Raw genomic sequence first — 115,343 nt, forward strand, 5'->3', positions numbered from 1 at the left:
TCGCGGGTGTGGTACTGATGCGCTCGGCGGGCTGTGCCATCAACGATTACGCGGATCGTAACGTTGACCCACACGTTGCTCGCACCAAAACCCGCCCCCTTGCCGCAGGTTTGATTACCCCGCAAGAAGCCTTAGGTGTCTTTGCTGCCTTAAGTATCAGTGCCTTGTTGTTAGCACTGCTGCTGAATAGCTTGACCATTGCTCTGTCAATCGTCGCCGTCGTGCTGGCGGCAACCTATCCCTTCATGAAACGTTTCCACCATTTGCCGCAAGTGCATTTAGGCGCAGCGTTTGCATGGGCGATTCCGATGGCGTTCACGGCAGTAACGGGCGTAATGCCGCCGTTGGTAGCGTGGTTACTGTTTCTAGCAGCGGTATTATGGACAACCGCCTACGACACCATGTATGCCATGTGTGACCGTGACGATGATGTGAAAATCGGTGTTAAATCCAGCGCGATTTTGTTTGGGCAACACGACCGTTTGATCATTGGCATCCTGCAACTCTGCACGCTGCTCTTGCTCGCGGGGGTCGGCATTCTCAGCGGCTTAGGCATGAGCTACTGGTTGGGTTTGCTGGTTGCCGTGGGCTTCTCGATTTACCAGCAATGGCTGATTCGCCACCGTGAACCCATGCCCAGTTTGCACGCCTTCCTCAACAACCATTGGTTGGGCATGGCGGTGTTTCTTGGGATTGCAGTCGATTATGCTTCTAAAGCAGATTCCGTTACAATTGGCGCTTTTATGACACTCTTGAGCTTGCACTATGTCTAGACAATCCAGTTTTACCCGTGAAGAACTCCTGCAATGTGGTCGTGGCGAGATGTTTGGCCCCGGCAATGCACAATTGCCCACGCCGAATATGCTGATGATGGATCGTGTCGTCGAAATCAGTGCAGACGGCGGCAAGCACGGTAAAGGTCATATTCTCGCCGAACTGGATATTACCCCCGACTTGTGGTTCTTTGATTGCCATTTCCCCGGCGACCCGGTAATGCCCGGCTGTTTGGGTTTGGATGCGATGTGGCAAATCATCGGCTTCTACCTTGCGTGGCTCGGCAACCCCGGTCATGGACGAGCACTTGGCGTGGGCGAAGTCAAATTCTTCGGACAAGTCTTACCCAAAGCCAAGAAAGTCACTTACAAAGTCGAGCTATCCCGCGTGATTACGCGCAAACTGGTGATGGGCATTGGCGACGCAAGCATGGAAGTGGATGGGCGCGAAATTTACACCGCCAAAGATTTGCGCGTCGGCTTGTTTACCTCCACCGATAATTTCTAAGAACCAGCCGCTCCTGTGCTGAACTTCCTGCCCGAACAGTGTCCAATCGGGCAGGACAATTCCATCCATCCCCTACAGGAGAATCATGATGAAAGCTTACCTTGCGGCATTACTACTCGGTTTATCCGTATTGAGTGTTGCTCATGCTGAACAAGCGCCCACCTATGAGCGCATTGCCTTTTCTGTCAAAGCCGCCCAAGAAGTACCCAATGATATGCTGACAGCCGTGTTGTATGCAGAACAGCAAGGGCAGGACACGGCAGCGCTGGCGAATACTGTCAACCAAACCACCACATGGGCACTCGACATTGCCAAGCAAGCCAATACCGTCACAAGCCGCACACTGGATTACACCACTAATCCCATTTACGGTGAAAATGGTAAAGTATCCGGCTGGCAAGTACGCCAAAGCATCCAGCTTAAAAGCCAAGACAGCAAAGCCCTGAGTGGTTTATTAGGGCAGTTGCAAGAAAAATTACGCATCGAAGGCATCAGCTACAGCGTTTCCCCAGAAGTGCAAGCCAGCACCGAAAAAGCCCTCATCGACCAAGCCCTGAAAACTTTCAAAGAACGCGCCGAGCAAATGAAAACGGGAATGGGTCGGCATGAATACCGCGTCGTTAGGTTAGATGTACAAGCCGCCAATGATTACTTCCAACCCCCGATCATGATGCGTGCTATGGCAGATGCAGCTCCCGCCGCCGCGCCTGCACCACCAGCGTTGGAAGGCGGTAAACAAAACTTGCAAGTGAATGTACAAGCCGAGATTGAACTTTCCATTAATTAACGCTACTATGTTGCGCTTTTCGCTATACCCGAATAACTTGAGGATTTCAACATGAAGCCCGGCATTCATCCAAACTACAGAGAAGTCGTCTTTCAAGACCTGACTAGCGGCTTCGCGTTCCTGACCCGCTCCACGGTCAACACCCGTGAAAATATTGCTTGGGAAGATGGTAAAGAATATCCACTGGTCAAAGTGGAAATTTCTAGCCAATCTCACCCGTTCTACACCGGCAAACAAGCGGTTAGCACAACCGCAGGCCGCGTGGAAAAGTTCAAGAACCGTTATGCGCGTACTGGCAAGTAAGCCCTAGCAGACTGTTCCAGAATGATGCATTATTAAAAGGCGCTCGCAAGAGCGCCTTTTTTGTTTTTGACGGAGAAATATAATGCGGCTAATCCCTGTTCTTACCAGCCTCCTCCTCAGCGGCACCGCCCTGCTGGCAGGCTGTTCTGCTAACCCCGTATCCGGTGAAAATCAACTGGCACTGATGTCCGAAGCCGAAGAAGTGCAAGCTGGGCAACAAGCCCACCGTGACATCCTTGCCAAAAATCCCCCCTATCAAGATGCCGCTGTGCAAGCCTATGTCAGCCGCATTGGGCAACTCATGGCGGCGCAAAGCCATCGCAACAACTTGCGCTTTACCTTCACGGTGCTGGATGATCCCGCTGTGAATGCGTTTGCCTTGCCGGGTGGTTATATCTACATCACCACGGGCTTAATGGCGTATTTGAATTCCGAAGCCGAACTTGCGGGTGTGTTAGGGCATGAAATCGGTCACGTTTCTGCCCGTCACAATGTCAGCCAAGCCTCATGGAGCGCAGTTGGTGGCATTCTTGCTTCGGTTGCTGGTGAAAAGTTGGGTAACAAAGAGTTGATTAATACCCTCGGCGAACTCGGTTTAAGCAATTACAGCCGTAACCAAGAACTTGACGCAGACGGTTTAGGTGCGGAATACCTCGCCCGTGCCGGTTACGACCCCGCGAACATGGCAAATGTGATTGCTACTTTGCAAGCCTATGATCAATTCAAAGGCAATACCTCTGACCCCTACCGTGATCTGTTCTCGACCCACCCGAACAATGATCAACGCTTGCAACAGCTCATCGGGCAAGCACGGCGTTATGGTAGTGGCACACGCGATGCCGGACACGACAGCTATTTACGCCAAACCGACGGCATACGTTTACCCCTCGGTAACGGGCAAACGGTGCAAGTGCGCCTGATCACCGCCAACGCGGGCGATACTTTCGACACCTTGGCACGCTCCAGCCGCCTGAGTAACAACGCCGCCATGCACTTACGAGTGCTGAACGGCATGTTCCCGACGGGCGAACCGCGCCCCGGTCAATTGCTCAAAACCATACAATAAGATGATACTGCACCCAGTTAGCCCAGCACCTGTTTAATCGAACAACTATACGGCGGAGGAGCCATAGCCATGTCAACGTTAAAAGAAGATGCGCTGAAATATCACGCAGAACCACGTCCCGGCAAAATTGCCACTCACATTACCAAGCCCACCGCCACACAACGCGATTTGGCACTGGCTTATTCACCGGGCGTTGCCGAACCCGTGCGTGAAATCCACAAAGACCCCGAAGCCGCGTACCTGTATACCGGCAAAGGCAATCTGGTCGCCGTCATTTCCGACGGTTCGGCAGTCTTGGGTTTAGGCAATGTCGGCGCACTCGCAGGTAAGCCGGTCATGGAAGGTAAGGGCTTGCTGTTCAAGCGCTTTGCTGACATCGACGTATTCGACATCGAAGTTGCCACCCAAGACGTGGAAGAATTCATCACTGTGGTGAAGAATATCGCGGGTACTTTCGGCGGGATCAATCTGGAAGACATTTCCGCGCCACGTTGTTTTGAGATCGAAAAACGCTTACAAGCCATGCTCGACATTCCGGTCTTTCACGACGACCAACACGGCACAGCGGTGATTATTGCAGCGGGCTTGATGAATGCGTTGGAAATCCAAGGCAAAAAAATCGGTGACGTGAACATTGTGTGCGTGGGCGCAGGCGCGGCAGGCATTGCCTCCATGAACTTGCTGGGCGCATTGGGTGCTGATAAGCAAAAGCTGCTGATGGTCGATAGCAAAGGCGTGTTGCACACTGGACGTACCGACCTGAATGCGTTCAAACGTGAATACGCGGTCGATACCGACAAACACACCTTGGCGGATGCGTGCCGTGACGCGGATGTGTTCATTGGTCTGTCAGGGCCGAACATTATGAGCGTCGATATGCTCAATAGCATGGCAGCCAACCCGGTGGTGTTTGCGCTGTCGAACCCTGACCCAGAAATCAACCCGTCCGTGGCATTAGCAGCACGCAGCGATTTGATCATTGCTACTGGGCGCAGCGATTACCCCAACCAAATCAACAATGTGTTGTGCTTCCCGTTCCTGTTCCGTGGCGCGTTGGATGTCCGCGCCCGCTGCATCAATATCGAGATGTTGAAAGCAGCGGTTTACACCTTGGCTAAATTGGCGCGTGAACCCGTGCCACAAGACGTGCTGGATGCTTACGGGCTGGAATCACTGAGCTTCGGCAAAGCCTCCATCATTCCTAAACCCTTCGACGCCCGCTTACGTGAGCGCGTGCCGAAGGCAGTTGCCCAAGCCGCCATCGACTCCGGCGTTGCTCGCTTGCCGTTACCGTTATAAGCCATTGTAAGGCGTTAACAACGGCTGCGCCTGCGGAGCATGACTACTCTGCGGGCGTTGCGTCGGAATCAGGCTCAATTTCTCACCTTCCGTGCGGATGCAATAGCGCAAACCTAAACGATAGCAGCGCTGCGCATTTTCCGGCTCTTTCATGGTTTCCAGCAATTCGGCCAATTCCAAATAGCCTTCCGCATTTGGCGCTTGATTGAGGCTGGATTCGTAATAGCTTTTCGCCATCCCCCACAATTTTTGCTGGTTGTAAAGACGCGCCAGCAACAGCAATAACGCGGGGTTGTTACCTGCCTGCCCTAACTGCCATTTTTCCGCTTGCTGAATCGTATTCCCCAAGCTGTGATGCTGAGTGCGCCCGAACAAATCCGCCAAGCCATCATCCCAACGCTTGCTCAGAATGCCACTGATCAAGCTATTGCACGCTAAATCATCACCCGCCGTATGTAAGGCTTGCGCAAACAAGACAATTGCCGCGTGATTTTCACGGATAGGCGTCGGTAACTTCTTCCACATCGACTGCAATTTATCGGTCTGCCCATCCTTCGCATACTGCTGGAACATGGCTTGCAGCGTTGCGCCTTGTACCGCGTTCATTTCAGCGTTTTTGAGCAAGTTTTGCTTAGCTAAATCGGGCAGCAAACCCAGCAAGGCTTCCCAGTTTTCTTGGCGATACAAAACTTTTGCCAGCAATTTCAACACATACGGGTGTTTAGGCGAGAGTTCACGCAAGCGTGCCAAGGTGGCGTAGGCTTGTTCCAGTTGCCCACTACCAAACTGCATTTCAGCTTGGGAAACACCGACAGCGACATTGGCTTTGCTATCGCTTTCAATGGCTTGCTTGAGCAATTCATCACGGCGATCATAGGCTTCACGCATGTGTGCCGCACGTGCTGCCGCCAAGTAATTCAGCAACGGGGTATCGCTGTAAGGGGCGTGATCGACCAACAGCTTTTCCGCCTTATCCCAATGCCCTTCCGTTAACTGGATCAAGCCTTGCGTCAAAGCACGATTGGCTCTGCTGCCTAAACGGGCGGCGCGAAAACGGTTAAAACTACGGCGCAACCCAAAACCGTGGCGCAATAACGCCACAAACACATAAAAGCCTACACATGCCAGCAAGACGAGCGCGGCAAGTGTTGCCGTTTTCATCTCCAGACTCCAGACACCCCACGTAATCATGGTCAGCCCCGGATTCGATAAGACCAACTGCCCCAGCCAAAACACTGCCGCAATGACGATCAGCAACACGATCAGGTAAAAGATCATTCGCGTTTGCCTCCCTCTTTTTTGGCCTTATCGGTGGGTTTTGCTTCCGCTTTTGCATTGGTGGGGACATCGACGGGAGCATCCGTGGTCACGGGCGCAACCTCCGGCGCGGCTTGTCCCTGCACCGCTTCGGCGTGACGCGCACTTTCCAACTGCTTGAGGCTCGCCGAAATATCAGGAATCGCAGGCTGTAAATCGTGTTTACCCAACGCATCCAATTCACTCAGCAAGGGCTTGGCTTGCTCGGCGGGGTAGTAGGTACGCAAGGTTTCACGCACTACATCCAACTGCGCACGGTAGCTCGTGTTATCGCGCTGAAGCACCAATAAGCGTAACGTTTCTAAGCGCAAATGCAGCAATTGGAACACATTCAAGCGTGCATCCGCATCCATTTGCATCTGAATGGGTTGATCATGCTGACGAATCACAATTGCCTGATCCAGTGCATCCAACGCCTTACGCTTATAGCCTGCCCAGATGGAAGCGTCGGTATCATCACCTTCTACAGGGGGGGCGGAAGCCTCAGCCTTATCCGCAACAGGGGAAGTATTCAAGGCGGGTAGGGGCTTTAAACCTAACATTAGCCCCGTGATTTGCTGCGAAATCGCCGAAATATCCGGTACAGCCACCGCTTCTAAGGTGGAAATATCCCGCGCCACTTGCTGGCGTACTGGCAAGTAATTCACCGAGCCTGCTTTGGCTAATAACGCATCCGCTTCTTTCAATGCCGTAATGGCGGTGCGCGTATCCTGCGCTAAATGCACTTGGCGAATCGCTAATTTCAACAGGAAATCGACTTCCGCAATCTGCCATTCACTCGCACTCGCGGGGGCAGCACTCTGCTGCATTTTGGCTTGCAAAAACGTCACCTGCTCCACTTGTGAAGCGACCGTATCCGCAAACTGGCGGGTTTGATTTTGAATCCGCGCCATTTCCTGAATCACTTGGTCATTGGCGGTCTGCGATTGTGCTGTTTTCGCGGCAACTTCTTTGCGTAAGCTATCCAGCGCATCATTGGCAGGCACGGCTTGCAATTGTTGACGCAACGTTTCGATTTCAGCCGCATTCGTGCGGGCGCGGTCATTCATACGCTGCCAATGCTTGTAGCCTGCGGCGATACCGATGGCGGTAAACGATAAGGCTAACAGAGCAATAAAAAGAGCAAAACGCGCCCCCCCAGACCGTGAATTTTCTGCTTTACCCGCATCGGGGCTGTGCGTGTCGACTGCATCAACCGTGGTATCAAACGTCGTATGATCAGCTTCGTGTGTCGCTGCTTTATCAATCATTATTGTCATTCCTGTGCCCACTGTATGAGCGCTTGCAACATAGCCTCATCACTGGGATTGTCTGCCATGATGAGCGTTCCGTCGAATCCGGCTTGCCGTGCCGTTTCCCGCATACGCGGGCTACCAACCAAGAGGGAAAGCGTTTTTATCCACGCGGGATTATCCAGCATTGCCACTAAGTTCAGAATCCCCTCGCTGCTCGTGACCGCGATTATATCAAGCTGCTGCTGTTCATGGTGTTGTTTCAGTTGGCTGACCGCTATTTTCGGGCAAACTCGCTGATAAACGTCGACCTGCGTCACCGTCGCACCACGTTGGCGCAAGGTATCGGCTAATAGTTCCCGTCCACCCGCCCCGCGAAAAATCAGGATACGTCTGCCTGCCAACTGCTGCGTTTGCGGCAATGCTAACCAATCTTCACTGGTAAACCCTGCCGTCGGCACCCATTGCGCCGTAAAGCCGTGCTGCTGCAAAGCTTGCGCGGTCTTTTTCCCAATCGCACCGAGTGTCAGGTGATGCAATATCTGGGGCGTTGCCAGTGCTTTCAAACCATAGTCGACCGCATTGGCGCTGATAAACAACGCGGTATCATAAGTGGCAATGTCCACAAGTTGGGCTGTCAGTGCGGCTAAGTCATCCGGTGGGCATATTTCCACCACCGGAAACAAAACGGCGTGCGCCCCTTCAGCCGCTAACAATTGCTGGAAACGACTGGCTTGATGCGCAGGACGCGTCACCAACACCGTCAAACCCTGCAAGGATTTAGGCATGAATACCCAAGGAAGCAAGCACTTTATCGCCCCCCTGTGCCAACAAGTCTTCCGCCACCGCCACGCCAAGGGCTTCTGGGTCAACCACACAGCCGCGCTGTTCACAGGTGTACACCGCTGAACCATCGGGGAAACCAATCAAGCCCCGCAAGCGCAAAGCACCGTCTTCCAGTTCCGCAAAGCCTGCCACCGGAATCTGACAACCGCCGTTGAGACGGTTATTCATGGCGCGTTCCGCACGTACTCGCACCGTGGTTTCGGCATGGCGCAAGGGCGCGAGCAAGTTTTCCACACGCGGATCGTTGCGACGGCATTCAATGCCGACTGCACCTTGCCCAATCGCGGGCAAACTTTGTTCAGTCGATAGGTAAGTGGTAATGCGTGACTGGAATTCGAGGCGAATCAAACCAGCAGCAGCGAGAATAATCGCATCGTACTCGCCGTTATCCAACTTCGCCAAACGCGTATTGACGTTGCCGCGCAAATCCTTGATCTGTAAATGCGGGTAACGCGCCCGAATCTGGGTTTGGCGGCGCAAGCTGGATGTGCCTACAATCGCGCCAATCGGCAGTGCGTCGAGCGTTGGGTAACGGTTAGAAACAAACGCATCACGCGGGTCTTCGCGCTCCAGAATAATTGGCAAGTGCAAACCTTCAGGGAATTCCATCGGTACGTCTTTCATGGAATGCACGGCGATGTCGGCACTGCCTTCCAGCATCCCGACTTCGAGTTCCTTGACGAATAAGCCTTTGCCACCGATTTTGGAGAGCGGGCTGTCGAGGATTTTGTCACCACGCGTGACCATACCGACCATTTCGATGTGAAGACCGGGGTGAAGTTCCTGCAAACGGCGAGCGACATGTTCAGCTTGCCACATAGCGAGGGGACTGGTGCGCGTTGCGATACGGATAATCTCGACCATGATTCCTGTGGGTGTTTGCGTCAATAATACCTTGGCACTTTACGGCAAACGCGGGGCAACTTCCATCCTTGGCAAATATTTACGAAGAAACTTTGCACATAACCCTTGTATTTTTTCTGATTCAGGCTACATTAAGGTTACGACCAACGGAATGTAAAAATAACATGGAAGTTATCCTTATCTCTTCCTCTTAACGTGGTTGTTCGGGGACAGGCGAGATGATCAGCCCCCATAATGTCTCGTTTGCAACGTGCCGGATCTTTAGCCCGGATCCGGCACATCCCTGATTACTTATCGGTGTCACTGCACCTTGTTGGTCGCATCCTTCACCCGCTCCACCCCATACCTCCCCTTAAATTCCTTATCCAACGCTTTATAATGCTTAATCATGCTGATCGTCCAGCTCAACCGCTGGCGCACCGCATCCGCGTCGGAACGGGATTGAATCGCTACCTGCCAGCTTTCCAATGACGCTAACGCCTTGTCATCCGCAGCGGTTTCCAGCCGGGTCAACGCCTTATCAATGGCGTGGAAAACCGCTTGCTGGAACAGCGGTTCAGCCGTCTTACGCTGACCTTGCGCAGCATCCAACACCTGTAACGTGTCAGGAGTCGCCGCCAACGCAAAACCGATACTCGCGCCTTCGCGCACATCCGCCAGATCGTGGGCAAGGGCTTGCATCCCCTTAGCGCGGTCAATTTGTGCCAAGGCATAGCCGTAATGTGCTGCTAGGTAAGCGTGTTTCGGCGTGGCTTTTTTCACCGCCTGCTGCCACTGCGCGAAGGTTTCACTATCCGCATCATCCGCCGGATGCTGATCACGGCTGTCGCGCCACGCACGGTATTCCTGTTCCAGTGTTTGCAAACTGGACTCCAGCAAGGGCAATGCCTCGGTGGCTTGCAGCTTGCCCAAAAGCTGGAACGCGGCGGGGTGTAACGGGTTGGCTTCATCCTTAGCTAGTGCCAGCAAGGCAGTAATCGCTTCTTGCCGAGGGACAGTCTCCGCAAAACGGGTCAGGGTTAAAGCAGTTACTATAAAATCTACTCAAATCTATCCACTATTATCCATTTTGGATAGTTTTTAAAAAACCAGTTACCGTTTATCCGCGAATAGTAGCAGCAAGAATACCCTTGACTAGACAACTATCACGCTGCATTGCATTCTGTCAGCCATGATCATCAGCCACAAAATCCGCCTTGCCCCTAACAACCAGCAAGCCACGTACTTGGCGAAAGCCGCCGGTACGGCGCGTTTTGCTTACAACTGGGCATTGGCGGAATGGCAAACCCAATACGCGGCATGGCAAGACGACAACACCCAGCCCAAACCCAACCAAATGAGCTTGCGCCGTCAATTGAATGCCATCAAGCGCGAGCAATTCCCGTGGATGCTGGAAGTCACCAAAAATGCCCCACAAATGGCGATCATCCAACTCGGTGCAGCGTTCAAGAACTTCTTTGCTGGGCGTGCCCAGTACCCGCGATTCAAAAAGAAAAGCAAAAGCCGCGACAGTTTCACCCTCACCAACGACCAATTTAGCATCGACGCTTGCCGCATCCGCATTCCCAACCTTGGGTTAGTGCGAATGCGGGAAACGTTACGCTTTTCCGGCAAAATCCTCTCTGCCACGGTTTCCCGTACCGCTGACCAGTGGTTCGCCAGTATCACCGTGGATACGCAAGACTATCACCACCTGCCGCCTACCGAAAACCAAGGTACGGTGGGGGTGGATTTGGGCGTATCCGCACTGGCAACCCTGTCAACGGGGGAAAAAGTGGCAGGGGCGAAGCCGCATAAAGCCTTGCTTTCCCGTCTAAGACGACTATCTCGCCGCCTGTCCCGCAAGATCAAAGGCAGTGCCAACCGCCACAAAGCGCAACAGAAGCTGGCAAAACTTCACGCACGTATTGCCAACATCCGCCAAGACAGTTTGCACCAACTCACCACCGACCTAACCCGTCGTTTCCACACCATCGGTATTGAAGATTTAAACGTGTCCGGCATGGTCAAGAACCGCCATTTATCCCGTGCGATCAGTGACATGGGCTTTTTTGAGTTCCGCCGCCAACTGGAATACAAGGCGGGGATGCGCGGAGCAGTAGTCGTGGTGGCTGATCGGTTTTTTGCCTCCAGCAAAACCTGTTTTGCCCCCGGTTGTGGGTATAAAGTGGACAAGCTGCCGCTGTCGATACGTGAATGGACTTGCCCCGTTTGCGGTGCAGTTCATGATCGTGACATAAACGCCACCAAGAATTTAGAAGGATATGCCGTGAGTTACACGGTGTCTGCCTGTGGAGGGTGCGACCTGATGCCTCTTAAGTGATTGTTTCATTTGTCAAAAGCAAAAGAGAAACCTGGTGTTTCGCCACCAGTAGCCTACTGACCCATGCGGTGCTGGTAACGGTGCGGTGTGAAGCGGTCAGGACAAAGTAACCTGCCATAAGGCGGCGTAGGTTTCGTGAGGAAACACGCTATCTGTAAGCATCAATGCGGATGGGAGCTAGGCTTGATGGTATGACTAACGAAAGTGAACTGCTGATAAACATCGTAAAGCAGAACGAGCTAAAGATGCTGACAAGCTTGAGCCAAAAGGCAAATGGCTGGTTAATCCCCTCCTCCATGGGATTACGCGGACACAACAGCCATCGGTGAACAGGCAGGGTCTACCCCATCATTGTCACTCAAGTGGAACAGGATAAGCCCGTATCCCCGCCAGCAATGGCAAGCCGACCGTAAGGGAAGCCGATGGGAATGCGGGTATGGGATGCCAGAAAAAGCGAATGCCACTCTGTAATGGGGTGGACAGGGGTTGAAACATCACCCTGCCCAAAAGGGTGCAGACTTCTGGCGGGTCTCTCTTTGCAGGAGAGTTTGTAGGACTTTTACAGGAGGTTGGACAAATGAACGAAGCGCAAGCCAAGTGTGCCACCCCCGATGGCGTGGTGGATTGGCACGGAATTGACCGGGCAAAAGCACATCAGGCCACCCAAAAGCTGCAAGTGCGTATTGCAAAGGCAATCCGGGAAGGGAAGCACCGCAAGGCAAAATCCTTGCAATGGCTACTGACCCACTCGTTTTACGCCAAATGCATGGCGGTCAAACGTGTCACGGAAAACAGCGGCAAAAAGACTGCCGGGGTGGACAATGAAACTTGGGACACTCCACCGGCCAAAGCCAAAGCAATAGTGGGTCTCAAACGCAGGGGCTACAAGCCCCAGCCACTGAGACGGGTATATATTCCCAAAGCAAACGGCAAGCAACGCCCGTTAGGCATCCCGACGATGAAAGACAGGGCTATGCAAGCACTTCACTTGCTTGCCCTTGAACCCATCTCGGAAACCACAGCCGACCCGAACTCATACGGGTTCAGGCCAAAACGGGGTTGCAAGGACGCAGCGGAACAGATATTCATCAGCATGGCGCAAAAAACGCAGGCAAAGTGGGTATTGGAGGCAGACATCGCCGGGTGCTTTGATAACATTAGCCATGAATGGTTGCTCGCCAACATCCCTACGGATACGGCGATACTCAGGAAATGGCTGAAGGCAGGGTTCGTGTGGAAAGGGGTGCGCTCCGATACGGAAGCAGGCACTCCACAGGGCGGTATCATATCCCCCGTACTGGCAAACATGGCACTGGACGGATTGGCGGGTAAACTGGCTAAAGCCTTCCCAAAAATCACTGGACGTGGCAGGGCGACCAAGGTCAATTATATCCGATATGCCGATGACTTCATCATCACGGGCACAAGCCCGGAAGTGCTGGAAGAAGCCAAAACCATCACTGAACGGTTTCTGGAGGCAAGGGGACTAATCCTCTCACCGGAAAAGACCAAGGTGGTGAACATCTCAGAAGGTTTCGACTTTCTGGGCTGGAATTTCCGCAAGTACAACGGGAAGATGATGATCAAACCTGCCAAGAAGAACGTTAAAAACTTCTTGGCAGGCATCAGGCAACTGATAGACAGTAATAAGACCGCCACACAGGAAAACCTGATCCGCCTCCTCAACCCCAAAATACGGGGATGGACGGAGTACCACAAAAACCAAGTGGCAAAGGAAACATTTTCCGATGTTGATCATGCCATCTGGAAAAAGCTATGGAAATGGGCAAGACGGCGACACCCCAACAAACCCAAAATGTGGGTCAAGGCTAAGTATTGGCCTCACCACAATGGGTGTAACTGGACGTTTAGGGTAAAGGTGCTGGACAGGAAAGGGAATGGGGTGTGGCTTGACCTGTTCAAGGCATCCTCTGTTCCCATTGTCCGGCATGTCAAGATTAAGGCAGATGCGAACCCCTATGACCCGGCGCAGGAAGAATACTTTGAGGAGCGGTTTCAACGCCACTTCAAGGAGGAAGCCCACGGCGCTAGGATCAAATACCTCTGGCACTCACAGGACGGCAAGTGTACCGCTTGTGGGCAAAACCTGACCAAGCAAACAGGGTGGCACGTCCACCATGTTATATGGCGGGTAAAAGGGGGTACGGATGACTCGCGGAACTTGGTCTTAATGCACCCGGACTGTCACCGACAATTACACAGCCGTGTAAACCGTGGGTTGCCGACCACCCTGAAAAGTGGCTGAAGAGAGGCTTGAGCCGTATGTGGTGAAAATCACAAGTACGGTTCTTAGGGGAGGATGGTGCAGTAATGTACTGTTCTTACCCGACGGACGGCTCTGGTCTTGGGCGCAAGCCGAAGACGAAACCAGCCCCCGTGAAGCAGGAATTCAACACCATGACTACTTTTAGTTAGCTATAGGTAGATTTGGATAGGTTTGAAATAACGGATTTTGTTCCCCACACCAAAGCAAGCGCGGCTTACTTAATGCCTACCAGTCGGTTACTATCTTCAGCACCTACAATCACGATCAAGAGCGAATAGCATGGACATGATGGAACGCCTCAATGTACTCGGTACGGAACTGGAAGAATGCGGGGTCAAATCCATCACCGGATTTTTCCGCGACGGCTCTTGCAACACCAACAAGCAAGACGCTGGCAAGAAGCCTTCAAAGCCGGAAAAGCACCACGTGTCGTAGTACGCGCCACGCATCAAGCCTGCTTACAAGTCCTGTCATTGGATGACCTAAAAAATCATGCCATCGACTTATCGTAAACCTAACACCGAGAAAAATAAGGTCAGAAGCACATGACGTTACCCCAGCATGACCAAGCAGCCCGTGTATTACTTCAGCAATCCAACGGGCGAATTACCCCCGCCAGAATTGGGGTGTTGGGGATTCTGCTCGCAGCCAACGCCGCCCTGAGCCATCAGGAAATTGAACAGCTCGCACTGCAACAGGGTTACACGTTTGACCGCGTGACCTTGTATCGAGCGTTAGACTGGTTGGTGGAACAAGGCATGGCGCACAAGATCAGCGGCGCAGACCGCACCTGGCGCTACAACGCCCAAGCAGGCATTCCGCACCAGCACGCGCACTTCCATTGTAAGCAATGCGAACAAGTGTTTTGTTTAGAAAATTTGCAACCCGCGTTCTTGTTTGCACTGCCACCGGGCTACCAGCTTGAGCAAGTGGACGTGACCCTACAAGGGCGTTGCCCTGCCTGCACACAACAGTCTTAAACACCACCCCTCTTTCTGTAGGAGCTTGCCCTGCAAGCGATCACCCGCTATATTAATGCAATCTTGTTGCAAAAGAGATCCGTATGAGAATCCACCATGACTGACGCGGTAGATGCACGCATCCCCATCACCTTGCTCACCGGCTTTCTCGGCAGCGGCAAAACCACGGTACTCAACAACCTGCTGAAACCCTCGTTCTGGGAACGCTTGCTACGTGCGCCGCCCTTGACCGCCGTCATCATGAACGAATTCGGCAGTATCGGGCTGGATCACCAACTGGTCGATAACACCCAAGGCACGATGGCACTGCTGTCCGGCGGGTGCGTGTGCTGCGAAATCCAAGGTTCACTCGTCCCCACCCTGAAAAATCTGTGGATGGGGCGGCGCGATGGCAAAATCCCCCCCTATGAACGCATTATCATCGAAACCACTGGCATTGCCGACCCCACGCCGATCCTCGAAACCCTGCTGCGTTCCGACTGGGTAGCCAAACGCCATTATCTGGATGGGGTTGTTACCACGGTGGATGCGGTATTCGGTAATGGTCAACTCGACCAGCACTTTGAAGCCGTGCGCCAAGTGGCGGGTGCAGACCGTTTGCTGCTGACCAAAACCGACCTTGCGGATGCTGCCATCATCCAACAGCTCGAAAGCCGCCTTGCCAGCCTCAATCCATCCGCACCGCTCGTGCATGTTCAGCACGGCAACGTTGACCCCGACCATGTGTTCAAACTCCGCGCTTACCACCAATCCGAACCTGTCAAAGCCAAGCGGTGGCTTGCGGCAGAAAACTTCCGCGTCGTCAGTGCGAGTTTACCACTCAAACAACCCAGCATCCTCAACCCCAGCCCCCCCACGCACGGTAGCACGGATGGGCGCATCCGCAGCTTTTCCCTGCAATTCGACCAGCCCTTGCCGTGGGCAGGTGTCTCCGAAGCACTCGACACGCTGGTGGAATTTTGCAGCGCCCGTCTGTTACGCATGAAAGCCATCGTCAACGTGCAAGAATATCCCGGTCGCCCCATCGTGCTACACGCGGTGCAACACCTGTTTTACCCCTCGGTGGAACTTCCCGCATGGCCTGACGCTGACCAACGCAGTCGCTTTGTATTCATCACCGCCGATCTCGACGAAGCTTTTGTCAGTAACTTGCTGACCTCGTTTACCCAAACCGTCACCCCTTCACCGTCCACTGGAGAATAATATGAACTACCCTAGCATCCTCCTCAGCCTGTGCCTGACACTGTCCACCAGCAACCTTTACGCTGATGACCACACGCACGAACACGAAGAACACGGCGCACACGAACACGGTGCTGCCACCCTCGCCCTCGCGGTTGGCGAGGAAGGGCTGGAAATCATGCTCGAATCCCCCGCCGCCAATATTGTCGGCTTTGAACATGCCGCCACTACCGATGCGGACAAGCAAAAACTCGCTGATGCGGTGAAAAAGCTCAAAGCAGGGGCAGAATTATTCAGCATGAATACCGAAGCGGGTTGCACGCTCAAAAGTGCCGAAGTTGTCTCCGCTCTGTTGGGAAATGCCGCCGAGACTGCTAATGAAGCCCACAACGATATGGACGTCACTTGGTCATTTGCCTGCACCCAACCCGCCGAACTGAAAGAAGTGGCGGTGAAACTCTTCGCCGCGTTCCCCGACGGTTTCCAGCACATCAAAGCGGAATGGGTAACGGATAAAGGCGCATCAGCGGTGGAATTGGACAAGGATGACACCCTCAAGCTGACCCCATGAACGTCATCGAACTACGCAACCTGCACTATCGCTGGCAAGGGCAAAGCCGCGACACGCTGGCTATTGCCGAACTGCACGTTGCCCAAGGCGAACACCTATTTATTCGCGGCGCAAGCGGCAGCGGTAAAACCACATTCCTCAACCTGTTGGCTGGAATTCTGCACCCCGCCAGCGGTAGCTTGACTATTCTGGGGCAAGCCTTGCACAGCATGGATAATGCCGCCCGCGACCGGTTTCGTGCGGATCACATGGGCGTGATCTTCCAGCAGTTCAACCTGTTGCCGTATCTATCGGTGCGCGAAAATGTGCAGTTACCTTGCCATTTTTCCACGCGGCGCAAGCAACAGGCAGGGGATATGCAAGCCACCACCAACCGCTTGTTGGAACATCTGGGGCTAGATCGCAACTTGTGGGAACGCCCCGTCACCGACCTGAGCGTGGGGCAACAACAGCGCGTCGCCGTCGCCCGCGCCCTGATCGGCAGCCCCGAACTGATTATTGCGGATGAACCCACGTCGGCGTTGGATACGGATACCCGTGATGGTTTCCTGAACTTGTTGTTCCAAGAAGCGGCAGCGCAGGGCAGTACCATTGTGTTCGTGAGCCATGATCCTCACATTGCCAGCCACTTTCCACGAGTGGTGGATTTGGCTAAAGTGAATCAAACGCTAATCCCATCAACACCCAACCCAAAGTGAAACCGCGCATGACATCACCCACTGACCAACCACCCCGAAAGCAAAACAACAACCCACTGCACGGTCTGACCCTGCAAACTATCCTCACCGAATTGGTAGACTACTTCGGCTGGGAAGGCTTAGCGGAACGCATCCCCGTGCGCTGTTTTGCCAGTGACCCCAGCATTGCCTCCAGCCTGAAATTCTTGCGCAAAACTCCATGGGCGCGGGAAAAAGTCGAAGGGCTGTATGGCTTTATGTTGCGCGAAAAACGCCGCGAATCATGATCCTACTCCACCTCACCCTCCGCAGCCTGTGGAATCGCCGCGCCAGCCTGCTGCTCACGCTGTTTTCCATCGCCATCAGCGTTTCGCTATTATTAGGCGTGGAATACATCCGCAAGGAAGCCAAAAGCAGTTTCCTCAGCACCATTTCCGGCACGGATTTAGTGGTGGGCGCACGCAGCGGCCCGGTGCAATTGCTGCTTTACAGCGTGTTCCGCATTGGCAACGCCACCAATAATATCAGTTGGCAGTCGTACCAAGACGTCGCCAGCAAGCCGCTAGTGGAATGGACAATCCCCATTAGCCTCGGCGATTCGCATCAAGGCTATCGCGTACTGGGTACGAATCAGGATTATTTTCGCTACTACCGCCACGGCGATAAACGCTTGCTGGAATTCGCTGAAGGCAAGCCGTTTGCAGGCGTGTTTGATGCCGTCTTGGGTGCAGAAGTGGCTCGCAAACTTGGCTACCAACTCAACGACAACATCGTGATTGCGCACGGCGCGGCAGCCACCCGTTTCACCTTGCACGACGATAAGCCTTTCCATGTTGTCGGCATCCTCAAACCCACAGGCACGCCCATCGACCGCACCGTACACGTCTCACTGGAAGGTATCGAAGCCATCCATGTTGACTGGGTAGGCGGAACCAAAGTCCCCGGCTACCAAATCAGTGCAGTAGACGCCTTGCAGAAAAACCTGCAACCGAAAGTGATCACCGCCTTCATGGTCGGGCTGAAAAACCGTGCCGCCGCGTTCCGGGTGCAACGTGAGATCAACGATTACCAGCGCGAACCCTTGCTGGCAACCGTCCCTGGCATTGCCCTCGCCGAACTCTGGCAAGCGATTGGCATGTTTGAAACCGTGTTGCGAATTATCACCGGTTTTGTGGTGGTGGCGGGCTTGCTCGGCATGTTGACCACGCTGCTATCCACCCTGAACGAGCGGCGGCGCGAAATGGCGATCTTGCGAGCGGTCGGCGCACACCCACGCCACGTATTTTTGCTGTTCGTGCTGGAAGCATCGGTCATTGCAGTACTGGGTTGCTTATTGGGGGCAGGGCTGGTATTCATCGGACTATTAGCCGCCCGCCCGTGGGTAATGGCGGAATACGGTTTTTACTTGAGGACGTGGATTCCTGATCTGAATGACGGCTTGTTGCTTGCAGTGGTAGCGGTGCTTGCGCTACTGTTTAGCCTGATTCCGGGAGCAATTGCCTACCGCCGTTCCCTGCAAGATGGTTTGACTGTAAGAGTTTAATGATGAAGACAACAATTCTGCCCGTATTGGTGCTCGCTAGCCTATTAGTTGCTTGTGGTGAAGAAAAGCCTGCCATAGATGCCACACCACCCACCACCACTGCACCCGCCATTGTGGCGAAACCAAGCATCGCAGACACTGATAAAGATACCCCCGCACTCTCACCTGCTGCCGAGGCATTAGCGACCGCACAAGCCGAATTGCCCGTGGATGCGCCCGCGATTGGCACGCCAATCCAAGAGATGACTAAACCAACGGAGGGAGGTGCAGCCCCCAAACAAGACGGCGAATTCACCGAAATCGAGTGGGAAAATCTGGAGATGCCGGGACAAGGCTTGGCAGACATCATGAAAAAATACCAGCCCCAGATTGATGCCATCCCCGAAGGCGATCCCGCTGAAGATGCTATGATGGAAAAAGTGCAAGCTGAACTCAATTCAGCCCCCGTCAACGCCGCACTGAACGGCAAAAAGATCAAAATCCCCGGCTTTATCTCGCCCTTAGAAGCCGATGACAAACAAGGCATGGTCAAAGAATTCCTGCTCGTGCCTTACTTTGGCGCGTGCATTCACGTACCACCGCCACCACTCAACCAAACCTTGTTGGTCAAACCCTTGGAAGGCAAAAGCATCGGCATGGAACGCATGTACGAACCTGTTTGGGTATCCGGCACGATTGTGACGGAGCAAGTCCACACCGATTTAGCAGAAGCGGGCTACCAAATCAAAGATGCGTCTGTCGAAGTCTATGAGGAAGACGAAAGCACGGCGCGTCAAGACTAAACGGCAGCGATTCAGCCATTGTTGTGCGGCACAAGGCGTTGTAACGCCAGCCGCCACACCACCCAATACAACAGAATACCGCCCGCATCTGCCGCCAAATCTGCCAGCGAAGCCGAACGCCATGTCGTCAGGCTTTGCACGACTTCAATCAGCGCCCCATACCCCAGCAACACCGGCACTTTCCAACGCCAGAAATGACGGGGCGTTGCCAAATCCAGTAACACCGCGAAACCAAACAACGCGCCTGCATGTAAGAATTTGTCAGTATAGGGCAGTAAACTTTCGCCACTGCTGGGCAGTAAGGCTGCAACGATGCCTAATAACATCAACGCAACAAATAAAAATTTCAGAATAAGGCGAGTGCGAGGCGCGTTCAGCCTAAATCGCGCGAGAATAGCTTGCATGGGAATATAGCTTCTTTATCAGAGTTAGAGCGCCAGCATACCGATTAATCCATCGCAATGACAATCTGATTACGGGTATCCGTCAACACCGTGAAGCTGCGGCGGCGTTCCAAACCATTCAAATTGGCGACGGCTTCGTAATGCCCCGGCGATACTTCTAAGGTCGCCGAATGGCGGCGGGGGGCTGCCACTAGTTGTTTCGCCCCATCCAAGCGATACACCGTCCATGTCATCGGGCGCAACGCGGGGGCATCCCCCAATGTCGCAATCAAACTGACTTTACCGGTGGGAATCTGGATACTGGCAGCCGTCAACATCCCCGCTGTTACCGAGAGGCGTTGCTTATAGCTAATCCCAAACGGACGCTTGGCTTCCACCTCATAATCACCGGCTGCCACCAACGTGTCGAGTTGCGTGCTGTGCGGGTAAGCACGTGCTGACGCACCCACCGCCACTGCGGTGACTTGCCAATCCGCTGTTGTCAGACTCCTCACCCGCAAACGCCCAACCTTGGGGGAGAAGGGCAAGGTGGTGACTTGCCCTGCGTTCACTTGCACGGTTTTATGTTCAGTATAGCCACCGACCGACAACTGCACCTCATACGTGCCGTTGGGTAAGGTGACTTGCGGGGAAGCACCGACGAGAGGCGGTGCTACTTGAGTGCCATCCTGTGTACGAATCTGCCACGCAATGTCACTCGCTTTAACGTGCAATACTTCCGGTAATTCCGCCGACAGGTCGAGATTATGCGACAGCGAAAGAGGAATATCAGCCATGCTTGGCATAGTGCCCATGAAAAATAGGGTAGCGCACAGGGCTTGCGTGCAACGCAATACACTGCACTTCAAGGCGTGAAGTTGCTTATTCTTGTTATGGCTTGGCATCGAGTTTCTAACCGCGTTCTGACAGAACACCCATGAAAAGCGATTATTGACTGAATAACAACGTTAAGCAGATGGGTAAGGGGGTTTTTACGCCCGACGGATACGGGTTAATTATTTTGATTACTTATCAAGCAATTGTTGATTGAATGGAGGGAGGGGCGTATTGCTAACGGTCGTGAATGGGATAGTTGCCTGAACCTTCGCGGTGGGTGTTAATGCATCCAATGTCGCTAACCATTGCATCTTTTCCAAAGTGCAAACGGGCAAGATCAGTTTGCCTTGAAAATGCCCTGTACCAACCGTTTGCAAATCCGCGTACTGATAGCCCATGAACATATTCACGCCTACCACCGTCAGGCGCATACTGGTGACATCCGGCAAGCCCGTCGTTTCCACCTGCACGGTCAGTTCTTGCATTAACGGAATAGTGGGCGGGTTGATGCTGAAGCGAATGCTACGCCCTTGGCTGTCGCTTGCCACACACGGCGCTTGCTGTAAATCGCAGGGGATTTGCAGCGTCAGCGCAGCCACTGGCACAGCGGGTGAAGTGCTGCGACTCTCCCACAGCACTTTACCTGCCACGGTCACAGCAAACACCACCACGCCCAGCAGCAAATAAGCCTTCATCCCGCAAACTCGGCAATGACGGGCGTATGGTCGGAGGGCTTTTCCCAAGTACGCGGTTCACGGTCAATCACGCACGACTGGCAAGCGTCAGCTAACGGTTTACTGGCAAGAATGAGGTCAATCCGCAAGCCGTGATTGCGGCGGAAACCCGCCGCACGGTAATCCCACCAGCTAAAACTTTTCTCCGGCTGCGCAAACTGGCGGAAGGTATCGCTTAAGCCCACGGCTTGAATCGCTTGCAACGCGGCACGTTCTGGTGGAGAGCAGAGAATGCCGTCTCCCCACGCTATGGGATCATGCACGTCACGGTCTTCAGGAGCAATGTTGAAATCACCTAGCACCACGAGCTTCGGATAAAGTGCCGCTTGTTGCTGCAACCACGCGGTCACTTGCGCCAACCAGTCAAGCTTGTACGCGTATTTATCCGAACCAACTTCCGAACCGTTGACCACGTACAAATTCACCACGCGCACCCCGTCGAGCGTAGCGGCAAGGATGCGGCGTTGCGGATCGTCTAAATCAGGGATGTCAGTCATCACGTCCGTCGCGGGTGATTTGCTGAGGATTGCCACGCCGTTATAGGTTTTCTGCCCAGCAAACACGGTGTGATAACCTGCCGCTTGCAATTCCACCAACGGGAACTGTGCATCCACCGTTTTGGTTTCCTGAATCGCCAACACGTCCGGTTGCACGGCTGCCAGCCATTGCAAGACGTGGGGTAGGCGCACCCGTAGCGAATTGACGTTCCATGTCGCGATTTTCATACAGCAAGACCGCTGTGGCGGAGCAGAGCATCCGCTGAAGGTTTACGCCCACGGAAGGCAACAAACGATTCCATTGCTTTGCGTGAACCACCGACTTGCAATACTTCTTTCAGAAACGCTTCGCCCACGCCCGCATCAAACAAGCCTTCTTCTTCAAAGCGCGCAAACGCATCTGCCGACAATACTTCCGCCCACTTGTAACTGTAATAGCCTGCCGCGTAACCACCGGCAAAAACGTGGGTAAAGCTGTTCGGCATCCGGTTAAAAGCAGGGGGTTTGATCACCGCGACCTGTTCCAATACCGCCTGACGAATCGCTGCGACTTTGCCGGGTTCTGCGGCTTGCGGGTCAAGGTGTAGCTTCATATCAAACAGCGCAAATTCCAATTGGCGCACTGTCGCCATCGCGGTTTGGAAATGCCGCGCTGCTTGCATTTTTTGGAACAAGGCTTCCGGAAAGGCTGCGCCCGTTTCCCAATGCGCCGCGATCATGTCCAGCACGCTGCGTTCCCAGCACCAGTTTTCCATGAACTGGCTCGGCAGCTCGACCGCATCCCATTCCACGCCATTGATACCCGCGACATCGGGATAATCGACCTGCGTGAGCATGTGGTGCAAACCGTGCCCAAATTCGTGGAACAACGTCACCACTTCATCGTGAGTAAACAGCGCAGGCTTGTCACCGACAGGAGCGCTGCTATTGCACGTCATGAATGCCACCGGAATCTGCACGCCATCGGCACGCCGAAAACGTCCGCAGAAATCGCTCATCCACGCCCCACCACGCTTGTGCTGACGGGCGTATAAATCGAGGTAGAAACACGCTTGCACCGCACCGCTACGGTCATACACCAGATAGAAACGCACGTCGTTATGCCATAGATCAATGTGACCAGCTTGCTGCTCGATGCGCACACCGAAGAGTTTTTCCACCAAGGTAAACAAGCCGCTGATCACACGGGCAGCAGGGAAGTAGGGCTTCAAATCTTCTTCGCTGAAATCGAAACGCGCTTGTTTCATCTTCTCGCTGACGTAACCCACGTCCCACGCTTGCACATCGTCCAGCCCCAACTGGTCACGCGCAAAGGTTTGGATCTCGGCAAATTCGGTTTTCGCAAATGCCTTGGATTTACGTGCTAGGTCTTCGAGGAAATCCAGCACTTGCTGCGGGCTTTCAGCCATCTTGGTTGCCAAGGAGAGTTCAGCAAAATTGGCGTACCCCAGCAAACTGGCTTCTTCCTGACGCAAGCGCAGAATGTCGCACATCACTTGCGTGTTATCCCATTCCGCATTCGCACCGAGTTCCGAAGCACGCGTGGTGTATGCCCGATACACTTCCGCTCGCAATTCGCGGTTATCGGCATACGTCATCACCGGGAAGTAAGAAGGGAATTGCAGGGTAATCACCCAGCCTTCCATATCACGCTGTTTGGCGGTTTGGGCTGCCATTTCCAATGCGGATTCAGGTAAACCTGCCAACGCGTTCACATCCAGAATCTGCTTCGTCCACGCATTTGTCGCATCCAACACATTGTCGGAAAAGCGCGAAGTCAGTTGTGAGAGTTCCTGACTGATGGCACGGAAACGCTCTTTTTGCGCTTCCGGCAAAGCTACACCGGATAGCGTGAAACCTAGCAAGCTATCATCCAAACTCTTCTGTTGCGCCGTATCCAACCCCGTTTCACTATCACGCACGGACTGCATGGCTTGATACAACTTCGCGTTCTGACCTAACTCCGTGTGGTAATCACTCAGCCGCGACAGGTTATCGTTGTATGCCTTACGTAATTCCTCGGTGTTGACCACCGCGTTCATGTGACTCACGGGCGACCACATGCGATCCAAGCGATTACCTGCTTCGTTCATCGGCGCAACCAGATTGTTCCACGTGAAACGTGTTTCAGTATCCAGCGTTTGGTCTAACCATGCGCGGTTGTCTTGCAACACCACGTCTAACGCAGGGGTAATGTGCTCCGGCTTGATTTGCGAGAACAGCGGCAGGTTGCTGATGTCCAGCAAGGGATTTTCTTGTTTCACGTGAAACCTCACACGTCCAGATTGGAAACAGACAACGCATTCTTTTCGATAAAGTCACGACGCGGCTCGACTTCATCGCCCATCAACATGGTAAACACTTCGTCGGCAGCAATCGCATCTTCGACGCGGACTTGCATCAAACGGCGCGTTTCGGGGTTCAGCGTGGTATCCCACAACTGCTCAGGATTCATTTCACCCAAACCTTTATAGCGGCTGATTTGCAAACCACGGTTAGCTTCTTTCATCAACCATTCCACCAATTGGTCGAAACGTTGCGCTTCGTATTTGCGTTCGCCGCGTATCACCACCGCACCTTCTCCGAGCAAACCATCCATTTCACGATTGGTTTTGATCAACAATTTGGTTTCTGGCATTAGGAAGAAATCGCGGTCGAGCAGAATACGGTGGTCAAGACCGTGCTGACGGCGGTTAACTTCTAACGTCCATGCGCCATCGTCAATTTTGTTTAAGTGCGAGGTATAAGTACGTGCACCATTATCCGCCGTGTTCATCGTGGCAATGGCACTGCCGACCCATTCGGCAAACGCTTCGGCAGTGACACTGTTGGTTTCTTCGGTGGAGGGCAGTCTTTCAAACAGCAAAGCTTCCAACAAATTACGGTCGTAACGGCGTGATAAACGGCTAATCACCTGCTTGGCGGCATTGTATTGCCGTACCAAGGTTTCCAAGGCTTCGCCACTGATGGCAGGGGAGTGCGCATCCAAATGCAGGTTCGAGCCGTCCAAGGCTAATTGCAGCAAGTAACGTTCCATTTCGCTGTCGTCTTTGATGTATTGCTCTTGTTTGCCGCGCTTGGCTTTGTACAGCGGGGGTTGCGCAATGTAGATGTAACCGCGTTCCACCAATTCCGGCAATTGCCGATAGAAGAAGGTCAGCAGTAGAGTGCGAATATGCGAACCGTCCACGTCCGCATCCGTCATAATAATAATGCGGTGATAGCGCAATTTGTCGATATTGTATTCTTCGCGCCCAATGCCGCAGCCTAGTGCGATGATCAATGTGCCGACCTCTTGGGAGCTGATCATCTTGTCAAAACGGGCGCGTTCCACGTTGAGGATCTTACCCTTGAGTGGCAGGATAGCTTGAGTGCGACGGTCACGGCCTTGCTTGGCGGAACCACCTGCGGAATCCCCTTCCACGAGGAATAGTTCGGAGAGGGCGGGGTCTTTTTCTTGGCAATCGGCGAGTTTACCGGGCAAACCAGCGATGTCTAATGCGCCCTTTCGGCGAGTCATGTCACGCGCTTTACGAGCCGCTTCACGCGCACGCGCCGCTTCAATCATCTTGCCCGCAATTAGCTTGGCTTCGGAAGGGCTTTCCAGCAAAAATTCGCCGAGGCGTTCGTTCATTGCCGCTTCGACAATGCCTTTGACTTCGGATGACACCAGCTTGTCTTTGGTTTGCGAGGAAAATTTTGGGTCGGGTACTTTGACTGACAATACAGCGGTTAAGCCTTCACGCGCATCATCACCAGTTGGGCTGATTTTTTCTTTTTTCGCTAACCCAGCGCTTTCGATATAGCTGTTCAGAGTACGGGTGAGGGCAGCGCGGAAACCGGATAAATGTGAACCGCCATCGCGTTGTGGAATATTGTTGGTGTAGCAGAAAATGTTTTCCTGATACGAATCGTTCCACTGCAACGCGACTTCCACGCCCACGCCATCGCGTTCGGTGGTGAAGTAAATGATATTGTTGTGGATCGGTGATTTGTTGCGGTTGAGGTGTGCGACAAAGGCTTTAATGCCGCCCTCGTATTCAAACACGTCTTCACGCCCTTCGCCACGACGGTCGATCAGGTGAATACGTACTCCAGAATTCAAAAACGATAATTCCCGCAAACGTTTCGCGAGGATGTCGTAATGAAATTCGGTCAATGCGAAAATTTCCGCACTCGGCCAAAAGCGCACCGATGTGCCTGTGCCTTCGGTATCGCCAATAATCGCTAGTGGTGCAACCGGATCACCTAATTTATACATCTGCTGATGCAATTTACCGTTGCGACGAATCGTTAATTCCAAATCGGCAGACAACGCATTCACCACCGAGATACCTACCCCGTGCAAACCGCCTGACACTTTGTAGGAGTTATCGTCGAATTTACCGCCCGCGTGCAACACAGTCATAATGACTTCAGCGGCTGAACGACCTTCTTCTTCGTGCATGTCCACTGGAATGCCACGCCCATCATCGGATACGCGTACCGAGCCATCACTGAAAATTTCGACTTTGACTTCTTTGCAATAACCGGCAAGCGCTTCGTCGATAGAGTTATCCACAACCTCGAAGACCATGTGGTGCAAACCTGTGCCGTCATCGGTATCGCCGATGTACATACCGGGGCGTTTGCGCACCGCTTCCAAGCCTTTGAGTACTTTGATGTTCGAGGAATCGTAGGTGGGTACAACAGGTGTTGGTTCAGTCATTTTATTTCCATTGTTACGGTCATGGGGTGATCAGTTTGCGGCAAATACTTGCCCGTGTTTCACTTGAAACGCCTGCGCGTCTGCCACCCAATTCTTCAGGGGTTGGTGATGTGTGCCGGTTATGATTAATTGTTGCTGCGTCGTGCGCAGGGTATTGTACAACGCTTGCTGGTTTTGCTCATCCAGTTCTGATGCCAAGTCGTCAATGGCGATTATACCGCGTTTTGTGGCGTTATCGGCAATGGCATGACTTTGGGCTAACAATAAAGCCACAGCGAGTACTTTAAGCTGCCCGCGTGACGCAATCCGTAGCGCAGGAACGCCCTCCAGCAAGATGTGCAAATCTGCCCGGTGTGCACCGTACAAGGTGAAACCTTGCTTGCATTCTTGTTCGGTTTTTTCGCTTAAAAATTGTGCTATTTGCGATTCATCCTGTGGATTAATCCCCACCGGAAAGCCACTACTGAGCACAAGCTGTGGATAACTTACCGCTGAGAGTAACTCGGCGCAATCTTGTAACACGGTTTGCAATGCTGTTAATGCATCCATCCTGTAACGCCACAGAATCGGCTGTAAGGCGATTAACTGCCGTGTCCACTGTGGTAGGGCTTGACGTTGCTTAGAGTCGCGTAGACAAGCATTGCGTTGCTTTAACACCCGTTGGTAGTCTCGCCATGCCCGATTGAATTCAGCAAAGCGATAAAACGCAATCCAATCCAAAAATGCGCGGCGGGCGGTGGGGCTGCCTGTGAGTAACTCGACCGAACCGGGGTGAATGAGGGTAAGCGGAACGTGCGTACTGAGTTCCGCTTGCTGTTGTACATCGGCGTGGTTGATACGAATACGCGTTTCTGCCGCACTTTTCGTGATGCCCAGTGGATAACTTTGCAGAATGATGCCTTGTTCCACGCTGGCAGCAACGGTGAGTTCGTTTTCCCCACGAGTAATGACTTCCGCAATCCGTGGGGTACGAAACGAGCGTCCCCGCGATAACACCGCGAGCGCTTCTAGCAAACTGGACTTGCCGGAAGCGTTGTCCCCATATAGCACATTCGCGTGTGCACTTAATGCTAACGCGGTGCTGTGGATAACTCGGCAATGTTGGACGTTAAGACGACTTATCCACACCCTATTGGTTCTCGCATTTACAAACGGATCGGCATAATAACATTACGCACCGTGTCATCGTCGGGGTCTGTGAGTAACACACTGCTTTCAGGTGCATTGCAATGCAGGCGTAGGGTTTCACCGCTTAAGTGGTTCACTGCATCCAGTAAATACGTGACGTTGAAACCAATGCTGAAATCCTTACCTGCGTAATGCACATCCAATTCGTCAGTAGCAACTTCCTGCTCAGGGTTGTTGGCTTCGACTTTTAAGCGGTTTTCGCTCAAAGATAGGCGTACCCCCCTGAACTTCTCATTGGAGAGGATAGCGACCCTGCTGAGGGTCTCCTTGAAGGCTTTACGGTCGAGGTCTACTTGGATTTGTCCACCGCCGGGTACGGCAGCACGGTAATCAGGGTAACGCCCATCAACCAGTTTCGAAGTAAACCGTAAGTTATCCAGTTGTACGCGCAAATGATTCTGGCTGCTTTGCAATTGTAACGGTACTTGGCAATCACTACGCAGCAATCGGGATAATTCCAACACACCTTTGCGGGGGATAATCATCTGGCGACTTTGTTCGATATGTGGCATGTCCACCGTATGGAAACACAAGGATAAACGATGCCCATCTGTAGCGACGGTGCGAATACCATCCGCATTGACTTCAAGCAATAAACCATTGAGGTAGTAACGCACGTCTTGGTTTGCCATTGCATAAGCCACGCTTTCCAACAAATGTTTCAACACGTTCTCAGGCAATTCCAAGGTATGAACATCCCCAATGTCTTCGAGTTCGGGGAATTCGCTAGCCGGTAAGGTAGCTAATTCAAAGCGGCTACGTCCTGCACTGATCCGCGCTCGCTTGTCATCTTGCACCTCAAGATTGACGATGCTCTCTGACGGCAAGGATTTGCAGATGTCAGCCAATTTGCGAGCAGGTAGGGTAATTTCCCCGTCAGCGCCATCCATGATCGGTGCATGGGTAGCAATTTCCAGCTCAAGGTCTGTACCACGCCAAAAAGATTGATTGTCTTTGATACGCAGTAACACGTTTTCCAAAATGGGAGCGGTGTGACGTTTTTCGATAGCCCCCAAGGTAGCTTGCAGGGATTCGAGTAGGTGTTCGCGGGTCTGGGTTAGTCTCATTACTTAATATATCTTAAATGTATTTAAAGAATAGTAATCATAGTAAGGGAAGGCACTTTCTGTGGATAACTTTCCAATCCTATTGATTACCAAGGCTAATTTAACACTTTCTCACTGTGGATAAGCTGTGGATAAGTATGTGGATAAGCTGTTAGTATCTTGTGGATAATTTTAGGGGTAAAGTTATCCACAGTTTATCCACAGCTTATCCACAGGGTTATACCGTACTTATGCACAGGTAATTTCAGCTTGTTAACGTCCTAAATAGGATGCGGTACTCCTCTTCGATTTTGGGATCTGACTCCCGCAATTCGACCACTTTACGTTGAGCGTGCAAGACGGTCGTATGGTCACGACCTCCGAATTCATCACCAATTTCCGGCAAGCTGTGGTTGGTCAGTTCTTTGGACAGTGCCATCGCAATTTGGCGTGGACGAGCAAAGCATCGTGCGCGATTTTTGGAATCCATATCGGTTAAGCGAATGTTGTAGTACTGCGCCACGATTTTTTTGATGTTGCTCATCGACACCATTTTGTCTTGGCTGGCTAATTGGTCACGCAGCGCGTTATGCACAAAATCCATGCTGATGGTGGTGACGCACTTGAGGCGCATACTGGCAATCACGCGTTGCAGTGCACCCTCCAGATCCCGAATATTGGAGTGAAACCGCTTGCCAATGAAAAAACTCACGTCATTGGGCAGGTGCAAGCCCACATCCTCGGCTTTCTTGCGCAGGATAGCCACGCGGGTTTCCAGATCGGGGGATTCAATTTGCACGGTTAAGCCCCAGTTGAAGCGCGTTTTCAAGCGGTCTTCAATGCCATCCAGATCACGTGGAAATTTGTCGCTGGCAAGGATAATGCGTTTCTGCCCTTCCAAGAGCGCATTGAAGGTGTGGAAAAATTCTTCCATCGAACGGTCTTTGCCCGCAAAAAACTGGATGTCGTCAATCAGCAGCGCATCCAGACTGCGGTAATGCTGCTTGAATTCTTCCATGCGTGAATTGCGGATGGCGGAAATCATGTCATTGACGAAGCGTTCCGCGTACACATAGATCACCCGTGCGCCCGGTTCGCGTTCGAGAATGCGATTGCCAATGGCGTGCATGAGGTGGGTTTTACCCAAACCTACCCCGCCGTAAATAAACATGGGGTTGTAGGTGGTATCGGCTTGATCGCCTACCTGTTGTGCGGCGGCACACGCGAGTTGGTTGGATTTGCCTTCGACGAAATTGGCAAACGCCATGCGCGGATTCAGCGAATTGGTAAAGCGTTCGCTGATGGGGGCGGGGGTTGGCGCGGCGGCAGTGGCTTGGGTATGGGTCAGTGGGACGGGATTCCACTCATCGTGAGGCGACAGAGCTTGTGCCTGTGGATAACGCGGCTGCTGGAGCGGTGTTGTTAATAACGCAGGTGGTGCGGTGGGGACGGATGAGCCAATTTGTAACATCACGTCAAATTCATTATCACCCGTGATAATGCGTGAATGGAACAGAATGCGCGGCAAATATTGTTCATGGACTTGTTGCAGCACGATAGTGTTAGGCGCGAGCAAATACAGCGCTTGGCGCTTCTCCACCGCGTGTAACGCACGTAGCCAAGTATTGATTTCGCTGTCAGGAACTTCCTGTTCGAGTTGCTGTAAACATTGTTGCCAAAGCATAGAGGGGCAGTTCCAAAAGGGTTGAAACGAGGCATGACGCAGGTTTTTGGAACGTCCAATTATAGACGCGCAGCCAAGTTATCCACAAGCGCAAGCTCTGAGCATTGCCGGATAACGGTGTTGACAAAACTAACGCAATCCCTTAATGTGCCTCACCTTTTTGGCTGTCCCTGAACCCGTAAAATTTTTAGGGCATGGGCAGTGATTGACTTAATGAATTAATTGGTGACTTGTCATGAAAAGAACCTTCCAACCTAGCAAAATCCACCGCGCTCGTACCCACGGTTTCCGCGCTCGTATGGCAACCGCTGATGGTCGTAAAGTATTGAGCGCACGTCGTGCTAAGGGTCGTGCACGTCTGATCCCTTAAGATTATTTTGGATGCAGGTTCGCTAGGGGCTGACAGCTTCCCACGCCATGTACGTCTAACCCGTGGAATTGATTTTCAACGGGTTTTTCAGCATGGCAAACGCCTGCATGCTACTGGCTTGAATGCCCGCGCTGCTGCCAACACCGTTGGCTTTCCGCGTTTGGGCATGGCAATCGCCAAAAAAGCCTTGCGGCGAGCGCATGAGCGTAACCGCATTCGGCGTTTGGTACGCGAAAGTTTCCGCCACCATCAAGCCACTTTGCCCCCTGTCGATTTGGTGCTGATGTGCCGTTCTGATGTCCTCACTATGAGCAACGCCGAACTATTCCTGCAATTGGACAGTTTGTGGTTGCGCTTGCACAAGCTATACTCTGCCCTACCCTAATCGTCACTAACCGGATTGCATTACTCATGGATTCGCAACGTCCTTTCTTGTATCTCACCCTGTTATTCATGCTGTTTCTGATTTGGACGACATGGCAACAGGATCATGCACCCAAACCCCCTGTTACGGCAGCTAGTACCGTCAGCGCTCCCGCGATACCGGGCGGCAATGCCCAAGAAGTACCGGCACAAAGTGCAGCTACCCCTGCGACGCAAGCCGGACAAATGACGCCGACGGCTGATAATAGTGCTGCTGGGCAGACGGTTACTGTGCGTACCGATAAGCTGGTATTGAAGATCAATACCCGTGGCGGTGAAGTACTGGAAACCGATTTGCCAACCTACCCCATCAGCCTCGACACACCGGATAAACCCGTCAAAATTCTTGACTTGAACGGGCGCAATTACGTTGCACAATCCGGTTTGCAACACCAAGTCGTGGCTGGTTTGGAGGCGCAAACCCTCGCACCGGATCATTTGGCGACCTATACCGCTGCTCAAACCGAATACACCTTGGCAGATGGGCAGAACGAACTGGTTGTTCCGCTCACTTGGCAAGGTGCGAACGGCATCAGTGTTACCAAGCGTTTCGTCTTTAAGCGCGGTAGCTTCTTGGTCAATGTTGAGCACGAGGTCAATAACCAATCCACCAATATCTGGAATGGCACAGAATACCGTCAGCTTAAGCACGGCTATGCGGCAAACGCGGGCAGTTTGTTGGGTGGTGTGCAAGCCTATGTCGGCGGTGCCTATTACCACGAAGGCAAATACACCAAACTGTCATTCAGTGATATGGATGACAAGCCGATCAAAGAAACCGTCAATGGCGGTTGGGTGGCGATGCAGGAACATTACTTCCTGAGCGCATGGATTCCGCCACAGAATCAAGAAACCGAGTATTACAGTCGCGTTGTGCCCGGCCAAGACGTGAAAGGCTATGTGTTGGGAATGCGCAGTGCTGCACAGCAAATTGCCCCGGGTGCGAAAGGCGTGTTTAAGTCGGATTTCTATGTCGGGCCTAAAGACCAAGATACCTTGGAAGGGATTGCGGAAGGACTGGATTTGACCGTCGATTACGGTATTTTCGCGTTTATCTCTAAGCCGATTTTCTGGTTGATGCAGGTTATCCACAGCGTGCTAGGTAACTGGGGCTGGACGATTATTTTCCTCACCATCTTTATCAAGCTGGCATTTTTCTATCCTTCCGCCATGAGCTATAAGTCGATGGCGAAAATGAAGGCAGTTTCCCCTAAACTCAAAGACATCAATGAACGTTTTGCGGATGACCCACCCGGTAAGCAGAAGGCGATGATGGAGCTGTATCGCAAGGAAAAGATCAATCCGATTGGGGGGTGCTTGCCGATGTTGATCCAGATTCCGGTGTTTATGGGGCTGTATTGGGTGTTGCAGGAAAGCGTGGAATTGCGGCAAGCACCGTGGTTGCTGTGGTACAAAGATTTGTCGATTATGGACCCGTACTACATCCTGCCGTTGCTAATGGGCGCGTCGATGTTCTTCCAACAGAAGCTCAATCCGCCGCAAGCGGACCCGATGCAGCAAAAAATCTTCCAATTCATGCCGATTATTTTCACGGTGATGTTCTTGTTCTTCCCCGCAGGCTTGGTGCTGTACTGGGTCGTGAACAACATTTTGTCGATGGCGCAACAGTGGTACATCAATAAGCAAATTGTAGGGCACGCCTAAGAGGTTGACTGTTTATGTGGAATAATCCTGACACTATCGCTGCCGTAGCTACACCGCCGGGGCGCGGTGGGGTTGGGATTATCCGACTCTCCGGCAAGCACGTTCCTGAGCTTGCCGTCGCTCTGCTCGGTTCACTTCCCTCCCCGCGTAAAGCCGTACACCGTTTGTTCAAAGCTGCCGATGGCGCGGCGTTGGATGACGGCATCGCGTTGTATTTCCCCGCCCCACATTCGTTTACCGGCGAAGACGTTCTAGAGTTGCAAGGGCATGGCGGCACGGTGGTCCTCGACATGCTGCTCAAACGCTGTGTCGAATTGGGTGCGCGGCTGGCTCGCCCCGGTGAATTTTCCGAACGGGCTTTCCTCAATGACAAGCTGGACTTGGCGCAAGCCGAAGCGATTGCCGACCTGATTGATTCGGGGTCGGAACAGGCGGCGCGGTCGGCGTTACGTTCCTTGCAGGGCGAGTTTTCCGCTGCGGTGAATGTGTTACTCACGGGTTTGATTGAGTTGCGGGTGTACGTGGAAGCGGCGTTGGATTTTCCTGATGAGGAAATCGACTTTCTTGCGGATGTCGCTGTGACGAATCGGCTGGAAGCGATTAAGCAGCAATTGCACACCATTTTCCAAAAAGCACGCCAAGGCAGCTTATTGCGGGATGGGATGCACTTGGTGATTGTGGGCAGGCCGAATGCGGGTAAATCCAGCTTGCTGAATGCGCTGGCGGGGCAGGAAACGGCGATTGTCACCGCGATTGCGGGCACGACCCGCGACGTATTGCGCGAACGTATTAACCTTGAGGGGATGCCGTTACACATTGTCGATACCGCTGGTTTGCGCGAGAGTGATGATCCGGTAGAAAAGATTGGGATTGAACGCGCTTGGGCGGAAGTGGCTAAGGCGGATTTGATTTTGCTGCTGGTCGATGATACCCATCCTGATGCGTTGGAAAATGCGGCGATTTTGGCGAAATTGCCTGCGACTGTGCCGCGCATGACGGTGCATAACAAGGTGGATTTGAGCGGCAAGGCGGTCGGTAAACAGGGCGAACACTTGTATATTTCCGCCAAACACGCGCAGGGCATCGAGGCGTTGCGGGCAGAATTGAAAACGCGCATGGGCTATCAGGGCGAGGCGGACGATACGTTCATGGCGCGGCGGCGGCATTTGCAGGCGTTGGAAGCGACGCAGGCGGCGGTGGAACGGGCGGAGTTGCAGTTGCGTGAATTCAATGCGGGGGAATTGATGGCGGAGGAATTGCGTACTGCGCAGGATGCGTTGGGGCAAATTACAGGGCGGTTTACGCCGGATGATTTGCTAGGCGAGATCTTCGGCTCGTTTTGCATAGGTAAATAATTATGCAAAACCCTGTATTACCCACCCACGAAACCCTGATCATCGAATTCAAAAGCGACCGCAAGAAACTGATCTAGCCCATTAAACCCGGACACCTCAACTTGTGAGGAATTGTGCTTCAAAGTCCAGCGGGCTGAGATAGCCCAAGGAACTGTGCAAGCGGTCACGGTTGTAATCGGTTTCGATGTACTCGAAAACGGTTTGTTTCATGGTCTCCCGTGTAGCAAATCGTTCGCCGTGGATGCATTCTACTTTCATGGAATGGAAAAAGCTCTCAGCGCAGGCATTATCATAGCAATTGCTTTTGGCACTCATGCTGCCATACAGTTGGTGCTGTTGTATCAGTTGTTGATAAGCGTGAGAGCAATATTGGCTGCCACGGTCGGAATGGACAATCACGCCCTTAGGATGTTTACGCTTCCAGAGTGCCATTTGCAGGGCATCACACACCAAATCAGCGGTCATGCGTTGATCCATTGCCCAACCAATCACTTGGCGGGAAAATAAGTCCATGATAACAGCCAGATACAGCCAGCCTTCGTCTGTCCACAAATAAGTGATGTCACCGACCCACTTCTGATTTGGGGCAGTCGCGGTAAAGTTCTGTTCCAGCAGGTTGGGCGACACGGGCAATGAATGGCGGCTATGGGTGGTTGCCTTGAATTTCCGTGCCGCCTTGGCGACTAATCCTTGACGTTTCATGCTGTTGGCAATGGTTTTACGGTTGTAACACCATCCATCCTTCGCCAGTAATTGACATAAGCGCCAGGCACCATAGCAGCTTTTTTTGACCTGAAAAGCGGTGGCTACTCGTGTATCGAGCATTGCCTGGCGTTGCTCACGTTGCCGGGGTTTGGATTGCCGCTCCAGCCATTCATAGTAACTACTACGGGCAACACCCAACGCCTGACATAAACGGGGAATGCAGAATTCACGGCTATGTTGTTGAATAAACGCGTACTTCACTTGAGCTGTCTCGCAAAGTACGCGCTGGCCTTTTTTAGGATGGCGACCTCTTCTTGGGCGATCAGCAGTTCGCGTTTGAGTTTGGCTATTTCAGCCGCTTGCTCTTGTTCACGGCTGTTAACCGTTTGCTGCTGCGTTTGTTTGGCTCGCCAGCCGTAGAGTTGCGATTCATGTAAACCCAGTTGATGTGCTGCTTTTGCGTAACCAATGCGATCGGCTAGCTTCAGGGCTTCCTCTTTGTAGCTTGCGGAACGCCGTGTGTAAGGCTTGGTGGTTGGTTTGCTTGGTTTCATCTTTTACCTCAAGTGTCGAGTATAGTGTACTCACTTCTTGCGGTGTCCGGGTTTGCTGGGCTAGATCGGGGGCTGGTGGGCTAGGTACTACCTGAGTTTAGGGAAATATTTTCATTGCCTCACTCCGAACTTCCCGTGATTGTTCGTGCAGATCACGGTGAATTTTATTGTTTTGTTTCTCCATTCCATCAATATCAGCAACCTTGTTCCATCACGCAACATTCACCGATAAGCAGTACCTCTTGCCCCCTTCACCCCTTGCGGGGGAAGGGTTGGGGATGGGGGGAATTCGATTTTCGCGTAACAGCAAACCATGATTTAAGGAGCATTCTTGAAACTCACCACCCTCACCCAAACCCCTCTCACCACCGTCAGCCACAACGCTCGCATCACCAAGCAAGCGCTCATCCACTCCGGCGAATTCCCCCCACTCACCAACTTCTCGCAAGCGCGTTTCCCCCCTAACGCCATCGCGTTCGCCCACCACCACACCGATATGCTAGAAGTTTTTTTCATCCAATCCGGCAACGCCGCCATCACGGTTGACGGCATCGACTATCCCCTCCCCGCCGGAAGTTGCATCACCATCGAACCCGGCGAAACCCACGAATTACGTAACGCCAGCGCCACCGAAGACATGCTCGTGACGTACTTCGGCATTCAAATTAATCGTTAATTTTCTACCGCTCATCGGCAAAATCGAACATAAAACGAATAAACAGCAAGTATTTTTGATTTGCCTGTGGCAGCACGACACCGTATATTTGGTTCGTGTTTTGTTCGGTTTGTAAAAGAGGAGCGTGTCATGCTGACCCGACGACAACAACAGATTATGGACATCATCCAGTCCCTGTACGCCCGTAACGGCTACACCCCTACTTTGGATGAAATCGCCAGTGCGGGCGGTATTTCTACCCGCAGTACTGTGCATCAACATGTGCAGGCACTGATCCGGGAAGGTCGCCTGCAAGCAACGTCGGGCAAGCGTGCCTACCGGATGCCCGAAGCGGCAGTGGCGCGTCACCCGCAAATGCCCCTGAGTTTGGGCTTACCGCTGGCGGGACGTATCGCCGCCGGTAAACCCATCGAAGCCATCGCGGGCAAGGATGAAATTAACCCCAGCGATTTGTTCGGTGGCAATGGGCGTTACGTGCTGGAAGTACGCGGCGAATCCATGATCGACATCGGCATTATGGATGGTGATTTCGTGGTGATCCAACAACAGACTGATGCGCGTGACGGTGACATCGTAGTGGCATTAGTGGAACGTGAAGAAGCCACCCTCAAACGCCTCTACCGCTTACCCGATGGACAAATCGAATTACGCCCCGAAAACCACACCATGCACCCGATGGTTTACCCAGCAGAAAGCGTACAGGTACAGGGCAAAATGGTGGGCTTGTTCCGCAGTTATTAGCCCGACAGCAACCATACAAAGGAGTAACAAGAATGAATACTGACAGGATAAATCCCGCGCTTGCAGCACCCGCGAAACCTGAATGGGGGCAGGTGTGGCACGTGACCCGCGCTGTGCTCGTGGTGTGGGCAGTCGCGGTATGGGCTTTGCTGATTCTCTTGCCGGGGATGGAGCAAATTAAGGACATGGAAACCGCTACGCTGCATTTGCCTTACGTGCTGATGGGGCTGGTGTTTGTCGGGGCGGTGGTTGCCGCACACAATTTACGAGCCGATCGGCATTTGCTGTGGTTTCTCGGCGTGCTGTTGCTGCTGGCAGGCTGGATGTGAGTGCTGCTTTGCAGGCATAAAAATGGCGTGATGAAAGTTGCCGCTTCCAACACGCCTGAGAGTTCCCGCTATCACTGGTTAAGCGTTTGACAGGAAGGATTGATTATGACGGATTCCACTCCAAATACCAACTTAGATCGACCAGCGCATCTGGTCGCCACCAAATCACTACGCGATATTGTCAGCGATTTACGCAAAGCAGAGGCATGGCTGTTAATGGCTGCGTTTGCCGCGTTCCTCGCTTCGGCATTTTTCGTGGTGAAATACTTTGTCGGCGGGGATATGAACCCTGCCGCATGGACGGGCGAACAATGGGCGAATGCCCTGCTAGGCTTAGGCATTACGGCGGTGATTACGGCGGCGCAAGCCTTGCTGTATGCCAGCGGTTATAAAGGCCCTGCGGCGGTTGCTGCCACGGTTATCGTGGTATTTTTCGGCTTATTTTCGGAAGTCGCGCAATCAATGGAGCGTGAAGATGCCACGGTGCGCCACCGTTCCGAAACTTCGCCGGTGTTCCAAGCGGCGTTGGGCAGTATTCAGAACTTGAGTGCGCAAGCCGCCGCGCCTTCTGGTGCAACTTCGCAACTGGGTACAGCGCGTGGCAAGGTGGCGCAACACGAAGCTGAATTAGCCGCTTGCCGTGCGAAATACCGTACCGATACACGCATCCAGCAGTGCGAACGTTACGAACACAGCAAAATTGCCGAAGCGCGTGGCAATCTTGCGGCTGCCGAAGTGGCGGCAACAGGTTCAGCGGCGGTGGTCGGCTCGGCGTTAAGTGCGGCGATTACACAGGCGAAAACGCTGGAATACGACGAAGATAAACATTACGCGATGATTCGCCTGATCAAAGATTTGTTCAACGTCGGTGGTGTGTGGGCATCGTTTATGTTTTCGATGATTATTATTGGCACGTTTGAATATGCTTTTCATTTTGTGGGCAGTCATGTGGCGGATCATCGGCGTGCATTGTTGCTGCTGGGGCGTGATACGCACGGCGATTTAATCGTTGCACCTGAAGCCGATACTGCTTTAAGCAATAGCGGGGCAAGCGGTATTCCACGCGATTTCGGCAATACCGAACGCGAGCAATACCTCAATAAACTGACACCGGAACGTACCACCCCCACGAATACCGTACCGGTACACCCCGAACCGTTGACGGCACCGGAGGATTCACGACCTGATCCGCCGGATTCCAAGGTGCATGATCTGACCCGCGAACGCTTTTTCAAGCTGATCTACAGCGAATTGCGTACCCGCATTCTCAACGGGGAAGTCAAACCCACGGTACGTCCGGTGACGGATGCGGTGACCGAGGTGATTCGCCAGCACACCAAAGTGCTCGGTTTACAGCCATCACTGATTGGTAAACCGGAACGCCAGAAAATCGCGGAAAAAATCCTCGAAAAGCTGGAGCGCGAAACCGTGTTGGAACTCAACCCCGAAAGCGGTGTCGGAAAGTCCAAGTACCTGTTGGCTAGCCGTTGGGCAACGCCGCTTACACCGGAAATCTTTGGGCAGGAACACGCTGTCCGGTAAACCGTGCAGAGCGGCAAACATCGGGTTATGATAATTGGGGCTATTGGCGATCCGGCGGCATTTTCAGCCGGAATCGTCTATATAAAAGATTAACTTAGATTGTCTGCGCGGAACTGTCATGAAACACAAAACACTTGCCGTTGCCACGGGGCTGTTGCTGGCGGCAACGCTTTCCTTACAACCTGTTAGCGTTCACGCTGGCACGTCTTATGGACCGGTAAAAAACAATGACACCTTATGGGACATTGCCAGCCGTCGCCGTCCTTCCTACGACATTAGCGTACCACAAATGATGGCTGCGATTCAGGCACAAAACCCTGATGCGTTTGTGGCGGGCGACATGAATCACCTGCGCAAAGGTGTTTACCTGAACATTCCGGTACTGCCAGAAGTGACGCAAGCAGCGGGTAAGCAAGCCAGTCAAGCCAGCCTGCAAGGTGAAATCAGCCAATTGCGCACCCAGCTTCAAGAGGAACAAGCACGCAGTGCTACGCTCACCGAGCAAATTAAGCAATTACAGGTGGTGTCCACATCCGCCGCACCTGCACAGGCAACGGTTGCCACTTTGCAAAATGAGCTGCTGGTGAAATTGCAAACCGAATTAGTCGAACTAAAGCAGCAATTACAAAGCAAAGATGCTCGGATTGCTGAGCTAGAAACCGCCTCGCAACAAGTCGCCGCGCTGCCAACCACCACGGCTGACCCTGCCGCGAATTCTGCGCAAGCCAAACAAGCGGATAGTGCGATGCAGGCAGAATTGGCAGAACTCAAGCAATTGTTGGAACAGCGCGATACGCACATTCAAAACCTGCAAGCCTCGTTGCGTGAAGCCAGTATTTCCATCAAACGCCAGTACACTGAAAGCCAAGCCTTACACGCCCGCCTCAAAGAGCTCGAACCCGGCAATACCAGCGCACCGCCGCCGCCCCCGCTTGAACCCGGTGCAACGACACCCCCTAGCTTGACCTTGGCAGGAGAGAGCGAAGCACCTCAGATTACCGCAACACCTGCTACGCCGCCTGTGTTCGTCGATCAGGTTGCGACACCAGCAGCGGATACGGCAGGCAATGCGCCGCCTGTTTCCTTGCAAAACATGCTGGAACAGAATGGAGCGAGCAATGTTGGCAGCGATAATAGCAAATTACCCACACCATCGCGGGTATCCTTAATCGTGGCGTTGGTGTCGCTGATGTTTATTTTGGCGTTGCTGTGGCGCTCTTTCTCGCAACGTAACGCGTTGAACAAAGAAGAAGCGCGGCTGCGGGCAGAACTGGAAGTCTAACCATCGTTACCGAAACGGTCATTTTATTGCATGGCATTTGGATGCGTCCGCTAGTACTGCAAGTACTGGCGGGGCGTTTACGGCGGGCGGGGTATATGGTGCATGTTCCGGCGTATGCCTCGGTTACGCTGACACCTGCACAAAATGCTGAACGTTTACATCTGGTTATCAAAGATTTTCCTACTGAGCGGTTGCACATCGTCGCGCACAGCTTGGGGGGTATCGTTGCACTTCATCTCCTTGAAAAATATCCTGATTTACCGATGGGGCGTTTGGTAACGTTGGGAACGCCCGCGCAAGGCAGCAAAATTGCCCGCCTGATTAAGCCTTTGCCCGTGTTGGGTAGAGCGTTCGGCAAGAGCATGGTGGCGGGGTTGTCCGGCGCTGGTGTGCCGCAGCACATCGGGCGTGAGTGGGGAGCGGTGATTGGCACATTGTCGGTGGGTTTGGGTATGCCGTTTTTACGCGGTGACGCCAACGATGGCGCGGTACGCGTTTGCGAAGCCGAACATCCGGCACAAACGGCGCGTATTCAGCAGCATGTTTCACATACTGGCATGTTGTTTTCGCCGCTGACGTTTACCTCTATTCTGCGTTTTCTTCAGACAGGGCAATTCAGCCCGCCACTAATGCCAGCAAACGGTGCGTAACGGCTGCGGCATCCTGTGTCTCTAGCCCGCTAATATTTTCTAGCCGATTGCTGCTGTTGCTGTTGCCTTGTACGCCCGTCAGTGCGGGTTTGGTCACGGGGTACAATGCCAACCCCGGTTTATCGAGTGCGGCGGCAATGTGCATTAAACCCGTGTCCATACCGATCACCCCTAAGGATTGTTGCAAGATGGCGGCTAATTCGCCTAAACGGCTGCGCGGCAGTACCTTTACGCTGGGCGAGGTGTGCGCTAAACGTTGCGCTCGTTCCTGTTCACGCTGATTGCCCCACGGTAATAAGGTGCTGATGCCTTGTTGCGCAAGGGCATTGATGAGGGTTTGCCAGTGCGTTTCTGTCCATTCTTTATCAACGCGGCTGGTGCCATGCAAGGCGACTACATAGCGGCTGGGTAAGGCGATAGTCGGCTGAGGGTAAGTGCTGTGCGCAATGCCGTGGTCGAGTGGCTGGCTTTCGATGCTGTAACCCAGTACATGCGCCATGAGCAAGCGGTTGCGGGTAATGGCATGGCGTTGTTTGGCAATGCTGAAGGTTTGCTGATAAGTCACGCTGGCAAGGGGTTCGCGGATGCTGTAACGGTCGTAACCGTAGCGTTTGCCGTGTGCTTGTGCCGCGAGTAAGGCGCTTTTCAGTAAGCCTTGCGAATCAATAATCGCGTCATAGCGTTCTTGTTGCAGGTGTTGGCGGAACTGCTTGATTTCATGCCAAGTGCTGCGGCTGAATGGGTGTTTGCGCCAACGGCGCACGGCAACCGGTAGAATATGACGGATAGACGGATGCCATGCGGGGACTTCTGCGAAATTTTCTTCCACTACCCAGTCAATGATCAGGTCAGGTTGCTGGCGGCTCGCATCGGTAATCGCAGGTAGCATGTGTACAACATCGCCGAGTGATGATGTTTTTATAATCAGAATTTTACGCACAGGCATCATGCAAGCTCCACGTGAAACATTGTTGTGGATAAGTCGGTGAGTATCTTGACGTGCCGCTTATCGAAACCATCTTGTTGTAGCCAAATTTTTTCGATGAGGTTGCTTAACCTAGCATTAAAAAATAGTTTTATTTGATAAATGGCGCTATTTTTCTGACAAGCGACCAGAATGCGGCACTGATAAGCACCATCCCAAAAGATAGCTAGGCCGTTTTTTATGCGTCTTTGCGCCATCATTATAAATAGCTGCCCTGTGGATAACTTCGTGGATAACTGTGCAACAATAGGCTGATTCATGGCGGCAAAGTGTAGCAGATTGCGGGGCAAATGCTGGAAAAGAAACACGGTATAGGGTACAAGGCGTTTTCACGCAATTATTTGATGGGGACACGATGAAATACGACGTATTCGGTATCGGCAACGCGCTGGTGGACAAGGAATTCGAGGTCACAGAGGACTTTTTGGCAGCGCACGGCATCCAAAAAGGCATGATGACCTTGATTGATGAGACAAAACAGCAGCAATTGCTGGCGGGCTTGAGTGAAGCCTTTGGCATGAAGAAACGTGCGAGCGGTGGTTCTGCCGCGAATAGCATCGTAGCGGTGAGCCAGTTTGGCGGCAAAACGTTTTACGCCTGCAAAGTCGCCAATGACGAAACCGGCGAGTTTTACATGAACGATTTGCACGCAGCGGGCGTGGCAACCAAGTTGGATCAGGTGCGTTGCAGTTCGGAAGGTGTCACCGGCAAGTGCATGGTCATGGTCACGCCGGATGCGGAGCGTACCATGAACACGTTTTTGGGGATTACCGCTGACTTTTCCGAAGCCGAATTGCATTTGGATGAGTTGAAGCAGGCGCAATACTTGTATATCGAAGGCTATTTGGTCACGTCGGATATTTCGCGGGCAGCAGCGTTGAAAGCGCGGCAAGTGGCAAAGGAACACGGTGTGAAAACGGCGATGACCTTCTCTGACCCCGCAATGGTGCGCTTTTTCCGCAGTGGTGTGGATGAAATGCTGGGCGATGGCGCGGATATTTTGTTCTGTAACCACGAAGAAGTCAGCGTGTTTACCGGCAAAGAGGATTTGGAAGAAGCGATTGCCGCCATCAAGCCGTATGCAGGCAAGCTAGTGATCACGCTGGGCAGCAAGGGTGCGCTGGTGGTGGATGATGACGGGCGTACTGAAATTGCTGCGCATCCGGTCAAGGCGGTGGATACCAATGGCGCGGGCGATATGTTTGCGGGCGCATTCCTGTATGGGATTACGCAGGGCATGGATAATGCGCAGGCGGGCAAACTGGCTAGCATGGCAGCGTCACGCGTGGTGACGGTGTTTGGCGCACGCTTGGGTAAAGATGCGCATCAGGCTGTGTTGGCAGCGGTTTAAACGAATTCCCTTGCTTGCATCGCATCCCGCGCAATCTGTGCCTTCAATTCATCCAGTGACGCAAATTTCATTTCGTCACGGATGAATGCCACGGGTTCGACACAGATATGTTTGCCGTACACCTGTTGCGCAAAGTCGAACAGGTGGGCTTCTAGCCGATTTTCCACGCCATGTACTGACGGACGTGTGCCTAGATTCGCCACGCCGTTGATGGCTTCTTCACCCAATCCGTATACTTTTACCGCATACACGCCGCGACGTAGGGCGATGTGTTGCGGCACGCGCATGTTCAGGGTGGGAAAGCCGATGGTGCGCCCGCGCTTGTCGCCGTGGCGGACGCGCCCCGAAATGCGGTAAGGCTTGCCCAGCAATTCCGCTGCTTGCTCCAGTTCTGCGGTGCTCAACGCTAGCCGGATGCGGGTGCTGCTGACGCGCTCATCTTCGTGTAAAAACGTCGGCGTATCCACCACCTGCATTCCCGCTGCCGCGCCCATTGCTTGCAGCAAATGGTAATCGCCGCGTCGCCCTTTGCCAAAGCGGAAATCATCACCAACGACCAAATAGCGCACCTTTAAACCATCCAGCAGGATGGTTTGCACAAAATCTTCCGCCTCCATGCTGGCAAGTTGCTTGTTAAAGCGTAGGCAGGCGAAACGCTCTACGTTCATCGCTTCCAGCAATCGCAACTTGTCGCGCAGGGCGTAAATGCGCGGGGGCGGTGGTGCGCGGAAAAATTCAATCGGCAGCGGCTCGAAGCTGATGACAGTCGCGGGTAAGCCGAGGGCTTGCGCTTTCCATTCGACGTGCTGGATCACGGCTTGATGCCCTTTGTGCAAGCCATCGAAGTTACCGATGGTGGCGACACAACCCAGATCATGGGCGGGAGCGGGGAGGATGCGGCGAATTAGTTTCATGTAAATGGGTTCTGTTGCTTGCCTTGAATACGGGCAAAATCGCTGTCTTGCCCGACATTCGGCATTGTTGCCAAGACTTCGGCAAGGCTGCGCTTTTTCAATACCAGCAGTGCTTCGATGATTTCAGGTACACGTTTACGAACAATGAGGTCAGGCATTTGGTTGTTTCCTGATGTGGCATTCTCGCCATCAATGATAGCAACCATCGCTACGATAATCCTGCAAATTGTTGTTGGCGCAATGCCTCATATACCACCACCGCGACGGTATTCGACAGATTCATGCTGCGGCTATCCGCCAACATCGGTACACGCAATTTCAGCTCATCCGGCAAGCTCAACAGCAAGGCTTCTGGTAAACCACGGGTTTCGGGGCCAAACAGTAGCACGTCCCCCGGCTGAAACTCGGCATCGCTGTAGCGCGTACTCACTTTGGTACTCAGTGCAAACACGCGCTTGCCCTGCATCGCTACGTTGAACGCGGCAAAGTTGTCGTGTTCCTGCACCACCGCCAAATCACGGTAATCCATTCCTGCCCGCTTGACCTGCTTCTCATCCAGCGAAAAGCCCAACGGGTGAATCAGGTGCAAACGGCAACCTGTGTTGGCACATAAGCGCATGATATTGCCGGTGTTCGGCGGAATTTCGGGTTGGTAAAGCGCAATATCAAACATCAAACAACATCCATTTTATTCCTGATCGTAGGGCAACATAATCCTGATTTCACGCACTGCTAATCCCAATCTTACGACGTAGGTATCGGCATGAATAACGCCTTATTATACCCCAGACTACTACTGAGCTATGTACAAGTTGGGGTATCAGGTGCGTGCAAATGCTAGCAGAAGCGTCATATTGTGCCTATCCGCTGCTCGTAATGCTTCCAAATAAGCACTCCGTACTTCGCCCGTATCGACCAATGACACACTGCCCCAACTAAAGCGTGGCATTCCCAACCGTTGCACCAGTAAATCCGCGATTAAGCGTGCGTGTCGTCCATTGCCATTAGGAAACGGGTGAATAGCAACCAATTGATGATGGAAACGTACCGCTAATTCATCCACCGAAAAAACCTTGCAGAATATTGGTTTGTTCCCAAACGTTTAACTCACCTTGGGTGGTGATATGTGTCGGCAATAAACCTTGCGCTTCGTCAGGGTCAAGCGGCGTTGCACCGAGTGGGTATTCAAAATTCACCGCCACAACTCCCGGCGTGAACCTTCGCGCAATGCCTTGGCGAGTTGCTGAATTTGTTTGTCCGTCACTGCGTGATAAACGCCCTGATCTTCCAATGCCATTGAATGCGCGACGGGTAAAACACGTTCACGCGCAACCTGTTCGGCGCGTTCACTTAGCATATCTTCGAGTGGCTGACGCGGAATGAGCGCGTATTTCAGCTCACAATCCAATGCTGTCGCCACTTTGCGTAGAGTTGCCAGCGTAATGGCCTCATCTCTTTCCGCTTTTTCAAGATGGCGCAAACCGGCATCGGTCATACCCAAGCGTTTTGCCAAAGCCACCGAGGTCATACCCAGTGCTTCACGGATAGCATGAATCCAGCCATTGCTGGGGCGGGTGGGAAGCATAGCTTGCCGCCAATACTCTAGCGCGTGGCTGGTTTGCTGCAATTTGAGATCACGGAAAACCTGTTTCATGGGATTTCCCCTGAAAATGAAAGCAATAGCTCGTGATAACACTAAATACAGTAGTAATAACTAATGAATTTAACTTTTTTGGTAAGTTATCGCTTTTTTTACATCAGTCCTTAAGCACTAAAAACAGTCTTCCCTGCCAATAAAGTACGTTTCACCGCACCGTTAAAATTCCAGCCCCCAAACGGCGAATTACGCCCGTCGCTGTGCATCGTATTCAAATCCAACTCCCACAACGCTGCCGGATCAAACAGCACCAAATCAGCAGGCGCACCCACGCTGATTTGCCCAGCCTCGCTGCCAATAATATTGGCGGGGCTGGCAGTGATTTTGCGCAAGGCTTCCGGCAAGCTCAATACGCCCTCTTCCACCAGCCGCAAGGTCAGCGGCAGCAAGGTTTCCAGAGCGGAAATCCCCGGTTCGGTTTGCTGGAACGGCGCTAATTTCGCATCGACTTCGTGCGGCTGGTGGTCGGAACAGATCGCGTCAATCGTGCCATCCGCCAGCCCTTCGCGCAGTGCATCCAAATCACGCGCTGACCGCAACGGCGGCATCACATGACACAACGGGTTGAAATCGCTCACATCCATATCCGTCAGGAACAATTGGTGTGCCGCGACATCGGCGGTAATGTCGAGGTCGCTCTCTTTGGCTTGGCGAATCAGCCGCACACTCAAACGTGCCGAGAGACGACAGAAATGCACTTTCGCCCCCGTATGGCTTGCCAACGCCAAGGTTTGCGCCACCGCCACGGTTTCCGCCGCAGAGGGCATCGACGGTAAACCCAGCCGTGCCGAGACTTCGCCTTCGTGCATAAAGCCACCCGCTGCCAGTGCGTGTTCCAGCGGGTAGATGAATACGGTCAAATCGTGGGTGGCGGCGTATTCCATCGCACGCCGCAAGGTTTGCAAGCTGTGGAACGGTTGCCGCCCATTGCTCATGCCCACACATCCGGCGCGTTTCAGGCTCGCCATATTGCTGAGTTGTTCGCCCTTCAGCCCTTGGGTCAGGTTGCCCAACACTTCGACATGCGCGTAGTGCGCCCGCCGATTTAGGTCGTGAATCAGTTTGACCTGCGCGGCATTGTCAAAGTTGGCGTTCGGTTCAGGTTGGTAGCATAGCGTGGTAATGCCACTGGCGGCGGCGGCAAAGGTTTCGCTGGCGAGGGTGGCTTTGTGATCCAAGCCCGGTTCGCGCAAACATGCCGCCAAATCGACCGCACCGGGAAACACCCACAAGCCTTTTGCGTCGATGGTTTCATCGGCAGCAAAGGCGGCGGAGGTTTCTGCCAAGGCGGTAATGCGTCCACCGTCGATCAGGAGCGTGCGTTGCCCATCCAACCCACTGGCAGGGTCGATCACCCGTGCATTGCGTATCAATAAGCTCATGCCGCGCCTCCTTGTGGACCCATGATCATCGACATTACCGCCATGCGCACCGCAATGCCGTTGGTGACTTGTTCGAGAATGACCGATTGCAAGCCATCAGCCACCCGTGAATCAATTTCGACGCCGCGATTAATCGGACCGGGGTGCATCACAATCGCATCGGGTTTGGCGAGTTGCAGGCGTTCTTCGGTCAAGCCATAGAGCTTGAAGAATTCGCGCTCGGAGGGCAGCAAAGCGGTTTGCATCCGTTCACGTTGCAGGCGCAGCATAATCACCACATCCACATCCTCAATGCCCTGTTCCATGTGGTGGAACACATTGACACCCATTTTTTCGATACCCGCAGGCACAAGCGTTTTCGGCGCAACCACGCGCACTTCGCCGGTTGCCAACGTGGTCAGGGCGTGGATTTGCGAACGTGCTACCCGCGAATGCAGCACATCGCCCACAATCGCCACTTTCAAAGGCTGAAAACTGCCCTTTTTTTGGCGGATGGTGAACATATCCAACATCGCTTGGGTGGGGTGCGAATGCCGCCCATCGCCCGCGTTCAGCACGCTGATGTGCGGGGCGCAGTAGCGGGCAATGAAATGCGCTGCGCCCGCGTGCTCATGGCGCACCACGAACATATCGGCGTTCATCGCTTCCAGATTGCGCACCGTATCCAACAAGGTTTCGCCTTTGGATGCGGATGAGGTGCGAATGTCGAGGTTGGTGACATCCGCACCCAGCCGTTGCGCGGCGATTTCAAACGTCACGCGGGTACGGGTGGAGTTCTCGAAAAACAGGTTCATGACCGTTTTGCCGCGCAGCAGGGGGGCTTTTTTCTGCTGTTTATTCGGCAGCGTGACGAACTGTTCGGCACGGTCAAGGATCTCTTCCAACAATAGCGGCGGCAAACCTTCGATAGTCAGAAAGTGTTTCAACTTGCCGTCTTTGGTCAATTGCATACGCGACGGTAGCGGCCCTGGGGAAAGGTGAGCGTGGAGCATGGATGCACTCGCTTTTTATTTGAACACTAAAGGTGCGGGTATCTTACAAGGTTGCGTGGGTAAAGCGAACCGTCACCTTTCATATTTTTCACACAGCCGTTATAAACGGCTTAACCCTCACCTGCCAGTTCCGCCTGTTATTTTTGCAAAATAAGGTTTATGGGTGACATCCTGCTAGTTGGTTGTATTTTGCCACGAGGTTGGCACGGTTGGTGGCAGTAATGGGGTCTAGGGTGATGCCTGCCAGCTTATAGAGGGAGTCAATGCCGTTGATTTCGTCGGCGATGGTTTTGAGTTGGTGGCGGTGGTTGTTTTCGGTTTTTTGTTCGGTGGCTTGCGCTGGTGCTCTTAGCCCTGTGGTGTCGAGTGTGCCGTTGCGGGCTTTTTCGGTGAGGCGGTAGAGGTAGCCGTGCGGGGCTTTGACCGTGCCTTGTTGCATGGCTTGGTTGAGCAGGAGCAGGCAGTCGTTGGCAACTTTTGGGCTGAGGCTGTCGAGGATGATGGCAGCGCGGGCTTTCTCTGGTTTGCCAAAGGTTTCGGGGTATTGGAGTTCTTCTTCAATCTCAAAAATCGACGACAGGCTGGCTTCCGTCGTTGTAGGGGTAAGGTTGTTAGCGGTAAAGGTATTAGTGGTATGTGCCCGATTTTCGGAAGCTTCTTCCGTTTTTCGGAAATCCATTCCGATTTTCGGAAGGCTGGGTACAAAAAAAGCGTGCCCGTTGGCGTAGAGCAGGTCTTCGGGGATTCGGTATTCGGCGTTAAATATGCAGTGTTCTGATACGTCTATGATGCCCTTTTCGACGAGGGTGTCTACGGCGGTTTTTAGGCGGTCGATGCGCACGCCTGCGAGTTTGCTGAGGCGTTTGTCGGTGAGTGCGTCGGCTTCTTTGCCGTAGCAGAGGGTTTGGTGAAACAGCGCGAGGAATGCTTTGAGTTGATTTTGGGTGAGGTCGGCGGCGAGTGCTGCGCCGATCCAGTCGCGGGCTAGGCTCATGCTGCACCTCCACGGATTGCTTCAAGGTCAATCCCGAAAGTGTTGGGGTTGATTTGCAGTCTGTGCATGATAGATGTCCTTGAGTAGAGATGTTTCTACCCGCGTCCCTGTTGCAATAGGGATAGCGGGAACTGTACGGGGTTGCAACAATCTGCCTCAAAGATACAGACCAGCCGTGAGGCTGCCCCGCACAGCCCCACATAGGACTATTTGCGCCCGTCAGTATAAAACATTCGGACACAAAAAAACCGCTTGGCGCGGCTTGTGCGCTTTGAGTTAGGCGGGGTTGCAATCCCGATCAGCCGCTTTCAGGCTGATGGTGCATATCCTATTACGCGATTATTTTGATTGCAAGAGGAAAATAAGAGGGCTTTTAATAATCATTAAAAACGACTCTTGTGATGGTGATCACTTTTTGGCTACACGAAGTTTGTTAAGATCAGGTTCATTGGGGACATTCTTAAGGAGTGAGGGCTATGACAATTTCAGGCTATATGGAAGACTTTGCGAAACAGATGGACTGCGTGTGTTCACCCATTGAGCGCAGGCTGGCTATCTTGATATTTCTGAACGCTGCCTGATAAACTGTTGGCTTTTTAAATAATCGATAAACTTCGTCAAATGGAGAATTCGATTATTAAATATAATTAGCTCATCTTGCTCAGCAGGGATTAATAATGCACAATAAAAATAACAAGACTACAACAGAACATGATTTTTTTACAAACATTCGATAAAGGTTTCCAAAATGAAAAAGGTTATATATCCTCTATTTTTTACTTTTGCACTCTCAGGCTGCGCCTCAATAACCGGTGATTCATTACAACCTGTTGCAGTGACTGCTGAAACACTTCAAGGTGTTAGCATTCCACAAGTCAATTGCAATTTGAAAAATGAAAAAGGTGAATGGAGTGTAGTGACACCAAATAGTGTAAGTGTCCACAAAGCATCCGGTGACTTATTAGTTAAGTGTAAGAAGGATGGGTTGCCCGATGGAGAATTAAGAGCAATTTCGCGGGCAGGGGCAGGTATGTACGGCAATATACTTATTGGTGGCGGCGTAGGTGCATTAATTGATCATAATAAAGGGACTGCTTATAACTATCCAAATAACTTACCTGTTGTCATGGGCAAGACAGTAATAGTTGATAGGCGAGATACAAAATAAACTAATACGCCAATCAATAGGGATTCTTGGACAACCCTTATCCCTATTGATTTATAATACAACAGAGTGTGAGCCAACAAGACATTCGACGACGGACGCGGTGACAGCACATGACTCCGATCAATCAGTTTACCGCCGCGCCCGTCAATTCAGACGTTGAGGCTGTAGAAAAATCCTCTTTTTCGCCATTTTGTGGGATAATCAGGCATCGCAAGCACCCGAACGAGTAGGCAGGCATGGCACGCTACAAACCGATCCATCAAGGCTTAAAACTGTTGGCACTGGACTTTGACCGGCAAATCCTGCCCGGTACGTTTGAATACGCGCTGCGCCATTTGGTGGATAACGAACTCGACCTTGAAGGCTTCCATCAACGTTATAAGAATGATGTGCAGGGCGCAGCCGCCTTTAACCCAGCCGCATTACTGAAAATCATCCTATTGGCCTACAGCCGTGGCATTATCAGCAGCCGTAAAATCGAAGCAGCGTGCCGCGAGAATATGCTGTTCATTGCGGTTTCCGGTGACAGCCAGCCGCATTTCACCACGCTGGCGGCCTTCATTGCCAATGCCGGGGAGCTGATTGCCAAACTGTTTGCCCAAGTGCTGCTGATTTGTGACCGCCAAGGGTTAATCGGCAAAGAGCTGTTTGCCATCGACGGGGTGAAGTTGCCATCCAATGCCAGCAAAGAAAAGTCCGGCACCCGCGCTGACTTCCTGCGCCAAGCAGAACGCATGGAAAAAGCCGCCGCCAAGATCATCGGCAAACACCAACAAGCCGATGCCAGCAACGTGGATGAAGTCGCAGCCAAACGCGAAGCCAAACAATTGGAACGCCTGCAACGCGAAGCCAAACAGTTACGTGATTGGTTGGCAGACAACCCCAAAGATCGCCAAGGCTCCAAAGGCAGTATCCGCCTGTCCAACCGCACCGATAACGAATCTGCCAAAATGGCAACCAGCAAAGGCGTGGTGCAGGGCTATACCGGCGTGGCAGCCGTGGATTGCCATTACCAAATCATTGTCGAAGCCCAAGCCCACGGCACGGGGTCGGAACAAGAACTGCTGATGCCGGTGGTCAATGCCACTGCCCCCATGCGCACCCCCGAAACGGTAATCGCTGCCGACAACGGCTACCACAGTGAAGCCAATCTCAAAGCCTTGGCGGAGGCTGGGATTGATGCCTACATCCCCGACAAGGATTACCGGCAACGCGATGAACGCTATGCCGATCAGAGCCATCTCCTTATACACAAATCAATCCATTCCCAACTCACTAGCCATCTGAATACCATAAATACAGTCCAGCACTCGTGAATAGCCCAACCAGATACTTTTAGCCCCCGGTTCGCCATCGGATTTTCTGCCCAAAAAGCCACCCAGTTCTGCCAGATTGCGGATCACTTGATTGAGGGTAGGTATGCCATCGGGTAGTGCTTTTTTGCCGAGCCGGAAGGATACTTTCCATTCCAGCGGGTCAAACACCAGATCAGCCGGAAGTTCTGGGCAGGTACGCCCCAACCGCATCAGAAACATAATCCGCCAAGCCACCATGATGTAGAGCGCGAGGGCTTTTTCGATGCGCTCTTTGGTCTCCAGTTGCAGTTTTTCGACGCGACAGCCAACTTTCAGGACATCAAAAAACATTTCGATTTCCCAACGCGCTCGATACCAGTCGATAAGTTCACAGGCAGCATCGGCTGTTTCCACACAACGGTTGGTGACTAAACGCCAAATGAGGGGCGATTTTCCGGCGGGTGGGTTAATTTCTTTGGCTTGAACCAAGGTCAATAGCATCGGATGCTGACTCTTGGGACGCAAGGTATAACGTAACACCTTGATTTCTTGTACCACTTTGCGGGGCTTTTCACCCTGCTTGCGCGGTTTGGTAAAGGTGATACGGGTCAACGCCTGTTGTTGCTCAATGGCATCCCACAGTTTGAGGTCATCTCCTAATGCACGGTTATGTTGCGCCCGTATCAGCAGGTCAGCCGGGTAATTCAAGGCTTGCGCCCGTTGGAGCAAGTCGTAAAAGTCGCTTTCACGGTCGCCAGCATAGATGAAGCGGTGTTCAGGGCAGCGTGCCGCCAGTTCGGCTACCCGTTCATACCCTTCAATCCAACGACGGCTTTCTTTGATGCTGGGGTTGGCTTGGTCGGCCGCTTTGCTCAATCCCCGTGACCACATCCACGTATCGGTGATGCCCAACGGCAAACGTTCTGGGGTAATACACAAGGTCGGATGCAGGTACATCCCGCGTTGCTTATCGTAGGATAACCGCCCCAAGCCCTCGGTTTCCTGTCCATTGAAGTCCAGTTCGGTCGTATCTTGAATACACAGGATAATCCGCGAGTCTTGTTGACGAATTCGGCACTCTGTCGCTTCAAAGTGGGATGCCATCAAAGCATCATGGCTCACCGCTTCATTCCAGAAGAAACGGTACGTCGCCAAGGTGCTTGACCAACTCTGGCAAGCCTTGGGGATACTGGATTGGGGCACTTTTAGCATGGCGTTGAGAATATGGGCTGCGCGTGTTTCGAGGCGCTTGTCTCCCAAATCAAGATCGGTGAGTTCGCTAGATGACCAGTTCATGGGTGTAAATTGCTTATCTTACATCAGCTTGGGAACTTGTGTATAAGGAGATGGATCAGAGCGTGCATCAGCAAAAACCTGACCCCTTGTGGAACAAAAGCCCCACGCCCAGCAAAGCCAAAACCTATAAACCCGCCGACTTCCAATTAGCCGCTGACCTCAGTCATTGTCTTTGCCCGGCGGGAAAACGCCTTTACCGTACCGGCAAGAATTGCACCCTGAATGGCTATGCTTCGGTACGTTTCCAAGGCGCGTTGCGTGACTGTGAACCCTGTACCCAGCGTCCCCAATGTCTGAAAGACCCGGCAAAAACCCGCGCACGGCAAGTCACTTTCCTGCAAGGCAAGCGCGATGACACGCCCAGCTACACCGATTTGATGAAGCCAAAAATCGATTCAGACCTCGGCAAGCGCATGATCACTCAACGCTTCGCCACCGTCGAACCCGTGTTTGGAAACTTGCGCGGCAACAAACGCCTGCACCGCTTCACCTTGCGCAGCAAAGCCAAAGTGGACGGGCAATGGAAACTGTTTTGCCTGATGCACAACCTCGAAAAGCTGGCACATCATGGGTATGCCGCATGAAGGGGGAAATGATGCAGCCAAACACGCAAAAATGCACCGTATTGCCCGTCTCAGACGGCATTCAGGGCGTTACGGGGAAACGGGAAATTGGCAGCGATGAAAAAACCTGTCAGCCGTGTGGGGTGTTCAAAAAAATGACTGCCCGATCTGGATAGGATGATCAGATTCGGGTTTTTCTACACCCTCGTTATCTGCACATAGATTCCTCACACACTCAATCAAAGGGGTCAGACTCGATTGATTATCCTCTGGTTATCATTGCCGTTTTGATTAAATCAATCGAGTCTGACTTCTTTGAAAATTTCAACATTGATGGCGCACCACGAACATATCGGCGTTCATCGCTTCTAAATTGCGCACCGTATCCAGCAAGGTTTCACCCTTGGATGCCGACGAGGTGCGAATATCGAGGTTGGTGACATCCGCACCCAGCCGTTGCGCGGCGATTTCAAACGTCACACGGGTACGGGTGGAGTTCTCGAAAAACAGGTTCATGACGGTTTTGCCGCGCAGCAGGGGGGCTTTTTTCTGCTGTTTATTCGGCAACGTGACGAATTGTTCGGCGCGGTCAAGGATCTCTTCCAACAATAGCGGCGGCAAACCTTCGATAGTCAGAAAGTGTTTCAACTTGCCGTCTTTGGTCAATTGCATACGCGACGGTAGCGGCCCTGGGGAAAGGTGAGCGTGGAGCATGGATGCACTCGCTTTTATTTTGAACACTAAAGGTGCGGGTATCTTACAAGGTTGCGTGGGTAAAGCGAATAGCGTAGCTTAGTTTTCCTGTAACAAACGACCGATGGGAACTCCCTCCATGCAAGCCATTCTCGCCAACCCACGCGGCTTTTGTGCCGGTGTTGACCGCGCTATCGAAATCGTTGACCGTGCCTTGGAAATCCTCGGCGCACCCATCTACGTGCGTCACGAAGTCGTGCATAACCGCTTTGTGGTGAACAACTTGCGTGACAAAGGCGCGATTTTCGTGCAAGAACTCGATGAAGTGCCGGACGATGCCACCGTCATTTTCAGCGCCCACGGGGTTTCCCTCGCGGTACAGCAAGAAGCCAAACGCCGTGGTTTGAAAGTGTTTGATGCTACCTGCCCACTGGTGACGAAAGTGCATATCGAAGTCATGCGTTACAGCCGCGAAGGGCGCGAAACCATCCTTATCGGTCACAAAAACCACCCCGAAGTCGAAGGCACGATGGGGCAATATGACACTGCGTTCGGCGGTGCAGTTTACCGCGTTGATTCCCCGCAGGAAGTGGCGGAACTGGTGGTGAATAACCCCGAAAAGCTGGCATTCGTCACCCAAACCACGCTATCCGTGGACGATGCTTCCATCGTGATTGACGCTTTGCGTGCCAAATTCCCCGCGATTATTGGCCCGAAAAAAGACGACATTTGCTACGCCACCCAAAACCGGCAGGATGCGCTGAAAAAACTCGCGGATGAAAGCGATATGATTCTAGTGGTCGGCTCGCCCAACAGTTCCAACTCCAACCGCTTGCGTGAAATTGCCGAAAAGCGCGGCACTCCCGCTTACTTGATTGATGGCGCGGAAGACATCCGTGCCGAATGGCTGGAAGGTAAACGCAACGTTGGTGTAACCGCTGGCGCATCCGCCCCCGAAGTGCTGGTGGAAGGCGTGATTGCCCACCTGCAAGCGCACGGGGCGAAGGTGCGCGTGCAGGATTCAGGCATCACCGAAAACGTGTCGTTTGTGCTGCCGAAGGCATTGCGGCGAGATTGAGCATAACCTGACTATTTTAAAGCGTACTTAAAAATAGACACGACCATTTTAAAGTAAACTCTATTATAGTCGAATGCGTTACATCAAATCCCGTTCCTTTAAACTTATACAAACTTAACCAAGGTCAAGTTTGCGGTTAAATTCCTGCTTCATTGGGGCTGGTTTCACCTTCGGTTTGCACCGAGAGCCAGCACCTTCCGTCGGGTAAGAACAGTACATTACTGCACCATCCTCCCCTAAGAACCGTACTTGTGATTTTCACCACATACGGCTCAAGCCTCTCTTCAGCCACTTTTCAGGGTGGTCGGCAACCCACGGTTTACACGGCTGTGTAATTGTCGGTGACAGTCCGGGTGCATTAAGACCAAGTTCCGCGAGTCATCCGTACCCCCTTTTACCCGCCATATAACATGGTGGACGTGCCACCCTGTTTGCTTGGTCAGGTTTTGCCCACAAGCGGTACACTTGCCGTCCTGTGAGTGCCAGAGGTATTTGATCCTAGCGCCGTGGGCTTCCTCCTTGAAGTGGCGTTGAAACCGCTCCTCAAAGTATTCTTCCTGCGCCGGGTCATAGGGGTTCGCATCTGCCTTAATCTTGACATGCCGGACAATGGGAACAGAGGATGCCTTGAACAGGTCAAGCCACACCCCATTCCCTTTCCTGTCCAGCACCTTTACCCTAAACGTCCAGTTACACCCATTGTGGTGAGGCCAATACTTAGCCTTGACCCACATTTTGGGTTTGTTGGGGTGTCGCCGTCTTGCCCATTTCCATAGCTTTTTCCAGATGGCATGATCAACATCGGAAAATGTTTCCTTTGCCACTTGGTTTTTGTGGTACTCCGTCCATCCCCGTATTTTGGGGTTGAGGAGGCGGATCAGGTTTTCCTGTGTGGCGGTCTTATTACTGTCTATCAGTTGCCTGATGCCTGCCAAGAAGTTTTTAACGTTCTTCTTGGCAGGTTTGATCATCATCTTCCCGTTGTACTTGCGGAAATTCCAGCCCAGAAAGTCGAAACCTTCTGAGATGTTCACCACCTTGGTCTTTTCCGGTGAGAGGATTAGTCCCCTTGCCTCCAGAAACCGTTCAGTGATGGTTTTGGCTTCTTCCAGCACTTCCGGGCTTGTGCCCGTGATGATGAAGTCATCGGCATATCGGATATAATTGACCTTGGTCGCCCTGCCACGTCCAGTGATTTTTGGGAAGGCTTTAGCCAGTTTACCCGCCAATCCGTCCAGTGCCATGTTTGCCAGTACGGGGGATATGATACCGCCCTGTGGAGTGCCTGCTTCCGTATCGGAGCGCACCCCTTTCCACACGAACCCTGCCTTCAGCCATTTCCTGAGTATCGCCGTATCCGTAGGGATGTTGGCGAGCAACCATTCATGGCTAATGTTATCAAAGCACCCGGCGATGTCTGCCTCCAATACCCACTTTGCCTGCGTTTTTTGCGCCATGCTGATGAATATCTGTTCCGCTGCGTCCTTGCAACCCCGTTTTGGCCTGAACCCGTATGAGTTCGGGTCGGCTGTGGTTTCCGAGATGGGTTCAAGGGCAAGCAAGTGAAGTGCTTGCATAGCCCTGTCTTTCATCGTCGGGATGCCTAACGGGCGTTGCTTGCCGTTTGCTTTGGGAATATATACCCGTCTCAGTGGCTGGGGCTTGTAGCCCCTGCGTTTGAGACCCACTATTGCTTTGGCTTTGGCCGGTGGAGTGTCCCAAGTTTCATTGTCCACCCCGGCAGTCTTTTTGCCGCTGTTTTCCGTGACACGTTTGACCGCCATGCATTTGGCGTAAAACGAGTGGGTCAGTAGCCATTGCAAGGATTTTGCCTTGCGGTGCTTCCCTTCCCGGATTGCCTTTGCAATACGCACTTGCAGCTTTTGGGTGGCCTGATGTGCTTTTGCCCGGTCAATTCCGTGCCAATCCACCACGCCATCGGGGGTGGCACACTTGGCTTGCGCTTCGTTCATTTGTCCAACCTCCTGTAAAAATCCTACAAACTCTCCTGCAAAGAGAGACCCGCCAGAAGTCTGCACCCTTTTGGGCAGGGTGATGTTTCAACCCCTGTCCACCCCATTACAGAGTGGCATTCGCTTTTTCTGGCATCCCATACCCGCATTCCCATCGGCTTCCCTTACGGTCGGCTTGCCATTGCTGGCGGGGATACGGGCTTATCCTGTTCCACTTGAGTGACAATGATGGGGTAGACCCTGCCTGTTCACCGATGGCTGTTGTGTCCGCGTAATCCCATGGAGGAGGGGATTAACCAGCCATTTGCCTTTTGGCTCAAGCTTGTCAGCATCTTTAGCTCGTTCTGCTTTACGATGTTTATCAGCAGTTCACTTTCGTTAGTCATACCATCAAGCCTAGCTCCCATCCGCATTGATGCTTACAGATAGCGTGTTTCCTCACGAAACCTACGCCGCCTTATGGCAGGTTACTTTGTCCTGACCGCTTCACACCGCACCGTTACCAGCACCGCATGGGTCAGTAGGCTACTGGTGGCGAAACACCAGGTTTCTCTTTTGCTTTTGACAAATGAAACAATCACTTAAGAGGCATCAGGTCGCACCCTCCGCAGGCAGACACCGTGGAACTCACGGCGTATTCTTGCAAATTCTTGGCGGCGTTGATGTCACGGTCATGGATAGTACCGCAAACGGGGCAAGTCCATTCACGTACCGACAGCGGCAACTTGTCCACTTTATGCCCACAGCCAGAAGCAGAACACGTCTTACTGGAGGCAAAAAACCGATCAGCCACCACGACCACCGCACCCCGCCTATCGGCTTTGTATTCCAGTTGCGGTTATCGCTGCGCACTCTGCTACATACGCGATAAAGAAGGGCATGAGGTGGATTTCGCCATTTTGCAGGATGGTGTGCTGGAAGAATTGATTGAAGTGACATACAGCGATGCTGGCATTTCGCCTTCGCTGCGTTATTTCACTGAACGCCTTAAGCCTAAGCGGGCGACGCAAATTGTCGCCACGTTGGATAAGCCGTATGACAAGGATAGTATTCGTGTGACTAACCCGTTTCGGTACTTTGCCGATGTGGATTATCAGTAATCGTAATAATCTTTACTGCTCTCGAATGTGTCTCAAGAGTGCAGGATAAAATTCTTGAAAATCTAGCATGAATGCCGTTTCGTGTTGCTGCAACAATTCCACCGCAGCAGCTAGTTCAACCGGTCTTTTCATACGCTGTGCAATCCTGCCCAGACTTTGCTGAATGCCTTCATGGGTGGAATAGGTATTCAACCATTGCTGCTCGATCATCCGTTGCACGACATTTTGCCCGCTGCTTGGCAGTTCGGGTATTTGTCGCTTCAGCTCGTTGTGAATATCCCGAATAAACGCATCTAACGGTTGTTGCGTATAGTTATGCCAATGATAACTCAAGCAATAATCGTAAAAAATATCGACTAACACGCCCGCAAAGCGTGTGTAGGGCGGTGAAATATAGGTTTTACTGCGTTGCACGACCGGGTGACGATCGGTGAAATGGTCAATGGCTTGATGCAGCTTAATCGCGTGTTGTTGTGCGGGTGTGAATAGGGCGAGGTTGCTGGGATTCACAATGTCGGGTAATAAACTGCCTGTTCGATCCGCATCGACTACGCTGGCTATGTGTAAGTGTGCTAACCAATTCATTTATCAGAGTTTCCCTGCTAAAACGACGTAGGGGCGAAAAATTTTTCGCCCCTACCAAGATGCAACATCTGCGTGGGATGGCTTAATCCCCGTTGCCATTCCCCGGCTTCAGCTTCCAAATATCGCGGTTATATTCCGCCATCGTGCGGTCAGTGGAGAAGAACCCGCTGCTTGCCGTATTCAGAATACTCATGCGCGTCCAATGTTCCTGATCTTGCCAGGCTACCGCGACATGTTCTTGCGCATTCACGTAGCTGCGGAAATCCGCCAGCGTCATCCACGGGTCGTTGCTACTGAGCAGCGCATCCAACACCATGTCGAAAATGCCCGGTTCGGTCATGTTGAAGTGACCGCTGCGGATCAGCTCAATTACCCCGCGCAAATCCTCATCCTGTTCCACGTAATGCCACGGATGGTAGCAATGGCGTAATTCATCCACATCATCCGCCCGCAAGCCGAACAGGAAGAAGTTAGGTTCGCCCACGGCTTCCAAAATTTCGATATTCGCACCGTCATACGTGCCGATGGTCAATGCGCCGTTCATCATGAACTTCATATTGCCCGTGCCAGACGCTTCCTTGCCTGCGGTAGAAATTTGTTCGGATAAATTCGCGGCGGGCGCAATGATTTCCATGCTCGACACCCGATAGTTGGGGATGAAGGCGACTTTCAAACGCCCATCCACATCAGGGTCGTTATTGACCACTTCCGCCACGCTGTTGATTAGCTTGATAATGCGCTTTGCCATTGCGTAACCGGGGGCGGCTTTCCCGCCGATCAATACGCAACGGTCTGCCCAATGATCCAGCTTGCCGAGTTTGATACGGCGATACAAATGCACCACATGCAGCAGGTTCAGTAATTGGCGTTTGTATTCGTGAATCCGTTTCACTTGCACATCGAACAGGGCATTCGGGTTGAAATCGACCCCGCATTCTTTCTTCACCAAAGCCGCCAAACGTTGCTTGTTGGCGTATTTCACCTCACGCCATTGCGCATGAAACGCGGTGTATTCCGGCCCTGCCAACGGCTTGAGTTTTTCCAACTGGCTTAAATCGCGAATCCAGCCGTCGCCAATGTGTTCACTGATCAACGCCGTCATGCCAGGGTTGGCATGAGCCACCCAACGCCGTGGGGTGACACCATTGGTTTTATTGTTGAATTTGTCCGGCCAGAGCTGGTAGAAATCGTGGAACAAGCCATCCACCAGCAATTGCGAATGCAACGCTGCCACGCCATTCACCGAGAAACTGCCCACAATCGCTAGCCATGCCATGCGTACTTGTTGCGAACTACCTTCTTCGATGATCGACATGCGGCGTTGGCGTTCGGTATCGCCTGGCCATTTCATTGCCACTTGGCGCAAGAAACGTGCATTGATTTCGTAGATAATTTCCAGCAAGCGTGGCAACAGTTTGGCAAATAAATGCACTGCCCAGCGTTCCAGCGCTTCCGGCAGCAAAGTGTGGTTGGTGTACGCCATGCAGTTGGACGTAATCGCCCAAGCATCATCCCAACCCAAGCCTTTGTCATCCATCAATATACGCATTAATTCCGCGACCGCAATGGTCGGGTGCGTATCGTTCATTTGGAAAACGTGTTCGGCAGCAAACTGACTGTAATCACGATTGCCCTGACGTTCCCACAAGCGGATCGCGTCTTTCAAGCTGGCAGAGGCGAGGAAATATTGCTGACGTAAGCGCAATTCCTTACCGTTTTCGCTGCTGTCGTTGGGGTAGAGCACCATCGAAATGTGTTCGGCGTGGTTCTTGGCTTCGACCGCTTCGGTATAACTGCCTGCATTGAATTCGTCGAGGTTGAATTCATCCGTCGCGGTGGCTTTCCACAAGCGCAAGGTGTTCACGGTGCCGTTTTTATAGCCGGAAATCGGCATGTCAAACGGTACGGCGAGTACGTCATTGGTCCCGACCCAACGCACGCGTTGCTTGCCACTGTGGTCAAGGAAATGTTCGGTATAACCGCCAAATTGCACCTTCTGACTGTATTCGGCACGTTCCAATTCCCACGGATTTGGGTCACGCAGCCAATGGTCAGGGTCTTCGATCTGGTAGCCGTTTTCAATGTGTTGGCGGAACATGCCGTATTCGTAGCGAATCCCGTAACCTACTACCGGTAAACGCAGCGTGGCACAACTGTCCATAAAACACGCTGCTAAGCGCCCTAAGCCACCGTTACCTAAACCCGCATCCGGTTCTTGCTCGGACACTTCTTCCAGATCGGTGCAATAGTTTAGCAATGCTGTTTTGGTCGGTTCACCAATATCGAGGTTCAGCAAGTTATTGCCGAGTGAACGCCCAATCAAAAATTCCAGCGACATGTAGTAAGCACGGCGGCGACCCGGTTGCAGGTAATCGCCCCACGTCCCGCGCCAATCCACCATCAAACGATCCCGCAAGGTGTAAGCCAGTGCTTGATATAAATAAACCGATGGACACCCCTGAAAGCGTCCCAGATGGTACGAGAGGTAACGCTGAAAATCATTGCCCAAGGCTTCCGCATCATTTGGGAGCGGATCGAGCGGTACGGGTACATAAGGGATGTGGTGTGAAAACTGTTCTGTCACTGTGAGGCTCCTTTCTTGTATAACGCCAAATAGGCGGCGGCGCTGTTATCCCATCCGAAAGCATGTTTCATGCCAGTTGTCTGGATGTGTTGCCAGACAGTTGGCTGGTAAAAGTAATCAATGGCTCGCAAGATCGTACCCTTCAGCGCACTGGTCAGCGGTTCATGGAACACAAAACCATCCGCAATGCCCTGCTCCAGATTCACGGCGGACGTATCCACCACCGTATCTGCCAGCCCACCGGTATGCAGCACAAGCGGTGGCGTGCCATAGCGCAAGCTGTACATCTGGTTTAGCCCGCACGGCTCAAAGCGTGACGGCATCAAAAACATATCCGCCCCCGCTTCCAGCAAATGCGCGAGTTGCTCGTCATAGCCGATGAACACGAACACGCGTTCAGGGTGTTGCGCTGCCAATTCCCGCAAACGTTGCTCAAAATAGCCATGCCCAGCGCCGATCAGTACGAAACGGGCGTCGGTACTTGCCAGCAAACTGGGGATGGCGTTGATGATTAAATCTACGCCTTTTTGTTCTACCAAACGGCTGACCATGCCCAATAACGGGAATGGCAGGTGTTCAGCCGGATTTTTCACCCCAAAACGTTGCAGCAAGGCCGCTTTGTTCTGGCTTTTACCCGGCTGGATAGCGTCGGCAGAGTAATGTGCGGGCAATTGCGGGTCTGTTGCCGGATTCCACACGTCGTTATCCACGCCATTAAGAATGCCGTGCAACTTGTAACTGCGCGATTGCAGCAAGCCATCCATGCCGTAGCCAAACGCGGGGGTACAAATTTCGCGTGCATACGTCGGGCTAACCGTCGTTACCACATCCGAATACACGATACCCGCTTTCAGCATCGAAAAGCCGCCGTAGAATTCCGCCCCTTCCGCTGACCACCAGTAGCTCGGTAGGTGCAGATTCACGAAATCGGCTTGCGAAAAATGCCCGCCGTAAGCCATATTGTGAATGGTGAACACGCGCTGTGGGCGTTGCGGCAACATATCCAGAAACGCAGGCACTAAGCCGGTTTGCCAGTCGTGCGCGTGTACCACATCCGGTGTCCAGCCAATCCCTAGCGCATCCCGCGCCAATTCGGCGGCAGCGCGGGAAAATACCGTGAAACGTTCGGCATTATCCGCCCAATCATAGCCATTCGGTTGCAAATACGGGTTGCCGGGGCGATCAAACAGCGCCGGGCAATCCACAATCCACAGCGGGAACGGGTAATCAGGGTGCTGGCTTTGCAGAATACGCACTGTGTGTACTTGCCCCGCGCCTTGCAATTCCAGCCAGCCGAGGATTTGCACGCTGCGTAACTTACGCAATAACTCGCGGTAGCCGGGCAGTAACAGGCGCACATCCACATCCGCCCGTTGCAATGCCACTGGCAAGCTATACGCGACATCACCCAATCCGCCGGTTTTCACCAAGGGGTAGGCTTCACTGGTCACAAACAATAATTTCATCAACAAGCCCGTAAAAACAGCGCCGCGAGAGGCGGCAGAGTAACCGTGACGGAATGTTCAAAGCCCATCCACGCGTGATTTTGCACCGGAATCATGCCCGCATTGCCACAATTGCTGCCGCCGTAATAGCTCGAATCGGTATTCAGCACTTCGCAGTAATTGGTCGCAGCGGGTACGCCAATGCGGTAGTCATACCGCGGCACAGGCGTAAAGTTTAGCAATATAATCAACTTATCGTCAGGGTTTTCGCCGTGGCGAATCAGGCTGAGAATCGACTGATCCGAATCGTGGCAATCAATCCACTGGAAGCCGCGTCCGTCAAAATCGTAGTGATGCAACGCCGCTTCTTGCCGATACAAGCCGTTCAAATCGCGCAGCAAATGGCGAATGCTATCGTGTGCTGGAAAGCTGCACAGCGCCCAATCCAGTTCTTTTTTCACGTTCCATTCTGCCCACTGCCCGAATTCACTGCCCATAAACAGCAGCTTTTTACCGGGGTGCGCGTAATGCCACGCGTAAAACAGCCGCAAGTTGGCGAAGGCTTGCCAGTAATCCCCCGGCATTTTATCCAGCATACTGTGCTTCAAATGCACCACTTCGTCATGCGAGAGTGGCAGCACAAAGTTTTCCGCGTAAGCGTACATTTGGCTGAAGGTCAGCAAGTTGTGGTGGTATTTGCGGTGGATGGGGTTTTGCTCAATGTACTTGAGGTTGTCGTTCATCCAACCCATGTTCCATTTCATGCTGAAACCCAAGCCGCCGATTTCCACGGGGCGCGATACCGCAGGCCATGAGGTGGATTCTTCCGCAATCGTTAATACGCCGGGGAAATAGCCATGCACCACGGTATTCATTTCACGCAGGAACGCAATCGCCTCAATGTTTTCGCGCCCACCGTACTGGTTTGGCAACCATTCGCCCGCTTTGCGCGAATAGTCCAAATACAGCATTGAAGCCACCGCATCCACCCGCAGCCCGTCAATGTGGAATTCATCAATCCAATACAGCGCATTGGAAATCAGAAAGTTTTTCACCTCATTGCGCCCGAAATCGAAAATCAGCGTACCCCAATCCTGATGTTCACCCCGGCGCGGATCTGCGTGTTCGTAGAGCGGTTCGCCCGTGAATTTTGCCAGCGCAAAATCATCTTTGGGAAAATGCGCCGGTACCCAATCCAGCAATACGCCAATGCCTGCGACGTGGCAGGCATCCACGAAAGCGCGGAAATCATCTGGCGTACCGTAACGGGCGGTAGGCGCGTAGTAGCCAGAGACTTGATAACCCCACGATTCATCCAACGGGTGTTCCGCGACGGGCATTAATTCGATATGGGTGTAATTCAAATCAGTGACGTAGGGAATCAGCGTGGCGGCTAATTCTGCCCACGAATAGAAACGCTCGTCGGGGTGTTTGCGCCATGAACCGGGGTGCAATTCGTACACGCTCATCGGTTGATGTTGCCAATCAAACTGTTCACGCGCAGCAATCCATGCGCTATCTTGCCAAGGATGCGGGACATCGTTGGGAACGCGGGACGTGGTTTCAGGGCGCATGAACATTTGCTGTGCATACGGGTCGGTTTTGACCACGATGGCATCGTGTCGATTGAGGATTTCGTATTTGTAAGACGTACCGACTGCAATGCCGGGGATAAAAATTTCCCACACACCAGAATCGCCGCGCACGCGCATTGGGTGACAACGACCATCCCACGCATTGAAATCGCCGATCACGCTAACGCGTTTGACCGCCGGAGCCCAGACCGCAAACAACGTGCCTGCGATACCATCGACGCTGCTGGCGTGTGAACCGAGTACTTTCCACGCGTGGTGATGGCGACCTTGCCCGAGGAGATGCAGGTCAAGGTCGCCCACCTGTGCAGCAAACGTGTAGGGACAGACGGCATCGTGCCAGTTGCCCGATTGTTTGTCCTGCCAGCTTAGGGCGGGGTGCGAGGGAGCAGTGTCAGTCGGAGAGGGTAGCCTCGCTTCAAAACAATCAGTACCTTCTAGGCGTGTCATCAGTCCATGCCCGACGACGTTAACCGCTTCAGCGGCAGGCATGAAAGTACGCAGCACCCAGTTGCCATCCGGTAGCGGATGCCATCCCAGCCAATCAAACGGGTCGTGATGTGTGCCTTGTTGTATCCGACGTAAGTTCTCGTTCATTTCGCTGGTGTCCCTGTAGTTTTTCATGCAATTGTGATGCCAGAGTATCCGGTATGTCTGACCAGTCGAAGCGCCACAGCCAATTGTTGTCGACCGTGCCGGGAATATTCATACGAGCAGCGCTGCCCAGATGCAACAAGTCTTGCAGGGGAATGATGGCAAGCAAGGCGCGGCTATCGAAAATGGTGTCGAGCATCGCATCCGTCACCTGCGCGGCATCCTGAATGCCTAACACCCACAAAACGTGTTGCTGTGCTTCCTCACTTAAGCTGGTAAACCAACCCTGTAAGGTATCGTTATCGTGTGTTCCCGTGTAATACACGGTGTTCTCGCGTACATTGTGCGGTTTGTGCGGGTTATCGTCAAAGTGATCAAAGCCGAATTGCAATACACTCATGCCGGGTAGACCGTATTTGTCGCGCAATGCCGTCACTTCTGGGGTAATCACGCCCAAATCTTCGGCAACCAGCGGAATATTACCCATGCTCGCTTGCAGGCTTTCCAGCATGGCATCACCTGCCACTTTCTGCCAATAACCGTTGATAGCAGTTGGTTCGGTTGATGGAATCATCCAGCTTGCTTCTAGCCCCCGGAAGTGATCCAAACGTACCAAATCGAAAAATTCAAAGTGATAGGCAAGACGCTGTTGCCACCACTGGAAGTTTTCCGTCTGCATGTATGCCCAGTCGTAGTGCGGATTGCCCCAACGCTGCCCCGTTTCGGAGAAGTAGTCGGGGGGAACACCCGTGACAAACGTGGGGGCGCCGTTTTCATTCAGTAAGAAACGTTCGGGGTGCGCCCACACGTCCGCGCTGTCGTAAGCGACGAAGATGGGCATGTCGCCGAAGAGTGCTACACCGCGTGCCGTGGCATAAGTGCGTAAGGCTTGCCATTGCAGCCAGCAGTCGTATTGCTCGTGGATAATGGCTGCCAAAGCTTCGGCGTGTTCGCCGCGTGCCGCAAACAGGGTTTTGGGGTCACGCAGGCGTAAGGGTTCTGACCATTCGCTCCATTCCTGCCCCTGATATTGCTGTTTGAGCACCATAAACAGGGCGTAGTCTTCGACCCAATGTTTTTGGTTGTCGTACCACGCATCGAAAGTACAGGGCTGCTGCGCAGTTCCCTCCATCCCCAACCCTTCCCCCGCAAGGGGTGAAGGGGGCAAAGAAAATAAATTAGGGTTTACGGCAAACGCAGACGCGCATTGATACGGCGAAAGCCCTGCCAACGGCACACCCAGTGGCAACATTTGCCAGACCTTAAAGCCTGCTTCCGCCAGCCAATCGACCCAGCGGTACGCATCCGCATCCAGCTTGCCACTTGGCAAGGACGTTGGGTGCAACAATACGCCAGCCGCCCGTCCGATATTGTGTATGCCCATCAGGTATTCCTACGCATCGTGCCAGCATTTTCAGCGGACGCGCCACCTTGTGACATCGGTTTATCCAAATACGTGGGCGCAATGACACCCAACATTTCATACAGCTTGCGTAATTGCTGGCGGAACAGGTGCTCGAAATCGCGCACGCTATCTGCCGGATTGTAATCACCGAACCACCAGAACCAGTCCGAGCCTTCACAAATGCCTAACTGGCGACTGACCAGTTCTTGCTGCTGCGTATCCAACGTCCCTGCTGCCATGACATCATCAAAAGTCACTTTTGCCGCCGCCAGATAATCCCAACCACGATTCTTATCGGTACACCCAATCCACGTTGAGAATGAGCCATACACCCAACTGCCCGCACAAATCGCAGGCAAGGTGCGCGTTGGCAAGTTGCTGGCTTGCGCAAACGTCACCATCTTGATTTGGTCGGAATGGCTGAGTGCGGCGTACAGCGCATCGAGGAAATACGCGCCGTTTTTTGGGTAATATTCCCACGCATTTTCGCCATCCAAAATGATTGGTACGACTTGGTTGGGGGCGTTGTGGTTGAGGAATACCGCAATGTTTTCCAGATGTTGCACAAAATCGGCTACTGCATCGCGAGCGTGCCAATCGCTGTACTTAAAGCCGATCAAATCCGACAAGCCATCATCACGGAAGAACAAACGTACATTGCTATCGGGTTGCTGATACGGCATGAACAAGCTGCGTTTGCTGTGTTCGTCTTCGCCGTCGTAACCGGACAAGCGGCAACTGTTGCGCCACACACCTTCGCCAGAAGCCGTCCAGCGGATACCCAGCTCATCCAGCAATTGCACCGCGTCTTCGCTGATGCCACCTTCGGAGAGCCACACGCCTTGCGGTTTTATCCCAAAATAATGCTGGAATACATCGATACCTTTTTGTAAATGCCAACGGGAACGCGCTTCGCCATCTGGATACACAGTAGTTTGCGGTACAGGCGCATCCGGCAAGGAACAGCGTAAGTTCTGGAAGTTGTTCAACAGCGGCACAATCGGGTGCATGTACGGGGTCATCGACAACTCCACCCGCCCCGATTCTGCCAACTTGCGATAACGTGGGATCAAGCCGCTCAAACAATCGCAGATCACACTCAACAAGTCACGCCGATCAGTTAAGCTGAATTCGCTGCCTTGTTGCAATAAGCGCTGCACGATGGGCAGCTCTTGCAACGATTGCCCCAGCCACGCCAAGTGATACCACGTCAGCAAGTCTAAGAAGTACTGGTCGCTTAAATGCGCCAGCGAGCAACGGAAGCGCTTGCTGCCCACACCTGTTTCATCGGTTGCCCCAATCATTTTAAATAAGCGCTGGAACGTCGGGTGCGGGTGAATCATGGTCGGCGCATGGCAACGCTGGCATTCCGCAATCAATTCAGCCCGCGCCACTTTATCAAGCGGTACGGGGGCAACACCTGCCAATAGGTTCAACAACTTATCTTGCATCGGTTTACCGTTATGCAAGAAGCTGCTTAATTGCTGGGCGTAATCGTCGATTTGCTCCAGCAAGACCGGCGCAAAGTTGACCACGCAACGCATCCGGTTCTGTTTTTCCAGATGTGCCGCCATGTCGCTGTAATCTTTAATGCCATGCAGGTAAACCCACGGCAAACGGTATTCACCGTCTAACCCATTGCGATACCACGGCTGGTGCATGTGCCAGCACAGCACAACATTTAACTGGCCATTCGCCATAACATATCCCTATCGCCTGAGTGAAGTTTTTGCCCCATCATCTCCGCCGTGACCAGCACAATGCCTTCAGGGCTGACGTGGAAGCGTTTACGGTCGAGTTCGAGGTCTTCGCCGATAATCATACCGTTTGGTATGACCGTGCCTTTGTCGATAATGGCTTTGGTAATCCGACAGTGTTCACCAATGCTGACTTTGGGCAGGATCACACAATCGCGAATATGGCTGTATTTCCCAATGGTGGTAGCAAAAAACACCATTGAACGTTTTACCCGTGCACCGGAAAGGATGCAGCCTGCCGAAATCAGCGAGTCAATCGCTTCCCCACGGCAGCCCTCATCGTCGAACACGAATTTCGCGGGTGGGTATTGCGCTTGGTACGTCCACACTGGCCAATCGCGGTCATACAAATTCAGTTCTGGCTCTACCGCACACAGTTCCATATTGGCTTGCCAGTAGGAATGCACCGTTCCCACGTCACGCCAGTAGCCCGGTTCGCCGTTATTTTTGCGGAACGGGTACGCTACCGCTTTGGAGGTGTGGATATTCGAGGGAATAATGTCTTTGCCGAAATCACGCGAGGAATGCAGTTTTGCCGCGTCTTCGTAGAGCACTTTGTAGAGGAAATCCCGCGAGAAAATGTAAATACCCATCGACGCGAGTGCCATGCCCGGTTTGTCGGGAATTTCTTCGGGGTGTGCAGGCTTTTCCATGAATTTGGTAATGCGCGTGTCGCTGTCTATCGACATGACCCCAAATTCTTTGGCTTCTTCCACGGGAACTTCGATGCAGCCCACCGTGAAATCCGCGCCAGTCGCGTGGTGGTGCATGAGCATTTTGGCATAATCCATCGTGTAAATATGGTCGCCACCCAGCACTAACACGTAGTCAGGGTCATGGCGCTGCACGATGTCGATATTCTGAAACAGCGCATCTGCCGTGCCTTGATACCATTCCTTTTTGCTGGTGCGTTGTTGTGCGGGGAGAATTTCCACGAATTCGCCTATTTCTGCCCGCATAAAGCCCCAAGCGCGTTGCAGGTGGCGGATCATGGAATGCGATTTGTATTGCGTCAGCACCCCCACACGGCGGATACCCGAATTCACGCAATTCGACAGCGCGAAGTCGATAATGCGGTATTTGCCTCCAAAGGGGACGGCAGGTTTTGCCCGCCACATGGTGAGGTCTTTCAGACGAGAACCTTCGCCGCCAGCCAATACCAAGGCGAGGGTTTTACGGGTCAATTCCGTGACCATCTTCGGCTCTGTGTAATAGCGATACAGTTTAGCCTGTTGATTTCTATCCAATGTCATGCTTTCTTCCTCTTCACGCGAGTGGGTGAAGCTCATGTTATTTTTAAAAAATACTCAGCGGGTCGGGCGGCGCTGACGGTAGTGGTTAATCAAGCCATTGGTGGACGCATCGTGGGTGTTCACGGTGCTGGTGGCGGTCAATTCGGGCAGGATGCGTTTGGCAAGTTGTTTGCCCAATTCCACCCCCCATTGGTCGTAGGAGTTCAAGTTCCAGATAATGCCTTGCACGAAAATCTTGTGTTCGTAGAGAGCAATCAGCATTCCTAAACTGTGTGGAGTGAGCGCATCCAAGAGCAAGGCATTGCTGGGGTGATTGCCTGCAAACACTTTGGGGGCGTGTGGTGCGGTCACACCGCTGCTGAGGGTTTCGTCGAGGGTGCGCCCGTGCATTAAGGCTTCGGTTTGTGCCAAGAAATTTGCCATGAGGATGTCATGCTGTTCCGGCAAGCTGTTTTGCTCCGTGACCGACACAATGAAATCCGCCGGAATGAGGCGTGTGCCTTGGTGCAGCAATTGGTAAAACGCGTGTTGCCCGTTAATGCCACTCGTGCCCCAGATGATTGGTCCCGTGTTGTAATCGACGGTGTTGCCGTCACGGTCTACCGATTTGCCATTACTTTCCATATCGGCTTGCTGTAAGTACAGCGGTAAGCTGCGCAAGTAATGGTCGTAAGGCAACACCGCGTGCGATTCCGCGCCAAAAAAGTTGCTGTACCACACGCCCAATAGCGCGAGGATTACCGGCATATTGCGCTCAAACGGTGCAGTGCGGAAATGCGTATCCATTGCGTGTGCGCCGCTCAGCAAGGCTTTGAAGTTATCTGCACCGACAGCGAGCACGATGGAAAGCCCAATCGCTGACCACAGCGAGTAACGCCCGCCCACCCAATCCCAGAAGCCGAACATATTGTCAGGGTCAATTCCGAACGCCACCACCGCGTCACGGTTAGTGGAAACCGCCACGAAATGCTGGGCGATATGCGCTGCATCTTCTGCGTGTTGCAAGAACCATTCCCGCGCATAATCCGCGTTGGTCATGGTTTCTTGGGTGGTAAAGGTTTTGGAGGCAACGATAAACAGGGTGGTTGCAGGGTCAAGCGTTTCGAGCTTTTCTTTGATGTGTGCGCCATCGACGTTGGAAACGTAGTGCATGTTCAAGCGGGCATGGCGATAGTCTTTCAAGGCTTGATAGACCATGTGCGGCCCTAAATCTGAGCCGCCGATGCCGACATTGACCACATCCACGATCGGTTTGCCAGTGTAGCCTGTCCACGTGCCGCTGCGTACCCGTTCGGCAAACACGCCCATTTGCGCAATGACGGCGTTGACGGCAGGCATAACATCTGCGCCATCGACCAGCACAGGGGTATTGCTTTGATTGCGCAAGGCGGTGTGCAAGACGGCTCGGTCTTCGGTGTTATTGATTTTCTCACCGTTAAAGAGGCGGTCGCGCCAACCTGCTACGTCGGCGACTTCGGCGAGTTGGGTGAGCAGTTGCAGGGTTTCAGCGGTAATACGGTTTTTGGAATAGTCGAGCAGAATATCGCCGACTTGCAGGGAAAAGCGTTCAAAACGTTGCGGATCAGCGGCGAATAGCTCACGCATGTGAACGCTGCTAAGCGCTTGATAATGCTGTCGCAACGCCACACTGATGGCGCAATGCAGCGGGGCGGGGCTAGCCACGTTCGCTAGGTTTACCGTGGTGGTGTCCATGTTGTCTCCTTATTCGCGTAACCGGCAGGTGTTGTTGTGCAAATTCTATGCCGGATAACTGGTGTGCTGCCTTGATATAACGCACGTTTTTTGTTGTGAATGCTACACAAGATTTTCCGCGAAACGGGATGAACAGGCAATGAAATTTTATTCAATAACGGGGATTATCTGGGAAGTGGCTTGAATCTGAATGACAAAGCCGCCCGAAAGCGGCTTGTTGCCCCAAGAGCATTTGACCTAGCCAAACGGTCAAGGGGAGAGTTGTGTTTTTAGGGTAAGACATTGTGGCAGTAACTACAATGTCCAGCTTTCTCCAACGATAAAACGCATCAGGCAGCCTTTAACACGGGGTGGTCAAATTGGCGAGCGGCATACATCAGTACGGCGCGGATGTCAGCTTGTTCCAAATAGGGATAATCTTCGAGGATCTCGTTGTTTGCCATCCCCTCTGCCAACATTCCGAGAACATCCTGCACACGGATACGCAACCCTCGGATACAAGGGCGACCACCACACTTACCGGATTCGACTGTGATCCTGCTCAGTAAACTTTCTGCTGTCATGTTATAACCCACCTGATCATTTGTGTTTTCGCCTTTGAAGAACAGCAATGTGAGTATACGCTAAAGTGGTTGATGTGTGCCAAGGGCTAGGCTTAAGTCGAAGTCACGTCTATTTCCAGCCCCACGCCATCCAACACGTCTTGGTGGATTGAGGCGGGATAGTTGTCGTCTAGCAAGATCATTGCCGCCTGTTCCAGCAGTTCAGGATCAGCGGTGAGCAAGTCAAATGCTTCCATGCTAAAGCCACCTTGTATTTTGTGGTCGCGAAGGTATTTTCTGCTGGCACTGCCGGATTTTGTGGTGGGGACAGTGTGACTTTGCGGAATTTCCCAGATTTTTTCTGAGTGTAAGTGCCAAAAAGGGTATTCTGGATGAGGTGGACGATTGGGACCGAAGTCTTCAATGATTTGTTGCAGCTTTTCCTCGATTTCATCGAAAGCCATTAGGCGGGGTTTTCCGGCTTGTACCCGTCTAATGCTAGCAATAGTAGAAGTGGCTTTTGTGGTTCGCGTCGTCCATCGGCATACCATGTATTCATGTCGGAAACGTAGTTGAGAAATCTTTGTGGAATCATTAGCTTCACTTTTTAAGGTTTATTTTCTGTTAAAAAAACAGCTAATTTGAATATTACTGTCACCTGTGTAATGTTACACTAAACGTGTTATGTGACATAGTGCCAATGGAGCAAAATAGTATGGCAAGAGGTGTGAGTGGCAGAATTGTCATTGAAATAAATCCAGAGACAAAACAAGAATTATATGAACAGCTTATGATAAATAACGTCAGTTTGAAAAGCTGGTTTTTGGCAAATGTTGAGTCTTTCCTCAAAGGCAAGCAACAGCTTACGTTATCACTAGCTGCACCCGTCATTCCAGAAGAAAAAGTAAATGGCGAGCGAATATCTGTATGAAATTTAATCCTAAAAGAGTTGTTTTTGGCAGGCATGAAACATTTTCACTGCGCTATAGCTGGCTAACGAAAGCCTATCAAGAAGTGAAGAATGATGCTCGCGTTTTTGATGCTGATGATGCAACGGTCAGGCTGGGCGTTGGTAAGAATATGGTAAATGCCATTCGCTATTGGGCGCACGCAGCACAAATCCTTGAAAAATTTGAAGATGGCTATAGAGCCACTCCGTTAGGTGATTTCATTTTTGATGAAAAAACAGGGTGTGACCCGTATCTGGAAGATGAGGCAACTATTTGGTTACTTCATTGGCAGATGGCAAGTAACCCCGAAGTGGCGACCTGCTCCTATTGGTTATTCAATCGTTACCACAAGCCTGAGTTCACGACAGCGGAGGCAACCGAAGCCTTGGCAGATTTTTTGAAACAACAGGCAAGTGGAAAATACTCTAAAAATACCCTGAAGAACGATGCTGTTGTCACTTTGCGGATGTATTCGGATGCTCGTCCTAGCAAGACAAAGCAAGTGTCCGATGAATTTCTGGATGCACCGTTTACGACACTCAAACTGCTTTCTCTGTTACCTGATGGCAAAACTCACAAGGTACAGATTGGGGAGCAGGATCATCTACCTATTGAAATAGTGGCTTATGCAGTTGCTTCTCTTTTTAATGAGACTAAGCAAACCTCTTTAGCTATTGAGGATTTGATGTATGGAAAAAGCGATTATCCTGCGCCAGGTGCAGTTTTTTGCCTAACCGAGAACGCTTTTCTGTTCAAATTAGAGCAATTGAAGCAGCGCAAAAATAATGTATTCGATTTCAGAGAAACGGCAGGTATTAATCGGCTCTACAAAACACAGGACATCAACATTGATCCTATGATGTACTTGAAACAATACTACGCACAAAATAATTTGTATGAGGCAGCAGCATGAGCTTGGTTGAAAAGATACAAGTAAATACTAATTACACGCGCTCTATTAATCTTGAGCGTGATGCTGATTCTGTCGATGTTGTAAAGGCATATATTCCTACAACCCGCGCATTAGATACTTTAGATAGAATCGGTGAAACCATCGAAAAGATTGGAAGTATGCCGCGTGCATGGACATTAATGGGGCCTTACGGTTCAGGAAAATCTTCATTCGCTGTATTCTTGTCTCATTTACTAGGTGCTAGAAATGATCCTGCAACGATTCTAGCGCAAGACATTTTAGAAGAGAATGATCAGGACATTTTTGGAAAATTTTGTAATGTTGATGGGATTCCTCAAGAACATTGCCGTGTATTCTTAACCGGTAGTCCTGAACCATTAAGTCAACGATTAAGTACAGCCTTGCTTGATGGAGCAACTGCATTTTTTTCGAGGAAGCAACGTAAATTTCCGTTAGTACTTGAACAAATAAAACACTTGACCTTGCAGAGTATTGTTACTGCCACTCAGATCATTGATGTTATCAGCCAATTGCAAGAAGCTATTGCGACTGAAAAAGGTGAGGGTTTACTGATCGTCATTGATGAATTAGGTAAATTTCTTGAGTACGAAGCTCGTCATCCTGAAACCAATGATATTTATTTGTTACAAGCCTTGGCAGAACATGCCTACAAAGGATGTGAACGGGAAGATGGTGCAATTCTGTCTATTTTCGTACTGTTGCATCAATCCTTTGAACAATACGCACGAGGACTAGGGCGGACTCAACAAAACGAATGGGCAAAAGTACAAGGACGTTTTGAGGTCATTCCTTTTTTGGAATCGGCAGAACAAACCTTGCGAATTGTCGGCAAAGCTATTGAGCAACCGAAAAAGCTACCTAAAAATATTGCAATTCAGGCTGATCAACTAGCGGTAATGTTAGCTGATACCAACGCTCTACCTAGTGCATTGAATCAGTCTTCTGCCAGTCAATTATTCCAGCAATGTTACCCGCTACATCCGGTTAGTGCTTTGTTGTTGCCGTTGCTATGCCAAAAAATAGCCCAAAATGAACGCACCTTGTTTAACTATTTGGGGAGTCATGAGGCGTTTGGTTTTCAAGACAGTCTCAAGCGTTTAGAGCAATTGGGTGATTGGATTTATCCGTGGGAAATTTACGATTACTTCATCAGTAATCAACCGGCTGCGGTTGTTGATCATCTGACGCATCGGCGTTGGGCTGAGGTGGTGACAGCATTAGAACGCTTGGGTGATGATAATTCTGATGCAGTGAAGATATTGAAAACCGTAGGCTTGCTGAATCTCATTGGCGCACAAGCAGGATTAAAAGCCTCTAAAGATATTTTGGCAGTATGCTTGAAGGATTCGCCTGCTGTAGAAGCTGCATTAGATATTTTGCAAAAACGAGCTGTGCTACAGCTTCGTAAATACAACAACGAATACCGCGTTTGGCAAGGTAGCGATTTTGATCTTGAGGCACGTTTACAAGAAGAACGTGGCAAGCTCGGTGTCTTCAGTTTGGCAGAACGCTTAAGCAAGCAACATGGTGATATGCCGATTGTGGCGCGTAAATTCTCCATTCAAAAAGGCTCGATGCAATATTTCACCACTGCCTTCATTGATGCGGGTTCATTGGGTAAGTTGGGCGAAAGTGCAAGCACACCTAGAATTGTCTTCTACCTTGCGGAAGATCGGCAAGATGAGGATACATTCACTAAACGAGTGGTAGCTAACGCATCACCGTTAGATGTGTTGGTGAATTATCCTCATGCGGCAACGTTGCGTGATGCGGTTGCTGATGTGTTGGCATTGGAAGCCGTCCAAAACAAATCCCAAGAGTTACATTCTGACCCGGTGGCTCAACGTGAATTTCGTGACTATTACCAATTGGCATTGAAAGCAGAAGAGGCTCAAGTCTACTTACTGTTGGAACAGCCACAGCGTAGCCATTGGTTTTGGCAGCAAAAACCATTACCTATTGCGAGCAAACAGGCTTTCCAAAGTACCTTATCCGATGTTTTGGGCAAGCTCTATTGCTATATGCCTGAAATTAAGAATGAGTTGATCAACCGTGATAAGCCATCGAGCCAAGCCGCAGCGGGGCGTAACCGCTTGCTTGAGATGATGTTGTTTAACTCAGATCAAGAATATTTAGGTATTGAGAAATTCCCACCTGAAAAGGCAATGTACCTTGCTTTACTTCATGCAACGGGCGTTCATCAACAGAATGAACAAGGACAATGGGCTTTTCGCTCTCCCCCTAGCGGTAGCAGCTTGCATAGAACGTGGGCGGCGATTGAGGAATTTTTGGATTCCACCGATCAGCAAGCTAGGGCTTTTAGTGACCTCAATAACGAACTGACCAGAACACCTTACGGCTTGAAACAGGGCGTTTTGCCCGTGTTGTACTTGACGGCTTACCTTGTCCATCAGGATGAACTCGCTTTGTATGAAGAGGGGTGCTATGTACCAACGCTTTCAAAAGAAGTATTAGAACGCTTTGTTAAAACACCGGAACTGTTCAAGGTGCAGTTGTTCAGGGTTGAGGGTATCCGTGCTTCGATCTTCAAACAATATGTGACGGCATTGTTCAGCGATGGCAAAGAACGGACAGTAGTACAAGCAATAAAGCCATTGGCTACGTTTGTGGGCGGACTCAATGAGTACACACAAAGAACTAGCGATCTTTCTGAGCAAGCTAAGGCATTCCGTAATGCTTTCCATCTGGCAAAATCACCTGAGCAATTGTTATTTGAGGGCATTCCACAAGCGTTAGGATTTGATACTCGCCCTGATCAACAAAGCAAGTTTGATGGCTATGTTGATACGCTCAAAGATACGTTGAGTGCATTGAAACATGCTTACTCTAAAATGCTGGAGCAGCAACAAGGTTTCTTAGCGCAAGCTCTACGGCTCAAGCCTGATGCAACGATCCCTGAGATGCGACGTGTCACAGGTCGTTACTTAGGACTTGATGCGTACACAGTCGATACCGATGGTTTGAAAGCATTCATCAATCGTCTGACGAATACGGAAAAAGATGATAATGATTGGTTTATCAGTATCTTAATGTTCATTGGCAAGAAGTCACCGGAAAAGTGGCTAGATGGTGATAAGGCGCAAGCAGATATGCGCTTGAATGAATATTCTCGGCGTATGCTTGATCTTGAGGCTTTGCGCATTCATGACCAAAAAAGGCAAAACAGCCAAGATGAGTTTGATGTCATCTTGTTGAAATCAATAAAAAAAGGCGGCAAAGAGCGTCAGCAGCCTGTTGCAATTAGTAAAATGCAGCGAGAAGCCACAGATGAGCTAAAAAGCCGATTAAATAATCAACTATCCGGTGCTGATAAAGAATTACAACTTGCAGTATTAGCTGAATTAGTGGATGATTTCTTGCGTGATTATCAGACAACAGACATTTCTAAGCAGAATGTGATTGTGCAACGTCCTGTTTTACGGCTAAAGAGGTAAGGTATGACTAAACACTTAACTGTACAAGAAGCCTCTCAACTTGATGGCACTCGCCATGTTTTAGGCTTGTCCGGTGGAAAAGATAGTGCTGCCTTAGCAATTCACCTTCGAGATAACTATCCTAGCCTTCATGAAAAAGTAGAATATTTTTTTACAGATACAGGTGCTGAACTTCAAGAGGTTTATGATTTCTTGGACAAATTAGAGGCTTATCTTGGAAAAGAAATTAAACGTTTGAGTCCAGAGCGGGATTTTGAACACTGGTTAAAAATACATAATAACTATTTACCATCGCCTCGACAGCGTTGGTGTACCTCAATGATGAAAATTAAGCCATTTGAAAGATTCGTTGGTACTGATCCGGTTGTAACTTACATTGGTATTCGAGCAGACGAGAATCGAGAAGGTTATGTTAGCCAGAAAGAAAATATTAAAGCAGTCTTTCCTTTTATAGAAGATGGATTGATTCGAGCAGACATTTTCCGCATTTTAGAAAACACTGTAGGCATTCCAGAATATTATCGGTGGCGTAGTCGTTCAGGTTGTTACTTTTGCTTCTTTCAACGACAAGATGAATGGTTGGGGTTAAAGCGTGAACATCCTGATCTATTTGCAGAAGCTGTTCGTATTGAAAAAGAGTCAGGGCAAGGTTATACATGGGTACAAGGTAAGACGCTTGAAGAAGTAGTTGCCCACGCTGAACGAACAGAGGGAACACGAACAGCTAATCGTAATGCTAAAGGTGTCCACACAATAAAATGGCAAGATGCTTTGAAAAATCAAGAAGACGATGACCCTGAAGATCAGGCTTGTGCTATTTGTGCATTATAAAATGTGTAGTTTTTACTTAATTGGCTTGCTGAATAAATGAATTTAGATGATATAAAACCATTTTATTTTTTATCTGAGCATAGCTTGGATAAAGAGGTTTTTTATCCAATTATGTGTGAAGCCGAGAAAGTAGATTGTATGACAGGGTATTTCTCAAGCGGATCATTAAGAGAATTAGCAATATCCCTAAGCTATTTTTTAAAGTCGGATAGTGCAAAATTAAGATTTATTGCTAGCCCTAACTTTTCGGAGAATGATCTTGATGTTTTAAAGGATGCGGTTAGCTCAGAAAAAAATTTACTTCCTTTATTGCTTCCTGATATAAAGCCTACTGAGGAGAATCTTAGAAATAAAACCACTCAAGTTTTAAGCTACTTAATCATTTCAAAAAAACTTGAAATGAGAGTTGCCTTACAGAATAAAGGAATGTTTCACACAAAATGTTGGATATTTGAGACAAATAGAGGCTTAGTAGCTGTTCATGGTTCTAGCAATGTAACAGCATCTGGATTATCAGATAACTTTGAACAAATAGCAGTTAGCAAGGAATGGAATGATAGTGACTCAAGCATGGTTACTGAAAAAATCCAAACTACATTTAATAAAATATGGAGTGGATTGTATCCTAATATAACGACGGTTTTATTAAACGATGCAACCATATCACAATTAAAAAAAATAAACAAAGATAATAAGAATAGAGAGAAATTAATTAAGGATTTATCAGACAGTTTAAATGAAGAAGATGCTAAGCCCAGTGGTTTGAAAATACCAGATTGGCTAAATTACACATCAGGTGATTTTTCACATCAAGGCAAAGCAGTAGAAGCATGGAACAATAATTTGGGGAGAGGAATATTATCAATTGCTACAGGTGGGGGGAAGACATTAACTTCATTAATCGCAGCGTCATTAGTTTGTGCAAAGGAAAATCGGCTTTTTGTCATAATTACTGTGCCAACTGTTGCACTAGTACAGCAATGGGTTGATGATGTTAGAGTTTTTGGAGTTGAGCCATTAAATACTCAGGAAATCATATCATCTTCTCTTGGTCAACGACTAAATGATATTATTCGCAATATAAAGATTGGATTATTTAAATGCAGTGTTGTTATTTTAACACATGATGCAATAAAGTCTGAAAAAATTTTAAAGCTTTTAGAAAAAGCTAGTACAAATATACCTTTAATGCTGATTGGAGATGAGGTTCATAATCTTGGTAGTATTGGTTTCCAGAAATCGGCTAAAGATATTTTTAAATATAGATTAGGCTTATCTGCTACATTTGAGCGGCAATTTGATGAGGCAGGTACTAAATTCTTACTGGATTATTTTGGTGAGGTTGTATTTGAATTTACCTTACAAGATGCAATAGGTGTTTGTCTAGTTCCATATGAATATCATGTACACCAAGTGATTTTGGAAGAGGATGAAGAGGATGAGTGGGTTAATCTAACACAACAAATTAAAAAATTAAGTTATGCGGCAGATTTCCCAGATAGTTCAAAAGAAAAAGAGAAGTGGAAAATACTCTGTTTAAAACGTCGGCGAATAATTGAAAGCGCAAATGGAAAAGTGGTGGCTTTGGCTGGAATATTGCCTATTAAAAATGGTGATTTGAATAGATCATTGATTTTCTGTACAGATAAAGATCCTGAGCAGTTAAAGTCAGTTAATAAGCTTTTAAATCAAAGAAATGTTAGTTTTCATCAAATTACATCTGAAGAAACAATAAACAAGAAAAAACTCTCAGCTTTGATAAATGCTTTTGACTCAGGGAAGTTAAGTGTATTGACTTCTAAACGGGTACTCGATGAAGGGTTTAATATTCCACAAACAGAAACGGCATATTTACTTGCTAACAATACAGTGATTCGTCAATGGACTCAAAGACTTGGGCGAGTATTAAGAAAATCGAAATCAACCAATAAGACTAAAGCAATTATTCATGATTTCTTGGTGATCCCAGCATCTTTTGATAGGAATATAGATATAGATTTCAAAAATTTAATGAAGGGTGAATATCAAAGAATAAAGTTCTTTAATAACTTGAGTATTAATGGACTAGAGCCACACGGTAGTATGGACATCTTAAAAATGATCTTAGATAGGATAGCAATACAATGAGCATCAGCTACAAAAAAATATCTGAACTTATAGACAATAAGTCAAGTTTGATTGAAGACGTTAATCAAGATCAAAGAAAATATATTGCCGATTTATGTAAGAAAATTTATATGATTGAATCAAGCGTTGAATCAATCAGTAATCAAAAGATGATCGACGATATAAGTGGTGAAATCACTAAGGCAACAACCATATTGCAAGATATTAGGAATTGAGAAATGAAGTTAATTAGGGCAGGCTTTAAAAATTTTCGGCTTCTCAAAAATTTAAATTTAGATTTTTCAGTTAGTAATGACAAACCCCTAACTGTTATTCGGGCAGCAAATGAAACGGGCAAAACCACTATTGAAACTGCACTCATTTGGGGATTTTTTGGATCAAAAGCACTTCCTAGCAAAGGCAAATATCCTCTTTATCCTTCTGATTCTCTTGGACAATGTAAAAGTATAGAAATTTCTGTCGAAATTGATTTTGAAAATGAGCAAGTGATTCCAACTGGTAAAGGGAATCAAAGAATAGAAAACTGCCATTATCGCTTGTATAGAAGTTGTTCCGAAAAACTGTTAAATGGAGCATTTATTCGAGAAAATGAACAGTTAGTATTACTTGAGATAACTGCTGATGGGACTAATCCTGTTCAACAAAATCGTATCAACTCCATAATTGAAAATAGTATACCAGAAGCACTAAAAGATGTTTACTTTACCGATGGCGATAGTGCTATGTCATTTATAGAGGCTGCTGCAACACAAGGTGTTAAACGGCGTAGAGTAAAAGATGCTATTGAAGCTTTGCTTGGGCTAGAATTATTAGAAAAAACTAAACGTCACATCAATCAAGTAGCAAGCAAGTTCAGCTCTCAGATAGATGACACTGATTATGGAAAAGAACTTCAGGAAGTAAATGATAAAATTGATGGCTATACAGAGGATATTATTGAATGGGAAAACAAGCAGATTGAATTATCAGACCTAATAAAGTTAGGCGAAAAAGAATCATTATCTATTAAAAGTAGTATCGAAGAAATATTAAAGCTTGGAGATAAAAGTAAACTACTAGAAGAAGTAAAGAAATGTGAGGTAAATATTTCCCGAAATACTGATTCGGCTTCTAGAGCATTAAAAGATGTGGCGTCTCTTTTTAGAAACAATGATTTAGCTGAATCCATGATTGCCGAAGTTGCACGTGATGGATTAAAAATCCTGAACGAAATGAATGATAAGAAACAGTTGCCGAAGGTAAATATTCCCATTTTAGAGGAATTGTTAAGTCAGGAAATATGTTTTTGTGGTGAGGATTTGCGAAATAATACTGACATAGGAAAAGCTCATAGAAGAAAAATTCTTGAGGCTATTGAGAATAGTCGTGATTCAGATGCAAGACAAGAGGTAATCTCTAGTCTATATTATAATGTTAGAAGTAAATATTTTGATGCAAACAATGTTAACAATTGGCTGGAAAAATATAATTCATTAAGCAGGAATTATTTTGAGCGCAATACGGATATATCCAAGTTTGAACAAGAATTAAAAGAAAAGCAGAATGAAATATCAAAAATGAAGGATTCAAACCTCCAGGAGTATAAAGCTTTAGAAAAGGAAAATCTAAAAAAGCTGAGAGGACACGAGTCTGAGTTTTCTATATTGACAGAGAAAATTAGAGCAGCTAGTGAAAGAAAATCAGATCTTGAAATCACCCGTGGAAGAATGGAAAAGAAACTTAATAAAACGGATCATTCTGCTGATAAACTAAAACTAGCACGTATCTGCCAGAGTTTGTTTGACTCTGTTTTTGATGCACTTCGTCATGATGAGTTAAAGAAAGTAAGTATGGAGATGAATCGGATTTTCTTGGATATGATTGGATCTGATCCAAATGCAAATGATTTAACTCTAATTACAAAAGCAGAATTGACAAGTGAGTTTGATATTATTGTTTATGGCTCACATGGACATATGTTAAATCCAGATCAAGATTTAAATGGTGCATCAAGACGAGCTATCACACTAGCCTTTATTTTAGCTCTTACTAAAGTTAGCAAAGTTGTTGCACCTAATATTATAGATACACCATTGGGAATGATGTCAGGATATGTAAAGCAAGCAGTATTGCGAAAAATGCTCGAAGAGGGGTCACAGATTATACTATTTTTAACTCATGATGAAATTCAAGGTGTGGAAAATATACTTGATAAAAAAGCAGGGCTAGTCTACACATTAACAAATCCAGCACATTATCCTAAAATGTTAGCAAACAAACCAAATGTTAATGATGCTAGAGTTATACGTTGTGAATGCAATCATCGCCAAACATGTTTTATTTGCGAAAGAAAGAATATTGAACAATATTAGAGTAAAATCATGAAAGAAAATCCATTTGCCTCATTTAATATTGAAATTCCTAACAAATATAGGGATTCAGTAATAAAACACTGCCGTTCTAATAAAACAACGGACACAATAGAGTTTTGTCCTTTTGAAAGGCAAATCGACTTTTGGTTCGTTGCTTTTCTTTTTGCTGTAAATAAAAAACTATTGCCAGAAAAAGAAACTGATACATATAATGCAACCGCTGCGCATATCCTGAGTACAGATGATAATAGAATTAGTCTGATGCAAATAAGCTTTTTAGGTCTAACAAAAGACATATCTAAACTTAGTGATGCAAAGTATGTATTTGATTATTGTTCAGGGTTGGCAAACGCAGGAATGCCTCATCTTATTCAAATTTTAAAAGATGAAGACAATAGACCACTATGGTCAGTATTAGAAGAGGTTGAGTCTATTACGAAAAAATATATCAATGGAAAATTTTAAGGGAGAACATCACCTGCATGGAATAAATTTTAAGTATGTGGGTGGTTTTTTTTACTTTCATATATCACAGGCTCATTTGGTAACGAATTTTTTTCGTGCAATAATTGAGCGTGCTTTTTTTTGTATTGAAGCGCAAAAATCAACAATTATTAAAATAAATTCAGATGGATCATTATTGTCGTTGCTTGCATATGAGAATTTTAATTCTCATGAATTTCCAGAATTGCAGCATTCTACTTCTATAAAAAACAATTCATCAAAAACTATTTCTAAAAATTATACAACAACTTCCAACCCCCCGATCCTCCACCGCAAAGAACTATTACTCCCTCCCGATCACCCCGACATCCCCAAATTCGCCGCTCTCACCAAGCAACTCGAAGATGCCGGACTTTTCAAAGACTCCCGCAAAATCGGCTATAAAAAACAATGGGAAGAACGTCTCCGCAATGCAGGTTACAAAGTCGTCGATCACCAGCTAGTCCGGCTAGATGGCAGTGAAATAGCGCCACTCCAAACTGTTGAACCAACTTCCAACGTCGAACGCCATCGCACCGCCCTAACCCGCTACGCCCTCTCCAAACCCATGCAACTCCTCGCCAAGCATGACTTTTTGGAAGGCAAACACACCATTTTCGACTACGGCTGCGGCAAAGGCAGCGATGTAGACATCCTGCGCCAAAATAACCTCACCGCCAACGGTTGGGACCCGCACTTCTGCCCCGAAAACCCCAAACACAGCGCCGATGTAGTCAACCTCGGCTTCGTCATCAACGTGATCGAAGACAAAGATGAACGCCTCGCCGCCGTGTTAGGCGCATACCAACTTTGCACCCAATTCCTCTGCGCCGCCGTCATGCTCGGCGAACAATCCCCCGAACGCGGGCGTTTGTTCCGCGATGGCGTACTTACCAGCCGTAACACCTTCCAACGCTACTACTCACAAGAAGAATTCCGCGAATACCTGCGCCGCGTGTTGGATGAAGACCCCGTTGCCGTCGGCCCCGGCGTGTTTTTCGTATTCAAAGACAAAGATGCCGAACAAGCCTTTTTGGAACGCCGCTACCGCAATCGCAGCACAGCCAATCGCCTAATTAACCAAATTCCCAAACAGCCCAAAGCACCCAAGGCAACACGCCCGACCAAAACAGAAAAAGAACAAGCGTTCTACCAACAACACGCCGACTTGCTGGACGCATTATGGTTAAGTTGGCTTGAACTCGGTCGCCCACCGCAAGAAGATGAATTTCCGCAAGTTGCCGCCGTCAAAGACCTTTTCGGCACATGGCAACGCGGCTTGAACTTCCTGCAACGTTTCCACGGCACGGAAGCCTTGAAATTCGCGTTCGAGAGTCGCCGCGACGACCTCACCGTGTATTTCGCTATGCGCCGCTTCGACCAGCAGCGCGTCTACCGCCATTTACCCGAAAGCCTCAAACGCGATGTGAAAGCCTTTTTCACCAGTTACCCGTTGGCGCAAACCGAAGGCGAACGCCTGCTGTTTTCCGCTGGCAACCCCGCCCTGATCCGCCAAATGTGCCACCAAGCCGCCGCGAGCGGCTACGGCTATTTGGATACCGAAGGCTCGTTGACCTTCCACACCTCACAAGTGGTGTTATTGCCGCCGATCTTGCGCGTTTACATCGGCTGCGCCACCCAAGTCTTCGGTGATGTCACCTCGGCTGATTTGCTGAAAATCCACGCCGAATCCGGCAAGCTCTCGCTGATGAAATACGACGATTTTGAGGAATTAGCCCTTCCGCGCTTGCTGGAACGCATCAAAATTAGCCTAGTTAACCAGCGTTTTGACTATTACAAATACGGCGAAACCTTCACGCCACCTTACTTGTATTTGAAAGCGCGTTTCCTCACCGCTGACTACCCACACTACGCCGAACAGCTTGCCTTTGACCAAGTCTTATCCGCTATCCCCGAACTGAATTTGGACGCTTACGGCATGTCCCCCGAACAATTCGACGCTGCCTTGCAACGCTTGCGATTGGAAGTGAACGGTTTCACCCTGCAAACCGCCAGTACCTTGCCTAAACTGGATGACCCGTGCGGTCAATACCACACGTTTCGCCACTTCATCGAATGCGGCGCAACCCAAGCCAAAACCGGCTTGCCCAACCTGCCCAAGCAAGCCGCCACCTACAACGCCCTCGCGGTGTTAGCGACCCAAGTACTTGACCCCGTGATGGATTATTTCGGCGGCATCCAATTAACCTACGGCTTCTGTTCGCCCGAACTGGCCAAACACATCAACGGCAGCATCGACCCCAAACGCGACCAACACGCCGCCCACGAACTCAATACCCGTGGCAACCTGATCTGTGAACGCAAGGGCGCAGCCTGTGACTTCATCGTCCCCGACGAAAACATGCTCGAAGTCGCCCAATGGATTGTGCAAAACACCCCCTTCGACCGCCTGTATTTCTACGGCAACACCAAACCGCTCCACGTCAGCTACGGCGAAGAGCATAGCCGCGTAATCGTGCTGATGTTGGCAGGAAAGAGCGGGCGTTTGATTCCGAAGGTGGTGACAGCGGAAGCGTTTAATCGGATAACACCTGCGTGACTCGATTAACTAACCATCACCATTCCCCCACATCACGCAGAACAGCCTCCGCCAGTTTGTCACTGATGTAGATGTTATTCGCTTGCAAGTACAAGATATACGGCTTGATCAGGTTGCGCGGCAAACCTCGTCCTTCAGGGCGGGGAGGATAGCGCGGGTGGCGAAGCCGCCCTATGTTCGCAGGTTAATCTGCCGAGCAACACCGTTTAGCACATAAATCCACTCTCATCCATGCGATTGTTGGCTACACTCAGAGAATGCAACGACTCCAAGCCTTTAAATACGAACTCAAGCCAGACGGTGGACAACAGCGCAATCTGCGCCGTTATGCGGGTTCGTGCCGCTTTGTTTACAACAAGGCGTTAGCGTTGCAGCAAGCCAACCATGAAGCGGGTGAAAAATTCATTGGTTACGTGGCAATGGCAAAACATCTGACGGCGTGGCGCAATGGGGAAGAAACGCCGTGGCTGAAAAATGCCCCTGTTCATCCTTTGCAGCACGCCTTGAAGGACTTGGAAAAAGCCTACAAAAACTTCTTTGCCAAGCGTGCCGACTTCCCTCGGTTCAAACGCAAAGGCAGTGGCGACAGCTTCCGCTACCCTGATCCCAAACAAATCAAGCTTGACCAAGGTAACAACCGTATTTTCCTGCCCAAACTGGGCTGGATACGCTACCGCAACAGCCGTGAGGCGTTGGGGGAATTGCGCAATGTCACCGTTTCCGGCAAAAGCGGCAAGTGGTACATCAGCATCCAAACCCAGCGGGAAGTGGAACAATCTGTGTCTACTACGGCTACTGGTGCTGAGTGCAGCCGAAGCATTGGTATTGACTTGGGCATAGCCCGTTTTGCCACGTTCTCGGATGGCAGCTATATTGCCCCGCTCAACAGCTTTAAAATCCAACAAGCCAAGCTCGCCAAATACCAACGGCGCATGACACACAAGCAGAAATTCAGTAACAACTGGAAAAAAGCCAAAGCAAAAGTCCAAAAAACACATACACAAATCGCCAACGCCCGCAGCGATTTCCTGCACAAAGCCACGACCACCATCAGCCAAAACCACGCGGTAGTGTTCGTCGAAGATTTGCAGGTAAGAAATATGTCTAAATCAGCGGCAGGCACAGCAGAAAACCCCGGCACAAACGTTGCAGCAAAGTCTGGTCTGAACAAAGCCATCCTCGACCAAGGCTGGGGTGAATTCCGGCGGCAACTGGATTATAAGACGGCATGGAACGGCGGGATGCTGTTTGTCGTGCCACCGCACCACACCAGCCAAACTTGCCCGTGTTGCGGTCATGTGTCAGCCGCTAACCGCCAAACCCAAGCTCGCTTTGCGTGTGTGGAATGTGGCTATGAAAACCATGCCGATGTGGTCGGCGCGATCAATGTTAAAGAGCGGGGACACCGCTTGTTAGCCTGTGGAGATGTGGCATTACGCCTCTCGATGAAGCAGGAATCCACCGAAGTAAGTCAGCTAATCCTTAGCTGAATGCAGTAGGAATCCCCTTCCTTCAGGGAGGGGAGGATGTCAATTCCGCAAGCAGCCCTGCTTTTTTGGCACGACGCAAAATACCGACTGTGCCAATACGGGATCAGTGCAAGGGCAATCAGGGGACCACTGTCTGCGATAATGGCTGTTTTAGTCATCGCGTAACTCATCGGCAATCTGATCATCATCCAGATTCATGACGGGGATTTTCAAACGCCCAGTTTCAAACATGAAACGTAGTTTTTCCATGCCACAGAATTCGGCAGCTTTGCCCAAGGTCAGACGGTGTAATTCAAGCAGCTTGACCGCCAGCAGGAAGCGTAATTCTTCCTCCAACTCCTTGAGGGGCTTGCCCGATGTGATCAATAGATCATCTGCGTAAGGGATGGATAAAGCGTGCATTAGGTTCACTCCGTATTTGTGTGACTGAGTTCATAGTACAACACTCTATCTTTCGTGGCGCAACTCAACCGCCAAACCGCTCCACGTCAGCTACGGCGAAGAGCATAGCCGCGTAATCGTGCTGATGTTGGCGGGGAAGAGTGGGCGTTTGATTCCGAAGGTGGTGACGGCAGAAAGATTCGCGGAGTTGACCACAGATGCTCAGTCTACGTAATTACCACCACAAGAGACTTGTCAAATCACCACTAATGGTTGTATATATGACACCATGAAAGCACGAATTGTGATTGATACGAATGTGATGTTGTCGGCGTTACGCTCCAGTAGAGGAGCTTCTTACGCGCTTGTTTCACAATTGCCGTTGGAGCATTTTCAAGTGGCGTTGTCTGTACCCTTATATACCGAATATCAGGATGTGCTGACCCGCGACGAACACATGACTGGGGCAAGCAGCAAAGCGGAAATTCTGCAATTCTTGCGTTATATCTGCGGAATCACGAGCCATCACGACATTTTCTTTTTATGGCGACCGTGGTTAAGCGATCCGAAAGACGACATGGTACTAGAACTAGCGGTTGCTTCCTCTAGCCGTTACATCGTGACACACAACCTCCGTGATTTTGCCAATATTGATACCTTTGGGATCGAAGCGATTACGCCGGGGCGTTTTCTTGAGTTATTAAGAGGTCAAACATCATGACTACACTGACATTGCGTTTACCCCAATCCTTGCATGAGAAGATTAAAGAACTGGCAAAGGCGGATGGTGTCTCGATCAATCAATTTTTGGTAACGGCTGCGGCTGAAAAAATGTCTGCCTTGCTAACCAAAAATTATTTGGCACAAGAAGCCGCTCAAGCATCACGCGCAGATTTTCTCAAGGTTATGCGTGCTGTGCCAAATGTTGAACCGGCTACGTTTGATCGTTTGTGATCAAACGTAGTCGAAAATCGTTAAACAATTAGCTGTTTACCCATGCGCCTAATCCTCGCCCCCATGGAAGGCGTGATGGATCACACCATGCGCGACCTACTAACCCGCGTTGGCGGTTACGAGCGCTGCGTGACCGAATTCGTGCGCGTGGTCGATCGACAATTGCCTAACCGTGTGTTCCACCGCGCCTGCCCCGAATTGCGTCAAGGCGGCAAAACCCCCGCCGGAACGCCGGTTTACGTGCAACTTCTCGGCGGCGACCCCGCCATTATGGCGCTCAACGCCCACGCGATTGAACGCTTAGGCGCACCCGGCATCGACATCAATTTCGGCTGCCCTTCCAAAACCGTCAATAAAAGTGACGGCGGTTCGGTATTACTGCGCGAACCGGAACGCGTCCACGGCATTATTCGTGCCGTGCGCGAAGCGGTCAGCCCACACATTCCCGTCACCGCCAAAATCCGCCTCGGCTTCAAAGACAGCACGCTGTTTGAAGACATCGCCCTCGGTGTCGAAGCCGCTGGTGCAAGCGAACTCTGCATCCACGCCCGCACCAAGCAGCACGGCTACTTACCCCCCGCGTATTGGGCAGAAATCGGCAAAGTCAAACCGCAACTCACGATTCCCGTGATTGCCAACGGCGAAATCTGGTCAGCCGCGAATGCACGGCAAGCCCAAGCCGAAAGTGGTTGTGTCGATTTAATGCTAGGGCGCGGCGCATTGAGTTTCCCTGACCTTGCACGCGTCATTCACGCCCAACACGCGGGTGAAGCGTATACACCGTTGCCGTGGTCAGCCGTGCTACCGCTGGTGCAACACTACGCCACACAGTTGGAAGCACGCGCCCCGAAATACGCCGTCAGTTTCGTCAAACAGTGGTTTACTTACTTGCGTCGCCAATACCCCGAAGCCGACACCCTTTTCCAACACATAAAACGCATGAAACTGCCGTGTGAGATCAAAGCGGCTATCATCTAGCCTTTTCGCTAAGGTAACGACCATGACTGACACCGCCGAGAATCAACGTAACCAACGCCACGCCGCCCGCATGGCACGCAAAAAAGCCATCATTGATGCGAGCATTGCGCGTGCCGATCAGAAAAAAGGCTTGCTGCTGGTGCTCACCGGCAATGGCAAAGGCAAATCCAGCTCCGCTTTTGGCATGGTCGGGCGCTCTTTGGGGCATGGCATGAAAGTGGGCGTGTGCCAATTCCTCAAAAGCCGCACTGATACGGGTGAAGAAGCGTTTTTCAGCCGCGACCCTAACGTGGCATGGCATGTGTTAGGCGACGGGTTTACGTGGGAAACCCAAAACCGTGAGCAAGACATTGCCACCTCCCTACGCGGCTGGGCAGTCGCGCAGCACATGCTGGCTGATGCTAGTTATGACTTGGTGGTGTTGGATGAGCTGACGTATTTGTTGAATTACGGCTATCTGGATGCGGATCAAGTGCTCGACACGCTGGCGGCTCGCCCGCCGATGCAGCACGTTGTGGTGACAGGGCGTGCTGCCAGCGAAGCCTTACGTGACCTCGCTGACACCGTGTCAGAGATTGCGGACGTGAAACACGCCTACCGTGAGGGCATTACGGCGCAACCGGGGATTGATCTTTAAGCCAGCCATCCACCACGGTTTTCACCTGTGCGGCATAGGTATCGTAGGCTTTTTGCCACGCTGCTCCGGTTAAATCAGGGAAATGCAGCGGCTCACAATCTTGCGCGAGGATTTCGGTGGCGGCAAGCACATAGCCGTTGTTACGGTAGTGCCAGGTAAATTCTGCCCCACCGCATTGCAGTTTATGTTCAGGAAAAGTGCGTGGAATCAACATACTGGTGCGAATTTCTTTGTAGCCTTGCTCTTTCTGGTGATTGGTCAGGGTGATATTGCCATCCCCTTCGGCGAGGATGCGGTATTTGCCATTGGTGATTTTCTGCAAGACCCACTGGTGGGGCGTGGTATCGCCACTGCGGAGCGCGGCAGCCGCATCTGCTTCCAAACATTGCACAGCGGAGAATGCCACCACCCATTCCTTGGTCGCGCTTTTATCATCTAACTCAATCGGCGTGCTGAGCATGGTGCACGCAGCGCGTTTGCGCAGTGCGGTGGGGGTATACAGCGCGGCGAACTGTGGGTGAAAAGGGTTAACCGTGTTGGTCGCGGCGAGGGCGGTTTGCACGTTCTGCGGTGCGGGCTTGAATACGCTGTCATACGTTTCACCCACGAGATCCGCTTTGTTGCGGTACAACACGGCTGTACCACTCGCAGGGGGCAGTGAAGCGCCTTGCGGGGGGAAACGCGTGGCAAAAGTGGCTTTGTACCAGCTATTGCTGAGCTTGACGGTTGGCTCGTCAGGCACGGCGCTGCTGCTGGCACTGAAGCAGCATCCCGCCACCAACAGTAAGGGGGCGATTATTTTGGTATTGCACACCATCAAGTATTTATCCTCCGTGATTAAGACACGGCTTGGGCAAAGCCGCGTTGTTCAAGTTCAACCATAACCGCTTGCCATTGCTCAGCCGTCTGTGGGTATTGGCGCTTTAACAGGGCATGGAGTTCCAACATATCCACACGTTGGTAGCAAACGCCGCGAGGCATGACTTGCCGCCGGAAATCGCACGCCGCTGGCACGCCTAATACCGCGTCGTATTGGTAGTAACATGGGTCAGTAGGTTTAAGCGCCGCCTTATTGCTAAAACCCAGCACATAAATGTTAGCACCGCCTCCTAAGCGTAGTGGATACAAGGCAATTTTGCTGTCGGCAAGCGGCTGATTGTTAATGTCAGTATTGCCTATAATCGAACCATTCAACATTCCATTGATGGTAATGGTGTGTTCCCCGCCGATTTGCAGGTGGTTATTGCGGATATGCAGGTTACGGAATGCGCCATCGGTCGCGAAAATACCTTGCAATGCCCCATCGGAATAAATCAGGTTGCCGCTCACGCTGACGTTGCTCATCACCGCACCACCGAACTGGTTGATGCCGTCTTGCGTCCCCGGAATCAGTTGAATCGCGTCACGGTGTGCCATGCGTAGGTAAGGGAATACGCGGTGGTTGCGCCCTTGCTGCTTTTGGTATTCGTTAATGCTATTCACCAGCACATCGAAGTCTTGCGCAAAGGTGGAATACACCGTGTCATCTATCACGATCAAATCACCCACGGTCAGATCGCCGGGGCTGTTGATTTGCATGAAATCGCGGATGAAGAAGTTTTGCCCGACACGTCCGCCACTCAGGTTGAGTTTGGGGAAACGGCGTTTGTCCGCCGCACTGACCATTGGCAAATTATCATGCAAGGTTTGCGAGTGGGCGTGGTTGCGAATCCAGTGCAGGGGGGCGCTGTTATTTTGGCGCATAATATTATACGCCTGCGCTTTGGGATCGGTTGCGCCGATTTTTGCCGCGCTGTATTTGCCATCCAGTAATTGCTTGAGGATGGCATTGTGGGCGTAATCTTGGCTGCTATTGCTGTTAAAGGTATCCGCAACCGTGATAATGAAAGTGTTACCACTGTTGGCGGGTTGTGGTGCGGGCGCAGGTGTTGGCGTTACGGGGCGCGGCGTAGGCGCGGGTGTAGGTGCAGGCGTTACAGGGCGCGGCGCAGGTGTTGGAGTCGGCGCAGGCGTTACGGGGCGTGGCGCAGGTGTCGGTGCTGGCGTAGGCGCAACCGTTGCTGTCATTGCCAGTAAGCGGGTTTGCTCCGCTTCCAACGTTTGCAGTTCGCGTGCCCATTCGTTGATTTTGGCGGCATTGTTGACGCGTTGGTATTCGGTCAGCATTTTATCGGCGTACTGAATTTTGTACGGCAATTCGGTCAGGCGTTTGCGGATTTCTTCGGGTGTCATGGTCGGTGGCGCTGGGGTATTTAACCAAGTGGAGAGGCGTTTGGATTCGGCATTGTAATTGTCGCGGCGTTCCCGCCATACATTAGCGGAGGCTGGATTACTGACCGCCAAGGCTTCGCGCATTCGTGTATCCGCGTCTTGTGCTAGGCGATTTAATTCCAATACTTTGGCTTTGACAATAGCACGGTCTTCGGTGCTGGTAGTACTAGTGGTTTGTGGCATGGCGAAGCTCCCCCAAGAGTTATTTTTGCCCATCGTGTGTGTAGATAGACCAACAGATACGGGTAAAGTTAGTCGTACCAACCGATTTAAGCTACTTTATTTTAGAACAACTCTTCCGTTAGTTGGTGAAATTGCGCCGATTATCTGCAAGGCATTGCGTTATGACAGCATGAGCGCTGCACCCACTAACCAGAACATTTCGCCTATTTCGACGCTCGCTCCCGCCGTATCGCCCGTACAGCCTTGCAAGCGTTGCAACATGAGACGGCGCAACAGCCAAAAACCGAGCAGAGCGCCCGCCAGCCCACTGCCGGACACCAGCCAGCTAGCACCGATGATGGTTGCGCTGAGCCACCCTGCTGCGTAGTGATCCAAGTGCGCGGTGACGGCACTGGCTAGCCCACCTTCACGGACATACGGCGTGGTCACAAACAGCAGTAAAATCAAGGTGCGCCCCAGCAGCGGTGCGAAGCCGATAACCTGCCATTGCTGGTGTTCCAGCAATACGGCGAGAGCGGCGAATTTCAGCAGCAATACGCCGACGATAGCGATGACACCTGCTGCACCGACCAGCGGATCTTTGAGGATACGCTGGGTTTTTTCTGCATCGCCAAAGCCGCCTAGCCACGCATCCGCACTATCCGCCAAGCCATCCAGATGCAAGCCGCCGGTGATGGCTGCCCAGAACACCGTGAGGATTGCCGCTAATAACAAGGGCGACGCGTGAGGAAACAGCAGTGCGGGCAGGCACAGCAAGCCGCCGATCAGCAAACCCACCAGCGGGTAAAACAAGGCGGCACGCGCAAAATCGGGCGCGTCCAGTTTGCCTAAATCGGGCACGGGGATGCGGGTGAGGAACGAGAGGGCGAGGAAGAATGGCTGTAACATGCTCACAATCTAACAAAATATGCCGCTCAAGACCAGAATGCCCGCAGATCAAACGCCCGTTCCACAAACCATACCCCACTGACGATCAAGGCTAACACGGCACTGCCATGCAAAATCTGCACCCGATACACCTTGCTAGCTCGCAAGCTATAGGCGATGGGAAACACCAGCAGTACCAGCAACAGTTGCCCTATTTCCACCCCGACATTGAAGCCGAACAGTGCTTCCGCCAGTGCTCCCGTCGGCATCTGCATATCCCTCAGCACACTGGCAAAGCCGAAGCCGTGCAACAGCCCAAACACAAACACCAGTTTCCACTGATCATGGGTAATGAGGGGGTAGAGGATATTCACCGCTACCACGATGATGGAGAGCGCAATCGCGGATTCCACCAGTCTTGAGGGTAAATCCACCACCCCCAGCACTGCCAGCGACAGGGTAATGGAGTGCGCCAGCGTAAAGGCGGTAATGACTTTCAGTAGATTAATCAAAGCGGGGCGGAACGATTCCACCTGTTGCCATTGCCGTTCCTTCAGCACCAACACGGCGGGCAAGATCAATAGGGCAATGAACAGCAAATGGTCAAACCCGTTCAGAATGTGATGAATGCCTTCGCGGATATAGTTCAGCAAAATCGGCAGCCCCCCGCTGTTTTGCAGCGTCAATGCCTGCTTGGGATGGTCGGTGGAAAAAATATAGGACGCTGACTCAGAACCCGCCCGCTGATCCAAGAGGATACCCCGATGCGTCGGGTCAATATCAAACAGCAAACGGTATTCCACCTGCAACGCCCCACCAGCCGTGGCGGGGCAACCCGCATTCATCAGTAACACCGCATAACCGCCGTCCGTATGGGTTTCTGTTTGCAAGCCCGTGACCTGCGGCTGGCAGGCTGCGTCGCCTTGTTGCAAGTGCAAACGGCTCAGGGCATACGCATCCAGCGCGGTCTGTTGGTGTTGCAATTCGCCCCAAGTAATCTTGCCATCCGCATCGCTGTCCAGCCCGATTGCCTGTTCCAGATCGCGTAACGCAATGTCCCAACGCAAGCCAATATTGCCCTCCGGCTGATCCTGCAAAAACAGGTAGCTATCGCTGGGTTTGTGGGCGACAGCGAGCAATGGCAACAGCAATAGGCAGATTCCCCAGAGGAAGTGGAGACGAGTTTTCGTCATCATAGTGCTGCTCCAAAGGTACGGGCATACAAGGCTGCATCTTCTGCGGGCAGCGTACTGCCGCGTAGCTTGGCGGCTTGGTAGCGGGCTTCGAGCAGGGCTTGATAGCGGGCGGTTGCAGCCGTTTGCTGGGCATCGCGGCTGGCAATGGCGAGGCGTAACAGCAGCGCATCATCGTTGGTTTTATCTTGCAAGAGCGTGATGACTTCCAGCGGGCGCTGCTGGCTGATGAGGAAGTCGCTGTACACCCGCAACAGGTAATTGTCACGGCGTGGTTCGGCTAAGGCTGCCCGAAAATGTTGGTCGGCTTCCGGCGCTTTGCCGATGCGGGCGGCGGTTTCGCCCAGTAAGGTGAGCACCCATTGGCGCAATTCCACCTGTTCCTTGCCGAGTTGCGGCAATAAGGTGATTTGCAGGCGGTAAGCTTGTTCGGCATCACCGTTTTGGCTCATGACTTGGCTGTAACAGAGTGTCGCAAACCACGTTGACGCGTGCGTTGCCAGTGCGGCACAACTGCGGCGGGCAGCGGCGTATTCCTTGTTGACCAACTGAACCGTCGCAAGGGTTAGCCATGCTTGGGTCTGGTGAGGGTTTTGCTGCACCACAAGCGCAAGGTCTTGCGTGGCGGTGGCGTAGTCGTGGTTGTGTTGGCGAATGGTGGCACGGAGCAGCAACAGTTCGGCGGGTGGCTGCGTTTGTTGCCACCACGGTTGCAGGAGTGCTTCGGCGTAACCGTAGTAACGCGGGTCGGCTTGTTCGCGCCCCGTTTCGATATAGAGGCGAGCCAGTGAGGCAACCGTGGTGGTATCGAGCGGGTTGGCACGCCATTGCGCCCGCAGGCGGTTGATGGGGTTGTTGTTTCCCTGTAGCTGGGTGGGTAAGACTTCCAGCACTTCGCTCTCACTGCTGGGTATGTGGGGAGCTGCCTGCAATACAGCAGGCAAGCCCAGCAGGAGGGCAAAGCACAGGGCAGCGCTGTAACGCCGCCCTGTCACGGGTGAAACAGATGCAGGTCTCTGTTTCGGTTGCATGGTTATTGCCCCGCTGCGCGACTGATGAGCGTTTGCACGGTGTCGCCGCTATTGACGGGTACAGGATTGCTATCAGCCGCGCCAAATACGCTGATCAGGTCTTGTTGCAGACCCGCAGGGTCGGTGACATCGGTTGCTTGGGCGGTCATGGGGGCATTGGCGATGACTTGCACCCGGCTGGCGGAGGTGCTGGTTGTGCCACCTGTGTTGCTGCCGTTGCCGGTTTCAGTCATAGCGTTGCTGCCACTGCCACCACCGCAGGCGGTCAATAGAGCCAGCAACACGGTGCTGGTGGATAGTGTCCAGTATTGGTTTTTCATGGCAATGCCTCCCTTAGTGGGTGTTGGGTGAACCAGCCAGTGGCGTGGTCAGGTAAGGGAAGGTTTCGTCAAACTGACCGGCGTTTTGCGGTGTGCCGTCAGTGTAAGGAATCATCCCGCTCGGTGCTTGTTCCGGTGTACACAAACCCAGTGGCAGGTGACACAGCAACCCCATCGCGACCCGCAATTCGGCATCCACGACATCATCACCGGGACGGCGACCGTTGGGGAAGCCCGCCGCATCGCCCGCCGCTACGCCAAGGTTGTGCTGGCTGGCTTTCGTGGTGGCGGCGATGCCGGTATTGAGGCGCAGCATTTCGGCGGCTGAACCGTCGGCATTCACCCCTTTCAAACCGGTCAGGAAGGCGGCTACCAAGTCAGCGCGACCGGCATTGGTGGGGGCGGTGACACCAAACAGGGCATTCAACAGTACTGGCAAGCTGGGGTTGGTGACGTAAGGCAGGAATTGCGCGGCATCATCCTTGGGTTGGCTGGCGTTGAATAGGTTTTTGTCGGGCAGACCGATGACCACTTCGTTCACCAGTGGCATACCGAGGCGCGAAACCTGTGTCCATGCGCCGCCGCTGACTTTGGCTTTGAGCTTGTCCGGTGTTGGGTCAAGCACGCTGACTTGTGGCAGGCTAGCCGTTGTCCACGCCCCGAATATGCCATTGCTATTACCGCCGGTTAAACAGCCGATGGGTATTTCGAGGGCAAAGGTAGTGACGTTTTTCTGCGCCAGTGCATCGGGTTTGGCATCCGGTGCAGCCGTCGGGTCGAGGTTCACAAGGTCAAAAATTTCACCGAGGTTGACAGCAAAGGGGTCTTTGCGTTGACCGACAAACACACGCCCGTCTTGCGCTCCGCTCGGACAACCACTCAGTTGCACAGGTTGGATAAAGCTGTGGGCATACTGGTCGTAAGCCTGCGTGCTAAAGGTTTTATTGCCGACGTTATCAAACGGTTTGGCAAAACTGGTGCCACCGTTGGCGGGGTTGATGGCTTCGTGCTTTTCACCCGTGCGGCGGTCGCCCTTAATCATGGTCAGCGTGTAGGATTCACGGAAATTCAGGTTGCTGGAATCCGTATCGGTGACAGGGCCGACGTTCTTGAGCGGGACGGGGATGTCTTTGCCGCCGATGGGTAAGGCGATGCCTTTACCAGCGTTGCCCAGTTCATGGGTGATTTGGAACTGGAAGGTCAGGTCTTCCTTGGCATCGCCGCTGTTGTCGATGTGGATTTCATACAGCGCATCGGGTGATAGGCTGAAATAGTTGGGGCCGCCATACGGGTCTTGCAGTGGGTTGTAATTAGCAATCAGGGTAACGAATCCTGCACGCCCCGCTTCATAACTGCGGAAAGCATAGAAGTCAGTCGCATCCACCGTGGGATTTTCGGTAATGAAGGGCGCTTCGCGGTGACTGGAGGCGTAGGCACTGCTCGAAACCGCGCTGGAAACGGCGAAGGCGATGGCAGTAATGGCGAGTTGCTGTGATGTGTTCATGATGTCCTCCGACAAGCATTAGGGTAAGTGAGTCATGGGGGATGCTCACAACAAGCATCTGCTCCCTAATACGCGTTGGGTTGCGCAACTGGATTGGACTTTTTTAAATTTTTTACAGAGTGACTTGGCAGCACATCCAATGCAGCGTCTGTTGACGTATTAGGGGTGCGCCATTAGGAAGCGGCGGCAGCGCCTGTGGTAGACTCTGCTGATCATTTTGCGGGAGAGCATGGATGGCACACGATCAGACCGAACTCTACCCCTTGCTGGCGAATATCCAGCAAGGTGATCAGCAGGCATTGGGGCATTTTTACGATGCAACGGTGGCGCGGGTGTATGCCATTGCCCTCAAAATCACTGCTAATCCGGCGTTGGCGGAAGAAATTGTCAGCGATGTGTACCTGCAAGTGTGGCGGGCAGCCGCTAGCTACAGCCCAGAACGTGCCACCCCGCTGGGTTGGTTACTGATGATGGCGCATAGTCGGGCGATTGATGCGTTGCGCAAAGAGGCGGCTACCACGAAACAACAGGTGGAGCTGAGTGATGATGTTGAGGTGGAAGATAGCCATACGCCGAATCCATTGGAGATGCTCTTGACGGTAGAAACCGGCAGCGCCTTGCAGGGTGCTTTACACTTACTGGATGCGCAGCAACGCCAACTGCTTGCACTGGCGTTTTACCGTGGTTTGAGCCATCAGGAAATTGCGGCGCATACGGGTGAGCCATTGGGGACCGTCAAAACCCTGTTACGGCGGGCGCAAGCGATTTTGCGGGCAGCATTAACCGATTCTTTTCCAGACAGAGGTATGTCATGAGCATGAATGATGGCAACGGCGCAAGGATCAACGCATTAGACGCGGATATAGTGGCACTCTTGGCAGAAAACCACGCCAGTGTCGAACTGCCTGTTGCGCTCAAAACGCGAATGCGCACGGCTGTGCTGGAAAAAGTGGCGGCAGACAGTGCTTGCCTGACACCCGGTTTCCAGACGATTCGGGCGCGGGAGGGTGAATGGATTCAGGCGCTGCCCGGTGCGGCGCTCAAGATTCTGCACCAAACGGCCGATTCGCCCGTGGTCACGTATTTGGCGCGGCTACAACCGGGGTTTGAAATGCCGGGGCATCCGCACCCTTTCGATGAAGAGTGCATTATGCTCGAAGGCGAAATGTGGTTGGGCGATTTGCACCTCAAAGCCGGTGATTACCACTTTGCGGCGAAGGGCGTGCTACACGGCAAACTGAGGACAGAAACCGGCGCGTTGGTGTTCCAAAAAGGCGTGCTGCCCGTTTAGCAGGTTCAAGCGTGGGGCAACCCATGCCCTAACAACGACGTTGCGCCATCGGGGTAAGTGCGTATTCGCGTTATCTGCGCGTACCCCACTTCAAAGCGCAAACTACGTTGATACAAAATATCCAACACCTTCGCCAAGACCACGCGAATCACCCCCGCATGAGTCAGCAGCAACACATTTTGCCCCGCGTAACGGATTTGCAGCTCATCCCACGCTTGTTGGACGCGCTCGATAAAATCTTCCATCGCTTCGCCATTGGGGGCAACAAAGCGGCGCGGTTGAAACCACAATTGCTGCATCAATTCGGGGTATTGTTCCCAGACATCGGTTTGCGATTTGCCGACCCAATCCCCGAAATCCATTTCCCCCAAACGCGGATCAACCCCAAACGGGCAGCCGAGGCGTTGCGCCAATAACCGCGCAAAATCGTGGCAGCGGCGGCTGGGGGAGCTGATCACCACATCCCATTGCCCCGGATTCGTCGCCAGCGTTAATTGCTTCCAACCGTGATTACCCAGCGGTTCGTTGCTGGGGGCGCAAAATAAATTGGGCGTAACCACTTGCCCGTGGCGCAACAAGTCCACCGTGGTGGGCGTGGTAATGGGTGGGAGTTCGGCGGTATCGGCAGTATTTTCCATCGTGACTTACAATTTTCCGGCAATAGCGGCTTCCGCGAAGGTTGCCATTTGGTTATGCAGTGTACAAGCGAGGCGTAACAACGGTACAGCAATAGCAGCACCACTACCCTCGCCTAGGCGTAGGTTTAAATCCAACAGCGGGCGCTGTTTCAATTCGGCAATCGCGAAGAAATGCCCCGGCTCTGCTGAAGTATGGGACAAGAAAAGCCAGTCTGCCACGGCAGCTTGCACATGAATGGCGATGAGTGCGGCTGCGGTGCTAATGAAACCATCCACCAAGACCGGCAAACCGAGTTGGGCGGCGCGGATGTATGCACCCGTTAACGCCGCAATTTCAAAGCCACCCACGCGGCGCAACACTTCCAACGGGTCGTCGAAATGGCTGCGGTGCTGGTTGAGAATGCGGCGAATCACGTTAACTTTATGCACCATGCCGTCACGGTCTAGCCCTGTGCCGGGGCCGGTGGCTTCCAAGATGGCGACATCCAGCAAGGCGCAATAAATCGCGGTAGCAGCAGTGGTATTGGCAATGCCCATTTCACCGCCGATGAATAACGCCGCGTTGGCAGTGTGCGCACGTTCTGCCGCATCCGCGCCCGCTTGCAGGGCAAGGCTTAATTGCGGGCGGGTCATGGCAGCGCCGAGGGCGCTATTCGCCGTGCCGTCGCCGACGCGTTGGCTAATCAGTTTGGGGTGAGTAATGGGGGTTTTGACCCCGACATCGACGATTTCTAAGGTTGCACCTAACGCCCGTGCTAGCACGCTGATCGCGGCACCGCCGTTGAGAAAGTTGTGTACCATTTGCGCGGTCACGGCTTGCGGGAAGGCGGAAACGCCCTCCTCTGCCACGCCGTGATCCGCCGCGAATACGCTGATCTGCACCTTATCGACCGCAGGTTGTTCGCGCCCTTGCAAGCCTGCTAGGCGGATCGCGACGGCTTCCAAATCACCCAATGCGCCCACTGGCTTGGTGAGTTGCGCTTGGCGGGTGCGGGCGGCGGCGCTCATCGCGGCATTGGGGGCTTGTGCGGGCGTGTTTAACCATTCCATGTCAGACTTCCTTTGAGTGGGTGTGGCAGTCCCGCCACCATGAAAACGACGGTTGCTAATTGTGCGGCTAATTGCTGGTGAAGTTGCCCTGCGTTATCGACGTAACGGCGGGTTAATTCGCCCAATGGCACAATGCCTAAGCCGACTTCATTGCTGACCAGCACAATATCACCGGGCAGGTGCGGCAAGCATTCCAGCAAAGCCGTGGTTTCGGCGTGCAGGCGGCTGTCATCGTCTAAGCATAGCAGGTTGGTCAGCCACAACGTCAGGCAATCGACCAGCAGCAAGCGTCCGCTGGCGGCGTGTTGTTGCAGGGTGGCGGCAAGCGCGAGCGGTTCTTCGATAGTCTGCCAATGGGCGGGGCGTGAAGCGCGGTGGTGGGCAATGCGGGCGTGCATTTCGGTGTCATGCGCGGTCGCGGTGGCGATATACACCACCTCGCGTGCGGATTGTTGAGCAATGGTTTCGGCGTAACGGCTTTTACCCGAACGTGCACCGCCAAGGATCAGGGCTTGCATGGGAATTTTCCTGTTGAATCACAGGAAGCGAGTGTATCAGATGGCGAGCAATTGCAGCGTCAAGGGTGCGGGCCCGCTGACTTGGTAGCGGAAACCGCTGCCCGGTTCTTCGCGCAAGGCGGCAATTTGTGGCTCTATCGGCAATTCACGCCCACCGCGTGCAATCAACACAATGGCGGTAATGCTGGCGGGTCGCCCAAAATCGAACAATTCATTCATCGCCCCGCGCAGGGTGCGCCCTGTGTACATCACATCATCCACCAGCAAAATGTGGCGGTTATCAATATCAAACGGGATGCGTGAAGGTTTTTTCTGGCGATGCAGCCCTTTCTGGCTGAAATCGTCACGGTAAAAGGTGCTGCTGAGTTCGCCGAGTTCCTCGGCAAGCTGTAAGCGTTGATGCAGGGCTTGTGCAACCCACACGCCAGCGGTGTGCATTCCCACCATCACAGGGTTGCTGATGTTTTTGTCCTGCATCCACTGGCGCACTTGCTGTTCGAGGCTGTCGAGTAACACATTGATATTATAGTTTTTGTTGTCCATGGCTATACTCCTGAATCCAGCTTTCCAAAATAATAGTGGCGGCTATTTGGTCAATTTCTTCTTTACGCACTTTGCGTTTGCGTCCCGCTTGCCGTGTCTGTTTGAGACGTTGCTCGGCTTCGAGGGACGACAGTTGTTCACTCACCACGTCAACAGGTAGGTGATAACGCCCTTCCAGTTGGCGGATAAAGCGTAAAATCGGTTCTTGCATGGCGCTATCTGAGCCATCCAGCTTGCGCGGCATTCCGACCACCAAGCGTTTCGGTTGCCATTCTTGCAGACAACGGGTAACTGCATTCCAGTCGGGTGTGCCGTCGTGCGCTTGAATGGTCGATTGCGGTGTAGCAATACCGGTGAGGGTATTGGTAATCGCCACGCCAATGCGTGCTTTCCCGTAATCAAAGCCTAGCACGGTTATGTGACTCATGCGTGACCTACGGCAATGCCGAGTAAATTCAGGTCAATACCCAAGGTACGTGCCGCACCGCGCCAGCGTTCCTGAAAGGCCATCTCAAACAGAATGGGCGCGGTAGAGGCGCAGGTCAGCCACGCATTTTCTTTGATTTCGTGCTCCAATTGCCCCGGACTCCAGCCTGCACACCCCAGCAATAGCAAAAAGTGTGCGGGACCATTGCCGTGCGCAATGTCTTGCAAAATATCGCGGGAAGAGGTCAGTGCCAGATTATCCGACACGCGCAACGTGCTTTCCCAATTGCGTTCGCCGTCGTGCAGCACAAAGCCTTGTTCGGCTTGCACAGGGCCGCCACTGAGCGCGAATTGCCCCGCAATATGCGGATCGTCAATGGTAATGTCGAGTTGCTCGAACAATTCTCCGACGGTCATGCCTAGCGGACGATTGATGGTCACGCCAAAGGCGCCGAATTCATCGTGCTGGCAGATCAAGCTGACTGTGTGATCAAAATTCGGGTCGCCCATGCTGGGCATGGCGATCAGTAGATGGTTACGCAGGTTGAGAATGTCTTGAGTCACGGTGATTCCGGTGTTTGCTGGGCTATTGGGTGTTGAGCGTACCGCTGTGGAAAATCCAAGTGCGGGTAATGTTGAGCTGATCCCACTTGCGGCGAATTTCTTCGGGGAGTGTGGGATAAGGACCTGCGAGTTTAATAATGCGCAGTGCGGCTTTGTCCAACACATCGTACCCTGATGATAGACTAATTTGTGCATCCACGACACGTCCCTCGTGATCCAGTGTGGCATTGAGGATCAGTTTGCCGCTGAGATTGCGAGCAATCGCTTCTTCAGGGAAGTTGATATTGCCGATGCGCTCAATTTTTTTGATCCATGTGTCGATGTACTCGGCTTCTACCGCACTTTTCGCGCTGACGGCATCAATGAAATGGATGCGCGGGCGACGCGCATACTTGGCTTCCTCCTCATCCATTTCCGCGAGTAATTGGGCAATTTCTTCGGTGGCATCGCTGCGTTCTTCCGCCACGGGTACGTTTTCGCTGTCTTCGGGTTGTTCCGGCGCTTTTTCAACGTGCTTGAAGGTTTCACCCTTGGTGGTCATGATTTGCGGGGTCATTTTGAGCGGTGTATCGGGCGAACTGGCTTCGGATTGCAACGGCGATTCGCCGTCAGTTTCAATCGGCATTAACGATGATAACGGGCTGGTCGGACGATTTTTTTCGTCGCTGCTGCCACTGGCTTGCTGATTGGCTTGCGCAATAAAATCCACCAGATCGGGCGCTTCCTCGGAATGCGTTTGCACGAGAGTAATGTCGAGTACCGGCGCGTACTTGGTGTTTTGCTGAAGTTCGGGTACAAAACCCACGCCAAAAATCAGCGCAAGGTGGAGCACAGCCGCGATGGGAAAGGTTTTAGCGAGCGGTTCATCCGCAAAGTTCATTGGCAATACATGCATTGTTATAATACGCAGATAACGTTTTTCACGGACAGGATGTTATTTTTACTATTATCCTGCTTGCTTTTTTTCAAGGTAAGCCCCTTTGATGGAGATTATCTTAACACCTTAATAGGTCAATTGAGTAGAGCATTGTGTTAAAACAACGGAAGGGATGAGCGGAAGTGCTAGGTTTTACGGCAGAGCATGTGTTGGTAACGTGCTAACGAACGCCACGGTTCTAGGCGCGAATAGGTGCGTTCTAGCGGCAAGACTTCCGCGATATTGACGGTTTTGCGCACGTCGCGGTACATGTAATCGTAGAAACTACGCACGCCGGACCACGTATCCAGTGCCAACCCCAGCGGTGCAAGCCAACTGAGCACTTCATCCGGTTTCAGGGGAGAAATCGGCGCAAGCCCCTTTTTGCCATCGCTAGCAATGTTGCCTCGGCGCACCGTGTCCAAATCCCCCGCAATCAAGCGGCGCATCACGGTGGAATGGTGATTGAAAAACATCAGCGACAGCCAGCCCCCCGGTTTTAGGCAATGCAGCAAATGTTCCAGCCCCGCACGCGGTTCAGCCAGCCATTCCAATACGGCGTGGAAGATAATGAGGTCAAATGTGCCGTATTCGTTGGGATTAAGATCCTGCACGCTGCTTTGGTGCAATTGAATCGCATCCTGCATTCCTGCTGCGGCAATATTCACTTCAGCACGTTGCAACATATCGCTGGACGGTTCTGCTAACACCACCTGGTGCCCTTGCTGTGCTAACCAAATCGCCATTTGCCCTAAGCCGCCACCAGCATCCAAAATCCGCAAGGGGCGTGTTGCCGCATCACCTACCAAGGCTTGCAAATCGTCTTGCAAAATCGCCAGCCGGATCATGCCGCGTGGGTCATCGTAAATGCTGCGTTGGAAGCGTTGGGCTAATCCGTCGAAGATACGGTCTTTTCGCATATCAGAAACCTATGGTGATAGCTAGGTTGTTTTTTGTGTTTTTTTGATAAAAATCATAAAAAAATCCTTGTCGTGTAAACCGCTGTTTACTTCTTATTGGTTATACTGGGGGTAAGTTGTAAGTCTAAACAGGTTTGCAGCTTCCTGTGTCAGGAGACCCCTCAACTGACCACATCAACTGACACAGTGTTTCAAACCGGCTGCCCTAAAGGTAAGCCGGTTTTTTTTGCTCACTGTTCCAGTGCTTCCCAGCGAGCGAAGGCAGTGAGCAGGTCACTTTCCAATTGCTGTAACTCATCCTGACGAGCATTCACTTGTGCTGTACCTTGCTGGTAAAAGTCCGGCTGGCTCATGATCTCATGCAGGGCGGCAATCGCACGTTCCAATTGCTCAATCCGCGCAGGTAACAATTCCAACTCGCGCTGATCTTTGAAACTGAGCTTTTTGGCTTTGGGGACGGGTGCGGGTGCTACGACAGCGGCAGGCTTTTCGGCGGCTTTTTCCGGTTTGGCGGCAGGCTTGTCTTTCTCGGACACGGGCGCGGGGCGTTGCAGCAACCAGTCATCGTAACCGCCTGCGTATTCGCCAATCGTATCATTTTCAAACACGATGCTGCGTGTCACCACCGAGTTGAGGAAACTCCGGTCATGCGAGATCAGCAACAAAGTGCCTTGGTAGTCGATCAGCAATTCTTCCAGCAATTCGAGTGTTTCGGCATCGAGGTCGTTGGTCGGTTCGTCGAGTACCAGCAAATTGGAGGGCTGCGAGAATAAGCGTGCCAGCAATAAACGGTTACGTTCGCCGCCAGACAGTACTTTCACTGGCTTTTGGATTTGCAGCGGGGTGAACAAGAAATCCTGCAAATAGCTGATAATGTGGCGGCGTTGCCCGTTGATTTCAACGAAATCTGAGCCGGACGCAATGTTGTCGCGCAGGTTTTTCTCGCCATCAAATTGCGAGCGGTGTTGGTCGAAATACGCCACTTGCAAGCGTGTGCCGAGCTTCACTGTACCGGCTGTGGGCTGCAATTGCTCCAGCAACAGCTTGATCAGGGTGGTTTTGCCAACACCGTTGGGACCAATAATACCGATCTTGTCGCCGCGCAAGATGGTGGTATTGAAGTCGCGAATCAGCAGATTGCCATCCCAGCCGTAATCGAGATGTTCGGCTTCGACCACCACTTTGCCGGAACTGTCGCCTTGCCCGATTTGCGCGGTGACTTTGCCTTGTACATTGCGGCGTTGTTTGAATTCTTCGCGCATCGCTTCGAGGCGACGCACGCGCCCTTCGTTACGGGTGCGGCGAGCTTTGACACCTTGGCGAATCCACACTTCTTCGTCGGCTAAACGCTTGTCGAACAGCGCGGCTTGCTGGGCTTCGGCATCCAAAGCGGCTTGTTTGTTTTCCTGATATTTTTGGAAATTGCCCGGCCAACTGGTGAGTTTGCCTCGGTCAAGTTCGATAATACGCGTCGCCAGTTTTTGCACGAAGGAACGGTCATGGCTGACAAAGAGCAGCGTGCTTTTGAAGCCCATTAGGAAGTTTTCCAGCCACTCAATCGCGGGGATGTCGAGGTGGTTGGTCGGTTCATCCAGTAACAGCAAATCGGGGTCGGCAACGAGGGCGCGTGCCAGCAAGGCGCGGCGTTTCCAGCCACCGGAGAGGCTTTCAAACAGCGTATCGGGGTCAAGCTGAATACGTGACAGTATTGTTTCGACTTTCCACTGAATTTGCCATTCGTCTTCTGGCTGCACTTCGCCCAAGCCTTCCGCTACGATGTCGAAAATGCGTGCTGAAAGGTCGTGCGGCACGTCTTGTTGCAAGCGGGCAATCTTGAGTTCGGGCTGGTGGATCATTTCACCCTCGTCCGGCAGGATGTCGCGGCACAATAGCTTCATCAGGGTGGATTTGCCCGTGCCGTTGCGCCCTAGCAAACATAAGCGTTCGCCCGGTTCTATGGTGAGGTCGATGCCGTCAAACAGGCGATTGTCGCCGTTTTCCAGATGGATATTGCGTAAATGAAGTAAAGCCATAACACCTGTCGAAATAGTAAGCGGCTAGCGGGACGCTGTGCCTGTCCTTGCGGGTGGATAGTGCATGGATTGTACGTCTTTATCCAGTTGCCTGACGTGTTTTTGGTATTTTTTGGTGCGGATGTCGAGCATTTGCAAGGAATTTTGGTATTGCTTTAGCTTCGTGCTTAGGTCGATGAGGTTGTCGAGATCAGCACGGGTGACGGTGTGACGTGGCGGCAATGCTGTTACTGGCGTGACCGGGCTGAGCGCTGGCAATTCGACAATAGGTTGTTCTTCCTGAGTATCAGGTTCTGGAAGTAAGGTAAGAGCAAGGTTGATCAGTGATTCGGGAATAGGTTCAGCACGAATCTCGGTGATGATGTCGGGAATAATCGCTTCTACTGTCTCCGGTACAGTCGGTGTGATGATGCGACCAAACGGTGCGTTGATTTTCACCGAAGGCTGGGTTTCACTGAGCGGCGCGATGCTGCTGAGATCCGCGTCCACTTTGGGCAAGTTGGCGTGGTACTGCATGAGGCGCTGGGTGGTTTCTTTCCACGCCTGCGGCCAGTCGAAACGGAGTTGGCGTTGATACGCTTCGCGTACCCATTGTGGCAACCAGAAGTAGCGCCCCGATAATTCCAGCAAGCCCAATTCGCGCAATTGCAGAATCGCCAAGTAGCGTTTCTTTTGATTTAAACGTGCAAATGAACTGATTAAGCTGGCGTAGTTATCTTGCTGTTTTTTGTGGAATAGCCCCCAGCCTTGTGCTTTACCCAGCAGCGTTTCCAGCGCATCCCAGTGAATCGGGCGGTACAGCATACTGAGTAAATACAGGATGGCTTCGCTGGGCTGGTGCTGAAGTTCGGCGCTATTGGCGACCAGAATGCGGCGGGCTTGCCGCCCATCCGCTTGCTGATCCATCAACACCGGGATTTTTTCCATTTGCTTCCAATCGCCGTTGTGCCAGACATTTAAATAGCCGCCCAGCAAGCCGAGTGTGAGGGGATTTTGTCCGTAATCGACTGCGATTTGACGTAATTTGTCCGCCTCCGCTTGCACGCCTTTGTAGCTTAAATACTCGGCAGATGCGTCTACCGATAATTTATCCAGTGCGTGGCGCTGCGTTTGCGTCTCATCGAAACGCCCTTGCAAGGGTTCACGACTCAAGGCGATGCACAAGCCTGTTTTACCCGCGGATAAACGTTCGATCAGTACATTCAGGCGTGGGTCGCCGAGTTGATGGAGATTGCTGCCCGTTTTGAATTGTAGGATGTCTAAGCCATCTAAAATCAACAAGGTATGGTGTGCTTGCATGAGACGAGCAAGGTGTTCGCCTTGCAAGAGATTAGGGCAACGGCTGGCGGTTTCGCCCCCAAACCAGTACAGGGCATGGCGGAAAAATTCTTCTACAGGGTCTTGGGGGATATGGGCTAAATCGGGCGGGTAGAATGACCAAAGAAAAACTGCTTCGGCATCGTGCCAGTGCTTTTTTTGCAGGTGATGCAGCCATTTGTGGATTAAAGCCGTTTTGCCGCCGCCTGTTTCACCGTGCAAAAGGAACAGGCGTGCTTGGGGATTTGTCCACGCTTGATTCAGTAGACCGATTTCGTGGGTACGACCGAACAACCGTGGTGCTTCAAATTGGTTCACGTAGTCTTCTGCAGAAATGTCGTGCTGCCCACAATGGTATTCGTCCCGGATAAAGATCCTAGTCATTTATTCTGCCCCAATGCCCGTAAAATATTTTTATCGCCTACAAGGTAGCAAATCACCTGCACTTGTCAAGCAAGCAATACTGGCACGCCGTGTGAACGGCGAGCCTGATGCGATTAAGGCTGTCTTTTTCGGGGAAAGTTCAGTGACTTGTGTTAAGCACGCAAGCGTTTCACCGTTGGCGGCACGCCACATTTATCCCTCACCCGCTCTAATAAGCGTGATGCTTCCCGTGTTCCGCCGGTAATACGCAATAAGCGCGTCAGTAAGTTCATGTTTTGCAGGAGGCTGGGTTGATCGTGGCTCAATTCCGCATAAGCAACACCGCGTCTGGCGCAATACATCGCCGCTGACATATTCCCTAAAATCAAATGGTGTTCGCACAAATGATTGGCAATGATGGAGGCGCGATACCAATGCTTTTGCATTGCCGACTTTTCCAGTTTGACACCCAGTGAACGCGTGGCAGTGACGGTGGAATGCAAATCCGCATGACCAAGGCTCAGGTAACGCTGATCCATACCGGGCAAGCGCTGCAAGGTCGGCGGCAAGACGGTGGCGAGGGTTTGCGTGCATTTTTCCAATAGCCCTTGCAGGCGATTGGGGATGTCGGGGAAGCGGGCGCGTACCCGTTCACGGAAATACACGCGCAACAGGCTGTGCACATCCAATGCGCCGGTATCGGGGGCGGACGAAATCAGGTGCATTTGGTACAAACGGCGTTGCACTTTGGAAAATTCACGGATGTTGAGTTTACTAAGCGGTTCGAGCGCTTGGAGGGTTTCATCCGGTTTTAACCAGCGTTTAAACCATGCTTGGCGTTGGCTGCGTAACAGCAAAAACAATTCTTTTTGCGTCGTCGGGCGATCTAACAAGGCAATCAAGTAGAGCAATAACAGTTCAGGTGTTTTCCACAACCATTGTTCGACGAGAGCGAGTACGCGTCGCGTTTGCAAGCCTTCGCGCTCTTTATCACGCCACGCGAGGATATGGCTGACCTCTTCGGGGCGACCGCCATTGGCTAAATGTGAGCCGATTAAATCCAGCGTGAGGGCATGACCGCAAAAATCGTGCGAGAGTTTCTGCAAAGTGTCGGGCAGCAACATCACGCCACGCTGTTGCAGCAAAGCAGCGCCTTCGCTGTCGGTGAGTTCCGGCAGAGTGTAATGAACGATATTTTGCTGGAATAATTCGCACGCGGGAATGATTTGCCGTGTGGCAATCACGCACAGACCGGGGTTATACGCGGCGAGTGCATTGATCAGAATGCCTAGCGTGGGCGACATGGCGGTGGTGTGTTCGGCATCGACTTCAAACATCAGCGTCGGGAAATTATCCAATACCAGTAAGGTTTGCTGCCGTTGGATGAGTTTCGCCAAGAGGTTGACCCGTTCAAGCGGGTGCGTCGGCAACGTCAGGTGATAACCGAACCATTGCAAAGCACTGTCGATAAATTCGTCGGCTAGTGTGTGCAGGTCGGCATCATCGCTGATGTCGGGGAATGACCATGCATATACGTGGTCTGCACCCAGCCAATTGACGTGTTCTAATTTGCTGAGCCATGCTTGTAGCAAGGCTGTTTTGCCGGTGCCGCCGAGCGCGTTTAAGAGGAAAACGCCGGTTGACTCGTCGTACCATGCTTGATCCAGTGCGAGTAATTCGCGCTTGCGTCCAATGAATCCCTGCGCACTCTGTGGCAGACAGGCAAGGTTATCCCGTGCCTGTTGCTGCCGCCAAAAGGTGACAAATACCCCAATCATGTTGTATGCCCGCCCGATAAATAGATCGAATGTTGTTATTTATTAGCTAATCGCGTTATCAAGTAAAATAGAATTTATTAATTACATTTTATTTATTGGCTATAAGCGTATTATTTCCCAGCACTTAATTGTTCAGCGGCGGGGTCTGGCGTTTCGACCAGTTCGTTTTGTACTAAGGTTTCTGGACTGTGGTTGGTTTTTTCCGCTGTTGGCGTTGTCAGTGCTTCGCTACTGTTGTCGGCGGTCACGGGTAAACCTTCCTGCACGTTTTCACTCAGGTCAGTCATATTGCTCAGGCAGTCTTTCAGATAAGCGGCTTTTTCGTTAGCAGCAATGCCGTCTTCAACCGCATATGTTTCACACAATGCTGACAAGGCAGTGTTGTTATTTTCTTCACTGACAGCGACTTCATCGGCGGCAAATGACACCGCGCTGGCGGTTAAGCTGGCAACCACCAGCAAGGCGGACAGGTATTTCATGACGGTTAACCTTTCTTGGGCATATCAATACGCCCGATCGCACAACTCACGACCGATCGGGCTTTTTCTTTCAGGGATTGCATACCTGCTACTGAGCCACGTTCGGGGTAGCCGAGGCTGAACAGGGTTTGTACGGCTGTGTCATGCACGTCGCTGGCACTGTGTAAGGTAATGACCTGATGCTCAATATCGACATCAACCGACTGAATTTGTTCATTTTCCAGTAGTTTTTTTGTGATGGTATTGGCACAACCTCCACAGCGGATATTTTCCACTTCAATACGGGTTTCCATCGTGACACCTCTTAACTGACTATCAATAAGTACAGTTGCTAATATGGAGGCAACTTCACAGAAACACAAGTATTAGCCGATCTTCAGTCCGACAAAGAAACCACCGACACCACTAATGCCCTTGCTGGTGATGTGTGACAAGCGTTCTACCAGAAAACCGCCGGATTGTTTTGCCATACCGGTAGCGGCATTGGCGGCACTTTGTAGCTTTTCATCGGTCATTTCGGTGATGCCGTAATACTCGCTGACGAATAGCAGGACGATCGCCGCACCGCCCAAAAACAAAGCAAAGCGTAGCATTTTTTTCGCGAAGTAGCCGACGGCTAAACCGATGATAAACGGTGCGCCGACATTGCCCATCAGGAATGTGGAAGACAGAAAATCAGTGCCGGGAGCACTGTTAACAGGATAATCGTTCATTGTTTGCCCTTTAAGATACCGTTGAGTTCATTAGCGTTTTATTTAGACAGCGCATTCTGCTAAATTTATTACTCATTATAAAAAATAATAGGAATAGCCGTAAAGCCATGAAGCAATCCCTTAGCTTGGCGACCGCTGTATTGTCTCTGGCAACTTCTGTTAATGCCACACAAATTATTACCCCGACGGCCGCCAGTACCGAGGTGAGTGCGGGGAGCAATGTGGTGTTCGCGCCGCGTTACAGTGTGACTGCCCCCGACAATGGTGCGGAAACAGGGCTAGGTCTGCGCGTGCATTTTAATGCGAATGCCGTGGATTTTAAAGGCGTTACCAGCCCGTTTGCGTATGGGTTGCAACCTATCGGCGAGGTGACGGCAGATACCGACGATTTCGATGCTGACCCGACCACGGATCGCTATGTGATCCTTGCGTGGGTAGACCTGACGGCGCAATGGCCGGGGGCGGATGAATTGCCGTTAGCCTTGGGCAATGTGTTGTTTCAGGTAAAAAGCGGCTTTAGCGGGACGACGCACATTCGTACTAGCGCCAGTGATACCGCCAATGGCACGGCATTGCAAAGTACCCCGATGACGCTGACTAGCGTGGCGGCTGCCCCGCCTGCGGTGCTGTTGCGTGGCTTATTGCAAGGTGCGTACAACAACAGCACGGGGTTGATGCGCGACGGTTTACGCGCCAGTGCTTTGATTTCCAGCGCCCAGCCCTACGCGTCTTTGGGGTATAGCGGCGGTGAAACCACCATGCTGCCGCTGTTGAATACGACGGGTGCGGATGCGCCAGTGGATTGGGTGTTGGTGGAGTTGCGTGATAAAACCACACCGCAAACACGCCTTGCCAGCAAAGCTGCGCTGGTGCAAGCCGACGGTGATGTGATGGATGCGGCGACAGGCAGTACCACCTTGAGCTTTGCCAGTGTTAGCGCTGGAGCTTATTACCTTGCGTTGCGTCACCGCAATCACCTTGGGGTGATGAGTGCCGCACCGCTCAACCTGTCTGCCACACCCACAGTGGTGGATTTCAGTCAAGCCAGCACGGCGGTGTACGGTGCGGATGTGCGCATTACGCAAGGTATGGTGCTGCTGTTGCCGACGGGGGATGTGAATCACGATAACAAGCTGATTGCAGATGGCCCTGACAATGACCGCAATACGGTACTGGGCACGGTGCTGTCTAACGCGAGCAATCCGGGGGCGCACACCAATTTCCAGTTACACGGTTATTACCCATCCGATTTGAATCTGGATGGCAAAACCCTGTATGTCGGCCCCGATAATGACGTGAATACGTTGCTGGCGAATATTCTCTTGTCGCCGCAAAACAGCACGTCGAGCACCAATTACATCCTGCCCGGCAGTTTGCCTCAATAAGGTCACGCATCATGAAACACTTAACTTTGGCGGGTTGGCTGTTGTTGCTGCCCTTTGCGGTGCAAGCGAATCCGAGCAGTGCGCTACAAGCTGAACCTGAAACGTTTCGGGGTGAGGCAACGCTCAAGGCTGCGCCAGCGGTGACGTTACGTTTACCAGTGGCAGCGCAACGGGCGGCGCGGGCGCAAAGCACGGCGAATACCCGCAATGCGCTTACCTTGCCTGCATTAACTGCCAGCGAAATGCAAGCCTTACAAAATGTGGGCGCGGATAAGGCGTTTCGGGTTGGTGTGGGGCGGAATTTGCCTGCCAGCGTTGGTGAACCGATGGATTTGAATGCGTGGCAATGGACGGCGGTTAGCGGTGGCAAGGCGGCGCATTTTACCTTGACCTCCAGCGGCGCATTGCGGGTGCGGGCGCAAGTGCAGTTGGGGCAAATACCTGCGGGGGTGGAATTGCGTTTCTATGCGGTGCGTGACCCTTCCATGGTATTCGACGTTGCCACCGCTGCCAATAGCGTCGTGTGGTCGCCTACGTTGGTAGGCGATAGTGTGGGGCTGGAAGTGTTTTTGCCTACGGGTGTCGCGGCTGCACAGGTGGAACTGGCGATTCCTCAGCTCTCGCATCTGGTGATTGACCCCGCCAGCAGCACGTTAAAAAGCAGTATCTTCAAAGAAGACTACGCCAGTTGTCAGCAAGATGTCGCTTGTGCCGACCCTGCGTGGCAGGAAACTGGCAAGTCGGTGGCGCGTTATGTGTTCACGGATACCAATGGGTTGAGCTATATGTGTTCGGGAACGGTGTTGACGGATAAAGATACGTCTACCCAGATTCCGTATTTCTTTACCGCTGCGCATTGCGTCAATAATGCGCAAGCGGCGAGTACGATGGATTTTTTCTGGATGTATGCCAATACCACTTGTGGTGGTACGACCAATAGCTTTACGCACACGACTGGCGGGGCGCAATTGTTGGCATCTAAGCCGGAGCTGGATACAACATTGGTGCGCTTAAACAAAAATCCGCCCACGGGTGTGACCTTATCGGGGTGGACGACGATCCCTTTAAGCAGCAATCAAGCGGTGACGGGGATTCACCATGCGCTGGGACAACCCAAAAAGTATGCGCAGGGCACTTTTCAGACCCATGTAAGCATGGCAACCTCCAGCGGTGGTTACACGATCACCCCGAACCCGAACGGTGACTTTTCGCAAGTGGTGTGGCACACGGGTATTACTGCCCCCGGCAGCAGCGGTTCTGGGATCTGGCTTGAGCAGGGCGGTGTGCATTACTTAAATGGCACATTATTAGGCGGTTCGTCGTCGTGTACCAGCACAGACGCGCCGGATGAATATAGCCGCTTTGAAAGCACTTGGCCGTTTATCAGTACGTGGTTGAATGCGACCGGTACGTCGCCGTCGTTACGGTTGCGCAGTACTACGCAACCGGCTACAGCGTTGGTGGAAGGCGTGATTATTGCGCGTTACTTACAGGGTTTGCGCGGCGCGGCATTGCTGGATGGCGTGACGACGCAAGCCTTGAATACCCCCACACTGGAAACCCAGCTTGCCGCCGTGCAACAGGTGATGGATGTGGATAACGACGGTAAAGCCGCTGCGCCTAAAGATGCTGCATTGCTGATGCGCTACTTATTAGGGTTGCGCAATGCGCCGTTAATTCAAGGGCTGGATTTGAGTACGTCGGGGCGCAAAACAGCGAGTGAGATTACTACCTATATTGCGTCGATTTTGAAAGTCACGGGCTAACTTGTCGGCATAAAAAAAGCCCGATCTATTCAATCGGGCTTACCGCTCAGACCTTGTACAACCTAGCAATACTGCACAAGGTAACTACCCTCACTAGCGGTTTTAAAACATGATAGCTTATAGTCGCTTTGATATTTATCAATGTGCAGAAAAATCGAAACGATGTCAACAAGCAGTTGATTGTGCAAATATTCTTAAACACTAACGTTGCAGCGCACAAAGCATGGGTCAGCGTGATTTATGGGTAGGGCGACGTGCCATTTTACCGTACAATCGAGAGCGTTCTATTCATGCGCACCACACTTATGTTTGATTATATTGACACTGCTGACAAACTTACTGATTTATTGATTCGCCTCGATAAGGCGGAGTGGATTACCCTCGATACCGAATTCATCCGCGAAAAAACTTATTACCCACGTTTGTGTTTGATTCAAATTGCTAGTACGGATGTGCTGGCTTGCATTGACCCGCTGGCGATTGCGGATATGCAGCCGTTTTTGACGTGGTTGCAAGACCCGAAGCGTTTGAAAGTGCTGCACGCGGCTTGGCAGGATATGGAAATTTTCCACCACCTCGGTGCTGGTAATATTCCCGCGCCGTTGTTTGATACACAAGTTGCGGCGGCAGTGCTGGGGTTGGGCGATCAAATGGGCTATGCCCGTTTGGTGGAGGCCTTGCTGGGCGTGCTGCTGGATAAATCGCAATCCCGCACCGATTGGTCGCGTCGCCCGTTGAGCAGGGCGCAATTGGAATACGCGATTGATGACGTGCGCCATTTGCGTGATGTGTTTTTGTCCTTGCGCGAGCAATTGGATAAGCTGGGGCGTACTAAGTGGTTGGAAAAGCCGTTTCAGAAATTGGCTGATCCGGCGACGTACACGGTTGACCCGCAAACGGTGTGGGAACGCGTGAAAGGCTTGCAAATCCTCAAGCCGCAGCAATTGGCGATTTTACGTGAATTGGCGGCATGGCGTGAACAGCGTGCCTTGCTGAAAGATATTCCACGCCGCTGGATTTTGTCCGATGAAATCTTGCTGGATATGGCGCGAATGCAGCCGGATAGCCCGGCGGGCTTGCGCCAAATCCGTGGGTTAAGCGACGAGCAAATCGAACGCGGTGCGGCGGAATGGCTGGCATGTGTGGCGCGGGGACTGGCTGTGCCGAAGGATGCTTGCCCGCAGTTGCCACGTCGCCGCAAGCTGGATGCGAGCATGAGCATTGTGGCGGATTTGCTGACGGCAGTGCTGAATCAGGTTGCCAATGAAAACGGCATTTCCGCGCAGATGATTGCGACGCGCCAGCAGCTTGAAAAGATGTTGGAAGAGGGGCGTACTACGCTGTCGGATGATTGGCGCGGGGCGTTGGTGAACGATGTCTTTACCGATGTGTTGACGGGCAAAGTCAGCGTGCGCGTGCGGAATCAGCAGGTCGTGTTGGAACGGTGAGGTAGCTGTTGCCATACTACCCGCTCAAATCCCAACGCAACCACCGCAAGGCAATACAACCGCTCAGGCTGCTGG

Annotated in this window: 113 protein-coding genes and 2 pseudogenes (2 of these 115 cut by a window edge); 52 read left to right on the forward strand and 63 right to left on the reverse strand. The window is 51.7% G+C overall.

Annotated features, from left to right (window positions below; genetic code table 11):
• The 6 genes from ubiA to J1836_RS05780 form a co-directional block, all read left to right on the forward strand.
• On the forward strand, positions 1-773 hold the 3' portion of the coding sequence (gene ubiA / locus J1836_RS05755; RefSeq protein WP_207250124.1) for a 4-hydroxybenzoate octaprenyltransferase. It extends 142 nt beyond the left edge of the window; only the last 773 of its 915 coding nucleotides appear in the window; the start codon falls outside the window, past its left edge; it ends in the stop codon at positions 771-773.
• Positions 766-1,281, forward strand: a complete 516-nt coding sequence (gene fabA, locus J1836_RS05760) for a 3-hydroxyacyl-[acyl-carrier-protein] dehydratase FabA (protein WP_207250125.1) — start codon at positions 766-768, stop codon at positions 1,279-1,281. Before ubiA ends, fabA begins: the two co-directional genes overlap by 8 nt.
• Positions 1,282-1,366: 85 nt before the next feature.
• Complete coding sequence (locus tag J1836_RS05765; RefSeq protein WP_242632741.1) at positions 1,367-2,068, forward strand: SIMPL domain-containing protein; 702 nt, start codon at positions 1,367-1,369, stop codon at positions 2,066-2,068.
• Positions 2,069-2,119: 51 nt separating this feature from the next.
• Entirely contained in the window at positions 2,120-2,371 is a 252-nt protein-coding gene (locus J1836_RS05770) for a type B 50S ribosomal protein L31 (protein WP_207250127.1), read from the forward strand.
• A gap of 82 nt (positions 2,372-2,453) precedes the next feature.
• Positions 2,454-3,437, forward strand: a complete 984-nt coding sequence (locus J1836_RS05775; RefSeq protein ID WP_207250129.1) for a M48 family metalloprotease — start codon at positions 2,454-2,456, stop codon at positions 3,435-3,437.
• A gap of 69 nt (positions 3,438-3,506) precedes the next feature.
• On the forward strand, positions 3,507-4,736 hold the full coding sequence (locus J1836_RS05780) for a malic enzyme-like NAD(P)-binding protein (protein ID WP_207250130.1): 1,230 nt from the start codon (positions 3,507-3,509) through the stop codon (positions 4,734-4,736).
• Here the strand turns inward: J1836_RS05780 and J1836_RS05785 are convergent.
• From J1836_RS05785 to J1836_RS05805, 5 genes are all read right to left on the reverse strand, one after another.
• Positions 4,731-6,014, reverse strand: coding sequence for a heme biosynthesis HemY N-terminal domain-containing protein (locus J1836_RS05785; protein ID WP_207250132.1), 1,284 nt, complete (start codon positions 6,012-6,014; stop codon positions 4,731-4,733). The genes J1836_RS05780 and J1836_RS05785 overlap by 6 nt on opposite strands.
• Complete coding sequence (locus J1836_RS05790; protein WP_207250133.1) at positions 6,011-7,303, reverse strand: uroporphyrinogen-III C-methyltransferase; 1,293 nt, start codon at positions 7,301-7,303, stop codon at positions 6,011-6,013. Before J1836_RS05790 ends, J1836_RS05785 begins: the two co-directional genes overlap by 4 nt.
• 5 nt (positions 7,304-7,308) lie before the next feature.
• Entirely contained in the window at positions 7,309-8,073 is a 765-nt protein-coding gene (locus tag J1836_RS05795; protein WP_207250134.1) for a uroporphyrinogen-III synthase, read from the reverse strand.
• On the reverse strand, positions 8,066-8,995 hold the full coding sequence (gene hemC, locus J1836_RS05800; RefSeq protein ID WP_207250136.1) for a hydroxymethylbilane synthase: 930 nt from the start codon (positions 8,993-8,995) through the stop codon (positions 8,066-8,068). Before hemC ends, J1836_RS05795 begins: the two co-directional genes overlap by 8 nt.
• A gap of 300 nt (positions 8,996-9,295) precedes the next feature.
• The gene (locus J1836_RS05805) at positions 9,296-9,964 is read right to left on the reverse strand and encodes a hypothetical protein (RefSeq protein ID WP_207250138.1); all 669 of its coding nucleotides are present in this window, start codon (positions 9,962-9,964) and stop codon (positions 9,296-9,298) included.
• 202 nt (positions 9,965-10,166) lie between these two features.
• Here J1836_RS05805 and J1836_RS05810 point away from each other — a divergent pair, with 202 nt between their 5' ends.
• The 10 genes and pseudogenes from J1836_RS05810 (at position 10,167) to J1836_RS05855 (ending at position 19,340) form a co-directional block, all read left to right on the forward strand.
• A complete protein-coding gene (locus J1836_RS05810; RefSeq protein ID WP_242632742.1) occupies positions 10,167-11,318 on the forward strand; it encodes an RNA-guided endonuclease InsQ/TnpB family protein in 1,152 nt (383 codons plus the stop codon).
• A gap of 577 nt (positions 11,319-11,895) precedes the next feature.
• On the forward strand, positions 11,896-13,584 hold the full coding sequence (gene ltrA / locus J1836_RS05815) for a group II intron reverse transcriptase/maturase (protein WP_207250139.1): 1,689 nt from the start codon (positions 11,896-11,898) through the stop codon (positions 13,582-13,584).
• Between the two features lie 309 nt (positions 13,585-13,893).
• Positions 13,894-14,117: pseudogene (locus J1836_RS05820) on the forward strand (DUF2237 family protein).
• Positions 14,118-14,150: 33 nt separating this feature from the next.
• Positions 14,151-14,585, forward strand: a complete 435-nt coding sequence (locus J1836_RS05825) for a Fur family transcriptional regulator (RefSeq protein ID WP_207250140.1) — start codon at positions 14,151-14,153, stop codon at positions 14,583-14,585.
• 96 nt (positions 14,586-14,681) lie between these two features.
• Positions 14,682-15,788 (forward strand): CobW family GTP-binding protein, encoded by a 1,107-nt coding sequence (locus J1836_RS05830; RefSeq protein ID WP_207250141.1) that lies wholly within the window; start codon positions 14,682-14,684, stop codon positions 15,786-15,788.
• A 1-nt stretch (position 15,789) separates the two neighbouring features.
• Positions 15,790-16,338, forward strand: a complete 549-nt coding sequence (locus J1836_RS05835; RefSeq protein WP_207250143.1) for a ZrgA family zinc uptake protein — start codon at positions 15,790-15,792, stop codon at positions 16,336-16,338.
• Complete coding sequence (locus J1836_RS05840) at positions 16,335-17,036, forward strand: ABC transporter ATP-binding protein (protein ID WP_207250144.1); 702 nt, start codon at positions 16,335-16,337, stop codon at positions 17,034-17,036. The genes J1836_RS05835 and J1836_RS05840 overlap by 4 nt, the downstream gene beginning before the upstream one ends.
• Positions 17,037-17,044: 8 nt before the next feature.
• Positions 17,045-17,302 (forward strand): VF530 family protein, encoded by a 258-nt coding sequence (locus J1836_RS05845; RefSeq protein WP_207250146.1) that lies wholly within the window; start codon positions 17,045-17,047, stop codon positions 17,300-17,302.
• Positions 17,299-18,558, forward strand: coding sequence for an ABC transporter permease (locus tag J1836_RS05850; RefSeq protein WP_207250147.1), 1,260 nt, complete (start codon positions 17,299-17,301; stop codon positions 18,556-18,558). Before J1836_RS05845 ends, J1836_RS05850 begins: the two co-directional genes overlap by 4 nt.
• Complete coding sequence (locus J1836_RS05855; protein ID WP_242632743.1) at positions 18,558-19,340, forward strand: DUF3299 domain-containing protein; 783 nt, start codon at positions 18,558-18,560, stop codon at positions 19,338-19,340. The genes J1836_RS05850 and J1836_RS05855 overlap by 1 nt, the downstream gene beginning before the upstream one ends.
• An 11-nt stretch (positions 19,341-19,351) precedes the next feature.
• On the opposite strand, the gene J1836_RS05860 is transcribed toward J1836_RS05855, so the two are convergent.
• The 9 genes from J1836_RS05860 to dnaA all read right to left on the reverse strand — a co-directional run bounded on the left by J1836_RS05860 (position 19,352) and on the right by dnaA (position 30,417).
• Positions 19,352-19,744, reverse strand: coding sequence for a VanZ family protein (locus tag J1836_RS05860; protein ID WP_207250148.1), 393 nt, complete (start codon positions 19,742-19,744; stop codon positions 19,352-19,354).
• A gap of 44 nt (positions 19,745-19,788) precedes the next feature.
• Positions 19,789-20,628, reverse strand: coding sequence for a hypothetical protein (locus J1836_RS05865; protein WP_207250149.1), 840 nt, complete (start codon positions 20,626-20,628; stop codon positions 19,789-19,791).
• Between the two features lie 120 nt (positions 20,629-20,748).
• On the reverse strand, positions 20,749-21,255 hold the full coding sequence (locus J1836_RS05870) for a hypothetical protein (RefSeq protein ID WP_207250151.1): 507 nt from the start codon (positions 21,253-21,255) through the stop codon (positions 20,749-20,751).
• Positions 21,252-22,019, reverse strand: a complete 768-nt coding sequence (gene xth, locus J1836_RS05875) for an exodeoxyribonuclease III (protein ID WP_207250152.1) — start codon at positions 22,017-22,019, stop codon at positions 21,252-21,254. Before xth ends, J1836_RS05870 begins: the two co-directional genes overlap by 4 nt.
• Positions 22,016-24,055, reverse strand: coding sequence for a M3 family metallopeptidase (locus J1836_RS05880; RefSeq protein WP_207250153.1), 2,040 nt, complete (start codon positions 24,053-24,055; stop codon positions 22,016-22,018). The genes xth and J1836_RS05880 overlap by 4 nt, the downstream gene beginning before the upstream one ends.
• Positions 24,056-24,063: 8 nt before the next feature.
• Complete coding sequence (gyrB, locus tag J1836_RS05885) at positions 24,064-26,499, reverse strand: DNA topoisomerase (ATP-hydrolyzing) subunit B (RefSeq protein WP_207250155.1); 2,436 nt, start codon at positions 26,497-26,499, stop codon at positions 24,064-24,066.
• A 30-nt stretch (positions 26,500-26,529) separates the two neighbouring features.
• On the reverse strand, positions 26,530-27,627 hold the full coding sequence (gene recF, locus J1836_RS05890) for a DNA replication/repair protein RecF (protein WP_207250157.1): 1,098 nt from the start codon (positions 27,625-27,627) through the stop codon (positions 26,530-26,532).
• Positions 27,628-27,644: 17 nt separating this feature from the next.
• Complete coding sequence (dnaN, locus tag J1836_RS05895) at positions 27,645-28,754, reverse strand: DNA polymerase III subunit beta (protein ID WP_207250158.1); 1,110 nt, start codon at positions 28,752-28,754, stop codon at positions 27,645-27,647.
• Positions 28,755-28,998: 244 nt separating this feature from the next.
• A complete protein-coding gene (dnaA, locus tag J1836_RS05900; RefSeq protein ID WP_207250159.1) occupies positions 28,999-30,417 on the reverse strand; it encodes a chromosomal replication initiator protein DnaA in 1,419 nt (472 codons plus the stop codon).
• Between the two features lie 235 nt (positions 30,418-30,652).
• On the opposite strand from dnaA, the gene rpmH reads away from it, so the two are divergent.
• Genes rpmH through mnmE form a run of 4 tightly spaced genes read left to right on the forward strand, consistent with a single transcriptional unit; the run spans position 30,653 to position 34,230 of the window.
• Complete coding sequence (rpmH, locus tag J1836_RS05905) at positions 30,653-30,787, forward strand: 50S ribosomal protein L34 (RefSeq protein WP_002708931.1); 135 nt, start codon at positions 30,653-30,655, stop codon at positions 30,785-30,787.
• Positions 30,788-30,794: 7 nt separating this feature from the next.
• A complete protein-coding gene (rnpA, locus tag J1836_RS05910; protein ID WP_207250160.1) occupies positions 30,795-31,172 on the forward strand; it encodes a ribonuclease P protein component in 378 nt (125 codons plus the stop codon).
• 26 nt (positions 31,173-31,198) lie between these two features.
• Positions 31,199-32,875 (forward strand): membrane protein insertase YidC, encoded by a 1,677-nt coding sequence (gene yidC / locus J1836_RS05915; RefSeq protein WP_207250162.1) that lies wholly within the window; start codon positions 31,199-31,201, stop codon positions 32,873-32,875.
• Positions 32,876-32,889: 14 nt separating this feature from the next.
• Positions 32,890-34,230, forward strand: a complete 1,341-nt coding sequence (gene mnmE / locus J1836_RS05920; protein ID WP_207250163.1) for a tRNA uridine-5-carboxymethylaminomethyl(34) synthesis GTPase MnmE — start codon at positions 32,890-32,892, stop codon at positions 34,228-34,230.
• A 96-nt stretch (positions 34,231-34,326) separates the two neighbouring features.
• On the opposite strand, the gene J1836_RS05925 is transcribed toward mnmE, so the two are convergent.
• Positions 34,327-35,489, reverse strand: a protein-coding gene (locus tag J1836_RS05925) for an IS3 family transposase (protein WP_207250165.1) whose coding sequence is annotated in 2 segments (ribosomal slippage) — positions 34,327-35,231 and positions 35,231-35,489 — 1,164 coding nt in all. Because the reading frame shifts where the segments join, the coding sequence is not laid out codon by codon here.
• 331 nt (positions 35,490-35,820) lie between these two features.
• Here J1836_RS05925 and J1836_RS05930 point away from each other — a divergent pair.
• The 6 genes from J1836_RS05930 (at position 35,821) to J1836_RS05955 (ending at position 40,709) form a co-directional block, all read left to right on the forward strand.
• Entirely contained in the window at positions 35,821-36,165 is a 345-nt protein-coding gene (locus J1836_RS05930; RefSeq protein WP_207250167.1) for a cupin domain-containing protein, read from the forward strand.
• A gap of 129 nt (positions 36,166-36,294) precedes the next feature.
• Positions 36,295-36,906: a transcriptional repressor LexA gene (gene lexA, locus J1836_RS05935; protein ID WP_207250169.1), complete on the forward strand. Its 612-nt coding sequence runs from the start codon at positions 36,295-36,297 to the stop codon at positions 36,904-36,906.
• A 32-nt stretch (positions 36,907-36,938) separates the two neighbouring features.
• The gene (locus tag J1836_RS05940) at positions 36,939-37,235 is read left to right on the forward strand and encodes a hypothetical protein (protein WP_207250170.1); all 297 of its coding nucleotides are present in this window, start codon (positions 36,939-36,941) and stop codon (positions 37,233-37,235) included.
• A 105-nt stretch (positions 37,236-37,340) separates the two neighbouring features.
• Complete coding sequence (locus J1836_RS05945; RefSeq protein WP_207250171.1) at positions 37,341-38,777, forward strand: hypothetical protein; 1,437 nt, start codon at positions 37,341-37,343, stop codon at positions 38,775-38,777.
• Positions 38,778-38,895: 118 nt separating this feature from the next.
• Entirely contained in the window at positions 38,896-40,059 is a 1,164-nt protein-coding gene (locus J1836_RS05950; RefSeq protein ID WP_207250173.1) for a FimV/HubP family polar landmark protein, read from the forward strand.
• 26 nt (positions 40,060-40,085) lie between these two features.
• A complete protein-coding gene (locus J1836_RS05955; RefSeq protein ID WP_372447665.1) occupies positions 40,086-40,709 on the forward strand; it encodes an esterase/lipase family protein in 624 nt (207 codons plus the stop codon).
• Here J1836_RS05955 and waaC read toward each other — a convergent pair.
• Positions 40,675-41,658, reverse strand: a complete 984-nt coding sequence (gene waaC, locus J1836_RS05960; protein ID WP_207250175.1) for a lipopolysaccharide heptosyltransferase I — start codon at positions 41,656-41,658, stop codon at positions 40,675-40,677. The genes J1836_RS05955 and waaC overlap by 35 nt on opposite strands.
• Positions 41,655-41,954: a hypothetical protein gene (locus tag J1836_RS05965; RefSeq protein WP_207250176.1), complete on the reverse strand. Its 300-nt coding sequence runs from the start codon at positions 41,952-41,954 to the stop codon at positions 41,655-41,657. The genes waaC and J1836_RS05965 overlap by 4 nt, the downstream gene beginning before the upstream one ends.
• 95 nt (positions 41,955-42,049) lie before the next feature.
• Here J1836_RS05965 and J1836_RS05970 point away from each other — a divergent pair, with 95 nt between their 5' ends.
• Complete coding sequence (locus J1836_RS05970) at positions 42,050-43,045, forward strand: adenosine kinase (protein ID WP_207250177.1); 996 nt, start codon at positions 42,050-42,052, stop codon at positions 43,043-43,045.
• Here the strand turns inward: J1836_RS05970 and ribF are convergent.
• The 8 genes from ribF to J1836_RS06010 form a co-directional block, all read right to left on the reverse strand.
• The gene (gene ribF / locus J1836_RS05975; protein WP_207250178.1) at positions 43,042-43,959 is read right to left on the reverse strand and encodes a bifunctional riboflavin kinase/FAD synthetase; all 918 of its coding nucleotides are present in this window, start codon (positions 43,957-43,959) and stop codon (positions 43,042-43,044) included. The two genes, J1836_RS05970 and ribF, sit on opposite strands and share 4 nt — an antisense overlap.
• On the reverse strand, positions 43,956-44,117 hold the full coding sequence (locus J1836_RS05980; RefSeq protein WP_207250179.1) for a hypothetical protein: 162 nt from the start codon (positions 44,115-44,117) through the stop codon (positions 43,956-43,958). Before J1836_RS05980 ends, ribF begins: the two co-directional genes overlap by 4 nt.
• 50 nt (positions 44,118-44,167) lie before the next feature.
• Positions 44,168-44,632 carry a tRNA (cytidine(34)-2'-O)-methyltransferase gene (locus J1836_RS05985; protein ID WP_207250180.1) on the reverse strand — a complete coding sequence of 155 codons (465 nt, stop codon included), beginning with the start codon at positions 44,630-44,632 and terminating at the stop codon, positions 44,168-44,170.
• Between the two features lie 147 nt (positions 44,633-44,779).
• Complete coding sequence (locus J1836_RS05990) at positions 44,780-45,022, reverse strand: Fic family protein (RefSeq protein WP_207250181.1); 243 nt, start codon at positions 45,020-45,022, stop codon at positions 44,780-44,782.
• Positions 45,015-45,155, reverse strand: coding sequence for a hypothetical protein (locus tag J1836_RS05995; RefSeq protein ID WP_207250182.1), 141 nt, complete (start codon positions 45,153-45,155; stop codon positions 45,015-45,017). Before J1836_RS05995 ends, J1836_RS05990 begins: the two co-directional genes overlap by 8 nt.
• Entirely contained in the window at positions 45,152-45,613 is a 462-nt protein-coding gene (locus J1836_RS06000; RefSeq protein ID WP_207250183.1) for a mobile mystery protein A, read from the reverse strand. Before J1836_RS06000 ends, J1836_RS05995 begins: the two co-directional genes overlap by 4 nt.
• 110 nt (positions 45,614-45,723) lie before the next feature.
• Positions 45,724-46,998, reverse strand: a complete 1,275-nt coding sequence (locus J1836_RS06005; protein WP_207250184.1) for a dihydroorotase — start codon at positions 46,996-46,998, stop codon at positions 45,724-45,726.
• Positions 46,995-47,948: an aspartate carbamoyltransferase catalytic subunit gene (locus J1836_RS06010; RefSeq protein ID WP_242632744.1), complete on the reverse strand. Its 954-nt coding sequence runs from the start codon at positions 47,946-47,948 to the stop codon at positions 46,995-46,997. Before J1836_RS06010 ends, J1836_RS06005 begins: the two co-directional genes overlap by 4 nt.
• A gap of 40 nt (positions 47,949-47,988) precedes the next feature.
• Between J1836_RS06010 and J1836_RS06015 the strand changes: the two genes are divergently transcribed.
• A complete protein-coding gene (locus J1836_RS06015) occupies positions 47,989-48,144 on the forward strand; it encodes a hypothetical protein (RefSeq protein WP_207250186.1) in 156 nt (51 codons plus the stop codon).
• A 3-nt stretch (positions 48,145-48,147) separates the two neighbouring features.
• Here the strand turns inward: J1836_RS06015 and J1836_RS06020 are convergent, their stop codons facing one another.
• Complete coding sequence (locus J1836_RS06020) at positions 48,148-48,984, reverse strand: replication protein (RefSeq protein ID WP_207250187.1); 837 nt, start codon at positions 48,982-48,984, stop codon at positions 48,148-48,150.
• Positions 48,985-49,732: 748 nt separating this feature from the next.
• Between J1836_RS06020 and J1836_RS06025 the strand changes: the two genes are divergently transcribed.
• Positions 49,733-50,152 (forward strand): lipoprotein, encoded by a 420-nt coding sequence (locus tag J1836_RS06025; protein WP_207250188.1) that lies wholly within the window; start codon positions 49,733-49,735, stop codon positions 50,150-50,152.
• Positions 50,153-50,388: 236 nt separating this feature from the next.
• Positions 50,389-51,468: a transposase gene (locus J1836_RS06030; RefSeq protein WP_207250189.1), complete on the forward strand. Its 1,080-nt coding sequence runs from the start codon at positions 50,389-50,391 to the stop codon at positions 51,466-51,468.
• Here the strand turns inward: J1836_RS06030 and J1836_RS06035 are convergent.
• Positions 51,409-52,743, reverse strand: a complete 1,335-nt coding sequence (locus J1836_RS06035) for an IS4 family transposase (RefSeq protein ID WP_207249434.1) — start codon at positions 52,741-52,743, stop codon at positions 51,409-51,411. The genes J1836_RS06030 and J1836_RS06035 overlap by 60 nt on opposite strands.
• A gap of 50 nt (positions 52,744-52,793) precedes the next feature.
• On the opposite strand from J1836_RS06035, the gene J1836_RS06040 reads away from it, so the two are divergent.
• Complete coding sequence (locus tag J1836_RS06040) at positions 52,794-53,327, forward strand: transposase (protein ID WP_207250190.1); 534 nt, start codon at positions 52,794-52,796, stop codon at positions 53,325-53,327.
• 309 nt (positions 53,328-53,636) lie between these two features.
• Here the strand turns inward: J1836_RS06040 and J1836_RS06045 are convergent.
• A pseudogene (locus tag J1836_RS06045) lies at positions 53,637-54,020 on the reverse strand (aspartate carbamoyltransferase); the annotation flags it as partial.
• 118 nt (positions 54,021-54,138) lie between these two features.
• Between J1836_RS06045 and ispH the strand changes: the two are divergent.
• Positions 54,139-55,077: a 4-hydroxy-3-methylbut-2-enyl diphosphate reductase gene (gene ispH, locus J1836_RS06050; RefSeq protein ID WP_207250191.1), complete on the forward strand. Its 939-nt coding sequence runs from the start codon at positions 54,139-54,141 to the stop codon at positions 55,075-55,077.
• 284 nt (positions 55,078-55,361) lie between these two features.
• Here the strand turns inward: ispH and ltrA (J1836_RS06055) are convergent, their stop codons facing one another.
• Both ltrA (J1836_RS06055) and J1836_RS06060 read right to left on the reverse strand, forming a co-directional pair.
• Positions 55,362-57,050: a group II intron reverse transcriptase/maturase gene (ltrA, locus tag J1836_RS06055; RefSeq protein ID WP_207250139.1), complete on the reverse strand. Its 1,689-nt coding sequence runs from the start codon at positions 57,048-57,050 to the stop codon at positions 55,362-55,364.
• Between the two features lie 577 nt (positions 57,051-57,627).
• Positions 57,628-57,852, reverse strand: coding sequence for a zinc ribbon domain-containing protein (locus tag J1836_RS06060; protein ID WP_307792573.1), 225 nt, complete (start codon positions 57,850-57,852; stop codon positions 57,628-57,630).
• Here J1836_RS06060 and J1836_RS06065 point away from each other — a divergent pair.
• Positions 57,776-58,150, forward strand: coding sequence for a hypothetical protein (locus tag J1836_RS06065; RefSeq protein WP_207250192.1), 375 nt, complete (start codon positions 57,776-57,778; stop codon positions 58,148-58,150). The two genes, J1836_RS06060 and J1836_RS06065, sit on opposite strands and share 77 nt — an antisense overlap.
• A gap of 12 nt (positions 58,151-58,162) precedes the next feature.
• Here J1836_RS06065 and J1836_RS06070 read toward each other — a convergent pair whose 3' ends face one another.
• The 10 genes from J1836_RS06070 to J1836_RS06115 all read right to left on the reverse strand — a co-directional run bounded on the left by J1836_RS06070 (position 58,163) and on the right by J1836_RS06115 (position 72,171).
• Complete coding sequence (locus J1836_RS06070; protein ID WP_207250193.1) at positions 58,163-58,735, reverse strand: acyl carrier protein phosphodiesterase; 573 nt, start codon at positions 58,733-58,735, stop codon at positions 58,163-58,165.
• 82 nt (positions 58,736-58,817) lie between these two features.
• On the reverse strand, positions 58,818-61,319 hold the full coding sequence (locus J1836_RS06075) for a glycogen/starch/alpha-glucan phosphorylase (RefSeq protein ID WP_207250194.1): 2,502 nt from the start codon (positions 61,317-61,319) through the stop codon (positions 58,818-58,820).
• Positions 61,316-62,785 (reverse strand): glycogen synthase GlgA, encoded by a 1,470-nt coding sequence (gene glgA, locus J1836_RS06080; RefSeq protein WP_207250195.1) that lies wholly within the window; start codon positions 62,783-62,785, stop codon positions 61,316-61,318. The genes J1836_RS06075 and glgA overlap by 4 nt, the downstream gene beginning before the upstream one ends.
• Complete coding sequence (gene glgB / locus J1836_RS06085) at positions 62,785-64,953, reverse strand: 1,4-alpha-glucan branching protein GlgB (protein WP_207250196.1); 2,169 nt, start codon at positions 64,951-64,953, stop codon at positions 62,785-62,787. Before glgB ends, glgA begins: the two co-directional genes overlap by 1 nt.
• A complete protein-coding gene (gene malQ, locus J1836_RS06090) occupies positions 64,901-66,334 on the reverse strand; it encodes a 4-alpha-glucanotransferase (protein WP_207250197.1) in 1,434 nt (477 codons plus the stop codon). The genes glgB and malQ overlap by 53 nt, the downstream gene beginning before the upstream one ends.
• The gene (locus tag J1836_RS06095; protein ID WP_207250198.1) at positions 66,334-68,055 is read right to left on the reverse strand and encodes a glycoside hydrolase family 57 protein; all 1,722 of its coding nucleotides are present in this window, start codon (positions 68,053-68,055) and stop codon (positions 66,334-66,336) included. The genes malQ and J1836_RS06095 overlap by 1 nt, the downstream gene beginning before the upstream one ends.
• The gene (glgC, locus tag J1836_RS06100; RefSeq protein WP_207251483.1) at positions 68,037-69,365 is read right to left on the reverse strand and encodes a glucose-1-phosphate adenylyltransferase; all 1,329 of its coding nucleotides are present in this window, start codon (positions 69,363-69,365) and stop codon (positions 68,037-68,039) included. Before glgC ends, J1836_RS06095 begins: the two co-directional genes overlap by 19 nt.
• Before the next feature lie 54 nt (positions 69,366-69,419).
• Positions 69,420-71,078 carry a glucose-6-phosphate isomerase gene (gene pgi / locus J1836_RS06105; protein ID WP_207250199.1) on the reverse strand — a complete coding sequence of 553 codons (1,659 nt, stop codon included), beginning with the start codon at positions 71,076-71,078 and terminating at the stop codon, positions 69,420-69,422.
• A 329-nt stretch (positions 71,079-71,407) separates the two neighbouring features.
• Positions 71,408-71,641 (reverse strand): DUF433 domain-containing protein, encoded by a 234-nt coding sequence (locus J1836_RS06110; RefSeq protein ID WP_207250200.1) that lies wholly within the window; start codon positions 71,639-71,641, stop codon positions 71,408-71,410.
• Positions 71,642-71,733: 92 nt separating this feature from the next.
• Complete coding sequence (locus J1836_RS06115) at positions 71,734-72,171, reverse strand: phosphorothioated DNA-binding restriction endonuclease family protein (protein ID WP_504970735.1); 438 nt, start codon at positions 72,169-72,171, stop codon at positions 71,734-71,736.
• Between the two features lie 149 nt (positions 72,172-72,320).
• On the opposite strand from J1836_RS06115, the gene J1836_RS06120 reads away from it, so the two are divergent.
• From J1836_RS06120 to J1836_RS06165, 10 genes are all read left to right on the forward strand, one after another.
• Positions 72,321-72,551, forward strand: coding sequence for a hypothetical protein (locus J1836_RS06120; RefSeq protein WP_207250202.1), 231 nt, complete (start codon positions 72,321-72,323; stop codon positions 72,549-72,551).
• Positions 72,548-73,483: a DUF4007 family protein gene (locus tag J1836_RS06125; protein WP_207250203.1), complete on the forward strand. Its 936-nt coding sequence runs from the start codon at positions 72,548-72,550 to the stop codon at positions 73,481-73,483. The genes J1836_RS06120 and J1836_RS06125 overlap by 4 nt, the downstream gene beginning before the upstream one ends.
• Positions 73,480-76,959: a hypothetical protein gene (locus J1836_RS06130; protein ID WP_207250204.1), complete on the forward strand. Its 3,480-nt coding sequence runs from the start codon at positions 73,480-73,482 to the stop codon at positions 76,957-76,959. The genes J1836_RS06125 and J1836_RS06130 overlap by 4 nt, the downstream gene beginning before the upstream one ends.
• 3 nt (positions 76,960-76,962) lie before the next feature.
• Positions 76,963-77,790 carry a phosphoadenosine phosphosulfate reductase family protein gene (locus J1836_RS06135; RefSeq protein WP_207250205.1) on the forward strand — a complete coding sequence of 276 codons (828 nt, stop codon included), beginning with the start codon at positions 76,963-76,965 and terminating at the stop codon, positions 77,788-77,790.
• Positions 77,791-77,826: 36 nt separating this feature from the next.
• The gene (locus J1836_RS06140; RefSeq protein WP_207250206.1) at positions 77,827-79,917 is read left to right on the forward strand and encodes a DEAD/DEAH box helicase family protein; all 2,091 of its coding nucleotides are present in this window, start codon (positions 77,827-77,829) and stop codon (positions 79,915-79,917) included.
• The gene (locus tag J1836_RS06145; protein ID WP_207250207.1) at positions 79,914-80,132 is read left to right on the forward strand and encodes a hypothetical protein; all 219 of its coding nucleotides are present in this window, start codon (positions 79,914-79,916) and stop codon (positions 80,130-80,132) included. Before J1836_RS06140 ends, J1836_RS06145 begins: the two co-directional genes overlap by 4 nt.
• 3 nt (positions 80,133-80,135) lie before the next feature.
• Positions 80,136-82,268, forward strand: coding sequence for an AAA family ATPase (locus J1836_RS06150; protein WP_207250208.1), 2,133 nt, complete (start codon positions 80,136-80,138; stop codon positions 82,266-82,268).
• A 9-nt stretch (positions 82,269-82,277) separates the two neighbouring features.
• A complete protein-coding gene (locus J1836_RS06155) occupies positions 82,278-82,733 on the forward strand; it encodes a hypothetical protein (RefSeq protein WP_207250209.1) in 456 nt (151 codons plus the stop codon).
• Between the two features lie 223 nt (positions 82,734-82,956).
• Entirely contained in the window at positions 82,957-85,311 is a 2,355-nt protein-coding gene (locus tag J1836_RS06160) for a DNA phosphorothioation-associated putative methyltransferase (protein WP_242632746.1), read from the forward strand.
• Between the two features lie 257 nt (positions 85,312-85,568).
• The gene (locus tag J1836_RS06165; protein WP_207250211.1) at positions 85,569-86,801 is read left to right on the forward strand and encodes an RNA-guided endonuclease InsQ/TnpB family protein; all 1,233 of its coding nucleotides are present in this window, start codon (positions 85,569-85,571) and stop codon (positions 86,799-86,801) included.
• A gap of 150 nt (positions 86,802-86,951) precedes the next feature.
• Here J1836_RS06165 and J1836_RS06170 read toward each other — a convergent pair whose 3' ends face one another.
• Positions 86,952-87,203, reverse strand: coding sequence for a UPF0175 family protein (locus J1836_RS06170; RefSeq protein WP_207250212.1), 252 nt, complete (start codon positions 87,201-87,203; stop codon positions 86,952-86,954).
• A gap of 268 nt (positions 87,204-87,471) precedes the next feature.
• On the opposite strand from J1836_RS06170, the gene J1836_RS06175 reads away from it, so the two are divergent.
• From J1836_RS06175 to cobO, 4 genes are read left to right on the forward strand one after another with little or no spacing between them, the layout of a single operon-like run.
• Positions 87,472-87,903 (forward strand): putative toxin-antitoxin system toxin component, PIN family, encoded by a 432-nt coding sequence (locus tag J1836_RS06175; protein WP_207250213.1) that lies wholly within the window; start codon positions 87,472-87,474, stop codon positions 87,901-87,903.
• Positions 87,900-88,136, forward strand: coding sequence for a YlcI/YnfO family protein (locus J1836_RS06180; RefSeq protein WP_207250214.1), 237 nt, complete (start codon positions 87,900-87,902; stop codon positions 88,134-88,136). The genes J1836_RS06175 and J1836_RS06180 overlap by 4 nt, the downstream gene beginning before the upstream one ends.
• A 42-nt stretch (positions 88,137-88,178) precedes the next feature.
• On the forward strand, positions 88,179-89,114 hold the full coding sequence (locus J1836_RS06185) for a tRNA-dihydrouridine synthase (protein ID WP_207250215.1): 936 nt from the start codon (positions 88,179-88,181) through the stop codon (positions 89,112-89,114).
• A gap of 22 nt (positions 89,115-89,136) precedes the next feature.
• The gene (cobO, locus tag J1836_RS06190; RefSeq protein WP_207250216.1) at positions 89,137-89,751 is read left to right on the forward strand and encodes a cob(I)yrinic acid a,c-diamide adenosyltransferase; all 615 of its coding nucleotides are present in this window, start codon (positions 89,137-89,139) and stop codon (positions 89,749-89,751) included.
• Here cobO and J1836_RS06195 read toward each other — a convergent pair.
• The 7 genes from J1836_RS06195 to J1836_RS06225 form a co-directional block, all read right to left on the reverse strand.
• A complete protein-coding gene (locus J1836_RS06195; RefSeq protein ID WP_207250217.1) occupies positions 89,723-90,568 on the reverse strand; it encodes a hypothetical protein in 846 nt (281 codons plus the stop codon). The two genes, cobO and J1836_RS06195, sit on opposite strands and share 29 nt — an antisense overlap.
• Positions 90,569-90,588: 20 nt before the next feature.
• The gene (locus J1836_RS06200) at positions 90,589-92,205 is read right to left on the reverse strand and encodes a hypothetical protein (RefSeq protein ID WP_207250218.1); all 1,617 of its coding nucleotides are present in this window, start codon (positions 92,203-92,205) and stop codon (positions 90,589-90,591) included.
• Between the two features lie 159 nt (positions 92,206-92,364).
• On the reverse strand, positions 92,365-93,093 hold the full coding sequence (locus J1836_RS06205; protein WP_207250219.1) for an adenosylcobinamide-GDP ribazoletransferase: 729 nt from the start codon (positions 93,091-93,093) through the stop codon (positions 92,365-92,367).
• Between the two features lie 26 nt (positions 93,094-93,119).
• Positions 93,120-94,268: a HupE/UreJ family protein gene (locus J1836_RS06210; RefSeq protein ID WP_207250220.1), complete on the reverse strand. Its 1,149-nt coding sequence runs from the start codon at positions 94,266-94,268 to the stop codon at positions 93,120-93,122.
• The gene (locus J1836_RS06215; RefSeq protein ID WP_207250221.1) at positions 94,265-95,296 is read right to left on the reverse strand and encodes a tetratricopeptide repeat protein; all 1,032 of its coding nucleotides are present in this window, start codon (positions 95,294-95,296) and stop codon (positions 94,265-94,267) included. Before J1836_RS06215 ends, J1836_RS06210 begins: the two co-directional genes overlap by 4 nt.
• Positions 95,297-95,298: 2 nt before the next feature.
• Positions 95,299-95,616: a hypothetical protein gene (locus J1836_RS06220; protein ID WP_207250222.1), complete on the reverse strand. Its 318-nt coding sequence runs from the start codon at positions 95,614-95,616 to the stop codon at positions 95,299-95,301.
• Positions 95,617-95,629: 13 nt separating this feature from the next.
• Positions 95,630-97,120: a DUF4331 domain-containing protein gene (locus J1836_RS06225; protein WP_207250223.1), complete on the reverse strand. Its 1,491-nt coding sequence runs from the start codon at positions 97,118-97,120 to the stop codon at positions 95,630-95,632.
• Positions 97,121-97,353: 233 nt separating this feature from the next.
• Here J1836_RS06225 and J1836_RS06230 point away from each other — a divergent pair, with 233 nt between their 5' ends.
• On the forward strand, positions 97,354-97,935 hold the full coding sequence (locus tag J1836_RS06230) for an RNA polymerase sigma factor (RefSeq protein WP_207250224.1): 582 nt from the start codon (positions 97,354-97,356) through the stop codon (positions 97,933-97,935).
• A complete protein-coding gene (locus J1836_RS06235; RefSeq protein WP_207250225.1) occupies positions 97,932-98,411 on the forward strand; it encodes a cupin domain-containing protein in 480 nt (159 codons plus the stop codon). Before J1836_RS06230 ends, J1836_RS06235 begins: the two co-directional genes overlap by 4 nt.
• 5 nt (positions 98,412-98,416) lie before the next feature.
• Here J1836_RS06235 and J1836_RS06240 read toward each other — a convergent pair whose 3' ends face one another.
• The 14 genes from J1836_RS06240 to J1836_RS06305 form a co-directional block, all read right to left on the reverse strand.
• On the reverse strand, positions 98,417-99,049 hold the full coding sequence (locus J1836_RS06240) for a histidine phosphatase family protein (RefSeq protein ID WP_207250226.1): 633 nt from the start codon (positions 99,047-99,049) through the stop codon (positions 98,417-98,419).
• Positions 99,050-99,055: 6 nt separating this feature from the next.
• Positions 99,056-100,099: a nicotinate-nucleotide--dimethylbenzimidazole phosphoribosyltransferase gene (cobT, locus tag J1836_RS06245; RefSeq protein ID WP_207250227.1), complete on the reverse strand. Its 1,044-nt coding sequence runs from the start codon at positions 100,097-100,099 to the stop codon at positions 99,056-99,058.
• Complete coding sequence (gene cobU, locus J1836_RS06250; RefSeq protein WP_207250228.1) at positions 100,087-100,617, reverse strand: bifunctional adenosylcobinamide kinase/adenosylcobinamide-phosphate guanylyltransferase; 531 nt, start codon at positions 100,615-100,617, stop codon at positions 100,087-100,089. Before cobU ends, cobT begins: the two co-directional genes overlap by 13 nt.
• A gap of 36 nt (positions 100,618-100,653) precedes the next feature.
• A complete protein-coding gene (gene pyrR, locus J1836_RS06255; RefSeq protein WP_207250229.1) occupies positions 100,654-101,160 on the reverse strand; it encodes a bifunctional pyr operon transcriptional regulator/uracil phosphoribosyltransferase PyrR in 507 nt (168 codons plus the stop codon).
• A complete protein-coding gene (gene ruvX / locus J1836_RS06260; protein WP_207250230.1) occupies positions 101,141-101,587 on the reverse strand; it encodes a Holliday junction resolvase RuvX in 447 nt (148 codons plus the stop codon). The genes pyrR and ruvX overlap by 20 nt, the downstream gene beginning before the upstream one ends.
• Positions 101,584-102,150: a YqgE/AlgH family protein gene (locus J1836_RS06265; RefSeq protein ID WP_207250231.1), complete on the reverse strand. Its 567-nt coding sequence runs from the start codon at positions 102,148-102,150 to the stop codon at positions 101,584-101,586. The genes ruvX and J1836_RS06265 overlap by 4 nt, the downstream gene beginning before the upstream one ends.
• Positions 102,151-102,172: 22 nt before the next feature.
• Positions 102,173-103,045 carry an energy transducer TonB gene (locus tag J1836_RS06270; protein WP_207250232.1) on the reverse strand — a complete coding sequence of 291 codons (873 nt, stop codon included), beginning with the start codon at positions 103,043-103,045 and terminating at the stop codon, positions 102,173-102,175.
• Between the two features lie 167 nt (positions 103,046-103,212).
• Positions 103,213-103,986 carry a methyltransferase domain-containing protein gene (locus tag J1836_RS06275; RefSeq protein WP_207250233.1) on the reverse strand — a complete coding sequence of 258 codons (774 nt, stop codon included), beginning with the start codon at positions 103,984-103,986 and terminating at the stop codon, positions 103,213-103,215.
• 230 nt (positions 103,987-104,216) lie between these two features.
• The gene (locus J1836_RS06280; RefSeq protein WP_207250234.1) at positions 104,217-106,019 is read right to left on the reverse strand and encodes an ATP-binding cassette domain-containing protein; all 1,803 of its coding nucleotides are present in this window, start codon (positions 106,017-106,019) and stop codon (positions 104,217-104,219) included.
• A gap of 24 nt (positions 106,020-106,043) precedes the next feature.
• Positions 106,044-107,720, reverse strand: coding sequence for an AAA family ATPase (locus J1836_RS06285; protein ID WP_207250235.1), 1,677 nt, complete (start codon positions 107,718-107,720; stop codon positions 106,044-106,046).
• A 152-nt stretch (positions 107,721-107,872) separates the two neighbouring features.
• Complete coding sequence (locus J1836_RS06290) at positions 107,873-109,477, reverse strand: ATP-binding protein (protein ID WP_207250236.1); 1,605 nt, start codon at positions 109,475-109,477, stop codon at positions 107,873-107,875.
• A 110-nt stretch (positions 109,478-109,587) separates the two neighbouring features.
• Positions 109,588-109,956 carry a hypothetical protein gene (locus J1836_RS06295; RefSeq protein WP_207250237.1) on the reverse strand — a complete coding sequence of 123 codons (369 nt, stop codon included), beginning with the start codon at positions 109,954-109,956 and terminating at the stop codon, positions 109,588-109,590.
• 5 nt (positions 109,957-109,961) lie between these two features.
• Entirely contained in the window at positions 109,962-110,249 is a 288-nt protein-coding gene (locus tag J1836_RS06300; protein ID WP_207250238.1) for a heavy-metal-associated domain-containing protein, read from the reverse strand.
• A 72-nt stretch (positions 110,250-110,321) separates the two neighbouring features.
• The gene (locus tag J1836_RS06305) at positions 110,322-110,669 is read right to left on the reverse strand and encodes an FUN14 domain-containing protein (RefSeq protein WP_207250239.1); all 348 of its coding nucleotides are present in this window, start codon (positions 110,667-110,669) and stop codon (positions 110,322-110,324) included.
• Between the two features lie 107 nt (positions 110,670-110,776).
• On the opposite strand from J1836_RS06305, the gene J1836_RS06310 reads away from it, so the two are divergent.
• From J1836_RS06310 to rnd, 3 genes are all read left to right on the forward strand, one after another.
• A complete protein-coding gene (locus tag J1836_RS06310; protein WP_207250240.1) occupies positions 110,777-112,054 on the forward strand; it encodes a hypothetical protein in 1,278 nt (425 codons plus the stop codon).
• Between the two features lie 11 nt (positions 112,055-112,065).
• Complete coding sequence (locus J1836_RS06315; protein ID WP_207250241.1) at positions 112,066-113,820, forward strand: trypsin-like serine peptidase; 1,755 nt, start codon at positions 112,066-112,068, stop codon at positions 113,818-113,820.
• A 305-nt stretch (positions 113,821-114,125) separates the two neighbouring features.
• Positions 114,126-115,268 carry a ribonuclease D gene (gene rnd / locus J1836_RS06320; RefSeq protein WP_207250242.1) on the forward strand — a complete coding sequence of 381 codons (1,143 nt, stop codon included), beginning with the start codon at positions 114,126-114,128 and terminating at the stop codon, positions 115,266-115,268.
• Here the strand turns inward: rnd and J1836_RS06325 are convergent.
• Positions 115,244-115,343: the 3' portion of an AAA family ATPase gene (locus J1836_RS06325; protein ID WP_207250243.1), read on the reverse strand. Its footprint extends 1,712 nt past the window's final position; 100 of the gene's 1,812 nt are visible here — the last part of the coding sequence; the start codon falls outside the window, past its right edge — the gene reads right to left on this strand; it ends in the stop codon at positions 115,244-115,246. The two genes, rnd and J1836_RS06325, sit on opposite strands and share 25 nt — an antisense overlap.

It is taken from the genome of Thiothrix fructosivorans (assembly GCF_017349355.1).
GTDB lineage: Bacteria > Pseudomonadota > Gammaproteobacteria > Thiotrichales > Thiotrichaceae > Thiothrix > Thiothrix fructosivorans.

Bases quoted from the DNA above. Each gene is read 5' to 3' on its own strand.
- fabA (WP_207250125.1), top strand. From the start codon at position 766: ATGTCTAGACAATCCAGTTTTACCCGTGAAGAACTCCTGCAATGTGGT.
- J1836_RS05765 (WP_242632741.1), top strand. From the start codon at position 1,367: ATGATGAAAGCTTACCTTGCGGCATTACTACTCGGTTTATCCGTATTG.
- J1836_RS05770 (WP_207250127.1), top strand. From the start codon at position 2,120: ATGAAGCCCGGCATTCATCCAAACTACAGAGAAGTCGTCTTTCAAGAC.
- J1836_RS05775 (WP_207250129.1), top strand. From the start codon at position 2,454: ATGCGGCTAATCCCTGTTCTTACCAGCCTCCTCCTCAGCGGCACCGCC.
- J1836_RS05780 (WP_207250130.1), top strand. From the start codon at position 3,507: ATGTCAACGTTAAAAGAAGATGCGCTGAAATATCACGCAGAACCACGT.
- J1836_RS05785 (WP_207250132.1), bottom strand. From the start codon at position 6,014: ATGATCTTTTACCTGATCGTGTTGCTGATCGTCATTGCGGCAGTGTTT.
- J1836_RS05790 (WP_207250133.1), bottom strand. From the start codon at position 7,303: ATGATTGATAAAGCAGCGACACACGAAGCTGATCATACGACGTTTGAT.
- J1836_RS05795 (WP_207250134.1), bottom strand. From the start codon at position 8,073: ATGCCTAAATCCTTGCAGGGTTTGACGGTGTTGGTGACGCGTCCTGCG.
- hemC (WP_207250136.1), bottom strand. From the start codon at position 8,995: ATGGTCGAGATTATCCGTATCGCAACGCGCACCAGTCCCCTCGCTATG.
- J1836_RS05810 (WP_242632742.1), top strand. From the start codon at position 10,167: ATGATCATCAGCCACAAAATCCGCCTTGCCCCTAACAACCAGCAAGCC.
- ltrA (WP_207250139.1), top strand. From the start codon at position 11,896: ATGAACGAAGCGCAAGCCAAGTGTGCCACCCCCGATGGCGTGGTGGAT.
- J1836_RS05825 (WP_207250140.1), top strand. From the start codon at position 14,151: ATGACGTTACCCCAGCATGACCAAGCAGCCCGTGTATTACTTCAGCAA.
- J1836_RS05830 (WP_207250141.1), top strand. From the start codon at position 14,682: ATGACTGACGCGGTAGATGCACGCATCCCCATCACCTTGCTCACCGGC.
- J1836_RS05835 (WP_207250143.1), top strand. From the start codon at position 15,790: ATGAACTACCCTAGCATCCTCCTCAGCCTGTGCCTGACACTGTCCACC.
- J1836_RS05840 (WP_207250144.1), top strand. From the start codon at position 16,335: ATGAACGTCATCGAACTACGCAACCTGCACTATCGCTGGCAAGGGCAA.
- J1836_RS05845 (WP_207250146.1), top strand. From the start codon at position 17,045: ATGACATCACCCACTGACCAACCACCCCGAAAGCAAAACAACAACCCA.
- J1836_RS05850 (WP_207250147.1), top strand. From the start codon at position 17,299: ATGATCCTACTCCACCTCACCCTCCGCAGCCTGTGGAATCGCCGCGCC.
- J1836_RS05855 (WP_242632743.1), top strand. From the start codon at position 18,558: ATGATGAAGACAACAATTCTGCCCGTATTGGTGCTCGCTAGCCTATTA.
- J1836_RS05860 (WP_207250148.1), bottom strand. From the start codon at position 19,744: ATGCAAGCTATTCTCGCGCGATTTAGGCTGAACGCGCCTCGCACTCGC.
- J1836_RS05865 (WP_207250149.1), bottom strand. From the start codon at position 20,628: ATGCCAAGCCATAACAAGAATAAGCAACTTCACGCCTTGAAGTGCAGT.
- J1836_RS05870 (WP_207250151.1), bottom strand. From the start codon at position 21,255: ATGAAGGCTTATTTGCTGCTGGGCGTGGTGGTGTTTGCTGTGACCGTG.
- xth (WP_207250152.1), bottom strand. From the start codon at position 22,019: ATGAAAATCGCGACATGGAACGTCAATTCGCTACGGGTGCGCCTACCC.
- gyrB (WP_207250155.1), bottom strand. From the start codon at position 26,499: ATGACTGAACCAACACCTGTTGTACCCACCTACGATTCCTCGAACATC.
- dnaN (WP_207250158.1), bottom strand. From the start codon at position 28,754: ATGAGACTAACCCAGACCCGCGAACACCTACTCGAATCCCTGCAAGCT.
- dnaA (WP_207250159.1), bottom strand. From the start codon at position 30,417: ATGCTTTGGCAACAATGTTTACAGCAACTCGAACAGGAAGTTCCTGAC.
- rpmH (WP_002708931.1), top strand. From the start codon at position 30,653: ATGAAAAGAACCTTCCAACCTAGCAAAATCCACCGCGCTCGTACCCAC.
- yidC (WP_207250162.1), top strand. From the start codon at position 31,199: ATGGATTCGCAACGTCCTTTCTTGTATCTCACCCTGTTATTCATGCTG.
- mnmE (WP_207250163.1), top strand. From the start codon at position 32,890: ATGTGGAATAATCCTGACACTATCGCTGCCGTAGCTACACCGCCGGGG.
- lexA (WP_207250169.1), top strand. From the start codon at position 36,295: ATGCTGACCCGACGACAACAACAGATTATGGACATCATCCAGTCCCTG.
- J1836_RS05940 (WP_207250170.1), top strand. From the start codon at position 36,939: ATGAATACTGACAGGATAAATCCCGCGCTTGCAGCACCCGCGAAACCT.
- J1836_RS05945 (WP_207250171.1), top strand. From the start codon at position 37,341: ATGACGGATTCCACTCCAAATACCAACTTAGATCGACCAGCGCATCTG.
- J1836_RS05950 (WP_207250173.1), top strand. From the start codon at position 38,896: ATGAAACACAAAACACTTGCCGTTGCCACGGGGCTGTTGCTGGCGGCA.
- waaC (WP_207250175.1), bottom strand. From the start codon at position 41,658: ATGATGCCTGTGCGTAAAATTCTGATTATAAAAACATCATCACTCGGC.
- J1836_RS05965 (WP_207250176.1), bottom strand. From the start codon at position 41,954: ATGAATCAGCCTATTGTTGCACAGTTATCCACGAAGTTATCCACAGGG.
- J1836_RS05970 (WP_207250177.1), top strand. From the start codon at position 42,050: ATGAAATACGACGTATTCGGTATCGGCAACGCGCTGGTGGACAAGGAA.
- ribF (WP_207250178.1), bottom strand. From the start codon at position 43,959: ATGAAACTAATTCGCCGCATCCTCCCCGCTCCCGCCCATGATCTGGGT.
- J1836_RS05980 (WP_207250179.1), bottom strand. From the start codon at position 44,117: ATGCCTGACCTCATTGTTCGTAAACGTGTACCTGAAATCATCGAAGCA.
- J1836_RS05985 (WP_207250180.1), bottom strand. From the start codon at position 44,632: ATGTTTGATATTGCGCTTTACCAACCCGAAATTCCGCCGAACACCGGC.
- J1836_RS06000 (WP_207250183.1), bottom strand. From the start codon at position 45,613: ATGAAACAGGTTTTCCGTGATCTCAAATTGCAGCAAACCAGCCACGCG.
- J1836_RS06005 (WP_207250184.1), bottom strand. From the start codon at position 46,998: ATGAGCTTATTGATACGCAATGCACGGGTGATCGACCCTGCCAGTGGG.
- J1836_RS06010 (WP_242632744.1), bottom strand. From the start codon at position 47,948: ATGCAATTGACCAAAGACGGCAAGTTGAAACACTTTCTGACTATCGAA.
- J1836_RS06015 (WP_207250186.1), top strand. From the start codon at position 47,989: ATGGATGCACTCGCTTTTTATTTGAACACTAAAGGTGCGGGTATCTTA.
- J1836_RS06020 (WP_207250187.1), bottom strand. From the start codon at position 48,984: ATGAGCCTAGCCCGCGACTGGATCGGCGCAGCACTCGCCGCCGACCTC.
- J1836_RS06025 (WP_207250188.1), top strand. From the start codon at position 49,733: ATGAAAAAGGTTATATATCCTCTATTTTTTACTTTTGCACTCTCAGGC.
- J1836_RS06030 (WP_207250189.1), top strand. From the start codon at position 50,389: ATGGCACGCTACAAACCGATCCATCAAGGCTTAAAACTGTTGGCACTG.
- J1836_RS06035 (WP_207249434.1), bottom strand. From the start codon at position 52,743: ATGAACTGGTCATCTAGCGAACTCACCGATCTTGATTTGGGAGACAAG.
- J1836_RS06040 (WP_207250190.1), top strand. From the start codon at position 52,794: ATGGATCAGAGCGTGCATCAGCAAAAACCTGACCCCTTGTGGAACAAA.
- ispH (WP_207250191.1), top strand. From the start codon at position 54,139: ATGCAAGCCATTCTCGCCAACCCACGCGGCTTTTGTGCCGGTGTTGAC.
- ltrA (WP_207250139.1), bottom strand. From the start codon at position 57,050: ATGAACGAAGCGCAAGCCAAGTGTGCCACCCCCGATGGCGTGGTGGAT.
- J1836_RS06070 (WP_207250193.1), bottom strand. From the start codon at position 58,735: ATGAATTGGTTAGCACACTTACACATAGCCAGCGTAGTCGATGCGGAT.
- glgA (WP_207250195.1), bottom strand. From the start codon at position 62,785: ATGAAATTATTGTTTGTGACCAGTGAAGCCTACCCCTTGGTGAAAACC.
- glgB (WP_207250196.1), bottom strand. From the start codon at position 64,953: ATGAACGAGAACTTACGTCGGATACAACAAGGCACACATCACGACCCG.
- malQ (WP_207250197.1), bottom strand. From the start codon at position 66,334: ATGGGCATACACAATATCGGACGGGCGGCTGGCGTATTGTTGCACCCA.
- J1836_RS06095 (WP_207250198.1), bottom strand. From the start codon at position 68,055: ATGGCGAATGGCCAGTTAAATGTTGTGCTGTGCTGGCACATGCACCAG.
- glgC (WP_207251483.1), bottom strand. From the start codon at position 69,365: ATGACATTGGATAGAAATCAACAGGCTAAACTGTATCGCTATTACACA.
- pgi (WP_207250199.1), bottom strand. From the start codon at position 71,078: ATGGACACCACCACGGTAAACCTAGCGAACGTGGCTAGCCCCGCCCCG.
- J1836_RS06110 (WP_207250200.1), bottom strand. From the start codon at position 71,641: ATGACAGCAGAAAGTTTACTGAGCAGGATCACAGTCGAATCCGGTAAG.
- J1836_RS06115 (WP_504970735.1), bottom strand. From the start codon at position 72,171: ATGGTATGCCGATGGACGACGCGAACCACAAAAGCCACTTCTACTATT.
- J1836_RS06120 (WP_207250202.1), top strand. From the start codon at position 72,321: ATGGAGCAAAATAGTATGGCAAGAGGTGTGAGTGGCAGAATTGTCATT.
- J1836_RS06125 (WP_207250203.1), top strand. From the start codon at position 72,548: ATGAAATTTAATCCTAAAAGAGTTGTTTTTGGCAGGCATGAAACATTT.
- J1836_RS06130 (WP_207250204.1), top strand. From the start codon at position 73,480: ATGAGCTTGGTTGAAAAGATACAAGTAAATACTAATTACACGCGCTCT.
- J1836_RS06135 (WP_207250205.1), top strand. From the start codon at position 76,963: ATGACTAAACACTTAACTGTACAAGAAGCCTCTCAACTTGATGGCACT.
- J1836_RS06140 (WP_207250206.1), top strand. From the start codon at position 77,827: ATGAATTTAGATGATATAAAACCATTTTATTTTTTATCTGAGCATAGC.
- J1836_RS06145 (WP_207250207.1), top strand. From the start codon at position 79,914: ATGAGCATCAGCTACAAAAAAATATCTGAACTTATAGACAATAAGTCA.
- J1836_RS06150 (WP_207250208.1), top strand. From the start codon at position 80,136: ATGAAGTTAATTAGGGCAGGCTTTAAAAATTTTCGGCTTCTCAAAAAT.
- J1836_RS06155 (WP_207250209.1), top strand. From the start codon at position 82,278: ATGAAAGAAAATCCATTTGCCTCATTTAATATTGAAATTCCTAACAAA.
- J1836_RS06165 (WP_207250211.1), top strand. From the start codon at position 85,569: ATGCAACGACTCCAAGCCTTTAAATACGAACTCAAGCCAGACGGTGGA.
- J1836_RS06170 (WP_207250212.1), bottom strand. From the start codon at position 87,203: ATGCACGCTTTATCCATCCCTTACGCAGATGATCTATTGATCACATCG.
- J1836_RS06175 (WP_207250213.1), top strand. From the start codon at position 87,472: ATGAAAGCACGAATTGTGATTGATACGAATGTGATGTTGTCGGCGTTA.
- J1836_RS06180 (WP_207250214.1), top strand. From the start codon at position 87,900: ATGACTACACTGACATTGCGTTTACCCCAATCCTTGCATGAGAAGATT.
- J1836_RS06185 (WP_207250215.1), top strand. From the start codon at position 88,179: ATGCGCCTAATCCTCGCCCCCATGGAAGGCGTGATGGATCACACCATG.
- cobO (WP_207250216.1), top strand. From the start codon at position 89,137: ATGACTGACACCGCCGAGAATCAACGTAACCAACGCCACGCCGCCCGC.
- J1836_RS06195 (WP_207250217.1), bottom strand. From the start codon at position 90,568: ATGGTGTGCAATACCAAAATAATCGCCCCCTTACTGTTGGTGGCGGGA.
- J1836_RS06200 (WP_207250218.1), bottom strand. From the start codon at position 92,205: ATGCCACAAACCACTAGTACTACCAGCACCGAAGACCGTGCTATTGTC.
- J1836_RS06205 (WP_207250219.1), bottom strand. From the start codon at position 93,093: ATGTTACAGCCATTCTTCCTCGCCCTCTCGTTCCTCACCCGCATCCCC.
- J1836_RS06210 (WP_207250220.1), bottom strand. From the start codon at position 94,268: ATGATGACGAAAACTCGTCTCCACTTCCTCTGGGGAATCTGCCTATTG.
- J1836_RS06215 (WP_207250221.1), bottom strand. From the start codon at position 95,296: ATGCAACCGAAACAGAGACCTGCATCTGTTTCACCCGTGACAGGGCGG.
- J1836_RS06220 (WP_207250222.1), bottom strand. From the start codon at position 95,616: ATGAAAAACCAATACTGGACACTATCCACCAGCACCGTGTTGCTGGCT.
- J1836_RS06225 (WP_207250223.1), bottom strand. From the start codon at position 97,120: ATGAACACATCACAGCAACTCGCCATTACTGCCATCGCCTTCGCCGTT.
- J1836_RS06230 (WP_207250224.1), top strand. From the start codon at position 97,354: ATGGCACACGATCAGACCGAACTCTACCCCTTGCTGGCGAATATCCAG.
- J1836_RS06235 (WP_207250225.1), top strand. From the start codon at position 97,932: ATGAGCATGAATGATGGCAACGGCGCAAGGATCAACGCATTAGACGCG.
- J1836_RS06240 (WP_207250226.1), bottom strand. From the start codon at position 99,049: ATGGAAAATACTGCCGATACCGCCGAACTCCCACCCATTACCACGCCC.
- cobT (WP_207250227.1), bottom strand. From the start codon at position 100,099: ATGGAATGGTTAAACACGCCCGCACAAGCCCCCAATGCCGCGATGAGC.
- cobU (WP_207250228.1), bottom strand. From the start codon at position 100,617: ATGCAAGCCCTGATCCTTGGCGGTGCACGTTCGGGTAAAAGCCGTTAC.
- pyrR (WP_207250229.1), bottom strand. From the start codon at position 101,160: ATGGACAACAAAAACTATAATATCAATGTGTTACTCGACAGCCTCGAA.
- ruvX (WP_207250230.1), bottom strand. From the start codon at position 101,587: ATGAGTCACATAACCGTGCTAGGCTTTGATTACGGGAAAGCACGCATT.
- J1836_RS06270 (WP_207250232.1), bottom strand. From the start codon at position 103,045: ATGCATGTATTGCCAATGAACTTTGCGGATGAACCGCTCGCTAAAACC.
- J1836_RS06275 (WP_207250233.1), bottom strand. From the start codon at position 103,986: ATGCGAAAAGACCGTATCTTCGACGGATTAGCCCAACGCTTCCAACGC.
- J1836_RS06280 (WP_207250234.1), bottom strand. From the start codon at position 106,019: ATGGCTTTACTTCATTTACGCAATATCCATCTGGAAAACGGCGACAAT.
- J1836_RS06285 (WP_207250235.1), bottom strand. From the start codon at position 107,720: ATGACTAGGATCTTTATCCGGGACGAATACCATTGTGGGCAGCACGAC.
- J1836_RS06290 (WP_207250236.1), bottom strand. From the start codon at position 109,477: ATGATTGGGGTATTTGTCACCTTTTGGCGGCAGCAACAGGCACGGGAT.
- J1836_RS06295 (WP_207250237.1), bottom strand. From the start codon at position 109,956: ATGAAATACCTGTCCGCCTTGCTGGTGGTTGCCAGCTTAACCGCCAGC.
- J1836_RS06300 (WP_207250238.1), bottom strand. From the start codon at position 110,249: ATGGAAACCCGTATTGAAGTGGAAAATATCCGCTGTGGAGGTTGTGCC.
- J1836_RS06305 (WP_207250239.1), bottom strand. From the start codon at position 110,669: ATGAACGATTATCCTGTTAACAGTGCTCCCGGCACTGATTTTCTGTCT.
- J1836_RS06310 (WP_207250240.1), top strand. From the start codon at position 110,777: ATGAAGCAATCCCTTAGCTTGGCGACCGCTGTATTGTCTCTGGCAACT.
- J1836_RS06315 (WP_207250241.1), top strand. From the start codon at position 112,066: ATGAAACACTTAACTTTGGCGGGTTGGCTGTTGTTGCTGCCCTTTGCG.
- rnd (WP_207250242.1), top strand. From the start codon at position 114,126: ATGTTTGATTATATTGACACTGCTGACAAACTTACTGATTTATTGATT.